Origin of the sequence: Erythrobacter insulae (genome assembly GCF_007004095.1) — a bacterium.
In the GTDB taxonomy this organism is placed as follows: Bacteria; Pseudomonadota; Alphaproteobacteria; order Sphingomonadales; family Sphingomonadaceae; genus Erythrobacter; species Erythrobacter insulae.
This window is the reverse complement of the sequence record NZ_VHJK01000001.1, coordinates 1651016-1766358: the sequence shown is the minus strand read 5'-3', so window position 1 is coordinate 1766358 and position 115343 is coordinate 1651016. Positions and strand designations below refer to the sequence as shown.

95 protein-coding genes, 3 tRNA genes and 2 riboswitches (2 of these 100 running past the window's edge) are annotated in these 115343 nt (G+C 57.4%); of the genes, 47 read left to right on the top strand and 51 right to left on the bottom strand.

Going from position 1 to position 115343, the window contains the following annotated elements:
* From FGU71_RS08385 to FGU71_RS08375, 3 genes are all read right to left on the bottom strand, one after another.
* Window positions 1-428: the 5' end (the start) of a PAS domain-containing protein gene (locus FGU71_RS08385; RefSeq protein WP_267901812.1), read on the bottom strand. The gene continues 658 nt to the left of window position 1, outside the view; 428 of the gene's 1086 nt are visible here — the first part of the coding sequence; the start codon lies at window positions 426-428; its stop codon lies beyond the left edge, outside the window.
* 254 nt (window positions 429-682) lie between these two features.
* Complete coding sequence (locus tag FGU71_RS08380) at window positions 683-1213, bottom strand: COG3650 family protein (protein ID WP_142788141.1); 531 nt, start codon at window positions 1211-1213, stop codon at window positions 683-685.
* Window positions 1214-1267: 54 nt separating this feature from the next.
* Window positions 1268-1840: a fasciclin domain-containing protein gene (locus FGU71_RS08375; RefSeq protein ID WP_142788140.1), complete on the bottom strand. Its 573-nt coding sequence runs from the start codon at window positions 1838-1840 to the stop codon at window positions 1268-1270.
* A 209-nt stretch (window positions 1841-2049) separates the two neighbouring features.
* Between FGU71_RS08375 and FGU71_RS08370 the strand changes: the two genes are divergently transcribed.
* The 4 genes from FGU71_RS08370 (at window position 2050) to FGU71_RS08355 (ending at window position 5450) form a co-directional block, all read left to right on the top strand.
* On the top strand, window positions 2050-3300 hold the full coding sequence (locus tag FGU71_RS08370; protein WP_142788139.1) for an FAD-binding domain-containing protein: 1251 nt from the start codon (window positions 2050-2052) through the stop codon (window positions 3298-3300).
* 167 nt (window positions 3301-3467) lie between these two features.
* Window positions 3468-3785 carry a hypothetical protein gene (locus FGU71_RS08365; RefSeq protein WP_142788138.1) on the top strand — a complete coding sequence of 106 codons (318 nt, stop codon included), beginning with the start codon at window positions 3468-3470 and terminating at the stop codon, window positions 3783-3785.
* A gap of 64 nt (window positions 3786-3849) precedes the next feature.
* A complete protein-coding gene (locus FGU71_RS08360; RefSeq protein WP_142788137.1) occupies window positions 3850-4830 on the top strand; it encodes a patatin-like phospholipase family protein in 981 nt (326 codons plus the stop codon).
* Between the two features lie 38 nt (window positions 4831-4868).
* The gene (locus FGU71_RS08355; RefSeq protein WP_234035699.1) at window positions 4869-5450 is read left to right on the top strand and encodes a lipocalin family protein; all 582 of its coding nucleotides are present in this window, start codon (window positions 4869-4871) and stop codon (window positions 5448-5450) included.
* A gap of 7 nt (window positions 5451-5457) precedes the next feature.
* Here the strand turns inward: FGU71_RS08355 and FGU71_RS08350 are convergent, their stop codons facing one another.
* The 3 genes from FGU71_RS08350 to FGU71_RS08340 all read right to left on the bottom strand — a co-directional run bounded on the left by FGU71_RS08350 (window position 5458) and on the right by FGU71_RS08340 (window position 6409).
* Window positions 5458-5811, bottom strand: coding sequence for an HPF/RaiA family ribosome-associated protein (locus tag FGU71_RS08350; RefSeq protein ID WP_234035698.1), 354 nt, complete (start codon window positions 5809-5811; stop codon window positions 5458-5460).
* A gap of 85 nt (window positions 5812-5896) precedes the next feature.
* Window positions 5897-6112, bottom strand: a complete 216-nt coding sequence (locus FGU71_RS08345; RefSeq protein WP_142788136.1) for a hypothetical protein — start codon at window positions 6110-6112, stop codon at window positions 5897-5899.
* 84 nt (window positions 6113-6196) lie between these two features.
* Window positions 6197-6409, bottom strand: coding sequence for a cold-shock protein (locus FGU71_RS08340; RefSeq protein WP_142788135.1), 213 nt, complete (start codon window positions 6407-6409; stop codon window positions 6197-6199).
* A gap of 283 nt (window positions 6410-6692) precedes the next feature.
* On the opposite strand from FGU71_RS08340, the gene FGU71_RS08335 reads away from it, so the two are divergent.
* Window positions 6693-7187, top strand: a complete 495-nt coding sequence (locus FGU71_RS08335) for a YaiI/YqxD family protein (protein ID WP_142788134.1) — start codon at window positions 6693-6695, stop codon at window positions 7185-7187.
* 64 nt (window positions 7188-7251) lie between these two features.
* Complete coding sequence (locus FGU71_RS14280) at window positions 7252-7380, top strand: hypothetical protein (protein ID WP_267901811.1); 129 nt, start codon at window positions 7252-7254, stop codon at window positions 7378-7380.
* Between the two features lie 143 nt (window positions 7381-7523).
* On the opposite strand, the gene FGU71_RS08330 is transcribed toward FGU71_RS14280, so the two are convergent.
* From FGU71_RS08330 to thiC, 3 genes are all read right to left on the bottom strand, one after another.
* Window positions 7524-8129 (bottom strand): helix-turn-helix domain-containing protein, encoded by a 606-nt coding sequence (locus FGU71_RS08330; RefSeq protein ID WP_142788133.1) that lies wholly within the window; start codon window positions 8127-8129, stop codon window positions 7524-7526.
* Between the two features lie 63 nt (window positions 8130-8192).
* A complete protein-coding gene (locus FGU71_RS08325; protein ID WP_142788132.1) occupies window positions 8193-10160 on the bottom strand; it encodes an ATP-binding protein in 1968 nt (655 codons plus the stop codon).
* 89 nt (window positions 10161-10249) lie between these two features.
* Window positions 10250-12139, bottom strand: coding sequence for a phosphomethylpyrimidine synthase ThiC (gene thiC, locus FGU71_RS08320; RefSeq protein WP_142788131.1), 1890 nt, complete (start codon window positions 12137-12139; stop codon window positions 10250-10252).
* A 38-nt stretch (window positions 12140-12177) separates the two neighbouring features.
* Window positions 12178-12287: riboswitch (TPP riboswitch) on the bottom strand.
* A 163-nt stretch (window positions 12288-12450) separates the two neighbouring features.
* Here thiC and FGU71_RS08315 point away from each other — a divergent pair.
* Together FGU71_RS08315 and FGU71_RS08310 are read left to right on the top strand one after the other, a co-directional pair.
* The gene (locus tag FGU71_RS08315) at window positions 12451-13116 is read left to right on the top strand and encodes a DUF6445 family protein (RefSeq protein ID WP_142788130.1); all 666 of its coding nucleotides are present in this window, start codon (window positions 12451-12453) and stop codon (window positions 13114-13116) included.
* A 123-nt stretch (window positions 13117-13239) separates the two neighbouring features.
* Window positions 13240-13779 (top strand): SOS response-associated peptidase family protein, encoded by a 540-nt coding sequence (locus tag FGU71_RS08310; RefSeq protein WP_234035697.1) that lies wholly within the window; start codon window positions 13240-13242, stop codon window positions 13777-13779.
* Here FGU71_RS08310 and FGU71_RS08305 read toward each other — a convergent pair whose 3' ends face one another.
* From FGU71_RS08305 to FGU71_RS08295, 3 genes are all read right to left on the bottom strand, one after another.
* On the bottom strand, window positions 13780-14607 hold the full coding sequence (locus FGU71_RS08305; protein WP_185960242.1) for an MBL fold metallo-hydrolase: 828 nt from the start codon (window positions 14605-14607) through the stop codon (window positions 13780-13782).
* 88 nt (window positions 14608-14695) lie between these two features.
* Window positions 14696-15628 carry an MBL fold metallo-hydrolase gene (locus FGU71_RS08300; protein ID WP_234035696.1) on the bottom strand — a complete coding sequence of 311 codons (933 nt, stop codon included), beginning with the start codon at window positions 15626-15628 and terminating at the stop codon, window positions 14696-14698.
* Window positions 15625-16905 (bottom strand): metal-dependent hydrolase family protein, encoded by a 1281-nt coding sequence (locus tag FGU71_RS08295; protein WP_142788126.1) that lies wholly within the window; start codon window positions 16903-16905, stop codon window positions 15625-15627. Before FGU71_RS08295 ends, FGU71_RS08300 begins: the two co-directional genes overlap by 4 nt.
* A gap of 154 nt (window positions 16906-17059) precedes the next feature.
* Here FGU71_RS08295 and FGU71_RS08290 point away from each other — a divergent pair, with 154 nt between their 5' ends.
* Both FGU71_RS08290 and FGU71_RS08285 read left to right on the top strand, forming a co-directional pair.
* Entirely contained in the window at window positions 17060-19138 is a 2079-nt protein-coding gene (locus tag FGU71_RS08290) for a S9 family peptidase (RefSeq protein WP_142788125.1), read from the top strand.
* Between the two features lie 119 nt (window positions 19139-19257).
* Window positions 19258-19974 (top strand): hypothetical protein, encoded by a 717-nt coding sequence (locus FGU71_RS08285; RefSeq protein ID WP_142788124.1) that lies wholly within the window; start codon window positions 19258-19260, stop codon window positions 19972-19974.
* A 63-nt stretch (window positions 19975-20037) separates the two neighbouring features.
* Here FGU71_RS08285 and FGU71_RS08280 read toward each other — a convergent pair whose 3' ends face one another.
* Window positions 20038-21027 carry a MipA/OmpV family protein gene (locus FGU71_RS08280; RefSeq protein ID WP_142788123.1) on the bottom strand — a complete coding sequence of 330 codons (990 nt, stop codon included), beginning with the start codon at window positions 21025-21027 and terminating at the stop codon, window positions 20038-20040.
* A gap of 166 nt (window positions 21028-21193) precedes the next feature.
* Here FGU71_RS08280 and crtY point away from each other — a divergent pair, with 166 nt between their 5' ends.
* The 8 genes from crtY to FGU71_RS08240 all read left to right on the top strand — a co-directional run bounded on the left by crtY (window position 21194) and on the right by FGU71_RS08240 (window position 30131).
* On the top strand, window positions 21194-22450 hold the full coding sequence (gene crtY / locus FGU71_RS08275) for a lycopene beta-cyclase CrtY (RefSeq protein WP_142788122.1): 1257 nt from the start codon (window positions 21194-21196) through the stop codon (window positions 22448-22450).
* A gap of 74 nt (window positions 22451-22524) precedes the next feature.
* Entirely contained in the window at window positions 22525-24036 is a 1512-nt protein-coding gene (locus FGU71_RS08270) for a phytoene desaturase (protein ID WP_142789055.1), read from the top strand.
* Window positions 24033-24482 (top strand): hypothetical protein, encoded by a 450-nt coding sequence (locus FGU71_RS08265; RefSeq protein ID WP_142788121.1) that lies wholly within the window; start codon window positions 24033-24035, stop codon window positions 24480-24482. The genes FGU71_RS08270 and FGU71_RS08265 overlap by 4 nt, the downstream gene beginning before the upstream one ends.
* A complete protein-coding gene (locus tag FGU71_RS08260; RefSeq protein WP_142788120.1) occupies window positions 24479-25060 on the top strand; it encodes an LOG family protein in 582 nt (193 codons plus the stop codon). The genes FGU71_RS08265 and FGU71_RS08260 overlap by 4 nt, the downstream gene beginning before the upstream one ends.
* 9 nt (window positions 25061-25069) lie before the next feature.
* Window positions 25070-26023 (top strand): phytoene/squalene synthase family protein, encoded by a 954-nt coding sequence (locus FGU71_RS08255; RefSeq protein WP_142788119.1) that lies wholly within the window; start codon window positions 25070-25072, stop codon window positions 26021-26023.
* A 33-nt stretch (window positions 26024-26056) separates the two neighbouring features.
* Window positions 26057-26578, top strand: a complete 522-nt coding sequence (locus tag FGU71_RS08250; RefSeq protein ID WP_142788118.1) for a hypothetical protein — start codon at window positions 26057-26059, stop codon at window positions 26576-26578.
* On the top strand, window positions 26575-28488 hold the full coding sequence (locus FGU71_RS08245) for an acetyl/propionyl/methylcrotonyl-CoA carboxylase subunit alpha (protein ID WP_142788117.1): 1914 nt from the start codon (window positions 26575-26577) through the stop codon (window positions 28486-28488). Before FGU71_RS08250 ends, FGU71_RS08245 begins: the two co-directional genes overlap by 4 nt.
* A gap of 95 nt (window positions 28489-28583) precedes the next feature.
* Complete coding sequence (locus FGU71_RS08240; protein ID WP_142788116.1) at window positions 28584-30131, top strand: acyl-CoA carboxylase subunit beta; 1548 nt, start codon at window positions 28584-28586, stop codon at window positions 30129-30131.
* Here the strand turns inward: FGU71_RS08240 and FGU71_RS08235 are convergent, their stop codons facing one another.
* Window positions 30132-31445: a multidrug effflux MFS transporter gene (locus FGU71_RS08235; protein ID WP_407644402.1), complete on the bottom strand. Its 1314-nt coding sequence runs from the start codon at window positions 31443-31445 to the stop codon at window positions 30132-30134. It lies immediately after the preceding gene.
* A gap of 64 nt (window positions 31446-31509) precedes the next feature.
* On the opposite strand from FGU71_RS08235, the gene dinB reads away from it, so the two are divergent.
* A complete protein-coding gene (gene dinB, locus FGU71_RS08230; protein WP_142788115.1) occupies window positions 31510-32628 on the top strand; it encodes a DNA polymerase IV in 1119 nt (372 codons plus the stop codon).
* Here dinB and FGU71_RS08225 read toward each other — a convergent pair.
* The 4 genes from FGU71_RS08225 to FGU71_RS08210 form a co-directional block, all read right to left on the bottom strand.
* Window positions 32625-33068 carry an NUDIX hydrolase gene (locus FGU71_RS08225; RefSeq protein WP_185960240.1) on the bottom strand — a complete coding sequence of 148 codons (444 nt, stop codon included), beginning with the start codon at window positions 33066-33068 and terminating at the stop codon, window positions 32625-32627. The two genes, dinB and FGU71_RS08225, sit on opposite strands and share 4 nt — an antisense overlap.
* Window positions 33069-33115: 47 nt before the next feature.
* The gene (locus tag FGU71_RS08220) at window positions 33116-33751 is read right to left on the bottom strand and encodes a 6-phosphogluconolactonase (protein ID WP_142788113.1); all 636 of its coding nucleotides are present in this window, start codon (window positions 33749-33751) and stop codon (window positions 33116-33118) included.
* A gap of 92 nt (window positions 33752-33843) precedes the next feature.
* Window positions 33844-34305, bottom strand: coding sequence for a Dps family protein (locus FGU71_RS08215; protein WP_142788112.1), 462 nt, complete (start codon window positions 34303-34305; stop codon window positions 33844-33846).
* A 130-nt stretch (window positions 34306-34435) separates the two neighbouring features.
* Window positions 34436-34999 carry a hypothetical protein gene (locus FGU71_RS08210; RefSeq protein WP_142788111.1) on the bottom strand — a complete coding sequence of 188 codons (564 nt, stop codon included), beginning with the start codon at window positions 34997-34999 and terminating at the stop codon, window positions 34436-34438.
* A gap of 124 nt (window positions 35000-35123) precedes the next feature.
* On the opposite strand from FGU71_RS08210, the gene FGU71_RS08205 reads away from it, so the two are divergent.
* The 7 genes from FGU71_RS08205 to FGU71_RS08175 all read left to right on the top strand — a co-directional run bounded on the left by FGU71_RS08205 (window position 35124) and on the right by FGU71_RS08175 (window position 48057).
* On the top strand, window positions 35124-35918 hold the full coding sequence (locus FGU71_RS08205) for an SDR family oxidoreductase (RefSeq protein WP_142788110.1): 795 nt from the start codon (window positions 35124-35126) through the stop codon (window positions 35916-35918).
* 158 nt (window positions 35919-36076) lie between these two features.
* Window positions 36077-36982, top strand: coding sequence for an ABC transporter ATP-binding protein (locus FGU71_RS08200; protein ID WP_142788109.1), 906 nt, complete (start codon window positions 36077-36079; stop codon window positions 36980-36982).
* 14 nt (window positions 36983-36996) lie between these two features.
* A complete protein-coding gene (locus FGU71_RS08195) occupies window positions 36997-40581 on the top strand; it encodes an ABC transporter permease/M1 family aminopeptidase (RefSeq protein WP_142788108.1) in 3585 nt (1194 codons plus the stop codon).
* A 1007-nt stretch (window positions 40582-41588) separates the two neighbouring features.
* Window positions 41589-42842, top strand: coding sequence for an HD-GYP domain-containing protein (locus FGU71_RS08190; protein WP_142788107.1), 1254 nt, complete (start codon window positions 41589-41591; stop codon window positions 42840-42842).
* A 253-nt stretch (window positions 42843-43095) separates the two neighbouring features.
* A complete protein-coding gene (locus FGU71_RS08185) occupies window positions 43096-43632 on the top strand; it encodes a DUF5681 domain-containing protein (protein WP_234035767.1) in 537 nt (178 codons plus the stop codon).
* Window positions 43633-44011: 379 nt separating this feature from the next.
* Window positions 44012-44509, top strand: a complete 498-nt coding sequence (locus tag FGU71_RS08180; protein WP_142789053.1) for a GAF domain-containing protein — start codon at window positions 44012-44014, stop codon at window positions 44507-44509.
* Window positions 44510-44511: 2 nt separating this feature from the next.
* Entirely contained in the window at window positions 44512-48057 is a 3546-nt protein-coding gene (locus tag FGU71_RS08175) for a CHASE domain-containing protein (protein ID WP_142788105.1), read from the top strand.
* A 781-nt stretch (window positions 48058-48838) separates the two neighbouring features.
* Here FGU71_RS08175 and FGU71_RS08170 read toward each other — a convergent pair.
* Together FGU71_RS08170 and FGU71_RS08165 are read right to left on the bottom strand one after the other, a co-directional pair.
* A complete protein-coding gene (locus FGU71_RS08170) occupies window positions 48839-50068 on the bottom strand; it encodes a tyrosine-type recombinase/integrase (protein WP_142788104.1) in 1230 nt (409 codons plus the stop codon).
* A 201-nt stretch (window positions 50069-50269) separates the two neighbouring features.
* Window positions 50270-50343: transfer RNA gene (locus tag FGU71_RS08165), tRNA-Gly, on the bottom strand.
* 173 nt (window positions 50344-50516) lie between these two features.
* Between FGU71_RS08165 and FGU71_RS08160 the strand changes: the two genes are divergently transcribed.
* The 3 genes from FGU71_RS08160 to FGU71_RS08150 are packed head-to-tail and all read left to right on the top strand — an operon-like array spanning window position 50517 to window position 52909.
* Window positions 50517-52010: a CoA-acylating methylmalonate-semialdehyde dehydrogenase gene (locus tag FGU71_RS08160; protein WP_142788103.1), complete on the top strand. Its 1494-nt coding sequence runs from the start codon at window positions 50517-50519 to the stop codon at window positions 52008-52010.
* The gene (locus tag FGU71_RS08155; RefSeq protein ID WP_142788102.1) at window positions 52011-52520 is read left to right on the top strand and encodes a hypothetical protein; all 510 of its coding nucleotides are present in this window, start codon (window positions 52011-52013) and stop codon (window positions 52518-52520) included.
* On the top strand, window positions 52517-52909 hold the full coding sequence (locus FGU71_RS08150) for a RidA family protein (protein ID WP_142788101.1): 393 nt from the start codon (window positions 52517-52519) through the stop codon (window positions 52907-52909). Before FGU71_RS08155 ends, FGU71_RS08150 begins: the two co-directional genes overlap by 4 nt.
* Here FGU71_RS08150 and FGU71_RS08145 read toward each other — a convergent pair.
* Window positions 52906-53313: a hypothetical protein gene (locus FGU71_RS08145; protein WP_142788100.1), complete on the bottom strand. Its 408-nt coding sequence runs from the start codon at window positions 53311-53313 to the stop codon at window positions 52906-52908. The two genes, FGU71_RS08150 and FGU71_RS08145, sit on opposite strands and share 4 nt — an antisense overlap.
* A 137-nt stretch (window positions 53314-53450) precedes the next feature.
* Here FGU71_RS08145 and FGU71_RS08140 point away from each other — a divergent pair, with 137 nt between their 5' ends.
* From FGU71_RS08140 to mmsB, 4 genes are read left to right on the top strand one after another with little or no spacing between them, the layout of a single operon-like run.
* On the top strand, window positions 53451-54596 hold the full coding sequence (locus tag FGU71_RS08140; RefSeq protein ID WP_142788099.1) for an acyl-CoA dehydrogenase family protein: 1146 nt from the start codon (window positions 53451-53453) through the stop codon (window positions 54594-54596).
* Between the two features lie 27 nt (window positions 54597-54623).
* Entirely contained in the window at window positions 54624-55679 is a 1056-nt protein-coding gene (locus FGU71_RS08135; RefSeq protein WP_142788098.1) for an enoyl-CoA hydratase/isomerase family protein, read from the top strand.
* Entirely contained in the window at window positions 55664-56473 is an 810-nt protein-coding gene (locus FGU71_RS08130) for an enoyl-CoA hydratase-related protein (RefSeq protein ID WP_185960239.1), read from the top strand. The genes FGU71_RS08135 and FGU71_RS08130 overlap by 16 nt, the downstream gene beginning before the upstream one ends.
* 36 nt (window positions 56474-56509) lie before the next feature.
* A complete protein-coding gene (gene mmsB, locus FGU71_RS08125) occupies window positions 56510-57379 on the top strand; it encodes a 3-hydroxyisobutyrate dehydrogenase (RefSeq protein WP_142788097.1) in 870 nt (289 codons plus the stop codon).
* On the opposite strand, the gene FGU71_RS08120 is transcribed toward mmsB, so the two are convergent.
* From FGU71_RS08120 to FGU71_RS08075, 10 genes are all read right to left on the bottom strand, one after another.
* Complete coding sequence (locus FGU71_RS08120; RefSeq protein ID WP_142788096.1) at window positions 57366-58091, bottom strand: Nmad3 family putative nucleotide modification protein; 726 nt, start codon at window positions 58089-58091, stop codon at window positions 57366-57368. The two genes, mmsB and FGU71_RS08120, sit on opposite strands and share 14 nt — an antisense overlap.
* A gap of 15 nt (window positions 58092-58106) precedes the next feature.
* Window positions 58107-59672: an aminomethyl-transferring glycine dehydrogenase subunit GcvPB gene (gcvPB, locus tag FGU71_RS08115; protein WP_142788095.1), complete on the bottom strand. Its 1566-nt coding sequence runs from the start codon at window positions 59670-59672 to the stop codon at window positions 58107-58109.
* The gene (gcvPA, locus tag FGU71_RS08110; protein WP_142788094.1) at window positions 59669-61045 is read right to left on the bottom strand and encodes an aminomethyl-transferring glycine dehydrogenase subunit GcvPA; all 1377 of its coding nucleotides are present in this window, start codon (window positions 61043-61045) and stop codon (window positions 59669-59671) included. The genes gcvPB and gcvPA overlap by 4 nt, the downstream gene beginning before the upstream one ends.
* Before the next feature lie 86 nt (window positions 61046-61131).
* Window positions 61132-61503, bottom strand: a complete 372-nt coding sequence (gcvH, locus tag FGU71_RS08105) for a glycine cleavage system protein GcvH (RefSeq protein WP_142788093.1) — start codon at window positions 61501-61503, stop codon at window positions 61132-61134.
* Window positions 61504-61508: 5 nt separating this feature from the next.
* Window positions 61509-62654 (bottom strand): glycine cleavage system aminomethyltransferase GcvT, encoded by a 1146-nt coding sequence (gcvT, locus tag FGU71_RS08100; RefSeq protein ID WP_142788092.1) that lies wholly within the window; start codon window positions 62652-62654, stop codon window positions 61509-61511.
* Between the two features lie 161 nt (window positions 62655-62815).
* Window positions 62816-62928, bottom strand: a riboswitch (glycine riboswitch).
* Between the two features lie 171 nt (window positions 62929-63099).
* Window positions 63100-64119, bottom strand: coding sequence for a sulfite exporter TauE/SafE family protein (locus FGU71_RS08095; protein WP_142788091.1), 1020 nt, complete (start codon window positions 64117-64119; stop codon window positions 63100-63102).
* Entirely contained in the window at window positions 64055-66685 is a 2631-nt protein-coding gene (gene metH, locus FGU71_RS08090; RefSeq protein WP_142788090.1) for a methionine synthase, read from the bottom strand. The genes FGU71_RS08095 and metH overlap by 65 nt, the downstream gene beginning before the upstream one ends.
* Complete coding sequence (locus tag FGU71_RS08085) at window positions 66685-67743, bottom strand: homocysteine S-methyltransferase family protein (protein WP_407644401.1); 1059 nt, start codon at window positions 67741-67743, stop codon at window positions 66685-66687. Before FGU71_RS08085 ends, metH begins: the two co-directional genes overlap by 1 nt.
* Complete coding sequence (gene metF / locus FGU71_RS08080; RefSeq protein WP_142788089.1) at window positions 67740-68669, bottom strand: methylenetetrahydrofolate reductase [NAD(P)H]; 930 nt, start codon at window positions 68667-68669, stop codon at window positions 67740-67742. The genes FGU71_RS08085 and metF overlap by 4 nt, the downstream gene beginning before the upstream one ends.
* Window positions 68670-68694: 25 nt before the next feature.
* Window positions 68695-69693 carry an ArsR/SmtB family transcription factor gene (locus tag FGU71_RS08075; RefSeq protein WP_142788088.1) on the bottom strand — a complete coding sequence of 333 codons (999 nt, stop codon included), beginning with the start codon at window positions 69691-69693 and terminating at the stop codon, window positions 68695-68697.
* A gap of 96 nt (window positions 69694-69789) precedes the next feature.
* Between FGU71_RS08075 and FGU71_RS08070 the strand changes: the two genes are divergently transcribed.
* From FGU71_RS08070 to FGU71_RS08055, 4 genes are read left to right on the top strand one after another with little or no spacing between them, the layout of a single operon-like run.
* Window positions 69790-71697: a beta-galactosidase gene (locus tag FGU71_RS08070; protein WP_142788087.1), complete on the top strand. Its 1908-nt coding sequence runs from the start codon at window positions 69790-69792 to the stop codon at window positions 71695-71697.
* A 40-nt stretch (window positions 71698-71737) separates the two neighbouring features.
* A complete protein-coding gene (locus tag FGU71_RS08065; RefSeq protein ID WP_142788086.1) occupies window positions 71738-72823 on the top strand; it encodes a Gfo/Idh/MocA family protein in 1086 nt (361 codons plus the stop codon).
* Window positions 72820-73773, top strand: a complete 954-nt coding sequence (locus FGU71_RS08060) for an aldo/keto reductase (protein WP_142788085.1) — start codon at window positions 72820-72822, stop codon at window positions 73771-73773. The genes FGU71_RS08065 and FGU71_RS08060 overlap by 4 nt, the downstream gene beginning before the upstream one ends.
* Before the next feature lies 1 nt (window position 73774).
* Window positions 73775-74689, top strand: coding sequence for a TauD/TfdA family dioxygenase (locus tag FGU71_RS08055; RefSeq protein ID WP_142788084.1), 915 nt, complete (start codon window positions 73775-73777; stop codon window positions 74687-74689).
* Here the strand turns inward: FGU71_RS08055 and FGU71_RS08050 are convergent.
* The 9 genes from FGU71_RS08050 to FGU71_RS08010 all read right to left on the bottom strand — a co-directional run bounded on the left by FGU71_RS08050 (window position 74686) and on the right by FGU71_RS08010 (window position 88877).
* Complete coding sequence (locus tag FGU71_RS08050; protein ID WP_142788083.1) at window positions 74686-75078, bottom strand: tail fiber domain-containing protein; 393 nt, start codon at window positions 75076-75078, stop codon at window positions 74686-74688. The genes FGU71_RS08055 and FGU71_RS08050 overlap by 4 nt on opposite strands.
* Window positions 75079-75176: 98 nt before the next feature.
* On the bottom strand, window positions 75177-76895 hold the full coding sequence (locus tag FGU71_RS08045) for a solute:sodium symporter family transporter (protein ID WP_142788082.1): 1719 nt from the start codon (window positions 76893-76895) through the stop codon (window positions 75177-75179).
* 246 nt (window positions 76896-77141) lie between these two features.
* Window positions 77142-78038 (bottom strand): NAD(P)H-binding protein, encoded by an 897-nt coding sequence (locus FGU71_RS08040; RefSeq protein ID WP_142788081.1) that lies wholly within the window; start codon window positions 78036-78038, stop codon window positions 77142-77144.
* 21 nt (window positions 78039-78059) lie between these two features.
* The gene (locus FGU71_RS08035) at window positions 78060-79643 is read right to left on the bottom strand and encodes a sodium/sugar symporter (RefSeq protein ID WP_142788080.1); all 1584 of its coding nucleotides are present in this window, start codon (window positions 79641-79643) and stop codon (window positions 78060-78062) included.
* Window positions 79644-79708: 65 nt separating this feature from the next.
* Entirely contained in the window at window positions 79709-82132 is a 2424-nt protein-coding gene (locus FGU71_RS08030; RefSeq protein ID WP_234035695.1) for a glycoside hydrolase family 3 protein, read from the bottom strand.
* 106 nt (window positions 82133-82238) lie between these two features.
* Window positions 82239-83504, bottom strand: a complete 1266-nt coding sequence (locus FGU71_RS08025) for an MFS transporter (protein WP_142788079.1) — start codon at window positions 83502-83504, stop codon at window positions 82239-82241.
* On the bottom strand, window positions 83501-84556 hold the full coding sequence (locus tag FGU71_RS08020; protein WP_142788078.1) for a LacI family DNA-binding transcriptional regulator: 1056 nt from the start codon (window positions 84554-84556) through the stop codon (window positions 83501-83503). The genes FGU71_RS08025 and FGU71_RS08020 overlap by 4 nt, the downstream gene beginning before the upstream one ends.
* Window positions 84557-84614: 58 nt before the next feature.
* The gene (locus FGU71_RS08015) at window positions 84615-85637 is read right to left on the bottom strand and encodes a glycoside hydrolase family 16 protein (protein ID WP_234035694.1); all 1023 of its coding nucleotides are present in this window, start codon (window positions 85635-85637) and stop codon (window positions 84615-84617) included.
* A gap of 120 nt (window positions 85638-85757) precedes the next feature.
* Complete coding sequence (locus tag FGU71_RS08010) at window positions 85758-88877, bottom strand: TonB-dependent receptor (RefSeq protein WP_234035693.1); 3120 nt, start codon at window positions 88875-88877, stop codon at window positions 85758-85760.
* A 272-nt stretch (window positions 88878-89149) separates the two neighbouring features.
* Between FGU71_RS08010 and FGU71_RS08005 the strand changes: the two genes are divergently transcribed.
* The 5 genes from FGU71_RS08005 to FGU71_RS07985 all read left to right on the top strand — a co-directional run bounded on the left by FGU71_RS08005 (window position 89150) and on the right by FGU71_RS07985 (window position 98598).
* A complete protein-coding gene (locus FGU71_RS08005) occupies window positions 89150-90664 on the top strand; it encodes a tryptophan halogenase family protein (RefSeq protein ID WP_142788076.1) in 1515 nt (504 codons plus the stop codon).
* 136 nt (window positions 90665-90800) lie between these two features.
* Window positions 90801-91964, top strand: coding sequence for a hypothetical protein (locus FGU71_RS08000; RefSeq protein ID WP_142788075.1), 1164 nt, complete (start codon window positions 90801-90803; stop codon window positions 91962-91964).
* Window positions 91965-92055: 91 nt separating this feature from the next.
* Complete coding sequence (locus FGU71_RS07995) at window positions 92056-93333, top strand: Xaa-Pro dipeptidase (RefSeq protein WP_234035692.1); 1278 nt, start codon at window positions 92056-92058, stop codon at window positions 93331-93333.
* Window positions 93334-93602: 269 nt separating this feature from the next.
* Complete coding sequence (locus FGU71_RS07990) at window positions 93603-96959, top strand: TonB-dependent receptor domain-containing protein (protein WP_185960238.1); 3357 nt, start codon at window positions 93603-93605, stop codon at window positions 96957-96959.
* Between the two features lie 115 nt (window positions 96960-97074).
* On the top strand, window positions 97075-98598 hold the full coding sequence (locus FGU71_RS07985; RefSeq protein ID WP_142788073.1) for a tetratricopeptide repeat protein: 1524 nt from the start codon (window positions 97075-97077) through the stop codon (window positions 98596-98598).
* A gap of 94 nt (window positions 98599-98692) precedes the next feature.
* On the opposite strand, the gene FGU71_RS07980 is transcribed toward FGU71_RS07985, so the two are convergent.
* Both FGU71_RS07980 and FGU71_RS07975 read right to left on the bottom strand, forming a co-directional pair.
* The gene (locus FGU71_RS07980; RefSeq protein WP_142788072.1) at window positions 98693-99451 is read right to left on the bottom strand and encodes a cistern family PEP-CTERM protein; all 759 of its coding nucleotides are present in this window, start codon (window positions 99449-99451) and stop codon (window positions 98693-98695) included.
* 196 nt (window positions 99452-99647) lie between these two features.
* A complete protein-coding gene (locus FGU71_RS07975; protein WP_142788071.1) occupies window positions 99648-101084 on the bottom strand; it encodes a LytR/AlgR family response regulator transcription factor in 1437 nt (478 codons plus the stop codon).
* 170 nt (window positions 101085-101254) lie between these two features.
* Here FGU71_RS07975 and FGU71_RS07970 point away from each other — a divergent pair, with 170 nt between their 5' ends.
* Entirely contained in the window at window positions 101255-102718 is a 1464-nt protein-coding gene (locus tag FGU71_RS07970; protein WP_199799165.1) for an alpha/beta fold hydrolase, read from the top strand.
* Between the two features lie 35 nt (window positions 102719-102753).
* Here FGU71_RS07970 and FGU71_RS07965 read toward each other — a convergent pair whose 3' ends face one another.
* Genes FGU71_RS07965 through FGU71_RS07940 form a run of 6 tightly spaced genes read right to left on the bottom strand, consistent with a single transcriptional unit; the run spans window position 102754 to window position 108012 of the window.
* Window positions 102754-104517 (bottom strand): SulP family inorganic anion transporter, encoded by a 1764-nt coding sequence (locus FGU71_RS07965; RefSeq protein ID WP_185960237.1) that lies wholly within the window; start codon window positions 104515-104517, stop codon window positions 102754-102756.
* A 19-nt stretch (window positions 104518-104536) separates the two neighbouring features.
* Window positions 104537-105760, bottom strand: a complete 1224-nt coding sequence (locus FGU71_RS07960) for an NAD(P)/FAD-dependent oxidoreductase (protein WP_142788070.1) — start codon at window positions 105758-105760, stop codon at window positions 104537-104539.
* Window positions 105761-105795: 35 nt separating this feature from the next.
* Entirely contained in the window at window positions 105796-106206 is a 411-nt protein-coding gene (locus tag FGU71_RS07955; RefSeq protein WP_142788069.1) for a TIGR01244 family sulfur transferase, read from the bottom strand.
* Window positions 106206-106625: a DUF6691 family protein gene (locus tag FGU71_RS07950; RefSeq protein WP_234035691.1), complete on the bottom strand. Its 420-nt coding sequence runs from the start codon at window positions 106623-106625 to the stop codon at window positions 106206-106208. Before FGU71_RS07950 ends, FGU71_RS07955 begins: the two co-directional genes overlap by 1 nt.
* Window positions 106622-107071 (bottom strand): YeeE/YedE family protein, encoded by a 450-nt coding sequence (locus FGU71_RS07945; RefSeq protein WP_142788067.1) that lies wholly within the window; start codon window positions 107069-107071, stop codon window positions 106622-106624. The genes FGU71_RS07950 and FGU71_RS07945 overlap by 4 nt, the downstream gene beginning before the upstream one ends.
* The gene (locus FGU71_RS07940; protein WP_234035690.1) at window positions 107068-108012 is read right to left on the bottom strand and encodes an MBL fold metallo-hydrolase; all 945 of its coding nucleotides are present in this window, start codon (window positions 108010-108012) and stop codon (window positions 107068-107070) included. The genes FGU71_RS07945 and FGU71_RS07940 overlap by 4 nt, the downstream gene beginning before the upstream one ends.
* A gap of 184 nt (window positions 108013-108196) precedes the next feature.
* Here FGU71_RS07940 and FGU71_RS07935 point away from each other — a divergent pair, with 184 nt between their 5' ends.
* Genes FGU71_RS07935 through FGU71_RS07925 form a run of 3 tightly spaced genes read left to right on the top strand, consistent with a single transcriptional unit; the run spans window position 108197 to window position 113750 of the window.
* Window positions 108197-109252: an efflux RND transporter periplasmic adaptor subunit gene (locus FGU71_RS07935; RefSeq protein ID WP_142788066.1), complete on the top strand. Its 1056-nt coding sequence runs from the start codon at window positions 108197-108199 to the stop codon at window positions 109250-109252.
* Complete coding sequence (locus FGU71_RS07930; protein WP_142788065.1) at window positions 109249-112362, top strand: efflux RND transporter permease subunit; 3114 nt, start codon at window positions 109249-109251, stop codon at window positions 112360-112362. The genes FGU71_RS07935 and FGU71_RS07930 overlap by 4 nt, the downstream gene beginning before the upstream one ends.
* 32 nt (window positions 112363-112394) lie before the next feature.
* Window positions 112395-113750, top strand: a complete 1356-nt coding sequence (locus FGU71_RS07925) for an efflux transporter outer membrane subunit (RefSeq protein ID WP_142788064.1) — start codon at window positions 112395-112397, stop codon at window positions 113748-113750.
* Window positions 113751-113849: 99 nt separating this feature from the next.
* On the opposite strand, the gene FGU71_RS07920 is transcribed toward FGU71_RS07925, so the two are convergent.
* Both FGU71_RS07920 and FGU71_RS07915 read right to left on the bottom strand, forming a co-directional pair.
* Window positions 113850-113925: transfer RNA gene (locus FGU71_RS07920), tRNA-Thr, on the bottom strand.
* Between the two features lie 48 nt (window positions 113926-113973).
* Window positions 113974-114047: transfer RNA gene (locus tag FGU71_RS07915), tRNA-Cys, on the bottom strand.
* Window positions 114048-114103: 56 nt separating this feature from the next.
* On the opposite strand from FGU71_RS07915, the gene FGU71_RS07910 reads away from it, so the two are divergent.
* Window positions 114104-115018 (top strand): acyl-CoA thioesterase, encoded by a 915-nt coding sequence (locus FGU71_RS07910; RefSeq protein WP_325053170.1) that lies wholly within the window; start codon window positions 114104-114106, stop codon window positions 115016-115018.
* Window positions 115019-115026: 8 nt separating this feature from the next.
* Here the strand turns inward: FGU71_RS07910 and FGU71_RS07905 are convergent, their stop codons facing one another.
* A protein-coding gene (locus FGU71_RS07905) for a crotonase/enoyl-CoA hydratase family protein (RefSeq protein ID WP_142788063.1) crosses the window boundary here: on the bottom strand, window positions 115027-115343 show its final stretch. 502 nt of this gene lie beyond the right edge of the window; the window shows 317 of its 819 coding nt (coding positions 503-819); the start codon falls outside the window, past its right edge — the gene reads right to left on this strand; it ends in the stop codon at window positions 115027-115029.

Genomic DNA, 115343 nt, shown 5'->3' with positions numbered 1-115343 from the left:
CCCCTGTCATTATAGATCGGGCCAAGGTGTAGCGCGTTCCAGAATGTCGTGCCATTCTTGCGATAGTTGAGCAATTCGACGACGACGACGTCTTCGTTCTCAATAGCTTTGCGGATCCGCGAAATTGGCTCCGGATCGGTTTTCGGCCCTTGGAGAAAACGGCAATTTCGGCCCAGGACCTCGTCTTCGGAATACCCGGTCAGTTGGCGAAATGCGCGATTGGCAAAAACAATCGGCAAATCTTCTGCATGCGGATCGCATAAAGAAATCGCCATGCGCGTTTGCGCCATGGCTTGTTCAAAAAGGACGCCTGATGCGCCGGAGAACCGGTCGCTCGCATTGCCTGCCTTAAATCTGTCAGGGGCATCATCGAAACGCATTGAGGCCTGGGAGACCCGCTGCGGTTCGCGTTCGTCATCAGTATTCACAAAACCTGCTTTCCCGTCGCGCCGGCCGCATTTGAGAAAGGCGGCGTAGCAACGGCCATTGTCCGTCTGTGATCGAACGTTAGTGCACAGGAGCCGTTCCGTGGAAATCGTCCATGTACGATGAATTGCACATCATATGCGGCGCATTGCTGCTCAGATTACTGAACAATTCCAATTCACTGCGCTGCAACACGGGGCTCAGAAAATTTTGCCGGCGCCCCCGCAAAATGCGGGATCAGTGACCCGCGCAGGATCTAAAGCGCGTTAGGACCCACTGATGCCGGCTCATCGCTGGTATAGCCGCACCCAAACAGCGTCACATCGCCCACCGACACGGTTGCGGTATAGGGATAAATCGCATCGCTCATCGTATCGCTGCACTCACCCGGCGTCAGCGCGATTTGCAAAGCTGCATCATCGAGTTCGCCTGAAAAGCCAAGCCCGTTATTGCCTTCAAACCGAGTGACCATCGCGGCAGTACCTGCGATGTTTTCCGGGGTGGTATAAGTCGCGGTGTATCCCATCCCCTCTGGAACGATCTGAAACCCCCAGAACGGCTCATTCCCAACCAGATTGATTGTCGCTTCTGGGCTGATGCCGCCGAATACCGCGCCATCTTCGTCAATTCCGTCGCTGGCCGAACACGCGGTGAGAAGGAGCACGCCTGTCAATGACACCCATTTCAATGACGTGCATCCTAATGCCCAACGGCGCTCTATCGTCAATTCATGCTGCATCGGGTCCGCATAACGCGGTGCCCTGTCAAACGCAAAAGGCGGACCCATCTGGGCCCGCCTTCGCGTGATCAATTATGATCTATCTCTTGTTGTGCGCGGCGATTACGCTGGCATCAGCACGGTGTCGATCACGTGGACGAGACCATTGGATGCTTCCACGTCTGTCGCGGTGACAGTCGCTGTTCCGCCAGCCGCATCGGTGAGGACCACTGCGCCGTCGACGATCGTCGCGGTCAATGTGCCGCCGTTTACGGTCGTTACGGTGTAGCCTTCTTCACCGGCACCTTCGATGGCTGCTGTCAGTGTTGCGGCGTCAACGGCGCCTTCGACAACGTGGTACGTCAGAATGCTTCCGAGCGTTTCGGTGTCGTTGGTGGTCAGCTCCGTCAGCGTTTCGGCTGGGATCTTTGCGAACGCATCATTGGTTGGCGCGAACACGGTGAACGGTCCTTCGCCCGAAAGCGTTTCACCAAGACCGGCGGCTGTTACGGCTGCGACCAAGGTCGAGAATGTTTCGTCGCCCTGTGCGACTTCGACAATGGTTCCAGCTGCAACGGCATCTTCGGCTACGGAAGTTTCGTCGGCAGTCATCGCGTCGCCGGTTTCGGCTTCTGGGGCACATGCTGCCAGTGCAAGAGCAATAGTCGATGCGAGAGTGATATTGAGCGTTTTCATAGGAAATCCTTGAATTTACATGTCGGTGTTGATTTTCGGGGCGGCGCGGAAGCCATGGGCAAAGCCTTTCCCCTTCATAACTACGAACGGACAAGCCGCTTGGATGTTCCAAAATATATGTCCTCGCCGTGAAATAATATTATGCGGCGCGGATTGAACGCTGCCCCGCCCGATCAGGAACCGTGAACCGAATACGCGGTTAAACGATCATGACTTTCACACCGACACGCGCTGCCGCCATCGCGCAGCTTAATCAATTTCTTCCCCGCGCAGGGCGACATTACGCCAATACACGCAACTACGATGACGGTGTTCCCGACAGCGGTATGCGGCAGAATGTCTCGCAATTGTCGCCCTGGCTTCACGCAGGCGTGATTTCAGAAGCGGAAGTCATCAATTGCGCCCTTGCCAACCATAGCAGCGACGCATCGGAAAAATTTGTCGCAGAGGTTTTCTGGCGCGTCTATTTCAAGGGATATCTGGAGCAGCGACCGGCAATCTGGCGCGACTATTGTAGTCAACGCAGCGATGCTATTGCGGCGCTGGACCGCAATGCCGGCCTGAAAAAAGCCTACACAGAGGCAATCGAGGGCCGAACCGGAATCGCAGCCTTTGACACATGGGCCCGCGAATTGACCGAGCATGGATACCTTCACAACCATGCACGCATGTGGTTCGCGAGCATTTGGATATTCACGCTTAAACTCGATTGGACGCTGGGTGCCGATTTCTTTGTGCGCCACCTGATGGATGGGGATGCGGCGTCAAACACGTTGAGCTGGCGGTGGGTTGGCGGCCTCCACACAAAAGGGAAAACCTATCAGGCCCGACCCGATAACATCGAGCGGTATACAGCGAACCAATCTGGCGGCCCGTTGACTGCGGAAGGATTGGCACAGGAGGCTGAGCCGCTCCAAGACAATCGCGAATATGCGCGGCAGGCGCTGGATCTGCCCGCACCATATGCCGAAAACACACTCGATCGGCCTTACGCCCTGCTCCTGCATGATGAAAACGCAAGCCATGTGCCGCTTAACCTGCCCTCTGCACCGTCGCTGATAATTGGAGCCGCGCGCCCTGATGCGCGATCAACCATGGCAGTTGGAGAGCCAGCCCGGGAATTTGCACAAACTGCAGTCAGTCTTGGCGTGGAAGAAGCGGCTCGTGCCTATGGCTGCGATGCGAAGTTTTGGAACAACGAAGGCGGGCTTGAAACCATCTTACGCGGCGCAAACTTGGATCGCATTGCCGTGCCGTACCTGCCGCAAGGCTGGACACGCGATGCGTTGATGCCTGAATTGTCGCCCATCATAGAGGCTGACCGGCTCGCAATTTTATTAGACGATCTGAACCGCGCAACATGGCCATTGGCCAAAGCCGGATTTTTCGGCGTGAAAAAGAAGATTCCGGATATCCTAGATGAGACGGGGATCAACGGCCTTTCTGTCGCTGTTTCATAAGTTACGACCATAAAGACACCGCCATTTGCGACAATCACTATGCTGCATATTTCAGCCTGCCACTAATTTCCCCTATCTCTTCTTCCAATTCTCATGCAGTAAACACGGCAGGGTGCGCAAAATCTAACGATCTCTATTCGAGTTCAAGGGGGAAATTTATGTGGGTAATGAAAAGCACTGATGGAAGTGCATCAATCAATGTAAGCGCAAATGGAAACGGGCAAATGGCCGGGACTGTCGTATTCCAAGACGTGAATTACGCCGTAACAGGCGAATGGGCCGCTGCCGATAGTGTGCCTGGACGCAACTATTCTGCGTTCTTTCTCGGTGGAAGCGATGATCAGACTGCGCCTGAATTCATCGCCGTCGGAGGGACAATGAAAGGTCCAGGGAGCGCACCGGTTTCCATCAGCATGAACCTTATCCGCACCGATTCAACCGATGGATTGCAATACGGATGGTCTGGAGAAATGGTCCCCGCCTGATAACAATTCTTGCAACCGGGGCCGCCTGTGATCGGAGCAGCGCGGCTTTTTTAGGAGAGCAATCATGGCAGGTGGTCTCGGACTTGCATTAAGCGGTGGCGGCGCGCACGGCGCATTTCAGGTGGGCGTTCTCGATGAATTGATCGAACAGCGCGGGGTCGATTTTGAAACAGTTGTCGGCACATCAACGGGTGCGATCCAAGCTGCGGGTGTGGCGCAAAATGATATCGGAAAACTGCTCGATCTGTGGACTGGCATCACAGGAAACGATGACATTTATCGCAGCCGGGGCGGCGAAATCTGGGCGGTTTTAACCGGCAAGGATTCGCTGTTTAGCACCGGGCCACTGCGTACTTTGCTCCATCAGACATTTGACGATGCAAAGATCCGCGCGACCGGGAAAAAACTGCGTCTGGCAGTCGCAAACCTGACCAACGGACAACTTCGGATTGTTGGCGAAAATACCGATAATATCGCGGATTGGGTGTATGCCAGCGCCGCTCAGCCACCGGCCTTCCCTCCGTTCAGGACCCGCGATGAAAACGGGCTGCTCGAACAATGGGTCGATGGCGGCTTGCGCGATGTCACACCTTTGCGCGCGGCTCTGCGCGAACGGCCTCGGGCAATCCTCGCGGTACGGGCCGAGGGGCCCAAGGCAACCGAGCCCGAAGAATACAGGAACGTCGTAAAAATCGGTTTGCGATCGGTGGACCTTTTGACCGAGGAAGTCGCCGACAATGACTTGGGCAACGTCGATTTGATCAACCACCTGCTCGAAGCGGAAGCCAAGCAACGCGCCGAATTGGAGGGCACAGGGCTTTCCCCCGCGCAGATTGCGAAAGTGATGGAACCGCTGGGTGCGCAGATTGATCGATACAGTTTTGTGCCAACCATGGTGCTGAGGCCGCCGACCAATCTGCATAAGACGCTTGAATTCGTGCCCGAACTTATCGCCGAGAATATCGAGCGCGGGCGCCAGATCGTGCGTGACAATTGGGATGAACTTGGCCCGTTTCTGGGGCTGGACGAAAGCTCCGAAGGCTAAAGGCGGAACCATGCGAAGCGCTCCGCCGTTCAAAGCGCATGATGTTTTCTAAAAAAATTATCGCAAGCGCGCTCGCCGGCTGGGCGCTCAACCTCGGCGCGTGTGTTGGATCGCCCGGTCCGGTCGGCAATATAGCGGTGCCGCAACCGTCAAGGCCAGTCGCCTTACCTGCCTATCTTGGGACGTGGTACGAATACGGCCGGTACGAAGCGCCCTTCCAGACGGGGTGCGAGGGTGTGACGGCGGAATATTCGCTGCGCGAGACATCAGGCAATGCGAAAATCCGGGTCGTCAATTCCTGTTACAAAAATGGCTTGGACGGCGAATTCGATCAATCCACAGGCAAGGCCAAAGTGGTTGCAGGCAGCCAGGGCGCGAAGCTTAAGGTCAGCTTTTTCGGCCCATTTTATGGCGACTACTGGGTGCTTGATCGCGGCGATCCTGATGCCAGCGGCCAATATCCATGGTCAATTGTGGGTGAACCAAGCGGTCGCTATCTTTGGATGCTGACCCGCGAGGCTCGCCCTTCACCTGAACTTAAAGCCCGATTGGAAGAGCGAGTCCGCGAGCTTGGTTATGATTGGAGCCTGGTGCGTTTAACCCAGCAACCTGGCCCCTAATCGCGCCTCACAAAACTTTGTCAGGTCGCGGCTCATGCTTGTGCTTTTCGCTTTTGCCGAAATGCCGTTCCAGCCTTTGCGCGAGCACATTTGCCGCTTTTCGGGCGGCGGTATCGATGTCTGATGCATGTTCCGTCACGCCGAGCGGCTTTCCGCCGCGCGGACGCGCTTCGATCAGGCAGGTTTTGTCGTCTGCCCCGCCCTTGCGCGCATTTTCATCGGAAACATGCACTTCAAGCCGGGTCAGGCGATCTTCAAACCGGGCGAGTTTATGACGAACCTGATTTTCGATCCGTTCCGCGACATTGTCAGTGCCCATTACAGAGCTATCGGAATTGAATTGAAACTGCATGTCGGACATCGGGGTCTCCTCTCTCAATGCTAAACAAGGCGAACGTATCGCCTGCGCATAATATGGGAAGTTTGAGCCCGATTGCGAGTGTAAACTATTGCTCTGCGATTGCCTCGGCTGCACGTTTTGCCGCGCGCTCATCTTCGGCTTTCGCTCGGTCGGCGGCGACTTTTTGAGCCTGGTTGGCCAGCGCACGCCACGTTTTTTCCGACCGCAATTCGCGATCGCGGACATTATCCAAAGTCGCTTCTTTCGCTTTGGTCGCGGCCTCATCGGCGCGGTCGCGATAGAATTCATATGTCTGGGCCATTATTGGCTCCTGAAGGAGTGGAGGGAATGGCGAAGAAAGGATGGGGCGCAGCAGCATTACAGCCGCCGCGCCCGCACATCCAATTTAGTCAGCAGCCGACAGGTTTACGGCGCTTTCTTTGCCGTTCCGGCCCACTTCGACGTCAAAATTGACGCGCTGCTCTTTGTCGAGCGAGTGCATGCCAGCAGCCTGAACGGCGCTGATGTGGACGAAGCTGTCGTTGCCACCATCGTCAGGCTGGATAAAACCATAGCCTTTGTCGGTGTTGAAGAATTTTACGGTGCCAGTCTTGGCCATGCGATGTTCCTTTCAAGAACAAGAGTGCCGCCCGGCGAACATGCCAGGCAGTCGTGCGTCAAATCGTTCAGGAAAAGGAAGTCGTCGTCTGGTTTACGCCGGGGCCGATACTCGAAAAGGGTAAGGGCAAGCGGCGGTCGTCAAAAGTCGAAGTCCGTCGCGTATTCCGACGTCAGCGGAGATGATGTAGCACAGTATCGCCGGATTACCTAATTATTGCTGATTTGCGTAATATTTGGCCTCACATTTGGTCATTCGCGCAAAGTCGCGCTACGCCTGCCTTATGACACTGACGATCCTGATTGATGCCGATGCCTGCCCTGTAAAGGACGAGGTGTACCGCGTTGCCGACCGGTTTAAAGCCGATGTTCGCGTGGTCAGCAATTCGCCGTTCCGTATCCCTGACAGCCCGCGGATAAAGCGCGTTGTGGTGGATGACGGGTTTGACGCCGCGGATGACTGGATCGCGGAATTTGCCGAGGCCGCGCCCCCGAACACATGCGTCGTCATTACCGCCGATATCCTGCTGGCGCAGCGGTGCATCAAATCGGGCGCCGCCGTCCTTGCGCATAATGGCAAACCGTTTGACACCGCGAGCATCGGCGGCGCGGTGGCGACCCGCGCCATTATGGAGGACCTGCGCGCCGGAATGGACGGGCCCATGGGAGCAAACGCAGGCGGCCCGCCCCCGTTTAGCAAAGCGGACCGATCGCGGTTCCTGCAACAGCTCGACCGGGAGATGAACCGGCTTTCGCGCCTGCCGCCGGCTCAGAATTAACGCGCATTCCCCCGCAGACAGGCGTAGGTTGCAGCCGGGGCCTTCCGCCCCGATTGGAAAACCTATGTCCAAAGGACAGAAATCGAACCGCGAAGCCCGCAAACCCAAAAAGGAAAAGGTGAAAACCAACGCCTCCCAACCTTCAACCAAACCCGGCGGGATAAAGGGTCTGGAGAATATGAAGAACAGCTAGAGCCGGCAACGCTTGCGGGCCAGGATGTGTCAGACGCAAAACGCATGACACATTGTCCAACATGTCACCCGTGTCCTACAGCATAAAAGCCGCAGAATTGCGCCATTTTGCGGATGTAGGCACCGGGTGACACTTTTCCAAATTCAGTCCCCCTCACGCTCGCGTTCCCCGCCTTCATCCTCATCATCATCCTCATACTCATCCCCCTCCTCCGGCCCGTGCTGATGATAGAACGCCTCATATTCCAGACGGCTTTCCTCATCCCATGTTTCCGGGCCATCCGCGACGCGCGATACCAGCGGGCCGAAATCCTCCGCCCCATATCCGGCGGCGGCATGATGAGAGGGCACGCGCGGCGGGCCGAGCGAATCGCGCATCGCCAACAGCGCCACGGTGAGCCGTTCATCAAACCGGCGCGAGGTGTGGATCAGCTCCCCCTGATGGAAATGCGGCACCTCCACCCCGTGCAGCGCGCGTTCCAAAGCGGCCTCGGCCAGCGCATCAAACCGGCATCGCAGCGCCGCATGCCACGCCAGATCAAACGGCTCCCCTTTTAACCGCGCCCGCAAAGCATAGGCGGATTGGCGCGACATCCCCACAATCCGCGCCGCCTGCGCCACGGAATGCGAAGAGGCCAGCGCAGTGAGAAAAGCGGACTGCCGCTCGGGCGTCCAGCTTTTGGGTTCAGACAATGCGGTGAGCGTGCCAAAGGACGCGGCGGCGGGGAGGGTTTCGGGTGTGTGTGCCATCTGTCAGGATAAGGCAGATTTTGGCGGAGTAGGAAAATAAATCAAATGAGACGATCAATCCTTTTATATATCGTCTCCATATTTTTCAGTCTGAAATTCTTGCGATGTTTTCGGATCATTTAAGCGCTGAATAAGCTCTTTCAAACAAATCACTGCGAAGTTCGAATGTGCGGAATTCAAAATATGGGTCAACCCATGATGCTGACGCTGATGAATATTGTCTTCATCCAAAAGAGAAATCACATTGTATTCTTTCAAGAACTCCGTCCCCATATCCCAAAAAACTGCAAGACTGACGTCATTCTCTTGTTTTACACCCGACTCAAATTCTCGAATCAATCCATCCAAGCTATACTTATATTCCAGGATTTTGGGCTGACTTACATAACCTGACGTTATCTGTTCCTCCAAGACTCCGAGCGGATTTGTGTCGCTATCGAAATACAAATTGTCGAAAGGCTCTTCTGCTGCAAAGCGAAATATCCCATCGTACTGAGATGCTTGTGACGTCGCGAGGAGCTTAATCCCCCGAATGACGCCTCCAGCAATGAGCTGGTTGAACAATACGATTACATCCTGTTCTGACTGCGGAATTGAACCGACAGAAATTTTTTTCGTCGGCAAGAAAAAGCTCTCATTCTCCAACACCAATGGGTGTTGTTCTTCATGCCTTTCCTGCTGCTTCAGCCACTCATGGACTTTCAGTTCTTTATCAATGTTGGCTTGAGCACCACTGTCAGACTTTAAGATGTCTCGGCGCCCACTTAGCTGCCTAACAACAGCAACAGAGATACGCTCTGCGAGGTCCTTCAATTCTGGCTGAAAACCTTTGCGGCCCAAGTCAGGATCAGCATTCTCGAAATGGACAATCACATGAGTTTGGTTTTGGTGACCGATGCTTTTAGTGAGTGGTATGGTAATCAAATCCCCTTGTGGCATCCCATTGTTTGCCAACTGGAGCCCACCTTTTAAAATCCTAAGCTTTTTCCGGAGCTTCGCCTTTTTATCATTAATTTGGTCCCAAATTTCCGTCGAGTAAGCGAAATACCCATAGGCGGTGATATTATACTTATCGATCTGTTCTTCATCACCGTCAATCATCTTGAACAGTGATTTTATGCCTTCCTTATCATAGACCTCATATAGTCCATTTGAATTTTTCAATTTCGCAACAGCTTTGCTTACATCAGCCCCCTGATCGACGGCCTTTTGCTGAAGCGCCTTTACGTTTGACAGCTTCTGGCTTGCCTTCACTTCTTGGTGAGGAAACTTATAAATTGCATCGATGTCCAACAGAGACCGTTCCTCACCTGATTTATCAATCACGATCAGGTCAAACGGTATTGCGCTCTTGACTATACCGGGCAAACTGATCGCACCCAAAGGGGTCTTGATCAGCAAGAGATAAAGCCATTGCTCAGGCGTAGTTGCCTGATACCATCCTAAGTCATTTGGACGAATGTGGTTCCCGCCAAACTTTATCTTGAAGCTCGTTCCCTGATCAACGCTATCAAAAAGAGCGCTCTTCTTGTCATGGGCTTTGATCTTTGGACGAGTGACAGTACCTTCCTGGTCCTCCACCCATTCTCGACCTCTACGAATTGCGCCCTGAAACTCGAATTCATCGTTCTTTGTCCGAATGATGAGTTCGTTGAACCCATAAGCTATATAGGTAACCCCTACTCCCTTATTTCCTCTGGTTTCACCGCCAGATTTAAAGGATACGCTCGGTGCTAAGAATGATCGAAATTCAGCTTCTTCAAACCCACATCCATTGTCGACGACCTCAATTGAATTCCTCGTCAGATTGATCTTAACTTTGATCTTTGGGGAGAAACTCTCGTCCATCCTAATGCGTCTTTCAACCGCATCAAGCGCATTTTGAAGAAGTTCAGAAAAGGGATCATAATTGCTGACGTAACATTTAAGAATATTCTTGATCTCGCGCTTTTTGGCAGCCGACAAGAGCTCCTCATCAGTCCCGTCTGCCGCCTCAAGAGGGTCCCAGCTCGTTGTCAGCGAATCTGTCATTACCAACGTCCAATCTCATCAAATTTCGTATTGGAATCCTATACTCAGACCCCTTCGGGTTTAAGCGATAGATATTAAGATACTCCCCCTCACTCCTCAGGCAAATACAGCTTCTGGCCCATATCCTTATACTTCTCGCTCATCTCCTCCATGCCCTTGATCGCGGCTTGGCGGCTTGCCTCGGCGGTCTCGCTGCCGAGTTTTTCTGCGGCTAGGAACGTTTCGGGGCTTTCGTTTTGCTTGGCGGCGAAGTCCCGCACTTCCTGACTGATCTGCATCGAGCAGAACTTTGGCCCGCACATACTGCAGAAATGCGCGGTCTTGGCGCCTTCCGCCGGGAGCGTCTGGTCGTGATATTGCTCGGCTGTTTCGGGGTCGAGCGACAGGTTGAACTGATCGCGCCAGCGGAATTCAAAGCGCGCTTTTGACAGGGCATCATCGCGGACCTGCGCGGCGGGGTGACCCTTCGCCAGATCAGCCGCGTGGGCGGCGAGTTTATACGTCACCACGCCAACCTTCACATCGTCACGGTCAGGCAGGCCGAGGTGTTCTTTCGGTGTGACATAACACAGCATCGCCGTGCCATACCAACCGATCTGCGCCGCGCCGATGCCGCTGGTGATGTGGTCATATCCCGGCGCGATATCGGTGACGAGCGGGCCGAGGGTGTAGAACGGAGCCTCTCCGCACACCTCCAGCTGTTTTTCCATGTTCTCTTTGATCTTGTGCATGGGCACGTGGCCCGGCCCTTCGATCATGACCTGCACGTCGTGTTCCCACGCGCGGTGGGTCAGCTCGCCCAAAGTGTACAGCTCGGAAAATTGCGCTTCGTCATTGGCGTCCGCGATGGAGCCGGGGCGCAGCCCGTCGCCCAGCGAATAGGCGATGTCATACGCCTTCATGATCTCGGTAATGTCGTCGAAATGTTCGTAGAGGAACGATTCCTTGTGATGCGCGAGGCACCATTTCGCCATGATGCTGCCGCCGCGTGACACGATGCCGGTGACGCGTTTGGCCGCCATCGGCACATAGGCAAGGCGAACGCCTGCGTGGATGGTGAAATAATCGACGCCCTGCTCGGCCTGCTCGATCAAGGTATCGCGGAAGATTTCCCAGGTCAGGTCTTCGGCCACGCCGCCGACTTTCTCCAGCGCCTGATAAATCGGTACGGTGCCGACCGGCACAGCGGAGTTGCGGATGATCCATTCGCGGGTGTCGTGAATGTTGCGGCCCGTGGACAGGTCCATGATCGTATCCGCGCCCCAGCGGGTGGCCCACACCATCTTGTCAACTTCATTGGCGACATCGGACGCGACGGCGGAATTGCCGATATTGGCGTTGATCTTGACCAGAAAATTGCGCCCGATGGCCATCGGTTCGCTTTCGGGGTGGTTGATATTGTTCGGGATGATCGCCCGGCCCCGCGCGACCTCGTCCCGCACGAATTCGGGTGTGATCACATCGGGGATCGCCGCGCCAAAGCTTTCGCCGCTGCGCACGAAATCTTTGGCCAGTTCGCGGCCCAGATTTTCCCGCTCGGCGACATATTCCATCTCGGGCGTGATGATGCCTTTGCGGGCATAGTGCATTTGACTGACATTCATGCCCGCCTTGGCCCGCAGAGGACGCTGAATGGTGTTCGGGAATTGCGGGACACCGCCGCTGCGGTCCGGGCCGAGCTGGCCATTATCCTCGGGCTTGATTTCGCGTCCGTCATATTCCTCGACATCATCGCGTGACCGGATCCAGTCACGGCGCAGTTCCGGCAGGCCCGCATTGATGTCGATATTGGCTTCGGAGTCGGTGTATGGGCCGGAAGTGTCGTAAACCCGGACGCTCGGCTCGCCGCCTTCCAGATCAATCTCGCGCATGGCGACCCGCACGCCGGACCCGGTGCGCGCGCCGACATACACTTTGCGGCTGCCCCGGATCGGCCCGGTGGTTACGCCAATTTCTACAGGTGAGTTGATGTCGGCCATGATTACGAAGCACTCCTTGTGACGGAGGTGGTCTTCGGGCGATGTGCCGGACCACTCCCTCCGCCGATGTTAGTCGGTTCAGGTTCAACGGGTCAGGCGGTGCTTATCCCGCCCCTCTCAGCGAAAGCTCGCTCCCCGGGGATGGGGTGCTGATATACCCTAGCGGCTTGCACGTCTAGCGCTGCGATCGGATTTCGCGGGCTTGCCTGCGCTACATCGCCAGACGGTTTGACTTGAAAACACGGGTGCTCCATCCCGCTGGAATCATGCATCCAGACCAAGCCCCAGATCAGCCCCCGGACCAGCCCAAAGTGACTGTCCAGAAAATCGGCAAAGAGGGCGCGCCGCTTGTGATCATTGATGGCATGTCAGGCCGTATCGACGATTTGAAAGCGGCAGGGTTTGACGCGGCATATGAACATCCCGGTGCCGGTTATCCGGGTATCCGCGCTTGGGCGTCCCCTGAATATCTCGACATCCGGCGCGATTTGATGATGCAGATTGTTGGCCGGATATTCGGCATATCGCACGGCATCCAATGCGAAATGTCGTGTTTTTCATTGGTCACCACGCCGCCTGCCGATCTGGTGCCCCTGCAACGCATCCCGCATTATGACCGCGCCAGCACGGGCCGCGTGATCGGCGTGATGCATTACCTGTTGGGCAGCGAGACAGGCGGAACCGCATTTTACCGGCAAAAACGCACAGGGTTTGAAGTGATCACCGATGACCGCGTTACCCCGTATCTAAACGCGATAGAGGCCGACACGCGCGAATTCGGCCCACCGCCGGCTGAATATTATTACGGCGATAGCGACCGTTACGAATTGATCGGAGAGGTCGAGGCCCAACCGGACCGGATGATCCTGTATCCCGGAAGGTTGCTCCATTCAGGCGTCATCGCGCAGCCAGATCAGCTCTCGTCAGACCCGAAAGAAGGCCGGCTGACCATCAATATGTTTCTCGTCGGCACCTGATAAACGCATGGCTGCTTTGGTCTGACCACGCTCTACCTCCTCGATTGTCCGGCCTCTGCCGTTGCTGCGCGTTTTGGTGCGCGGCTCGGCGATGATCCTTGGGCGGGCGGGTATATCGCGCCCTTGAAATTTGCCCCGGTCATCACCGCAGGGCGGGAATTTGTGGCAGGGCCGCGGCCAGCCGGCGGCAGGCTTGCCCCGCGTATGACCCCGCGATTATGGGGCGTGGAGCCGCCGCCGAATTCAGACGATCCGGCGCGGCGCATCGCCACGGTTCGCAATCACAACAGCCCGTTCTGGGTCGGAAATTTGCGCAACAGCGAATTTCGCTGCCTGATCCCTGCGACCAGCGTAATGCTCTGGGGAAACGGGACAGATTATGAAGGGCGGCGCCTGAAACACTGGTTCGCACCGGAGGCTCAGCCAATTTTTGCCATGGCTGCCGTTTGGAAAGACGAGGATATCCCTGCCTTTGCCATTCTGACCAAGGACGCGGCGGGAGGCGCGGCATCGGCAGGGTGCAAAGCGATGCCGATTATCCTGCCCGATGATGAAAATACGCGTCAGGCATGGCTGCATGGCGGCTGGCCAAACGCAAAGGCCGTTATCGAGCGGCCTGTGGAGGTTGAATTGACCGAAAAATCCGATCCGGCGCGGTCATGATCACTCGGTTTCGGGGATGGCAGCAACCTGCCCCTCTTCGGTGAAATAGGCGCGGTCTGTTTTTCCCAGCCAGCCAGGCACGCTAACCGGCACATGCATACCAACCGCCCGTTCGGCGTTGAATGTCTGATCGATCAGTGATCCGGGGTTCGCAGTGCCGAAATGCCAGTACGGCACGATTGCAAGTCCGGTGCGCGCCGAGGATAGGAATTCTCCATGCGCGGCATAATGTTTGCGCGACGGATCAGCATCCCCGAAATGCATGACACGCTGATATGATGCATCCCCGACCAATGCGGATATGCGATAGGTAATGTTGTGAACATCGGAATGGTTGTCAGGCCAGCCGGTATGCGGAGATCGGAACGCCTCCACGCGCGCACCGGAAATTTCGAACGCCGCCGCCTGTTCGCCATTTTCCAAAGCAATTTCGGTGATACGCACTGCAAATACCGGGTCCCAGCCCTGATCCCCTCGCATCTGCTCGATCGCTTGCTTGGGCGCGATCAGTTTCAGTTCGCTTTGCGCGGCCATCATCCGGTTGAATGCGGCGGGTGAGAAATGGTCGCCATGCGCGTGGCTTACAAACACCGCGTCAACATTGTCATAGGGCGCTTGGCCTTCGACAATGCGGTTGATCAATGCCTGATCCATCGGCTGAAACGTGCCATAATGGTCATCATACAGCGGATCGAACAGAAATTTGACCGGCTGATCGGCTGCGCCAAGCTCGGTCATGACGCCTGCATTCAGGATCGCCGTGGCTCCGGTCTGGGATTGCATTGCCGCTTTATCATCAAGGCCGCCGGTCACGCTCTTCTCAGTCATGCTGTTCTCGGGCTCGGGCTCGGGGCCGCACGCGGGAAGCGCAAACGCTCCCGCCGCGATCAAGATGCGCCGTATCATCGCGAAACTCCTATTGCGCCAGACAAACCCGATCGCCCCGCCGCGCGACATTGAAACCGCGCGCCTCGACCTCTTTACTCTCAGTGCTGTCAGGATCGCGGATCGGATTGGTGTGGTTGTAATGGATAAACTGCACCTTGGCCCGTTCGCTGGCGGGCAGATCGGCCAGCAGGTCCATGGTCGCTGACACGCGCGGATGCGGGATGTCGCTCATATCGCGGCCCGTGCCATCCGGCTTTTTCAGCTCGTTATCGTCCCAGAATGTCGCATCGATAAACGCGTAATCGACCCCGCCGATTAGATCAGAAAGCATCCCGCCGCCAGCCTCGGCAAAATCGTCCCAGCTATCAAGATCGGGGATATACAGCGCGCGTTTATCGGGCGTCATGATCAGGAACCCGACCGTTTCGGAAAATTCATCGCGGTGCGGAACTGTTATCGGCAGGACACCGAATTCGTCGGAAACAACGGTAAAACCGCCCGCCTCCATCTCTGTCAGCGCGATATTATCAAGCGTGACAAGTTGGCTCCATGGTGCGTTTTCGCGCAGGAACTTTGCCATCCGGTACATCGCAAAGACCGGCACCCGATCAGCGCCCGCAGCCTCACGCCCGAAATAGGCGAGCCCGAAATAATGCCCGATATGCGCATGGGTCAGGAACACGCCATCAATGCCCAGCCCGGCTTTGGGCGGATCAATCCTGTCCATCATCGCCATCTGATCGGAGATCGCAGGCGTCGCATCGAACAGGAAACGCTGACCATTCTCCCGGTCAATCACGCCCAGCGACGATGGCAACAGGCGCGGCCCGGTATCATCGGCATTCCCGATCTGCGGCGCGCCTGCATCCTGACCTGCGCCCAGAACCACAATTTCACGCTGGCAGATTGCCGGCTGCGCCGCGCTCATGGTGAGCGCGGCTGCCCATCCGATCAGGCTCACTCAATCACCCGCCCGCGAACCATCACGAAATCGACATTTTCAAGCACGCTGACATCGGCAATCGGATTGCCTTGGACAGCGATAATGTCCGCCGAATATCCCGGAGCAATCCGGCCGATCTGGTTTTCCATGCCCAGCGCCTTGGCCGCGCCGGTGGTTGCACTGGCGATGACTTCGCGGGCATTCATGCCTTGCGACATCATCAATGCAAATTCACCGGCATTACGGCCATGGTCAAACACGCCAGCATCCGTTCCAAACGCGATCTCAACGCCCCATTCATGCGCTTTGCCCATGAACACTTTCGCCGTTTCGGAAACAGCGCGGATCTTGTCTTCGACCACCGGCGTGTAAATGCCTTTGCCCAAACCTTCCGATACGCCCTGAAACGCCATCAGCGTTGGTACAAGGACTGTGCCATTTGCGATCATCGCATCGGCTGCGGCCTTATCAAGATAGGTGCCGTGCTCAATCGTATCGATCCCGGCCTTGGCGGCGGTTTCGATGCCGCGCGCACCATGGGCATGCGCCATCACCTTAAGCCCAAGCGAATGGGCGGTGTCGGCAATGCTTTTCATCTCGTCAAATGTGAAATGCGCCTCAAGCCCGCGCCCTTGCTGGCTTAAGACGCCGCCGGTTGCGGTGATTTTGATGATGTCGGAACCGTTCTGGCTGGCAAGACGGACCTTGGCCGCACATTCAACCGCGCCGGTGCAGTTAAACCCGCTGTCGAGCAGCTCGTTCACTTCTGGACGGAAGCCGTTGGTATCGCCGTGACCACCAATGATCGCGAGCGCCGGACCTGCCGCGATAATGCGCGGGCCGGGGATCATGCCTTCGGCTGTGCCCCGCCGCAGGGAAAACGCGGTCTGCGGTGCGCTGCCTGCTTCGCGCACGGTGGTGAACCCGGCAAGCGCAGTAAGGCGCGCGTTCTTGGCACCGACGACTACGCCCCAATCATCCGGCTCGGTCGCATCCTTCCAGAAATCGCCGCCCGGATCGCCGGTTAAATGCGTGTGCAGATCAATCAGGCCGGGCATGAGTGTCTTGCCATCCAGATGCACCATGGTCGCGCCTTCGGGCACGTCCTGCCAGCCATCTTCGATTGAAACGATAATGCCGTCGGTAACCGTCACAGTGGCGCGTCCGGTCGGCTCCGTGCTTGTATCGGCGATCACGCTTTCGGCATGAATAACAATCGTATCGGCTGCGGCGGGTGCGCCCAGCATGGCCATAGCCGTTGCTGCGGGAACCGCGAATTTGCTCAGAAGTTTCATTGGTACATCTCCCCCTTCGCGCTCTTGATGCCGCGCAACCGGGCGCAGCACAAGCACGAAGGGGCAGCACAGAGCCAGAAACGCTTCATTTGCCATACAGTCGCCATTCGTTATTAATCCAAGCAAGAATCAACCAACCAGGGACAACTTTTTCATGATCCAACAGATCGTCAAACCGCTCGCTCTAACCGCGACGCTGCTCGCCGGGGCATCACTTGCTGCGACAGCGCAAGCCCGTCCGATGACACCCGAAGATGTCGCCAAGCTCGAAAGCGTCGGCGCCATGGCAATCTCTCCCGATGGCACCCGCATCGCCTACACCACATCGAGCCTGCCCGACGTAACGACGGGCGAAAAGAACGGCAGCTTCCAGTCCGAATTGAAAGTGGCAACCGCGCCTGACACCGCGCGCGCATATCTGCCCGATGATATCAGCCCACGCGGCGTCGCATTCTCACCCGATGGAACGATGGTCACATTCCTGTGGTCAAAGGGTGATGAAGACACTGCGGTCTGGGGCATCCCTGTCGATGGCGGCACCTATCGCAAACTTGCCGCTGTGAAGGATACCGGTGTTCGCTCGTATGAATTCAGCCCGGACGGCAGCCTTATCTACATGCTGGCCGGAGCCGGCGAAGACAAACAGCGCACCACGCAGAGCAAAGCAGGCTTTAACGCGCGCATATACGAAGAAGAATTCCGCCCGGCGCGCATGTTTGTCGCCAAAGCGGGTATGGAAGTGGACGACGAACCGACAGAAATCGCCATCCCCGGCTATGTCAGCGCGTTTGACATCGCGCCCGACGGCACCTTTGCGACGATCGACACGACGCCAAGCCCGCTGGTCGATGACAGCTACACCCAAAAGCGTGTGAACATCGTTGATCTGGCGACAGGCAATATCCGCGCCGTGGTCAAAACACCGGGCAAGATCGGCGATGTCGAGATTTCGCCTGATGGTTCGCAGCTGTCTCTGATCGCAGGCGTTGATATGAACGATCCGGCGGCAACCACGCTGCACCTCGTGGACACTGCGACCGGCGCGTTTCGCGCGCTCAATGCTGGCGCTGCCGAAGCTGCGACTGACGCGGAATGGCTGGCCGATGGCCGGCTCGCCGTGACAGTTGATATCGGCGCGCAGTCACGCCTGCGCCTGTACAACGCCGATGGCAGCGTCGCCGAGGAAATTGATCCGGGCGCGCTTGTGCTGACCGGCGTCGAAGCGGCAGGCGGCAAGCTGGCCGTGCGCGCAGACAGCCCGCTGCATCCGAGCGAAATGTTCGTTTGGAACAATGGCACATTCGATCGCTGGACGAACCACAATGACTGGCTTTCCGAAATCACGTTTGGCGAACAGCGCACCTACACATTCACCGCCACCGATGGCCAGCAGGTCGAAGGCGTTCTGATCCTGCCAGTGGGCGGCGTGCCTTCGGGCGGAGCGCCAACCATCATGAACGTGCACGGCGGACCAGAGGCGCATGACACCAATGGCTGGAACACTGCCTATTCCAAACCGGGTCAAGTTGCCGCGGGTCAGGGTTACGCCGTATTCCTGCCCAACTATCGCGGTTCGACCGGATACGGGGTGGACTTCTCCAAACAGCATCAGGGCCGCTACACCGATCCTGAATTCCGCGACATTGTCGATGCGAAAAAAGCATTGGTGGCCGATGGCATCACCGACGCGGATCGCACCGGTATCACCGGCGGTTCGTATGGCGGTTATGCCAGCGCATGGGGCGCGACATACCATTCGGATGAATACGCTGCGGCAGTGATGTCGGTTGGTATTTCCAATCAGGTATCCAAGTTTGGCACCGGCGACATTCCGTATGAAATGTACAACGTGCACAGCCGCAAATGGCCGTGGGACGATTGGTTGGCGATGCTCGAAGTCTCGCCAATCTATCACGTGGACAAATCGAACACACCGATCCTGATCCTGCACGGTGAAGAAGACACCCGTGTCGATCCGGGCCAAAGCCTTGAGCTGTATCGCTCGCTCAAAGTGCGCAAGCCCGACGTGCCGAGCCGCCTCGTGTTTTATCCAGGCGAAGGCCACGGCAACCGTCTGGCGGCAGGCCGGTATGACTTTAACCTGCGCATGATGGAATGGTTCGACACCTATCTTAAAACCGGTGATCGCCGCGCTGAAATGCCGGGCACCCGTCCGCAGCTTGCCGACGGCGCAAAAGGCGCAAAAGCCAAGGATACCGATAACGAGGATTAATCGCTTGATCCTTTAACCGATTGAAAAGGGCCCGCGTAGGTGAAGCTGCGCGGGCCCTTTTTTCTTTTGCTATCAAACACCAAGCGGAGCTATCGCGATCCCGGTTATAGGGAGCAAGCATGACATACCACCGCGTCCGTCTGGCCATGCTGGCGATCATCGCTGCGCTATTTGCGGCGCTGCATCTGCCAGCGTTGGCGCAAGATAATGATGATCCCCATGCCGACTTGTATGCTGCGATCCAGTCGGGAATTGATCAGGATACCATTCTGGAAAACAGCATGGAGGCGATCCGCCGGGAATATGCTCGCCTGCCGCAATTCATCGAACTCGAAGCGATCAGTCCGGGTCTTATCAAAGATTATGTCTCGGCGCTGCGTCCGATCTTTGCAAAGACCATGGCCCGGTCGAACGCCGCGATGAAACTGGACATGATCGACCTGTTTCGGCGCGAGCTCACAGATGCAGAAGCCGCCGAAGTCGCGGCGCATTACCGTACTGATGTGATGCAGCGTTTGCTTGGGAATATTTCCACCAATTTTGCGCCGGACAGCACGCTTTCAGGTATTGAGAGCGATGCGCCGATTACCGAAGCACAGGTGAACAAGGATATTGCCAGCGCAGCGGCAACGGGCGCGGTTCAGCTAAGCGGAGAGGAACGCGGCGAGATCGCCCGCAAATTGCTGGAAAGCGCCGCTTTGAGGAAGTTTGAACAGCTAAACCCGAAAATCGTTGCCGTGCGCACCGTTTACGAAAACGAACCGCTCTTGCCTGATGAAGCGGCCGAATTGGAAGCGCTGGCTGAGGCATTTTTTGCAGAACGGTTTGCCGAATAGCTTGGCCCGAATGCTTGGCCCGCGCCAACCGGGTAAACGCTCTGGCGGGCAAACGCTCTGGCGCTAAAACGTATATCCCAATCCAATGCCGCCGATAAACTGATCCGCGCTGCCGCGCTGGTTTGTAAACGGCGTATTGGCCGCATCGCCCATCAGGCGTGAATAACCGCCGACCATAAATACATTCAACCCGCCGTTCAGCACATTGCCATCCAGATCAATCGTTGCGATCGCTGTCGCGCCAATGCTGTTGAGCCCGCCATCGGCGGTGTATTCCGGCAGACCTGTCGCCGCGCTTTGGGCCGGTGTCACAGTATAATAATAATCGGCAAAACTATCATCGACAAAGCTCGCGCTGCCGATGATCTGGACTGCCGCGCCCCGGCCCAGCGGAGAGAAATATCCGATGCCAGGTTCGATCAACATGCCATCATGCGCGCCCAGAATGTCCCATCGCACGGCGGTGGAAAGGGTCAGCTGATCAAACCGGTTGAGCACGCCGGGAAAGCTCACACCGCCCTGCACGCCTACTTCGATTGCGGTTTCCAAATCCCCGGCCAGCTCAACCACGGGGTCTTCGATCTGGCCAGCACGGTCATTGCGGAACCGGAAAGTCGGGCCGAAAGAAATACTGGTTTGCGACGGAGCATCGCCGGGCGGCTGGGACAACACATTAAGGTTGAAGCCCGGACCGTTCGGCGTGATCCCGATCCCGCCAACACGGCCAACGATCAATGGCAACGGGAAGAAGACATAGTCGTCCGATCCCGAATAGCTCGGCACCAATCCCGCGCCCATGCCCACCGTGATCCAGGTGTCGTCAAACACACTGTCGGCCATGATCCCCGGCGGCGGCCCGCCGCTGTCCGGGGGCGTGCCCGCATTTTGTGGATCCTGCTGTCCTTCGCCTTCAGCCGGGCTGCCTTCGTTTTCTGAACCTTCATCGGCGTAGGCCGGAGCTGAACAGACAAGGCCGATCACGCCCGCAAAAGCAATCACCCCGCGAGGCAGGTGAGAAGAGCGGACAAAGGCAGGGGCGATTGATTTTTTCATAACACTCAATTTACGTTTGCTGGGCGGTTTCGTTTCCCGAATTGTGTCAAACGGTTACGTTTTCGGGGACGGGCTGCCATCTCGACTCTCAAAACCATAGCATAGACGCTTGATCTGCGCGGCGATGCATTGCCGAGCGGGGGTCTGTCCACTAGGGCAAGCAAAGATGAACGATTCACTTCACGCTTCTGGCCACGCTTCTGGCCATGAAACCGCGCCTTCCACGACCCATGATGTCGCAATTATCGGCGGAGGGCTATCTGGCGGCCTGATCGCGCTTGCGCTCCATCAGGCCCGGCCTGAATTCCGTATCGCCTTGATCGAAGGCGGAAAAACGCTGGGCGGCAATCACCGTTGGAGCTGGTTTTCCAGCGACCTTTCCGAAGCAGGTCGTGCGTTGCTTTCGTCTTTTCGGAAAGCCGGATGGGATGAAGGCTATGACGTCCGCTTTCCCAAGTATCAGCGCAATCTGAAAACCGGATATCGTTCGCTTTCGTCGGTCGATTTTCATGAACGGCTGTCCCGTATGCTGCCCGAAGGAACATTGTATCTGGGCCGCCGGGCCACCGCCATTGATGCGCGCGGCGTCGATCTGGATGATGGCACGCGCATCAACGCCCGAACCGTTATCGACTGCCGCAGCTTTACCACCAGCGAACATCTGAATGGCGGGTGGCAGGTATTCCTGGGCCGCCATATGAAGCTGGAAGAGGCGCACGGCGTGGAACGCCCCATCATCATGGATGCCACGGTCGAACAGCTCGCCCCGCACGGCAATGGCGGCGCATACCGGTTTGTCTATGTCCTGCCGCTTGGCGCGCATGATGTTTTTGTCGAAGACACCTATTACGCCGATGATCCGCAGCTTGATCGCAGCGCGCTATCATCGCGCATTGATGCCTATGCCCGTTCGAACGGGTGGAAAGACAGCGCCATTCTGGGCCATGAAAGCGGTGTTCTGCCGGTGCTCACCGGCGGCAACTTTCCCGCGTATCAGGATGAAGTGCGGATTGAGGGCGTAGCGATCGCTGGCGCACGCGGCGGATTTGTTCACCCGCTCACCAGTTACACCATGCCCATGGCGGTCGAAAACGCTTTAGCCATCGCTAAAGAAGCCGATTTGCCGGGCCCGCAGCTGGCCGCGATGATGGAATCGCGCGCGCGAACGCATTGGCGCAAAACCGGCTTTTATCGCCTGCTGGGAAGATTTCTCTTCTTTGCTGCGAAACCAGAGCGCCGCGTAAACGTATTCCAAAGGTTCTATGGTCTGCGCGAAGGCCTGATCGAGCGGTTCTATGCTGCGCGTTCCACTGGATTTGACAGGGTACGCGTCCTGTGGGGCGATCCGCCCGTATCTATCCCGCGCGCAATGACTGCGATGTTCAAGCGGGGCAAGCCCCTAAAACCGGAGAAAACGGCATGAACGCCCCAATTACGCAAGATGCCAAGCTCGATTTAGGTCTGTCAAAAACTGGCGGCAAAGGCATCAATCCTGCCATGGCAGAAAAATACGCAGGCAAAAGCGTCTGCGTGATCGGTGCCGGATTTGGCGGCATGGCCTTGGCCCTTCGGCTGCAATCGCACGGGATCAAGACAACTGTCGTTGAATCGCGCGACAAGCCCGGCGGCCGCGCCTATTACTGGGAAAAAGACGGCTTCACCTTTGACGCGGGGCCCACGGTCATCACCGACCCGCCCTGCCTTAAAGAGCTGTGGGAACTGACCGGCCACGACATCGCCGAGGATGTCGAGCTGATGAAGGTTCACCCGTTCTACCGTTTGAATTGGCCCGACGGCACGAATTTCGATTATTCGAACGTCGAAGAAGAACTGTATGCAGAGATCGCCAAGCTTAATCCCGATGACGTGATCGGATACCAGCGCTTCCTGGAATATGCCGCAGGCGTCTATGAAGAAGGCTATGTAAAGCTGGGCCATATACCGTTCCTCGATTTCAAGAGTATGCTGAAAGCGGCGCCCGCTTTGGTCAAGAAACAGGCATGGCGCAGCGTTTACAGCATGGTCGCCAGCTACATTCAGGACGAGCGTCTGCGCGAAGCCTTCAGCTTCCACACGCTGTTGGTCGGCGGCAGCCCGATGAAGACATCCGCGATTTATGCACTGATCCACAAACTGGAAAAAGACGGCGGTGTCTGGTGGGCGCGCGGCGGCACCAACCGTCTGATCGCAGGAATGGTGCGCCATTTCGAACGGCTGGGCGGAACCATGCGCATCGGCGATGCAGTAAAGCAGGTTCACACGGTCGGCACCAAAGCCACCGAAGTTGAAACGATCAGCGGTTGGAAAGAGCGTTTTGACGCCGTCGCTTCCAATGCCGACATCATGCATTCTTACAAAGATCTGCTGTCGGAATCAGCGCGCGGCCCGAAATACGCAAAATCGCTCGCCCGCAAAAGCTATTCGCCTTCGCTGTTCGTGGTCCATTTCGGTCTTGAAGGCACATGGCCCGGCATTGCCCATCACTCGATCCTGTTCGGCCCGCGTTATAAAGGGCTGGTCGATGACATCTACAAACACGGCGTGCTGCCGCAGGATTTCTCAATCTACCTGCACCACCCGACTGTCACCGATCCAAGCATGGCACCCAAAGGCAAGAGCACATTCTACGCGCTTGTTCCGGTCGCCCATATGGGCAAAATGCCAATCGACTGGGATGTCGAAGGGCCAAAGCTTGAAAAAATGATCCTTGATGAAATTGGCCGCCGTCTGATCCCGGATATCCACGACCGGATCGTGACCAAGTTCAGCTATGCTCCGACCGATTTTTCCGCTGATCTCAACGCCCATATGGGCAGCGCGTTCAGCCTGGAGCCGGTCCTCTGGCAAAGCGCATATTTGCGCGGCCACAACCGCGACGATGTGATCGACAATTTCTACCTTGTCGGCGCAGGCACCCACCCGGGCGCAGGCATCCCCGGCGTGGTCGGCAGCGGCAAGGCAACAGCGGGCATCATGCTGGAGGATTTGGCGGTTAAGGCGACGGTATGATCGGGTCGGCTCTCACCCTTGTGGCTGCCGCTGCGGCCCCGCCCGGGGCTGCGTCTGATCTCGTGCCTGGGGGGCACAAGCACGAGTGGGTCGAAGTGACAAACGCATCGGGGGTGCCGACGTATCTTGATGTCGCCTATCGCGGCACCGGCGACGTCGAGGGCACGACATATCCTGTCGTGCTGGTGCGTTATCTGCGCGGAGAACCGATTGAGGCAGCGGTCATCGTGGATTTCCGCATCGCGATTGATTGCCAAGCGAATGCCATATCGGGCTTGGAGGTCAATCGCACCACCGCCGCGCGAGAAGGCACTAGCATCAGGCTCAGCCTGAAAGAGACCCTTTCAACGCCATTCACACCCGTCTACGCGCAAAACGAAGCGCGGGTCGCGCCCCTTTTCAAGCACGCTTGCGGCCCAGACTGGACAATGAAAGCCCCCGAATGAAACGTCTCGCCGTCTATTGCGGTTCGGCCTCGCCCGAAGACCCGCGCTATATCCAGCTTGCCTATGATGTCGGGGCGGAACTGGCCGCGCGCGGGATCGGGCTCGTCTATGGCGGCGGCAAACTTGGCCTGATGGGCGCAGTGGCGCGCGGGGCCAAGGAAGCGGGCGGCGAAGTCATCGGCATCATCCCCGAAGCCCTGGTCCGCGCCGAAGTCGCCAACCACGATTGCGACGAGCTGATCTCCGTATCGGGAATGCACGAACGCAAGCAGAAGTTCACCGATCTTTCCGACGGCTTCATCACCCTGCCCGGCGGCGTGGGCACGATGGATGAATTGTGGGAAGCGATGAGCTGGGCGCAGCTTGGCTATCACTCCGATCCGGTTGGCTTGCTCAACGCGTTCGGGTTCTATGATGATCTGATCGCATTTAACGCCAAAATGGCTCAGGTCGGTTTTGTTCGGCCCGCCCACCAGAACATCCTCATCTCGGCGGAAACCATGCCCGATCTGCTAGACAAGATGGCGGCCTATGTGCCGCACACGCCGATCTTCAAAATGAAGGCGGAAGAGCTGTAAGCACGCATTATGAAAGTCGATGCCGCCCACCGCGAAGCTCTGGTCCAGCACGCACGCCGCACAATCAAAGTCGGCTCGCAAAGTTTCTCCGCAGCCTCGCGCCTGTTTGACGAGGAGACGCGCGAGCGCGCCTGGCTGCTGTATGCGTGGTGCCGCCAGTGCGACGATATTGCCGACAATCAAGTGATGGGCGGCGAATTGGGCGATCAATCGGACCTTGAGAGCCGTCTGAACCTGATCCGCAAACTCACAGCCAAAGCCTTTGCAGGCGAGCCGACCGGCGATCCTGCGTTTGATGCGCTGGGTGTGGTGGCGGAAGAATGCGGTCTGACGCCGGCTATGGCCGAAGATGTGATCGCGGGCTTCGCGCTCGATGCGGAAGACTGGCGTCCCCGCAGCGAAGGCGACATGTTGCGATACTGTTTCCATGTTGCCGGTGCCGTCGGCGTGATGATGGCCGTGGTTATGGGCGTCGATCCCGAAGATCAGGACACGCTCGACCGCGCCAACGATCTTGGCCTTGCGTTCCAGTTGTCCAATATCGCGCGCGACATTGTCGAAGATGACGCTGTGGGCCGCTGTTATCTGCCGATGATCTGGCTGGTCGAGCAAGATATCGAGCCGGGCCAGCATACCAAACCGCACCACCGCAAAGAGCTTGCCGACATGGCAAAACGCCTTGTCGAGCTGGTCGAAAAACACGAAGCCGCCGCCCGCGTCGGCGCGGCGCGTCTACCCTTTCGCAGCCGCTGGGCCGTGCTGTCCGCGGCGCGCATTTATGGCGCGATTGGCCGAAAGGTTCGCAAACGCGGGACCGAGGCGTGGAACAGCCGCACCTATGTTCCGCGCTGGGAAAAAGCATGGCACGGCGCGCGCGCGTTTCTGTCTGCTGCGATCAACCGTGAGAAACACCCTGACGGCGAGATCACTTGGGGCATCAAGGATTTCCGGCCAAACGCTTGAAGCAAACCGCGCGCTCGCGTAGCGGTTCTGGTCATGAGAGGATTTTCCATTTTCGCAAGCCTCGCGCTTGGCGTGATAGCCGTGCCCGTTCAGGCCGATCATCATGCCGCCCCTAAAGCTGTTGATACCGAGAGCAACAAAGCAGCTGTGATCGCGGCAGCCGATGCATTTTTCAGCGCGCTGCGCGACGAAAACAAAGCCGCGCTTGCCCAGATGATGATCCCCGAAGCGGTGATCTATATCCATAACCGAATGACCCCCGGCAAACCTCAAATCCGCGTTGTAACGGTTATGGATCACCTCGAAAATTGGGCCAAAAGCCCATCGGGCACTGATGAGCGAATGGTCTATGAAACGGTGCTGATTGATGGCGACATGGCGCAGGTTTGGGGGCCGTATGTTTTCCTGATTGATGGCGAACCGGCCCATTGCGGGATCAACTCGTTAAGCTTTGTCAAAACGCCGCATAAAGGGTGGGCGCTGGGCAACACCAGCTTCACCATGGAACCGGTGAATGAATGCAAGCGCTTGGGTGCGCCGGAGGCCAAACAATGATCAAAAAGCTCCTTATAGCGAACAGAGGCGAGATCGCCTGCCGCATTATCCGCACCGCGCGCGCCATGGGTATCGCGACGGTGGCGGTTTATTCCGAAGCCGATGCGAAAGCCCTGCACGTGCGTCAGGCGGATGAGGCGGTGCATATCGGCCCCTCTCCCGCGGCGGAAAGCTATCTGGTCGGTGAGAAAATCATCGCGGCGGCGAAGCAAACGGGCGCAGAGGCGATCCATCCGGGCTATGGCTTTCTGTCCGAGAATGCCGATTTTGCTCAAAGCGTCATTGACGCGGGCCTGATCTGGGTCGGGCCAAAGCCGGAAAGCATCCGCGCGATGGGCCTGAAGGACGCAGCGAAGGAACGCATGATCGCCGCCGGAGTGCCCGTGACGCCGGGCTATCTGGGCGAGGACCAGTCGGTCGAGCGGCTCACCAAAGAAGCGGCCGCCATTGGTTATCCCGTGCTGATCAAAGCGGTCGCGGGCGGCGGCGGCAAGGGTATGCGCAAGGTTGACGCGCCCGAGAACTTTGCAGCCGATCTGGAAAGCTGCCGGCGCGAGGCCAAGGCGTCCTTCTCCAACGACGAAGTGTTGCTCGAAAAGTGGATCACCTCGCCGCGCCATATCGAAGTGCAGGTCTTCGGCGACGCCCACGGCAATGTCGTCCACCTGTTCGAACGCGACTGCTCATTGCAACGCCGCCACCAGAAAGTGATCGAGGAAGCCCCCGCCCCCGGCATGGACGAGGCGACCCGCGAGGGGATCTGCGCCGCCGCCGTGCGCGCCGCCAAGGCGGTCGACTACGAGGGCGCGGGCACGATCGAATTCATCGCCGACGCCAGCGAAGGCCTACGCGCCGACCGCATCTTCTTCATGGAGATGAACACGCGGCTTCAGGTCGAACATCCCGTGACCGAGGAGATCACCGGCGTGGACCTCGTCGAGTGGCAGCTGCGTGTCGCTAGCGGGGAGCCGATCCCGCTGAAACAGGACGAGCTGTCGATTAACGGCTGGGCCATAGAAGCGCGGCTGTATGCGGAAGACCCGGCAAAAGGGTTTCTGCCGAGCACGGGGCGGCTGGAGCATTTCCACCTTCACGACGCGGAGCGCGTCGATACCGGTGTCGAGCAAGACGATGAGATTTCACCATTCTACGATCCGATGATCGCCAAACTTATCGTTCATTCGGACAGCCGCGACGATGCACGCCTTGAGCTGATGCGCAGCTTATCAAAGTCTTACGTTGCACCCGTGCGCACAAACAGCGGCTTTCTGTACGCATGTTTGGCAAGCAAAGCATTTGCAGGATGTGATCTCACTACAGGATTTATTGAGAACGCCGGTGATGCACTTTTACCAGCAGACACACCAACCGATGCGGCAATAAATCGGGCGGCCAGTACATTTTTGGAAGCAAGCTGGCAGTTCGACGATCTGCCATCAGTAGCTTTGCCGACGGGGCTTCAATCGTTCCGCCTTAACTCAGACGCAAATCGCAAGGTCTACCTGGAAACGCGCGGCGAAACACTGATTGGTGATGCCGATGAAGCTGTGGGATCATTCCGTGACAGCGGGCCATTCCACACGGCGCTAAACGATGGCGAGGTCGTCGTTAGTGAATTTGGTGAGGCATTTATCTTCAAGGCACCTCCTCGCGGTGATGCCTCGGGCCATGCCTCCGCCGCAGACGGCGCGATCCTTGCGCCGATGCCGGGCAAGGTCATCGCGGTCGATGTGGCCGAGGGCGATGCTGTCACCGCTGGCCAGCGGCTTATGGTGCTTGAGGCGATGAAGATGGAACACGCGCTCACCGCGCCGTTTGACGGGACCGTGACCGAGCTTGCCGCCAACGAAGGCGGGCAGGTGCAGGTCGAGGCGGTTCTGTGCGTGGTGGAGCCTGCGAAAGAGGAATAGCCCCACCCCCAACCCCTCCCGCAAGCGGGAGGGGAGCGAGACTTGCCAGCTTGCTGGCCTAGTCGCAGCGGGGTGGGCATGGGGAGAAAAGTCGCGTGTCTTGGCAAAAAGAACTCGAAGAGCTGCGCGCACGCGAGGCGCTGGCCGAACAGATGGGCGGCGCGGACAAGGTCGCGCGGCAGCACTCTCGCGGCAAAATGGATGCCCGCGCGCGGCTTGCGGCGTTCTGTGACGAAGGCTCCTTCCGCGAAATCGGCAAGATCGCAGGCAAAGGCCATTATGACGAAAACGGTGATCTGACCGGCGTAACCCCTGCCCCGTTCCTGTTCGGCAAAGCCACCGTAAACGGTCGCCCCGTCGTCGCGACTGCCGACGATTTCACCATTCGCGGCGGCGCAGCTGACGCAGGCATTGCGCGCAAGATGGTGCAGGCCGAAACGATGGCGCACGAATTGAAGCTGCCGATCATTCGCATGATTGACGGCACCGGCGGCGGCGGCAGTGTCAAAACGCTGGAGCAGATCGGCGCAACCTACATTCCGGCGGTGCCCGGATGGGGCGATGTGGTCCAAAACCTCGACACTGTGCCGGTCGTGGCGCTTGCACTTGGCCCGACCGCCGGCCTTGGCGCGGCGCGCACGGTGGCCAGCCATTATTCGATCATGGTGCGCGGCCTGTCGCAGCTGTTCGCCGCTGGCCCCGCTGTCGTTGATGCGATGGGCAGCGATTATGAAGGCCCCAAAGACCCCGGCGAAGCGAAGGAAGCCTTGGGCGGCGTCGACATTCACACCCGAAACGGTGTGGTCGATGACGAAGTAGCCAGCGAAGCCGAGGCCTTTGCCCGCGCCCGCCACTTCCTATCCTTCATGCCGGAACATGTCGGCCAGCTTGCCCGCCGCGCTGCATCCGGCGATCCCGTGGACCGCCGCGAAGACGCGCTGCTCAGCCTCGTCCCGCACGATGCAAAGCAAGTGTATTCCATGCGCCGTGCGATGGACATGATCCTTGACCGTGGCACAGTTTTTGAAATCGGTAAGCACTGGGGCCGCGCGGCGATTACGGCGCTGGCGCGCCTTGATGGATATCCGGTGGCGGTAATCGGCAGCGATCCCAGCTATCTTGGCGGATCATGGGAAGCCAAGACATCGGAAAAAGTCGAACGCTTCGTCAAACTCGCCGATCAGTTCCGCCTGCCGATTGTTCATCTCGTTGACAATCCCGGTTTCATGATCGGGCGCGAGGCCGAATTGGCAGGCACCATCCGGTACGGCGTGCAGGCGATGAACGCGATCTACCGCGCGCGCGTGCCTCTCGCCAGTATCGTCATGCGGCGCGCCTATGGCATCGCCGGCAGCGCGATGAGCAATGCCGACCGGTATCAATACCGGTTCTGCTGGCCGAGCGGCGATTGGGGCAGCCTGCCGATCGCAGGCGGGCTGGAGGTTGCTTATAAATCCGAACTTGAGGCGAGCGATGATCCAGCCGCAGAGCTGGCAGCGATCAAGCAGCGGCTGGACAAGGTCACTTCGCCTTTCCGCAGCGCCGAACGCTTTAATGTCGAGGATATCATTGATCCGCGCGACACGCGGCCCTTGCTGTGCGAATTTGCAGAGCTGGCATGGCGCAAACTCGGCAGCGAATAATCAATCCTGGGCAACAGCGCCCGGGCCCATTTCCGCTGAAGGTTTGCCAAACAGTTTGCCCTTTTCGCTGAACAGGACGAGCAGCAGGCAAATAATCCCGCTGGCAAGCAGCGACAAGGCAAGTGGCCGCGCCGTGCCATCAAACGCATAGCCGATCAATCCGCCCAAACCCGCCGCCGTGGTCATTCGCACAAATCCATGAGCCGAGCTTGCCGCGCCTGCGATATCGAAAAACGGGTTCATCGCGATTGATCCGAAATTGCTGCCGATAAAACCGAGCAACATCATATTTACCGCCATCAGCGGGACAAACACATACAGGCTTTCATCGGGCTGGAACGCAAAGAACACTTGCGCAGACGCAACTGCGATAAATGCGAACAGTGCCGTGTGGCTGACCCGCCGGGCACCGAACCGTTCGACAATCCGCGAATTTGACCAGCTCGCAAAAGCCATCGAACCGGCACAGATGCCAAACACGATCGGGAATATCTCACCCGCGCCAAACGTTTCGGTTATCAATTGCTGGGAAGAGTTGATGAAGCCGAACAGAGCGCCGAACACAAGCGCGCTGCCGAATACATATCCGATAACGCTGGGCAAGCTGAGCGCGCGGCGCATGTTGCGGCCGATCACGCGCGGGCGGATTTCCTGACGGTTTTCGTCCGTCAGGCTTTCCGGCAGGCGGAAATAAACCCACGTACCGATGATTATCCCCTGCAACGCCATCGCCACAAAGATCGCGCGCCAATCCGCGACCAGCAAAATCATCTCGCCAATGCTTGGCGCGATGGCCGGAACCATCAGGAAGATAACGAAAATCAGGCTCATCATGCGGGCCATCTTGTCCCCGCCAACCCGGTCGCGAATAATGGCCGGGGGAAGCGCCACAATGCCCGCCCCAAAGAAACCCTGTGCCGCTCGTATCGCGATCAGCATGTCATAAGAGGTGGCAAGCGCGCTGGCCAAAGACAGCGCGATATATACGGCAATAGAACCCAGCAGGATCGGACGGCGGCCAAACCGGTCCGCTAGGGCACCGGGCACCAACGCGCCAATCCCGGCGGTTAGCAGATACACTCCGATCACGAATTGACGATCATTGCCAGTGACAGATAACGCCACCGCCATTTCATCAAGCGCAGGCAAAATGGCATCAATACCAAAGGCTTGCAAAGCCATCAGCATCGCCATCATCCAGATAAGCTCGGTTTCGCCCAACGCTTTGCGAGGGGACCGCATAGAGGCAGTGGCACTCGCCATCGGCGAACCTTTGCCTTGAGGCTCACCGGAAGACCACTGTTCATTTCGCATGTGCACAAAATACTTCAGCGCAAGAATGGTTCCGTCTCGCGCCGCTTGCCTCTAATGTCTCGGGATGTCTGACACCCGACCCGACAACGATGAGCAGGAGGCTTCGGGCCTTCGCAAGATCATCCATGTCGATATGGATGCCTTTTTTGCAAGCGTGGAACAGCGCGACAATCCAGAGCTGCGCGGAAAGCCTGTTGCAGTGGGTGGTTCAGGAGGGCGCGGCGTTGTTGCCGCGGCAAGTTATGAAGCGCGCACATTCGGCGTCAAAAGCGCAATGCCCTCTGTCACGGCCAAACGGCTGTGCCCGGACCTTATTTTTGTAAGGCACCGGTTCGATGCGTATAAAGAGGCAAGCCGTCAGATCCGCGCCGTGTTCGAACATCACACGCCGCATGTCGAACCGCTAAGCCTCGACGAGGCGTATCTTGACGTGACTGAGGACCGGCTTGGCATTGGGTCGGCCACTCGGATCGCTGATCTTATCCGGCAGGAAATTCGCGCCAAGACCAGTCTGACGGCGAGCGCGGGCGTTTCTTACAACAAATTCCTCGCCAAACTGGCAAGCGATCAGAACAAACCTGATGGCATGTGCGTGATCCGCCCCGGCCAAGGCGCGGATTTTGTCGCCGGTCTGCCGATCCGCCGGTTTCACGGGGTCGGGCCCAAGGCTGAAGAGAAGATGAAACGGTTGGGGATTGAAACCGGTGCCGATCTGGCGGCAAAGGATATCGAGTTTCTCAGAGCGAATTTCGGGTCATTTGCAGATTACCTGTTCCGTGCGGCGCGCGGCATTGATCTGCGCCCGGTCAGAGCGCACCGTGTACGCAAATCCGTTGGCGGAGAGCGGACCTTTGGCGATGACATTTCGAGCGGCGGCCAGCTGCGCGAGACATTGGAAAACATCATCGATATCGTCTGGGACCGGATTGAAAACGCCAAGGCGCGGGGACGGACCGTGACGCTCAAAATGAAGTTTACAGATTTTCAGACCATCACCCGCGCCCGGTCTGCATCGCATTGGGTGGAGGATAAACAAACATTCGCCCGGATGGGCCGTGAGTTGCTCGAAGAGGCGCTGCCGCTGGCCATGCCAATCAGATTGATGGGATTGACGCTGTCCAATCTCGACCACGGCGATGCACAGGAACCGGCCAAAGACAGCGCTCAGCTCTCCCTGCTTTAGCCGCGCGTTGCGATCCCGCGCGCTTTCCAGATTGCAAGCCTGCGCTGAGTTACTTCGCCCAACGGTTCTGGCAGCGAATGGGTCGGGAAAAACCGTGCAACAGTCACTTCGCGGCCATCGGGCTTGGGTCTGGCATTGCTGGTCGCTGCAAACAGGTGGGCGGTATGCGGTGAACCGGATAAATTCTCTGCGATCGGGCCAAGCGTTTCCATCGCTTCGATTGCAATTCCCAACTCTTCCATAACTTCGCGGCGGGCGCATTCTTCGGGGTCTTCGCCGGGTTTCAACCCTCCGCCCGGCAGCGCCCAGACCTCGGGGCCATAGGAATGCCGCAGCAACAAAATATCGCCTGAAAGATTGGTCAGCACCACACTCACCCCGGCAATCGGAGAGCCGCGCCATTTGCGCCAGCTGTGCCGCACTCTATGCGCCAGAGGCATCAAGGCCCGGTGGACAGGCGCGGGTAGAAATCTGGCGAGATGCTCGATCAAGTAAAGCAGGCGATATCAATATCGCCCTTGTTTTGCGCCGCCTGCAGCAGCCGCGCAACGGGCAGGTCATGCTCCCCTAGCGCGCCTGCTTCGAACACCTGTCGTTTCTCGTCTGACCCGCCCAATGTGAAAAGGATCGCCCCTGTCGCAAGCAAGGATTGCAGCGTCAGCGTGATCCGATCAAACGGCGCGTGCGCCGGCAGCGGGTCCGGGGTCAGGCGCCGGATACAGCGCGGATCATCCAATTGCGGATCAGTGTTCGGGAACAACGAAGCGATATGCCCGTCCGGCCCCATCCCCAACCAAGTCAGCGCGAAATGCGGCGGCTGGGCACCCTCGGTAAGGCCAACAACCCGCGCACCCACCGGCTCCAGCAGCGCGCGCATTTTGCCTGTATTTGACGCTTCGTGATCTTCCGGGACGATCCGATCATCATTGGGCCACACTTCGAGCCGCGACCAATCCAGATCACGCTTTACCAGATCGGCAAGGATCGGGAATGGCGTGGACCCGCCAGGAATCGTGATTGCGACCGTTCCCTGTGTCGCGGCAAGAGCCGGCTTAAGCTGCAAGGCCAGCCAGTCGGCGATTGCGGCGGGGTCGCCGTCATGCGTGTATTTTACTGTGCTCATGCCGCTTCATAGCAAAAGGGCCGCTCCCGACTAGGCGGAAACGGCCCTTTTGATGTGGACGTTTTAAGACGCCTCTTGGTTTCTTGGTAAGATCACCCGAGCGTGGAGCTCAGGAACCAGACGCGCTCTTCTGCCATATCGGTCCAGTCATCCAGCAAACCGTCAGTGGCATTGTCGCCTGCCTGTTCGGCCAATTCCTTCATGGATTTCAGACGCGCCACCATATTGGCGTTATCATCGCGCAATTCGGCAATCATCTGTTCGGCGGTCAGCGTCGCACTGTCCTGATCCTTCACCTGAGTGTGCTTGGCCACCATTCCGACCGATGTAATCGTATCGCCGCCCAATTTGCGGGCACGCTCACCGATTGCGTCAATCTGGTCGCGGATTTCAATTGCCTGTTCGTCGAACATCAAATGCAAGTCGCGAAAACGCGGGCCTTTCACATGCCAGTGAAAGTTTTTTGTCTTGATGTAGAGCGCGAAATGGTCGGCCAGCAGGCCGTTGATTTCGGCGATAAGTGCGGTTTTGGCGTTGTTGTTTGGATCAAGCATGAATGATCTCCTGATTGGTGTTTCTTTGCAGCGTCTCAATAACGATCGCTGTGTGTTTCTTCATCTAACCAACGGACAATATGGGAAATTGTTTCGAGAAAGATCAGTTCGCTCTAATCGACAAAATCGATCACATCACGGCGAAACGCGCATTTAATCCGAGGAACAAGGCCGCAACCAACAGGCATCCACCGAAGAATAATCGGCCAAGAAATAGCGGATACCGATCAAGCGTATTCTTGCCGACAGCCCAACCCAGCGCGATCGCGGCCATTCCGCCCAGCGCGCCTCCGGCGATGGTCAAAACAGGATAAACCGCCTGCGCTGCAAACGCGAAAACAACAAACCGCGCAGCGTCGCCGAACTGGCGCAGGAATATGACGACGCCGATCGCGACATAGCTTCGCGTGGGTTCTTTCATCGGTTTCAGCTTCACCCGCCAAAACAATTCAAGACCCGCAAAAGCCAGCGCGATGGCGACCAGCATATTTGCCGCTCTGGTCGGCAGCATCGCAGCAATTGTCCAGCCCGCATAAGCCATCGCCGCGGCACTCGCCGCCGCGCAGGCCATACCGACCAGCAAAAGGCCGGTCGTGCGTTCAAGCTCGTCTGAAAATTGGGCAATAATCATCTGGTCGCGCCCGCCCAGCGCGATGATGAAAGTGAGCAGCAATGTGAACATGAACGCGTCCATTCAGGCGATCTAGCAGGATGAACAGCGTATGCCAGCCTGTGGTCGCTTTCGCTGTCGGAGCTCTCGATATGGCGGGAATGGAATTTGCGGCTATGAGCGAAGTCGGAACCGAAAAGGAGAGAGCATGAAACTGGAACAAGGCATGGCAGCCATAGTCACTGGCGGCGCATCTGGATTGGGCCGCGCCAGCGCAAAGGCGCTGGCTGACGAAGGGCTGAAAGTCGCGATTTTCGACATCAATGATGAGGCCGGTCAGGAACACGCAGCCGCCATCGGGGGAACTTTCCATCACGTCGACATCATGGACGAGGCCAGCGTCGAGGCGGGCTTTGCCGCAGCGCGCGCCGCCAATGGTCAGGAACGCGTCACCGTCCACTGCGCAATGGCATCCAAACGGGGCAAGACGATCGGTTTTGACAAATCAACCGGCGGATACAAACGTCTTTCTACCGAAGATTACGCATTTGGTGCGCAGGGTATCCTCATCGCGAGTTACCGCGTGGCCAGCATATCCGCGCTTGGCATGGCCAACGCAGACCCGGTCAATGATGATGGTGAGCGCGGCGCAATCACTTTGACAGCCAGCGTTGCCGCACAAGACGGGCAGATCGGCCAGGTAATCTATGGCTCGTGCAAGTCAGGGGTGAACGGCCTCGTGCTGCCGATGGCGCGCGATTTGATGGATCTGGGCATTCGTGTGAACTCGGTCATGCCGGGTATTTTTGCGACCCCGCTGATGCTGGGCATGAAGGATCGCAACCCGCAAATGTGGGACCAGCTTAACGCCAGCGTCCCATTCCCCAAACGATTGGGCGAACCCGAAGAGTTTGCCTCGCTTATCTGCGAAATCGCCCGCAACACCTATCTCAACGGGCATCAATTCCGGATCGATGGCGCAATCCGAATGCCCCCAAAATAGAGCGCCTTGACCCGGTGCGAGATGGTGACAGGCGGGCGTCAACTGCATTCATAGATACCAGTCGCGTGTTGGCAGATGACACCCCACCAGTGCTTTACTTAAGCAACACACCTGTCTAGAATTGACGTACATAGAGTTAAAGAACAGGGATTGTCCGCATGCTCGAATTAAAGAATGTAAGCCACGTCTACTCCAACGGCGTGCGTGCCCTGAATGATGTGACATTGTCTGTGCCAAAGGGCATGTACGGACTGCTTGGCCCTAACGGAGCGGGCAAGTCCACTCTGATGCGCACAGTCGGCACTCTGCAAACACCGACCTCTGGTTCGATCACATTCGGCGGCGTTGATATTCTTCAAGACCCTGAATCGCTGCGCAAACGGCTTGGTTATTTGCCGCAGGATTTCGGCGTGTATCCGCGTGTTTCCGCCTATGACATGCTCGATCATATGGCCGTCCTGAAAGGGATCGCTTCCAAAGGGGACCGCAAAGACACGGTCGAAACCCTGCTGAATCAGGTCAATTTGTGGGACGTGCGCAAGAAAGCCATTGCCGGATTTTCGGGCGGCATGCGCCAGCGTTTCGGGATTGCTCAGGCGCTGATCGGAAACCCTGATCTGATCATCGTTGACGAACCAACCGCAGGCCTCGACCCAGAAGAGCGAAACCGTTTCTTAAACCTGCTCGCTGCGATCGGTGAGAATGTGGTTGTCATTCTGTCCACTCACATCGTCGAAGACGTGGCCGATTTATGCCCGCGGATGTCTGTCATCGTGCAGGGGACTATCGAGCTGGAAGGTGCGCCAAAAGATCTGATCGCCAAATCAGCCGGTTCAATCTGGGCCAAAACGATCGAAACCGCTGAGCTGGGTGCCTATCGCAGCATGTATGAAGTGATCTCGACACGGCTTTTCGCGGGCGAAACAATCGTTCACATCCTGTCGGATACCGATCCGGGCGACGGTTTTACCAGCGTCGATGGCGGGCTTGAGGATGTTTATTTCTCAACCCTCGCCGCCACGCGCCGGCAACCCGCCGGTGCTTCCGACGCCGAAGCAGCGTAAGCGGGGGACAGCAGATGTTTTCCAAGATCGCCCAGTTTGAACTGCGGTACCAAATGCGCAACCCGGTTTTCTGGGTCGCAATCGTCATATTTTTCCTGCTGACTTTCGGGGCAACCGCCAGTGACAGCATCCAGATCGGCGGGGGCGGCAATATCAATCTGAACAGCCCGGTCGCGATCCTGCAAACGCAGATGATCCTCTCGCTGTTCTTCATGTTTGTTACGACCGCTTTCGTCGCCAATGTCGTGGTGCGTGATGATGAAAGCGGATTTGGACCGATGGTCCGGTCCACCCAAGTCACCAAATTCGCCTATTTGATGGGCCGTTTTACTGGCGCGACTTTTGCTGCATTGGCGGCTTTTCTGGTGGTTCCGCTGGCGATTTTCATCGGATCGCTGATGCCGTGGGTGGATTCCGAAACCCTTGGGCCAAACCGGTTTATGGATTACGCGACCAGCTTTGCTTTGTTCGCCGCTCCCACTGTCATTCTGCTGTGTGCGGTCTTCTTTGCGGTTGCCACTGTCACCCGCTCGATGATGTATTCATACGTCGCCGTGGTCGCGTTCCTTGTGCTTTATGTTGTGTTCAATGTGGTCGTCGGAAGCGAGCCTGAATATCGCGATACCGCTGCTTTGATTGACCCGCTTGGCTTTGGCGCGATCGCGGCGGAGACGCGGTATTGGACTGCGGCAGAATCCAACGCGCAATTGCCCGCCTTTGCTGGCACGATTTTATACAACCGGTTGTTCGCATTGGGTCTGGCGGCGCTCGCTTTGCTGTTTGCCTATTGGCGTTTCAGCTTTGCGGAGAAAGGCGTGTCTGCGCGCAAGGCTAAGAAGCTGGCCAACAAGGCAGCAAAGCTTGCCCGGACCGAACCAAGGACGGTTTCTGTACTGCCAGCCGCGCAGCCGGAAAAGGCTGCGTTGGCGCGGCTGATCGCGACCACCCGATTTGAAATCGGTCAAGTGATGCGGCACCCTGCCTTCATCGTCTTGATGATTATCGGCCTGTTTAACAGCGGTACGGCTTTGTTGTTTGGCAATGAGATTTACGGCACGCCGCCCATCCCGGCGACCTTTACACTGATCCCGCTGCTGCAAGGCACGTTCAGCATCATCCCGCTGATCATTGCGATCTATTACGGCGGAGAGCTTGTCTGGCGTGACCGCGATCGCAAATTCCACGAAGTGATCGACAGCACATCCCTGCCGGGTTGGGCGTATATGATCCCCAAAACGATTGCAGTAACGCTGGTGCTGCTTTCGACTCTGCTGATCTCTGTCGTCGCGGCCATGTTGGTTCAGGCATCACGGGGCTATTTCAATTTCGAGCTCGACAAATTCCTGTCATGGTACATTTTGCCGAACACTGCGGATCTGCTGCTGATCGGCGTTCTGTCTGTCTTTGTTCAGGCGCTCAGCCCGAACAAATTCGTCGGCTGGGGCATTATGGTGCTCTATATCGTCGGCACAATCACTCTGGGTAGCCTCGGCTATGGCCACCCCTTACTTTTGTACGGAACCACAGCGATCGGCCCTGTGTCCGACATGAACGCCGATGGCGTCGCCGGGGCGCTCAGCTGGTGGCTGCGGCTGTATTGGGGCGGTGTTGCTCTGCTGTTTGCAGTGCTGGCGCATCTTTTGTGGCGACGCGGCACCGAAACCCGCTTGATGCCTCGGCTTAAGCAATTGCCGCGTCGGATAGTTTCCGGCGCAGGCGCGCTGGGCCTGGCCGGAGTGGTGACGACGGTTGGAACCGGCGTATTCCTCTATGATCAGATGAACGTGCAAAACGATTATCGCAATCAGGATGCAACCGAAAAACTGCTGGCGGATTACGAAAAAAAATATCTGAAATATGCTTCGCTTAAACAGCCATCGCTGACCGATATCACGATGGAAATCGATATCTTTCCGGAAGAACGCCGGATGGAGGCTAGCGGCACCTATCAGATGGTCAACGACACCGGCGCACCGGTCCAAACGCTGCACGTCCGTCTAGCGGATAGCGACACAGAATTGCTGACCGTCGATATTCCAGGCGCAACGCTTGAAACAGATGACACGCGGTTCAAACACCGCATCTATCGCTTCGACACGCCTCTTGCGGTGAACGAAACAGCCACGCTGACATTCACCACGCGCCGCTGGCACAAGGCATTTAGCGCGTCGGGTTACGGAACGCGTTTGGTTGAGAACGGCACTTTCCTGAACAACAGTGAATTTGCGCCGGAACTGGGCATGAACCGGAACGGGTTGCTGACCGATCGTTCCACTCGGCGCAGCTATGGCCTTGAGCCGGAACTGCGTTCACCCAAACTCGAAGACGAAGCCGCACGAGACCGCAATTATGTCGGCGATGCGGATTGGGTGAATTCGGATATCACCATTTCGACCTCTGCCGATCAGGTGCCAATCGCACCGGGATCAAAGGTTTCTGATGAAACAAAGGGCGACCGCAGGATTGCGCGGTTCCGTTCGACCAATCCGATCCTCGCTTTTTTCTCCGTACAATCCGCCGATTACGAGATCGCAACACGCGAAGCTGGCGGGGTTGAATTGCAAGTCTTCTACGATGCGCAGCACCCGTACAATGTGGAACGAATGCTGGATGCGATGGACCGGTCGCTCGGCTATTACCGCGCCAATTTCGGGCCATATCAATTCGATCACGCGCGGATCATCGAATTTCCCGGATATGCCAGCTTTGCGCAGGCTTTTGCCGGGACCATGCCCTATTCGGAGAGCCTCGGCTTCGTCGCCAATCTCGCCGATCCGGGTGAAATCGATTACGTCACCTACATCACGGCACATGAGGTCGCGCACCAATATTGGGCGCACCAATTGATCAGCGCGGATATGCAAGGCGGCACGATCATGGTCGAAACGCTGGCGCAATATTCGGCGTTGATGGTCATGAAAGAGCTGTACGGCGAAGATGAAATGCGCCGCTTCCTCAAATTTGAGCTCGACAATTATCTGTCAGCGCGCGGCAGTGAAGCAATCGAAGAATTGCCGCTCGAGCGGGTCGAGAACCAAGGGTACATCCATTACCGCAAAGGGTCGGTGGTCATGTATCTGTTGCAGGACCGGCTCGGCGAGGATCGTGTGAATGCAATGCTGTCGGGCCTGCTGGATCGGTATCGCTTCCAAAGTCAGCCCTATGCGACATCCACCGACCTGATCGAAGGGTTCTATTCACTGGCGCGCGATGATGCGGAACGCGATCTCGTTCGTGACCTGCTTCAGCGCATCACCGTCTACGATCTCAAGGCCGAAGAAGCCTCGGTGCGCGAGCTCGACGATGGCCGGTTTGAAACCACGATCACCATTACCGCTGCAAAATTTTATGCTGACGGCGAAGGCAAAGAAACCGAAGCGAAGCTGTCGGATATCATCGAGATTGGCGTGTTCACTGATCGTCCGGGCGGCGACGCCTTTGCATCGGAAAACGTCATTCTGATGGAGCGCCGGCCAGTGAAATCGGGCGAGCAGACAATCACAGTGGTCACCGATCGCAAGCCCCAATGGGTCGGCATTGATCCGTACAACAAATATGTTGATCGCAATTCCGACGACAATCTGGTCGCACCAGGTTGATCGTCACAAAACAGCGGGCTTGAGCGTCAAAAACAGCGCTTAAGCCCGACTGCAATCACCCGCAAAGCCAGCTGGAGCGGGGTGAAGGGAAGCCAATAGGCAAAGTAAGCAATTGAACTGATTTTATTTTTCATAGCCGGAGAAATAAAAGGCCCCCAATCTGGCCCCCACTTGCCCGCGCTTCTGTGGAAAAACCCGGGATTGAGAGGGACAATTGCGCCCATCGCAGCGCCTCACAATTAGCCTGCTAGCTATCGGTTGTCACCGGTAAGATTGGCAACTCGTATGTGAGTGGAGCGCAACCTTAACAGGTAACAAAAATAGAAATTCGGCGGATCGCAAACAACTCGTTCGTCGATTGCAAATTATCATCTGATTTCAGAACTTTATGAGACTGTGAGTTGTCTGCGGATCGGCGCAAACCCGCTCTACTCGTAGACGGGTTGATTCCGCCCAAAACGCTATTCTAAATAAATATCAAGGATTTATATCCCGAATTCGCGGGGTACGGTGTGCTCGCCAGATTCCCATTTGCGCGCGGTTTACCCATCATTTGCTGAAACCTCGGTTCAGTCATTCCGGAAAACATCTGACGTGAAAGAGCCGCGCGGCGATTGAGCGCTCAAGGTGGCAGCTTTGCGCCCCAATCCAAGACGTTGGCACTTGGATTCGCGCTTCCCGAAAGCAGACCTTCGCTAGCACCGGCGAAGTCAGGTTTCGATGGGGAGATTATTCCAACATCACAGCAGCAGCAGAAGGCTCACGGCTTAGGTTCGGCCATAACTTCGATCCGGGTTTCGCAGCGGTACGCAAGGTCAGGAAAGGTCTGTGGACATCTTTCCAATGCGCCTTCGATGAGAGCCTTTCCGGGGTGGATTAGCACGACACGAGTGATGCAGCCCAAGAACAGGGAAATAGGTCAAATCACCTATTGCCGATTTGCCAATTCTCATCGTTTTGCGGGCATTTATATGGTCATCCGCGACTGAGTAAGTGGGGTCAAATTGATGCTTAAGAATATCCCGCTTTCCAGCCTTGAACTGGGCATGTTTGTCCACAAGATGAATGGGGGCTGGTTCGACCACCCGTTTTGGAAAGCAAAATTTCTGATCGACGAACCGCAAAAGTTGCAAACCTTGAAATCAAGTGCTTTGACGAGTGTCGTAATCGACACCTCTTTGGGCAAGGATGTCGAAGAGGAGCAAGCTCTCCGGAATGCTGGGACGAATGCGAAAGCAACCAAAGCAAAGCGATTGAATGCAATCACGCGCCGCCAATCGACGCGCGAACAGACCTCACGGCCTGTTTCAACTGCTGCCGAGCTGGGTGCGGCTCAAGCGCTTGCAAACAATGCGAGCGCTAAACTCAAAGATATATTCAGGGCCGCGCATTTGGGCCGAGCGATAAGCGTTTCCTCAGTCGCACCAATCGTTGGCGACATCCAAGCCTCGATAGATCGCAATTCCCAAGCATTTCATGGCCTGATGCGCTGCAAACTCAAGAGTGAATTTGTATACCGACATTCGCTGTGCGTGAGTGCCTTGATGATCTCTCTTGCGCGAAAAATGAATTTGTCGAGCAAGGAAACCACCGATGCAGGGCTAGCTGGCCTGTTACTCGATATTGGGACCAGCTATTATCCCAAGACTATCAATCCGCCCCATGGCGATTTCAGTCAGTTAGATCCCGAAATCTGGCATCAACATGTTCAACTCGGGCACCGCGCATTGCGGTATGATGAGGAGGTTTCGGATTGGGCTCTTCACGCCTGCCTTCACCATCATGAGCGGATGGATGGCAAGGGCTTTCCAGAGGGCTTAAGAGAGATCGACATCAGTGTTGGCGGAAGAATGGCTGCCATTTGCGACACCTTCAATTTTCTATTGAACGATGGAGGGGGGGGCAGCCCGCTCGACCCTTCAACCGCGGTAAAGACCATGCGCCAGATGGAGGGAGCATTTGATCCCGATATCTTACGCAAATTCATCGAGTCAGTTGGGCAGTTCCCGGTCGGATCATTCGTGCGCCTGCGCAGTGGCTTCTTGGGGATGGTGATCGACGAAAACCCCTTGGTTGCGGCAAGGCCACTCGTCGAAGTCTTTTACTCTCTCGCCGAAGGAAAAAGAATTGCCCAGCGCAGGATTAAATTGGGGGACGGCCTTAATGACGATGAGATTCTTGATACGGCCGATCTTTCAGGGCTTGACCTTCCGGACGAGGGCTATCTTCGCGAGGTCGTCTTTCTAGCAGCGCACCGGTAGGAAGTAGTAACTCTTATAGCAGCCGCGCCGCTAATTTGATCGCCGTTGTTGGCCGCCGAGACGCTAGGAGCGAAATATCGGCTTCCGACCCGACTCCAGGACACTGTCAGAGCAAATGTACCTCTAGCCGAATTCGTATGTTCGGGTAGGGCGGGACGATGCCCAAACCCAAGAAACCAGCCAGTCCGTTTCGCTATTTCAACTCGTCGCCAGAAGTGATCCGTCTTGTCGTGATCGTCACTGATGGTCTCAAATCCTAGGCTACGGCAAGCCGCCGAGCGCGACCCGGTTCAAGAAGGGCCAATCCGGCAACCCAAAAGGGCGGCCAAAAGGCAAACGCAACTCACAGATCCCGTACGATCATGTTCTGGGACAAATGGTCACGGTGCGAGAGGAGGGACGCAAGCGCCGCATCACCGCGGCTGAGGCATTCATCCTTCAGCTCACGCAGAGAGGACTGGCCGGTGACAGCGCGGCGGCTCGGTCATCATTGGCCGCCATCGAAACCGCTCGTGTGAAGAGTGCGGATGCGGAAGGTCTTGGGATCAAGAAATTTGTAATTGTGCCCATCCAGATCGAGTGCGTTCTACGAACACTCGGCATGGCCACGAAGAAGTTCCCAACCGACAAGAAGCGCGTGCGTTGGGAAATCAATCCTTGGGCGGTTGAGGCCACACTCGCTAGGCTCGGGGACCGACAGCTCACCGAGGCCGAGCAACGCAAGGTATGGAGCTGCACACGCGTGCCGCACAAAGTGAACTGGCCGGGCTGGTGGACGGTCACGGAGTGAAAGGCAGCTTCGCGCCCCAATTTCAGTCATTCATCAGCCTCCTAGTTAAAACTGAAAGCTGTCGCTAATTCGGCACTGCCAGTGGCAGTGCGATAGGCCATAATTCAGGAAATCCAGTCTAACCCCTCGGCGAAGCTGATCGCTAACCAGCGCCCTTAGCAATCACCGACAAAAATCCGGTACGCCCTGGCATCAGGCTTCTGCGAGCCAAACAACGCGCTTAGTCACCAAGGCCAGATTAGGTCGATCGACATGGATAGACCTCTTGGCGGCCGACCCATTTTCAAGTGCCTATACCTAACGGGCATTCACCAAAATTCTACAAGCTTTCCCTAGCCAACACCGATCATTTTGGATTGTGAGGCGCGGAATCGTGGAAATGCAAATCTCAGAGGCCGGACGGCTTGCAGCACTGGGCAGCTATCACATTCTGGACACTCCGCCGGAGCCTGAATTAGACGCCTTGGCCCAACAGGCGGCCGATATTTTTGCGGTCCCAATCGCATTGATTTCCCTGGTTGATGAGAATCGCAACTGGTTCAAGGCGCGCGTTGGCCTGTCGGTCAGCGAAGCACCAAGGCCATTTTCTTTTTGCGCGCATGCCATCGCATCCGATGAACTTCTGGTGGTTGGGAATGCCGCTGAGGATGAGCGGTTCATGCGCAACCCCCTGGTGAAGGGCGATCCTAATCTTCGGTTTTATGCTGGCGCGGTCCTCAAGAATGATCAGGGGCACCGATTAGGCACGATCTGCGTAATCGACACCCGGTTGAGGCCCGATATCGTGCCAAACAAATTCGCTGCCCTCGAGGCTTTGGCGAACACCGTCATGAAGGTGCTGGATAACCGCAAGCTTCAATGCGCGGATGCTGACTGACCATGGCCCGGTCTGCCGAATGGTTCACTAGGTTTCGCCCAACGCAGCAAGCTGCGCAGGGGATCGTCATCGTGGCGATCACTTACATGGCGATCGGTCTGACGGGACAGTTGCTCATTCTGCCTTCAAAGCACGGCATGCCCATCGGGCTGGAGGTCGGCGTCGCGATTGCAGCGCTGATGCTGCTGGGCCGAAACTCGTGGCCCGGTGTTTGGATCGGCGCATTTGCGGTAGGCTTGATTGGGAGCCACGCTGCACATTTGCCCGGTGCAGACTTGGTGGCCCCAAATACCTTGGCCGCGAAGATACTCGCCGCGTCAGCGCTCGCGACAGCGGCTGCGGGTCAGGGCTTACTGGCCGAATGGCTCATTGACCGGATCTTTGGCACTCCGATCTCGCTGGCTAACAATGCGGACGTCGCCAAGCTCGCCCTTTTGGCGGGACCTGTTGCATGTATGGCAAGCGCGCCGGTCGGTGCGGGCTCGTTGTGGTATCTGGGCACAATACCCGCATCTGCATTGCTGCAAGACTGGATTATGGGGTGGATCGGCGATCTTATCGGCATCGTGCTTGTCCTGCCGATCGCACTCATGGCACCGTGGCGCTCGCCAAGGGTGCTGTGGAAAGGTGTGCCCATTACCCCGTTGACCCTGTCGATGGTGCTGGGACTATTTGCACTGGTCGCTGCCACATTAGCCGCCTGGGTGGTGACCAAGGACATTATCTATGATCGCAACCTTGTGGCTTTCAGCGCCATGGCGGATGATAGCGAAGTCGCGCTCAGGCACCGGGTCGAAATTTATCGGCGCAGCCTGGATGGCGGCGCTGCGGTGGTTGACGGGGCAGACCGGGTCACGCTCGAAGACTGGCGCGATTTTATCGATATGATCAACGTCGAAACGCTACCGGGCATCAATGGGATCGGTTTTATCGAACCTGTTAATACTAAGGACCAGGCGGCGTTTCTGGAACAGAGCATCGCCGATGGCGTGGCACCTTTCGCGATCCACCCGCCGGGCGCCGGTGATGACCTGTTCGTCATTAAATATATCGAACCCATCGCGATCAATGCGCAGGCGGTAGGACTGGACATCGGGTTTGAGAAAAATCGCCGTGAAGCTGCGGAAATTGCCCGGGACACAGGTGAGGCCCGCATCACCAGACGCATCACGCTGGTTCAGGATGAGGCCCAAACGCCCGGCTTTCTGCTGTTGCGGCCGGTTTATCGACGGGGTGTTTTGCTCAGCTCGGTAGAGGACAGACGGGCAGCGTTCCGGGGCTGGGTATACGCGCCGTTCATTGCATCACGCTTCATCGACGGCCTCACTTCCAGTCAGGAAGATTTGTTCACGGTGAAAATTTATGACGGACCCGAAATTAATCCCGAAGAACAGATTTTCGGCGGCGAGAGCCGCCTTGATGCGGCCTTCACCATCAGCCGCGCCATCCCGGTAGAGGGTCAAATCTGGACGGTGGTATGGGAGAGCACCCCGACGTATGAGAGCAACGTCAAAACCAACGAAGCCGCGATCGTGCTTGGCGGGGGCATTGCCCTGATTCTGTGTTTTGGCGCCTTGCTGCGATCCTACGCACGGCGCGAAGCTGTTATTTCCGCAGAGGTGAAACAAAAGACAATAGGACTGGAAAAGGCTGTGGCTGCGCTTCGCGAAAGCGAGCACCGGTTCAGCGACCTGGCGCGCCTTTCGCCTGCCGGGATTATTCGCACAGATGAATTCGGCTTCTGTATCTATGCCAATGATACTTGGCTGACGATGACTGACCTTGGGGCGTCAAGTTCAATGGGCTCCGGCTGGATTTCGGCCATACATGTCGACGACCGCGCCCGGTTCCAAAGCGAATGGCTCGAAGCAATCGATCGGCTGAGCGAACACCGTTCCACTTTCCGCTTTGTCCATACAGACGGCACATCGCGGTGGGCAGACATGGTCACCCGGCCAGAGATGACCGACACGGGGGAGGCGCGCGGGTTCATCGCGGTTGCGCTTGATGTCACCGAGAGCATGGAACTGCAAAGCAATCTTCAGGCGGCACGCAAACAGGCCGAAGCCGCTGTAGAGGCGAAAACCAGTTTCCTGGCGAACATGAGTCACGAAATCCGCACACCGATGAACGGGGTTCTTGGTTTCACCAATCTTCTCCTCGGCAGCGAGCTGAGCGAAGAGCAGCGCCGGCACACACAGCTAATCGCCGATAGCGGGCGTTCGATGATGCGGCTGCTGAACGATATTCTTGATCTGTCAAAAGCGGATGCCGGGCAGATGACAATTGCGTCCGAGCCGACCAATATCCATCATGTAGTTACGGGCACGGTCACACTGATGGCCGCACTGGCTGATGAAAAAGGCGTTGCGCTGGACTGCGATATCGCCAGCGACGTTCCGCGGGTGATCCGCAGCGACGGCTTGCGAATCCGCCAGATCTTGCTGAATCTTCTCGGCAATGCGCTTAAATTTACCAGTAAGGGTCGCGTCACGCTCCGCGCCCGGCTTGAAACCGGTGATGCCAGTCGCTTGGTTCTGGAAGTTGAAGATACCGGAATCGGGATCGCCAAGGATCGACAAGACGTGATATTCAGCGAGTTTGAGCAAGCTAATGCATCGATAGCGAGGGAGCACGGCGGAACCGGTTTGGGGTTGGCGATCAGCAGGAAGCTCACGCAATTGATGGGCGGCGAGGTTGAGGTCGAAAGCGTCCTTGGCACAGGTAGCGTTTTCCGCATTCGCCTGCCCGTCATAAATTGTCACGACGATCAATCGCAGGGCGAGGCACGATTGAACCCCGAACTCGAAATACGGCGCGCGCCGCGCATTCCGCGATGCTGCAGAATATTGCTGGTGGAAGATCATGACATCAACCAGATGCTGATGAAAGATATGCTCAACCGATTGGGAAAGGATGTACAAATCGCTGAAAATGGGGCGATCGCGGTCGAGGAAGTAAAAGCATCAATCCAGGCAAACCATCCATTCGATCTGGTTCTCATGGATATGAACATGCCGGTGATGAACGGTATCGAGGCGACGCGCGCCATTCGTAGCGAAGGCATCAAAGCTTGCGACCTGCCGATAGTCGCGTTGACAGCCAATGCGTTCGCAGAAGATATGGCAGGTTGTCTTGAGGCGGGGATGCAGGCTCATTTGACCAAGCCCATCAATTCGCAGAAACTGGAGGAAGCGATTGCCACGTGGGCCAAACGATCAAACGATCACGCTGCACCAATTCCATCTCCTCCCCGGAACGCGCGTTCCGATCTTTCGATTGAAGAACGTTACCGGGCCGAAAAGCAGAAAATGATCGAGAGTCTCGAAACGCTGCTGCACCAAGGGGAGTTCCGCCAAGAAAGCCGAGTAAGCGCTGCCAGGAAACTGCATAATTTGGCCGGCACCGCTGGCATATTTGGTGAGGAACAATTGGGTGAACAAGCCCGGGCGCTCGAACACGATCTGAGAGCGGGCGACGGTGGAGATGCACGTGACCGGATCGGGGGTTTGATAGCGAACTTACGCGCATCTGAGATGGTAGGCTAGGCTAGGCTATCGCCCGTTGACCGCGTTCGCGCTTTTCCCAACATCAAAAAGCAGGCACATTTGAAGCAAACGCGCTTGCTAGTGCAAGGAGCGTGATCGCTAGGAAAGTGCAATGCCCAAGCCTTGCAAGCCGGCTAGTTGGTTCCGCTAATTCAACTCGTCGCGAGAGATTATGCACTTGGCCGTGATCATGTAGGTCCGAATTTCGCTAAGCTTACAAATGTCTAAGATCTGCTGGTCGAGCGCGGAAACGAAATTTGCCACGATGTAGTCAGACTGTGGTGGGGCAGATTAAGGCCGCTCCGCGGTGGCGGCCTGCAAGCTAGTTTCAGCAGCCAGACAGCGTCTCGATAGCAGGTTTGAGCAGACTGTCACCTTCGTCTGAAATGACCGCAATTTAGTCTATAACATATAGTCCGCTTTTTCGATCCGGGATATCTGAACCAGACGGTCTGCACGCGGCCCAGAAACAGCCTCAAACGCCAGCCTGGCTCAAAATCCATCGGCACGAAATGGGTTTGTCCCATCAGCATCTTCTCTCGCTTCCTCTGGATCGTTCACCGTAGCTGGAAACAGGAGCACACCCTACCCCGCGCATTCGGGACGTAAGGCTATGTTTTTTCATTACAATATGGCTTTGGGCGGAATCGACCCGCCTACGAGTTGAGCGGGTTTCCGCTGAGCCGTAGACAACTCACATTGCGATAAGCAGCCGTAATCACGAGATTTTTCTCCGAGTTTTCAGGGATCGTAGAAGAGTTGCGATTTTTGGCACAATCCGTCAGCGTTTCGCTGCCTTGATCGGCATCACTTCCGCGCCTTCGCGAAGCTGATCCAGGTAGTCACTCCACCATTTCATCATCTTCACTCGCTCTTTCCAGTGGGCACCACGATGGTAGGCTGCACGGACCTTGTCGCTGTCTCCGTGCGCCAGCGCGCGTTCGATTGCGTCTGGGTTCCACTTTCCGCTCTCGTTCAGCAGCGTTGAGGCCATTGCGCGAAAGCCGTGGGCGGTCATCTCGTCCGTGGTGTAGCCTAGGCGGCGCAGTCCAGCGTTGATCGTGTTATCGCTCATGGGACGCCTGCGGGTTCGGGCTGACGGGAAGACATAGCCGTCGGGCCCCGTCAATCGGTAGGCCTCTTCCAAAATCGCAATAGCTTGGCGTGAGAGTGGGACGAGGTGATCCTTGCGCATCTTCGTCTTGTTCGCCGGGATCGTCCACAAAGCACCATCGAAGTCGATTTCACTCCACTCGGCGTGGCGGAGCTCACCCGGCCTTACGAACACATGCGGAGCAAGCTGCATTGCCAGTTTGGTGATAGGTTGGCCTTCGTAGCCATCGATCGCCCGTAGCAACTCCCCAGCCCCGACAGGATTGAGAACCGCACCGTAATGCGTCACGGTGGGGTTCATCAGCGCGCCCCTCAAATCACGTGTCGGATCGGATTTGAGGCGCGCTGTCGCGACTGCATAGCGGAAGACCGAGCCTGCCAATTGCAAGGTTCGCTTTGCGCTTTCCAGCTTGCCCTTACTTTCGATCCGGCGGACGGCTGTCAGAATGTCAGCAGGCTCAATATCGGCGATGGGTAGATGGCCTATCGAGCTGTTGAGGACTGACAGGAGGTATTCGCAGCGCTTCGCCGTTGCGGGTGCCCAGGCCCGTGAGCCATCATGTTTCCGCTTTTCGCAGAACTCGGCGGCCAGCGAAGCAAAGGTATTTTCCGCACCAAGCTTCGCACGCGCCTTCTCACGCTGTTTTTCGCGTGAAGGATCCTTGCCCTGCGCCAGCTGCTCTCGCGCCGCGTCGCGCCTTCTGCGGGCCTCTGCCAACCCAATTTCCGGGTAGCGTCCGATCGCCAGCTTCTTCTCCCGGCCATCGATGCGATACTTCATTCGCCACAGTTTTCCGCCGGTTCGCTCCACCAAAAGGAAGAGCCCCAACGAGTCGCTCATTTTGTAGGCTTTCGGACCCGCCTTAGCCTTGCGAATTCCAACGTCAGTTAGCGCCATGATTTCAGACCTTTACCCAGAAAAGGCCCCCAGGTTGGGGGCCTCTCGAATTGGTGAAAACCTGTGAGGCCCCCAAAAAGGCCCCCAATTTCGGGAGATTTGGCGGGACTAGCCGAGCAAATGCAGGACACCAGACCGCCAGAAACCCTATGGTTTCCAAAGGTTTTATAGCGTTTCCGGGATGTTTGGGGAAGGCGGCGATGGAGCGGGTGAAGGGAATCGAACCCTCGTCGTCAGCTTGGGAAGCTGCTGCTCTACCATTGAGCTACACCCGCATTTCAAGGACCATGGTGTCTGATGCGGCGCGCTTTGCCGCAATGCGCTGCCGTGGTCAATTCGATAGGCGCAAGGGGCCCTTTTGCTCTATAGTCTCTGCCGAGATTGGATTTCTCGCGGTAAACCGCTAGGGCGCTGCACAGACAGAATCGAATAATCGAGAGGAATAAAAATGCGGCAGGTCGATCACTTTATTGTCGGCGACAGTCCGGCTCCGGGGCGCAAGCACTCTATCTGGAACCCATCGACCGGCGAAGTTCAGGCCGAGGTTGCGTTGGGCGATGCCGCTTTGCTCGACAAGGCTGTGGCGACTGCAAAGCAGGTCCAACCCGAATGGGCCGCCACCAACCCGCAAAAACGTGCACGCGTCATGTTCAAGTTCAAGGAATTGATCGAACAGAACATGCAAAGCCTCGCAGAATTGTTGTCTTCCGAGCATGGCAAAGTGATCGATGACGCGAAAGGCGATGTTCAACGCGGGCTTGAAGTGATCGAATATGCCTGCGGTATTCCGCAGATCCTGAAAGGCGAATATACTCAGGGCGCTGGTCCGGGCATCGATGTCTATTCGACCCGCCAGCCGCTTGGCATTGGTGCTGGTATCACGCCGTTCAACTTTCCCGCGATGATCCCGATGTGGATGTTCGGCATGGCCTGCGCGGCCGGTAATGCGTTTATCCTGAAGCCATCTGAGCGCGATCCGAGCGTTCCGGTCCGCCTGGCCGAATTGTTTGTCGAGGCGGGTGCTCCCGAAGGGCTTTTGCAAGTCGTCCACGGGGACAAGGAAATGGTCGATGCAATCATTGACCATCCCGATATTGCAGCGATCAGCTTTGTCGGATCTTCGGACATTGCGCAGTATATCTATTCCCGCGGGACGGCGAATGCGAAACGCGTTCAGGCCTTTGGCGGAGCGAAGAACCACGGTGTCGTGATGCCCGATGCGGACCTTGATCAGGTGGTGAATGATCTGACCGGGGCAGCTTTCGGTTCGGCAGGCGAACGTTGTATGGCGCTGCCGGTGGTGGTGCCCGTTGGTGAGGACACGGCAAACCGCCTGCGCGAAAAGCTTATCCCCGCGATCAACGCCTTGCGGATCGGCGTTTCGAACGATCCCGATGCGCATTATGGGCCGGTGGTCACACCGGAGCATAAAGCACGCGTTGAGCAATGGATCACCACAGCCGAAGAAGAAGGCAGTGAAATCGTCATCGATGGACGGGGCTTTTCGCTTCAGGGGCACGAGGACGGTTTCTTTGTCGGCCCGACCCTGATCGACCGGGTAACGCCGCAAATGAAAAGCTATCAGGAAGAGATTTTTGGCCCCGTGCTCCAGATCGTGCGCGCCCATGATTTCGAAGAAGCCGTGCGCCTGCCGAGCGAGCACCAGTATGGAAACGGCGTCGCGATTTTCACCCGCAATGGTCATGCAGCCCGCGAATTTGCCAGCCGCGTCAATGTCGGGATGGTCGGCGTGAATGTGCCGATCCCCGTTCCGGTCAGCTATCACAGCTTTGGCGGATGGAAACGCAGCGGCTTTGGCGATATTGATCAATACGGCACAGAAGGCCTGGCGTTCTGGACCAAGAACAAGAAGATCACACAGCGTTGGCCCGATGGCGGCGGCGATGGGTCCAATGCCTTTATCATTCCGACTATGGGGTAAATGATGCGGATTATCTGTCTTAGCCTTGTGACACCCGCGCTGGCACTCGCGCTGGCAGCGTGCGGCGCGGAAGCAGAGCAGGATGCGCCTTCGCCCGAAGCGCTGGATTCTGCGCCAGCCGCTGCACCGGACAGCGTGCCTGTGACACAGGCTGATCCCGCGGTATCGGACACAGCCAGCGAAACAGCAGCCGCCGCAAATACCATCCCCGCACGGTTTCAGGGTGTATGGGATTATGAAGGCGGAACCTGCGCGCCGGAGAGCGATCTGCGGATGGAAATCTCCGCAAGCGAAATCCTGTTCTACGAATCGATCGGCCTAGTCACCGGCGTAACCGCTGACAAAGATGCCGTGATTGTGACTCTAGCCATGGAAGGCGAAGGCGAGACATGGGAACAATCAACCCGCTTTGCGCTGATGGGCGAAGGCGAGGATCTGCGCATTCACACGTCGGAAGGTGATGGGCCTATGGCGCCGGACGAATATCCCAGCAAGCGTTGCCCTGAATGACGATACGCGCCCGCACATCATCCGGTTCACCGTTTGAAGCGCAATTCGGTTTTTGCCGCGCTGTGCGAGAGGGAAACCGGATAGTTGTGGCGGGAACCGGACCGATCGAACCGGATGGCAGCACAACCAAAGGTGATGCCGCGGCGCAGGCGGCACGGTGCTGCGAGTTGATTATCGCCGCGATAGAGGAACTGGGAGGCAATGCCGCAGACGTCGTACGCACACGGATGTTATTGACAGATTTTGACGATCAGGCCGCCGTCGGGGCCGTACATGCCCGGTATTTTGGCGCCGCCAAGCCCGCTGCGACTATGGCCGGAGTTGCGTGGCTCTGCCGCACAGAATGGAAAATCGAAATCGAAGCCGAGGCAGTGATTGGTTCTGGCTAAGCGCGAGCCCTTACGCGCGGTTTCAAGGTTCGCTCGATTTCGAGCTGGCTTTCGACGCGAACGATCAAATCGCTTAGCTCGGCCATAGGATTAAGCTCCGCTGCCGGGACAAGAATACGCGGCGCGCTATCCTTGTCAGCAAGCAGTATGGCAGGCAGATCATATCCGTGCCCCGGATAGGCGGCTGCAAAGTCATCACGGTGATGGAAAACCACTTCAAGCGGCAGCTCATTTAGAAACGCACGCCATTCGCGGCGCATCGAAACCGAGCCATAAGTCAGCGCGCACAGCGAACAGGGGTAAGTCGCCGGCGCGAACTGTTTATGCAGGGCGTGAAGCAGGGCATTCATAACGCCGCTATCAGCGTTGTAGACGATCAAAAGTCGAGTGCGTGCGTGGTCCATAACAATAGATACGCGCAGAACCGCAAATTGGTTACATCGTTACGAAAAAACTCCGCACACTTTGTGCAAAGTGCGCCATGCAAAACGCGTATCCCTGCCCCTTTTCTAGCAGAGCGAAGCGGGGTACATGCCCCATCATGCAAGGACAATTTTCTCTTACCGAAGACCAGCTCGCCATTCAGGAAATGGCCCAGCGGTTCACCGCCGATAACATCACCCCGCATGCCAGTGAATGGGATGAGAAACATATCTTCCCCAAAGACGTGATCAAACAAACGGCCGAACTCGGCTTTGGCGCGATCTATGTATCCGAGGAATCGGGCGGGATCGGACTTGGCCGTTTGGAAGCCGCGCTGATTATGGAGGCGATGGCCTATGGCTGCCCGACCACCAGCGCCTTTATCTCGATCCACAATATGGCCGCCTGGATGATAGACGAATTTGGCGGGCAGGAGCTGAAAGATCGCTACCTCCCTGATCTTATCTCGATGGATAAAATCGCCAGCTACTGTCTCACCGAACCGGGCAGCGGATCAGATGCCGCCGCGCTGAAAGCCAATGCGAAACTTGATGGCGATCACTATGTCCTCAACGGGACGAAACAGTTCATTTCGGGCGGCGGTGTCAATGATGTCTATGTCTGCATGGTCCGCACCGGCGAGCACAAGACCAAAGGCATCAGCTGCCTTGTGATCGACAAGGATACGCCGGGTGTCAGCTTTGGCGCGCCGGAGAAGAAGCTGGGATGGAATGCCTCGCCCACCGCTCAGGTCATATTCGAAGATGCGCGCGTGCCGGTCTCCAACCGCGTCGGCGATGAAGGCGAAGGTTTCCGGTTTGCCATGATGGGTCTTGATGGCGGGCGTTTGAATATCGGCGCCTGTTCGCTGGGCGGAGCGCAGCGGTGCCTTGACGAAGCTGTGGCCTACACCAAAGACCGCAAGCAATTCGATACCCCGATTGCCGATTTTCAGAACACCCAGTTTATGCTGGCCGATATGGCAACCGACCTCGAAAGCGCCCGTGCGCTGCTGTATCTCGCTGCGGCAAAAGTGACCGACAATGCGCCGGACAAATCGCGTTTTTCCGCGATGGCGAAACGGCTCGCCACCGACAATGGCAGCAAGGTTGTGAACGATGCGCTGCAATTGTTTGGCGGCTACGGTTATCTTAAAGATTACCCGATTGAACGGTTCTGGCGCGATCTGCGCGTGCATTCGATCCTCGAAGGCACCAATCAGGTAATGCGCATGATCGTAGGCCGGGATTTGCTGCGCCAGTAACCGGCGCAGACGAGAGAAAGGGGTTTTATGACCCAGGACGTAATCACCCGGAAAAATGGCCGGGTCGGACACATATCGCTCAACCGGCCCAAGGCGCTGCATGCCCTGACGCTGGATATGTGCCACGCTATGTCAGATGCGCTCACCGTATGGGCGGATGACGATTCCATCGAAGCGGTCATCATCGATCACCACGAAGGCCGCGGTTTCTGCGCAGGCGGCGATATCGCTTTTCTGCGCGATTCCGCGCTGAATGATGGCGGTGTGTCAGGGCGCAAATTCTTTCATGACGAATATCAGCTGAACCATCAGCTGTTCACTTACGCCAAGCCTGTGGTGGCGTTTATGGACGGGATCACGATGGGCGGCGGGGTCGGCATCTCGCAGCCTGCAAAATTCCGCGTCGCGACCGAAAACACCCGCTTTGCCATGCCGGAAACCGGGATCGGCCTGTTCCCCGATGTTGGCGGAGGATGGTATCTTTCGCGCATTGGCGGGCGGCTTGGTCAATTTCTGGCGCTGACGGGCGCACGCCTTGATGGAGCCGAAACGCTGTGGACCGGCCTTGCAACGCATTACGTGCCGAGCAATCTGCTGGAAGATATCAAGGCGCGGATTATCGAGCGGCCCGGCCGCATTGCAGGCATTTTGTCCGAGCCGGTGGGCACACCGCCCCCTGCACGGATCGAAGCGAATGCGCTGAAGATTGCCAAGCATTTTGCCTCTGATCGGTACGAAGATATCCTCGCAAGCCTCGAAGCCGCCATTGCTGATGGTGATCAATGGGCGGTCAAAGAACGGGACACGCTGGGCACCAAAAGCCCGCAGACCTGCAAGGTTGCGCTGCGTCAGCTTGCCACCAGCCTCGATCTGCCGACCTTTGCCGACAATATGGCAATGGAATACCGTATCGGCAGCCGTGTGCTTGTGCGCCCTGATTTTGCCGAAGGGGTGCGCGCTGTGATTATCGACAAAACCGGCGATCCCAAATGGGACCCCGCCACGCCGCAAGAGGTGAGCGAAGAGCTGCTCGACAGCATCTTTGCACCGCTTCCCGCAGACGAAGAATGGAAACCGCTGTGAGCAATTACGAAACAATTCTGGTCGAAAAAGACGCCGCCGGAACCAAGGGTGTCACGCTGATAACGCTGAACCGGCCCAAGGCTCTGAATGCGTTAAACTCTGTCGTTCTGACAGAATTGATCGCGGCTTTCGCTGAGTATCAGGCCGATGACAGCCAGCTTTGCGCCGTGCTGACCGGATCGGGCGAGAAAGCCTTTGCCGCCGGAGCCGATATCAAGGAAATGTCCGAGAAAGCCGCCGCTGACTTCTATCTCGACGACTTTTTCTCTCCGTGGACCAGCGAGATTGTGAAGAAGACCCGCAAGCCGTGGATCGCAGCCGTCAACGGTTTTGCGCTGGGCGGCGGGTGCGAGCTGGCGATGATGGCGGACTTCATCATCGCATCGGACAACGCGAAATTCGGCCAGCCCGAAATCAAGCTCGGCGTGGCCCCCGGCATGGGTGGCAGCCAGCGCCTCACCCGCGCTATCGGTAAATCCAAGGCCATGGAAATGTGCCTGACAGGCCGCATGATGAGCGCCGAAGAAGCCGAGCGCGCCAATCTGGTGGCGCGCGTTGTGCCGCAGGCCGATCTGCTCGCCGATACGCTCAAGACCGCAGGCACCATCGCTTCGATGCCGCCAATGGCTGCGATTGCGAACAAGGAAATGGTCAATTCCGCGTTCGAAAGCTCGCTCGATCAGGGCCTGATCATGGAACGCCGGATCTTCCAGATCCTGACGGCGAGCGAGGACAAAGCCGAGGGCATGGCAGCCTTTATCGAGAAGCGTGAAGGTCAGTGGAAGGGTCGATAGGCCTATCCGGCGCGAGTTGCACCAGCGGAGAATAATATGAAGATCGCTTTCATCGGCCTCGGCAATATGGGCGGCGGAATGGCCGCGAACCTTGTGAAAGCGGGGCATAAAGTTCGCGCTTTCGACCTGAGCGAAACCGCACTGAACGCAGCAAAAGACGCTGGCTGCACCATATTTTCTTCGGTCGAGGAAGCGGTTGAGGACGTCGAAGCGGTTGTTTCGATGTTGCCCAATGGTGAGATTGTCAAAGGCGTCTACAGCGACAGTGTAATCGGGACCGCTCCAAAAGGCGCAGTGTTCCTCGATTGCTCCACGATTGACGTCGCCACCGCGCGCGAAGTTATATCCGCTGCCGAAGCGGACGGATACGAGATGGTCGATGCGCCTGTCTCGGGCGGGATCGCCGCAGCCAATGGAGGGACGCTCACCTTTATGGTTGGCGGATCGGACAGTGCCTTTGATCGCGCAAAACCCATTCTTGAGGCAATGGGCAAAGCGGTGATCCACGCAGGCGATGCGGGCAACGGACAGGCTGCGAAAATCTGCAACAACATGCTGCTCGCGATCCATATGGCGGGTACATGCGAAGCCTTTGCCATGGCGGAAAAGCTCGGTCTTGATCCGCAAACATTCTACGATATTTCAAGCGTTTCCAGCGGTCAGAACTGGTCAATGACAAGCTATTGCCCCGTCCCCGGCGTTGGTCCGCAAAGCCCGTCGGACAATGATTACGAAGGCGGATTTGCCACAGCTTTAATGCTGAAAGATTTGCGCCTCGCCATGGAAGCCGCAGAAAAGTCGGACAGCGCCGTGCCTATGGGTTCGCGCGCAGCGGCGCTTTATGAAGACTTCAACGGCGCTGGCAATGGCGGCAAGGATTTCTCGGCAATCATCAAGACCTATTGATCTCGGCTATGATCTGTTCAAGCCATTGGCGCGGACCCTTGCGCCGCCCTGCATCCGCCACGAATTCCTGACCTCGCGCAACAGATTGCAGCTTGCCGCCGCGTACCCAGCGATCCGCGCGGTCGTGATAGGATAACCCGCCGCGTTTCAGCCAATCGGGCCGCTGCCACAGGCTGGGCGGGCCGCCGGGCACGGTCAGGCGCAAGGCGTCACTTGCGCGGTTCGCGGTGCGCCCCTCGCCGCGCCAGATCACATCATTGGAACTGTGCAGGGCCAGCGCGTGCGGGTGGCCCAGATTGATCAAATCGGCGGGAATGCCTTCGGCAAGCGCGATCGTTTCTTCCACCCGCAAATATCCGAAAATGCGGTGATGCGGCTCTCCCGTGATTTCGTCGGCAAATAGCCCGAAAAATACGAACGCGTCGCCCACGCCCACACCTTGCCTTTCAAGGTGGGTTTGCGCTGCGCTGTGCTGCCCAAATACGCATGCGCCATCATCACAGAACATAGGATCGTGATGACACAGATCGTCGGCGCCAACCTTGCCCCTGCTCGCATGCGCGGCATGTTCACCCAGAGCGAGATCCGCATAGGTCGTACGCGAAGCCGTGCCCGCAGGGATCGGCAAGCTACACGGCCTCCCATCCACAATTGGCGAAGGCCCGCCTCCGGCGCTGCTATCGAATCCCTTGCGGCTAAAGACAATGCGCATGGAGCGCAGCGGGCCTTATTCTTCCGGTTCTGACCAAGCGAGCTTGGGCTTACGCGCGGCTGCCGTTTCATCAAGCCTGCGGCGCGGCGCATAATACGGCGCCTGCTTCATGCTTTGATCACCATCCAGAGCGCGCTGCGCAACCGATCTAAATGCCTCGATAAACTGGTCAATCGAAGCCTTGCTCTCGGTCTCGGTTGGTTCAACCAGCATCGCACCGTGAACAACCAGAGGGAAATACACCGTCATCGGGTGGTACCCTTCGTCGATCAAAGCCTTGGCCAGATCCAGCGTCGAGAGATCGCCGCCGAAATCCTTATCGCCAAATAGCGCCTCGTGCATGCAAGGGCCGCTATCCGCGAACGGGGCGTGGAGCAGGTCTTCGAGGCTACGCAGGATGTAATTGGCGTTCAACACCGCGTCTTCGGCCACCTGTTTCAGGCCATCGGCACCGTGGCTGAGCATGTATGTCAGCGCGCGGGTGAACATGCCCATCTGGCCGTGGAACGCTGTCATCCGGCCAAAAGTGGGGCCGCGCTCTTCGCGATGCTCTTCCTCAACCAGATAATATTCGCCGGCATCATCCTGTTTTACGAATGGCAGCGGCGCGTAAGGCGCAAGCGCCTCTGAAAACACCACAGGGCCAGATCCGGGACCGCCGCCGCCATGCGGGGTCGAGAAGGTCTTGTGCAGGTTGATGTGCATGGCATCGACACCCAGATCGCCCGGACGCACGCGGCCAACAATCGCGTTGAAGTTCGCCCCGTCACAGTAAACGTATCCGCCTGCTTCGTGGACGGCATCGGCAATCTCGCGAAAGTCCTTTTCAAACAATCCGCAGGTATTGGGGTTGGTGATCATCACAGCGGCGACATCGGGGCCAAGACGCGCCTTAAGCTCTGCGACATTCACGCGGCCTTCGGGCGTCGCGGGGATATCTTCGACCCTATAGCCCGCGAAAGCCGCGGTCGCCGGGTTGGTGCCGTGGGCGCTTTCCGGCACCAGCACAACTTCGCGCGGGTTGCCGGCTGCGGTGTGTGCAGCGCGGATCGCCAGAATGCCGCACAATTCACCGTGCGCCCCTGCTTTGGGGCTCATTGCGACCGCTGGCATCCCGGTCAAAGTTTTCAGCCATGTCGCCAGCTCGTCAATCACTTGCAGCGCACCCTGCACGCTGTTTTGCGGGGCGAGCGGATGGATATCGGCAAACCCGGGAAGGCGCGCCATTTTTTCGTTCAGGCGCGGATTGTGCTTCATTGTGCAACTGCCCAGCGGGAAGAACCCGAGGTCGATACCGTAATTCTGGCGGCTAAGGCGCGTATAGTGGCGCACCGTTTCCGGCTCTGTCAGGCCGACCAGCCCAATTGCATCATCACGATGCAAACCAGCCAGCCGCGTGGGCACTGCTGGATCGATTTTGGGCAGATCAACACCGGTGACTTCCGCTTTGCCGATTTCAAAGATCAACGGCTCTTCGAGCATGAGCGCGCGATTGCCGGTTACGGTTTGCGGGCCATTATGCAGGCCGTCTTCTGCGGCTTCCATTGCTGGTTTCCAGCCGGATTTGTTAGGCGCGTTCATTGGGCTGGCTCCATCACAATCCGCTCAAGTTCATTGGCGAGCGTTTCAATGTCATCTTCGGTGGTTGTTTCGGTTACAGCGACCAGCAACGCGTGCTCCAACGCCTCGATGCCGGGATACAGCCGCCCGAGCGATACTCCGCCCAATACGCCGCGATCGGCCAGTTCGCGCACAATCTCACGCGCAGGCTTACCATCCAGCATCAGGGTGAATTCGTTGAAAAATGAAGTGTTGAGCAGCTTCACGCCCGGTACTTTTTCAAGCCGGTCGGCGGCAAGGCAGGCAAGACGGTGGTTTTCCGCCGCCAGCTCGCGCATCCCCTTTTCGCCCAGCAGCGTCATATGGACGCTGAATGCGAGGGCGCAGAGACCCGAATTAGTACAAATGTTTGATGTCGCTTTTTCGCGGCGGATATGTTGCTCACGGGTGGAGAGCGTCAGCACGAAACCGCGCTTGCCCTCGGCATCGGTGGTCTCGCCGCACAGCCGCCCTGGCATCTGGCGAACATGTTTCGGATCGCGCACCGCGAACAGGCCAAGATACGGCCCGCCAAATTGCAGACCTACGCCAATCGACTGGCCTTCACCCACGACGATATCCGCGCCCATTTCGCCAGGCGACATGATCGCGCCTAGCGCCACCGGCTCTGTATTGACCACAATCAGCAGAGCGCCCTTGGCATGGGCAGCATCGGCGACTTTGGAAAGGTCGCTTATCCGCCCAAGAATGTCTGGGTACTGCACCACGACACAAGCGGTTTCATCGTCAATGCGCGCGGTCAGACCGTCAAGATCGGGCTCGGTCTGGATCGCAGGTGCGCTGTCGGCGATGGTATCGCCGGTGAACTGCGCCATAGTCTTGACCACTTGCGCATAATGAGGGTGGAGCGCACCGGAAAGTACCGCGCGATTCCGCTTGGTCACCCGGCCTGCCATGGCGACCGCTTCCCAGCATGCGGTTGACCCGTCATACAGCGAGGCATTCGCCACCGCGCAGCCATAAAGTCGTGCAACCTGCGTCTGGAATTCAAACAGCATTTGCAACGTGCCCTGCGCGATTTCGGGCTGATAGGGCGTATAGGCCGTAAGAAATTCGCCGCGCTGGATCACCGTATCCACGCTTGCCGGGATATGGTGGCGGTATGCGCCCGCACCAAGGAAGAATGGCGCATCGCCTGCCGCGAGATTTTTGTTCGCGCGGGCTTTCATATGACGCTCAACCGCCATTTCACTGGCATGCATCGGCAGATCGCGGATCGGTCCATCAAGCCGCGCGATTTCGGGTACATCGACGAACAGATCATCAATCGAGCCCGCGCCGATTTTCGCCAGCATATCGCCGCGGTCGGTGTCAGTGAGAGGGAGGTAACGCATTACATATTCTCCAAAGCCCGCTTTTTCGGCTCACGGGCAATTCATAGCTTCACAGCTACGGTCGGCAGCAGCGCCGGGATGAAATTCTAAAGATTATCGACAAAGGCTTTGTACGCTTTATCGTCCATCAGACCTTCCAGTTCATCGCGGTCTGAAATGGTCATGCGGAAAAACCAGCCTTCTTCCTCTGGCGAAGAGTTCACGAGCGCGGGTTCATCTTCGAGCGAGGCGTTGCCTTCGGTTACTTCGCCAGTGATCGGCGCGTAGACATCGCTCGCCGCTTTCACACTTTCCACGACGGCTGCATCGCCGCCCTTGTCCAGCATCGCGCCGACATCGGGCAATTCGACAAAGACGATATCGCCCAGCTGTTCCTGCGCATAATCGGTGATACCGACGGTGGCGCTTTCGCCCTCAACATCGATCCATTCATGTTCTTCGGTAAAATAACGTGGCATAGAAATCAGCTCCCTCGGTAATAGCGGTGCGGAACAAAAGGCATGGGTGAAACGGTAGCAGGCAGACGCTTTTTGCGAACTTCGCATGTCAGCGCAGTGCCCTCAGCTGCATAGGCGCTGTCAACAAAGGCCATAGCAATCGGCACGCCCAATGTAGGCGAAAATCCGCCGCTGGTGACTGTGCCGACTTTGGTGTCGCCGGAATACACATCGGCACCTTCGCGGGCGGGCATGCGCCCTTCCAGAATCAGCCCAACGCGGCGCTGCGCAAGCGTGCCGGATTCGACTTCGGCCAGACGCGCAGCAACGGCTTTGAAACCGTGATAGCCGCCTTCGGCACGCCGTTTTTTCGATAGTGCAAAAGCCAGATCGGCGGTCACCGGATCAGTGTCGAGATTGAGATCGTGGCCGTATAGCGGCAGCCCCGCCTCCAGCCGCAAACTGTCGCGCGCGCCCAGCCCCGCAGGGTTCACGCGATCATCAGCCACAAGCGCATCGGCCAATTCAGCGACGCGGCCTTCGTGGATCGAAATCTCGAACCCGTCTTCGCCGGTATAGCCTGCGCGGCTGACCCAGAGATGCGCGCCGTTCCATTGAAACAGACCCGCAGTCATAAATGTCAGCGCGCCCGTGCCCGGGATCAGGCTTTCCAGCACGTCGCCCGCTTTTGGCCCTTGCAAGGCGAGCAGAGCGAAGTCGTCAAAATGCGTTAGTGTAATTTCATCGGGCAGATGTTCACGAAGATGGGCGATGTCATCCCATTTGCACGCACCGTTCACAACAAGCGCCAGATGCGCGCCGGTGTTGGTGACCATCAGATCGTCAATCACGCCGCCCGCTTCGGTAAGCAGCAGCGAATAGCGCATCTTGCCCGGTTTCAGATTGGAGATCGCGCCGGGCAGCAATTTTTCCAGCTCGTGCGCAGCGCCATCACCCTTAAGCGCGAGCTGCCCCATATGCGACACATCGAACAGGCTCGCATTGGTGCGTGTCCATTCATGCTCGGCCACTATACCGCCCTGCTCGCCCGTATACTGGATCGGCATTTCATAGCCCGCAAACGGGACCATCCGCGCCCCGCGGGCGCGATGCCACGCATCCAGCGGCAGGGCCGCCAGCGCAATTTCTTCTTCTGGAATTTCGTCGCTCAAAACATCAGTCCCCGAATAAGCAAGCAAACGCCCCGATCGGTGCGCCGTTCCTGCCCCCTCTGTCGGGAAACCTGAGAGCTTCAGTTGCGCGGCATTTCGGCCACGAAACCTCCCCTTCGGTGGTGGCCAGATCAAGTCCGAACACGCTTTCCAGAGTGCCTATGCCTCGCGCGGTCCATTTGCCTGAGAGTTTCCGGGGCGGTTGCTCCTTCGGCGCCGCGCCCGTCACACTCAAAAAAAAGCGTATCAGGCCAGTCTCTCCCGCGAAAGACGCCGGAATCACCCCCGGCAGGCAGGGCCCATGTTGCGGATGCGAAAGCCTTCGTCAATCGCGCATTTCTATTGGTCGGGGAAAGCGCGAAACAAAGCTGCGTGTGGCAGTCACATTCCTGCTTTGGCGGCGCGTTATAAGGCTGGTTTGGGGGCAGGCTGGTTTGGGATCAGGCTAATTTTGGGCGATCCCGATCAGGTAAAGCGCCGACACCGCGATCCACAGCCCGCCAGCGGTCTTCAATTTGCGCGGCCCCAGCCAAAGCGCAATCGGCCGCGCAAGCACGGCCCCGATCATGGCGCCCGGTGCGGCAAGCAGGACAATATCCCAAGCGATAATGCCCGCCTGTTGATTGAGCAGAGTGCCCGCAATCATGCTGATCGATGAAATGACGCACGCCGTACCGACCGCAAGCAGCATCGGGAAATGGCGCAGGAACAGATAAAAAGCGACCAGTTCGCCGATCCCGACCGAGAACAACGCCGTCACAAATCCACCCGGAACAGACAGCATCGCCAACACCGCCCAGTCAAACCGCGTTAGCGCAGCGCGCTCTGGCGCGTCGCGGTTCACCGTCCACGTTGCGATGATCAAAGCCGTGCCAAGTATGACCGAAAAGCCTTTGTAAGCGATCAGCACAGTTGTCCCGTCAATTTCAATCATCGCCTGAGCGAGCAATTGCACCGGTAGCGAAATCGCAAGCACCAACATGCACGTCACGGCGTAATCCTGATATCGTACTGGTGCCTCGTTCGAATGCGCCTGAACGGCCGGCTGATGCAGCAGTCTATCGGTCCATCGCAGAGCGCCAACGCTCATGCCAAAGGCCTGAATACCCATCGAAATCGCCGTCACACGCAGCGGATCGAGCTGCCAGTCGGATAGGTCTCTTAAGGCGTTGAACACGGGGATGAAAACAACGCCGCCGCCGGTGCCGCTGGCGTTGGCGATAATGGCTCCGATCACGCCGACGCCGGGGACAAACCATAAAGCCGGCCAAGTCTCAGGCTGCTTTGGAGCCAACCAAAACGTCAAGAAATATGCGGCAATAAGCGCAGCGAACCCGAACCACAGCAAACGAGACGCATGAGATTGCGCGCGGATCATGATTTGCTGGTCCGGATCGCGGCTAGTCGAGATTGGGCCGGAGCCATCGCTCGGCAGTTCCCACATCCACGCCGCGGCGCTCGGCATATTCTTCCAACTGATCGCGGCCGATGCGGGCCACGCCGAAATATTCCGATTCCGGATGACCGAAATAAAAGCCGGAAACCGCCGCTGTCGGCCACATCGCATAGCTTTCCGTAAGCGTAAGCCCGACATTTTTTTCCGCATCGAGCAGTTCGAACAGGATCAGTTTGAGCGAGTGATCGGGACATGCCGGATATCCCGGCGCAGGGCGGATCCCGCGGTAATCTTCCTTGATCAACGCTGCGTTGGTGAGCTGTTCGCCCGGGGCATAGCCCCACAGATCGGTGCGTATGTGCAGGTGCAGACGCTCCGCAAAAGCCTCTGCAAAACGGTCGGCCAAGGCTTTCAACAGGATATCGGAATAGTCATCCTTGTCCTCTTGGAAACGCGCGATATGCGGTTCAATCCCGTGGATACCAACCGCAAAACCGCCGATCCAGTCACCGTCGGGATCGATGAAATCTGCCAGGCACATATTGGCCCGGTCGCGGCTCTTTTTCACCTGTTGCCGCAGGAATGGCAGCGTCACATGCTCTTCGCGGCGAACGCGGTGGATTGTCACATCGTCGCCGTCACGCGCGCACGGCCAAAGACCTGCAACTCCGCGCGCCGTCAGCCATTTTTCACCAATAATCTGATCAAGCATCGCATTGGCATCATCAAACAGCTGGCTGGCCGTTTCGCCAACCACATCGTCTGTCAGAATGGCCGGATAATTGCCGTGCAATTCCCATGCGCGGAAAAACGGTGTCCAGTCGATATATTGCCGCAGATCGGTAAGATCCCAGTCATCGAAAACATGCACCCCCGGTTGCAAGGGCGGCGCGGGCTTGTCGCTGTAAAACGGATCATACCGGTTCGAGCGCGCTTCCTCGATGGACAGCAGCACGCTCGGTGATTTTCCTGCGCGTGCGGCGCGGACCTTTTCGTATTCTGCTGCGGTTTCCTCAACGAATTCATCGCGCTGAGTGTCGGACAACAGCTTTGAGGCAACTCCTACTGCGCGGCTCGCGTCGAGCACATGGATCACCGGACCATCATAGTTTGGTTCAATTTTGAGCGCGGTGTGGACTTTGCTTGTCGTGGCCCCGCCGATCAGCAGCGGCATGGTCATTTCTGCCCGCTGCATTTCTTCGGCAACGGTGACCATTTCATCAAGCGAAGGGGTGATGAGGCCGGACAGGCCGATCATATCCGCGTTCTCTTCCTTCGCCACTTCAAGGATTTTGGGCCACGGCACCATCACACCAAGATCGACAACGTCATAGCCGTTACATTGCAGAACCACACCGACGATATTCTTGCCGATATCGTGCACATCGCCCTTTACGGTTGCCATGATAACCTTGCCCTTGGCCTTGCGTTCGGCCTCAGGCAGCAGGTCTTTTTCGGCTTCGATAAACGGAATGAGGTGCGCGACAGCTTTTTTCATCACGCGCGCGGATTTAACGACTTGCGGCAGGAACATCTTGCCGCTGCCAAACAGATCGCCAACGACATTCATGCCGTCCATCAACGGGCCTTCGATCACTTCGATTGGCCGTCCGCCACTGTCGGCAATCGCGCTGCGCATTTCTTCGGTGTCGGGCACGATATGCGCGTCGATCCCCTTGACCAATGCATGTTCAAGCCGTTTGCGCACTTCCCAACCGCGCCATTCTTCGGCTGCCTTTTCATCGGCAACAGATTTGCCTTTAAAGCTTTCAGCGAGATCAATGAGCCGTTCGGTTGCATCGTCGCGCCGCATCAGGATCACGTCTTCGCAGGCATCGCGCAAAGCCGGATCGATGGTGTCGTAAACATCCAGCTGGCCCGCATTGACGATGGCCATATCAAGACCCGCAGGGATCGTGTGGTACAAAAACACCGAGTGCATCGCGCGGCGCACCGTTTCGTTGCCGCGGAAACTGAATGAAAGGTTGGAAAGCCCGCCGCTGGTTTTGGCATACGGGCACTGTTTCTTGATCTCCTGAACCGCTTCGATGAAGTCCAGGCCATAACGATTGTGCTCTTCGATGCCGGTCGCAACCGCGAAGATATTCGGATCGAAAATGATGTCTTCGGGCGGAAAGCCATCGCCCACGAGCAGATCATAGGCGCGCTTACAGATTTCGACCTTGCGCTGTTTCGTGTCGGCCTGACCGACCTCGTCAAAGGCCATCACAACCACAGCTGCACCGTAAGCCCGGCATTTGCGCGCATGTTCAAGGAACGGCGCCTCGCCTTCCTTCATGCTGATCGAGTTCACAATCGGTTTGCCCGAAACGCATTTCAAACCCGCTTCGATCACGTCCCATTTGGAACTGTCGATCATCACCGGAACGCGGGCGATATCTGGTTCAGCCGCGATCAGTTTAAGAAACGTCGTCATTGCGTGCTTGGCGTCAAGCAGGCCTTCGTCCATGTTCACGTCGATCACTTGCGCGCCGTTTTCGACCTGCTGGCGCGCCACCTCTACGGCAGCGGTGTAATCATCCGCCATGATCAATTTCTTGAACCGTGCAGATCCGGTGACATTGGTGCGTTCACCGATATTGATGAAACGTGCGCTGGAATTTTGCTGTGTCATCAGGCTGCCACCACAAACGGTTCGAGGCCGGCAAGACGCATCGCCGGGTTATTGCCGGGTATGGCGCGCGGCGGCAGGTCTCTTACAGCGTCAGCAATCGCTTTGATATGTGCAGGGCTTGAGCCGCAGCACCCGCCAAGGATGTTGGCCTGACCATTCTGCGCCCACAGTTTCACCAGACCTGCGGTTGTTTCGGGCATTTCGTCATACTCGCCCAATTCATTAGGCAGGCCGGCATTGGGATAAGCCATCAAAAGCGTATCAGCGATCGCGGAAAGCGATTGGATATGCGGGCGCAGCTGATCCGCGCCAAAGCTGCAATTGAGCCCGATCGTGATCGGATTTGCATGGCGGACCGCATACCAGAACGCCTCGACCGTATGCCCGGACAGATTGCGCCCGGAAAGATCGGTGAGCGTCATGGATATCATCACGGGAACGTCCCGCCCCAGATCAGCCTCCAGCTGTTTAACGGCCATGATCCCGGCCTTGGCATTAAGCGTGTCGAACACCGTTTCGATCAGGATGAAATCGCAGCCGCCTTCGATCAAGGCGGCGGCTTGATCCTTGTAGACCGCCGTCAGTTCGTCAAAGTCGATTTCGCGAAAGCCGGGGTCTTCGACATCGGGGCTGAGCGAGAGTGTTTTGTTGGTCGGGCCAATCGCGCCTGCGACGAAGCGCGGCTTGCCGTCTTTCGCCTCGTATTCATCGGCGAGCGCACGCGCGATCTTCCCGCTTGCGATATTGATCGCAGCAACCTGATCTTCTGCGGCGTAGTCTGCCTGGCTGATACGGTTGGCGGAGAAAGTGTTGGTCGATACCACATCCGATCCCGCGTCGAGATAGGCACGCGTGATATCTTCGATCACATCGGGCCGTGTCAGCGCGAGGATATCGTTGTTGCCTTTCTGATCAGCCTTCAGCCCGAGATTACCGGCGTAATCTTCTTCAGTGAGTTTCCGGTCCTGAATTTGCGTTCCAAATGCTCCGTCGGAGATCAGAACTCGTTCGGATGCGGCAGACAAAAGCCTTTCGCGCGGGGTCAGGTCGGCGTTCATGCTGTTTCTCCGATCGGCCGTTTGCCGAGCATGTGACAGATCGCATAAGCAAGCTCTGAGCGGTTGAGAGTGTAGAAGTGAAAATCGCGAACCCCGCCTGCATAGAGCCTGCGGCAAAGTTCGGCGGCGACGGTCGCAGCGACCAGTTTACGGGCATCAGGTTTGGCATCCAGGCCTTCGAACAGTCCATCCATCCATGGCGGAATTTCCGCACCGCATGCGCCTGCAAACTTGCGGGCCTGCGCGACATTGGTCACCGGCAAAATGCCGGGAAGAACGGGCTGATCGATGCCGCTTGCAGCGAGCCGGTCACGAAAGGCAAAAAATTTGTCGGCCGAGAAAAAGAACTGGCTGATCGCACGGCTCGCACCGGCATCCAGTTTGCGTTTCAGATTATCGATGTCGGATTGCGGGCAATCGGCATCGGGATGTGTTTCGGGATAGGCGGCAACGGAAATGTCGAAGTCCGCGATCTCTTTCAGGCCCGCAACCAGTTCAGCCGCGCTTGCGAACCCTTCAGGATGCGGAGTAAACGGCGCGCCCGGCTCACCGGCATCGCCGCGCAATGCAACGATGTGCCGCACGCCAGCCTCCCAATATTGCTCGGCAACTTCGCGAATTTCCGCTTTCGATGCGCCCACGCAGGTCAGGTGGGCAGCCGCTGGCATTTTCGCCTCTGCGATGATGCGGGCTACCGTTGCGTGGGTGCGTTCACGCGTCGATCCCCCTGCCCCGTAAGTGACCGAGACAAAGCTGGGCGCGAGCGGTTTCAACTGCTGCACCGCGTCCCACAGCTGATCTTCCATTTTCTGGGTCTTGGGCGGAAAAAATTCAAAACTTACGTCAACATCGCCGGGCAAACCCGAAAACAAAGGGGTGTCTATCGCGGTTCGCGCTTCGTGTAATTGATCAAGAGTAGGGGTCATACAGGCTGCTCTTTAGAGAGGGTTTTCAGGTAGATGTATTCGGATCGGGGGTATTCGGGTTTCGCTCGGGAAGCGTTTCGCATCGCTGCCCAAGCCAGATTTTGACAATCAGCTCACCGCCATCCAGCGCGATGGGATCTTGGGCAGCGAATCCCGCGCTGTTTAACAAATCTCGCATTTGTTCATCGGTAAATCCGAGACGCGCGTGTTGATGCCGGCTGCGCAATTCCTCGCGGTCGTGGCTGGCAAAATCGACAATCGCGATCCGCCCCCCCATGCGGGTCACACGCGCAGCTTCAGACAACGGCAAGGCCGGATCCTGCGCAAAGTGCAGAACTTGATGAAACAGCACGGTATCAAAACCCGCATCACCAAACGGCAAATCGGAAAAATCGCCTTGGACAAGCTCGATCTGGGCCGCAGGTAGATGCTGCAATTTGGCGCGCGCCACGCGAAGCATTTCAAGGTTCTTATCCACGGCCACGATATGATCGGCATCTTTGGCGAAGAATTCCGCCATCCGGCCGGTTCCAGTGCCGATATCAAGCACAGCCCCCAGCGGCGCGTCGCTCAATGCCTTGGCAAGGCGCCCCTCTACTTGAGCGTCCGAGCTGTGAAGCGCGCGAAGATCGTCCCAATCGCTGGCATGGCGCGCGAAATAGCTTTCGGCGGTATCTTCTCTGGCTTCGCGAATGGCAGCGAGCTTGCGCCGGTCACTGTCGCATATTTGCGCAAATTCGGCGTTCTCGCGCTCGGCTATAGCAAGCAATTGGTCCAGAGCTTCCATCACAGGATTGGCATTGTCCGAACCACCGGTGGACCGCAAAAATACCCAACTGCCTTCGCGTCGCCGCTCTGCTAGACCCGCATCGCAAAGGATGCCGACATGCCGCGAAACACGGGGCTGGCTTTGCCCCAAAGCCTGCGCCAACTCGCCCACGGCAAGCTCCATCGTCCCGAGCAATCGCGCGATGCGAAGCCGCGTAGGATCGGCCAGTGCTTTGAAAAGGGTATCAACAGGCATAGAAGGACGGATATAAAGATATTTTTATATCTGTAAATGTCGCAATTCAATGAACAGGCTTGCATTACGCGCTGCCCACGCGGAAACGCAAGAATTATGAAACTTGGTTGCTGTTATTACCCGGAACATTGGCCCGAAGACCAATGGGCAGACGATGCCCGGCGGATGGCCGACATCGGCCTGTCGCTTGTGCGTATCGGAGAGTTCGCCTGGAGCCGGATCGAGCCGGAACCCGGGCGGCTGCAATGGGACTGGCTTGACCGGGCGATTGCGACCTTGGACCGCGCCGGATTGAAAGTTATTCTCGGCACGCCCACCGCCACCCCGCCCAAATGGCTGGTCGATCAGATGCCCGATATGGTGGCGATCGATGAACAGGGGCGACCGCGCGGATTTGGTTCTCGGCGGCATTATTGCTTTTCGCATGAAGGCTATCGCAAAGAATGCCAGCGGATCGTGACGGCCATGGCCAAACGCTATGGTGATCACCCCGCAATCGCGCTTTGGCAGACAGACAACGAATATGGCTGTCACGACACCATCCTGAGCTTTTCGAGCGCAGCAACCACACGTTTCCGCGAATGGCTGGAACGCAAATATATCGATGTGGACGCACTGAACACGGCGTGGGGCAACGTGTTCTGGAGCATGGAATATCGCCGGTTTGATGAAATTGACCCGCCGCATTTGACCGTCACAGAGGCCAACCCTGCCCATTGGCTCGATTATCGCCGTTTCGCGTCGGATGAAGTCATCAGTTTTAACCGCGCGCAAACGGCTATCCTTCGCGAGCATTGTGCCAACCGCGATATCACGCACAACTTCATGGGTTTCTTTACCGAGTTCGACCACCACGCTGTCGGGCGCGATCTGGATGTATCGACGTGGGATTCCTATCCACTCGGATTTCTGGAGCAATTCTGGTTCGGCGAGGAAGACAAGCGCGATTATGTTCGTCAGGGTCACCCGGATATCGCAGCCTTTCACCATGATCTTTACCGTGGGTGCTCGAATGGCCGCTGGGGCGTAATGGAGCAGCAACCCGGCCCAGTGAATTGGGCACGGTTCAACCCTGCACCGCTCCCCGGAATGGTGGCGCTCTGGACACTGGAGGCGATGGCGCATGGCGCAGAGTTCACCAGCTATTTCCGCTGGCGGCAGGCTCCGTTCGCTCAGGAACAAATGCATGCGGGACTGTTGCGACCTGACGGCAGCAATGCCGAAGGCGCAGATGAAGCCCGCATCGCCGCCGATGTGATCGACGCAATCGGCCCGCAGACGACCGCGCCCGCATCAGCCGCGCTGGTTTTCTCCTATGAGGCCGCGTGGGTCTGTTCCATTCAACCCCAAGGGCAAAGCTTCCGATATCTGGAGCTCGTTTACGAATGGTACTGCGCGCTCAGGAAACTCGGCCTCGATATCGACATCGTCTCACCCGAGGCGGCGCTGGAGGCATACAGCGTTGTTCTAATCCCCACGCTGCCAATTGTGCCAGAGGGCTTTGGCGACAAGCTTGCGCAGCTCGAATGCCCGGTTCTGATCGGCCCGCGCTCGGGCAGCAAAACAGCCAGTTTCTCAATTCCCGATGGCCTCGCGCCAGGGGCGCTGCGTGATCTGGTTCCGGTCACGGTCCAGCGCGTGGAATCCTTGCGCGGAGGGATCACAGAGCACGGTGATGGCTTCGGCATAGAGCGCTGGTTTGAACAGATGGATAGCGATCTTCCCCCCGAATATGCGCTGAAAGATGGGCGCGGCGTCGTGTTCAAAAATGGTCATGTCCGCTATTGCGGGGCGTGGCCTGACACCGCGCTTTTGCAGGACTTGATTGAACGCATGGCAGGTGAAGCGTCGGTCCGGACTTCGCGCCTTCCCAAAGGGCTGCGTCTGCGCCGGTCTGCCACACATTTGTTCGCTTTCAATTACTCCGCCGGGCCGGTGACACTCGATTACACGGGTGAAACGATTGCTCCTGCGTCTTTTGCCATCGCCGCTCTTGGCGCATGATGGATTGCCAAATCTCACACCCTCGCACATGGGCAAATTCATGATCGAAACGCGCACCTACGCCATTATCGGATGCGGTATGATGGGCCGCGAGCATATGCAGAATTTGGCTCTGGTCAGCGGCGCCGAATTGATTGCCATCGCCGATCCTGATGCCGGATCACGCGCTTCGGCAAAGGCTCTGGCGCAAAAGCTCGGGCAGGATATCCGATTGTTCGAAGAGGCTGGCACAATGCTGGCCGAGGCAAAGCCCGACGCGGTGATCATCGCATCACCAAATTTCACCCACTTCAAAGCTGTAAAAGAGGTCATGGAAACCGGCGCTGCCATCTTGCTGGAAAAGCCGATGTGCACAGAGCTTGCCGATGCCGGGGCGCTGGCCAAGGCGGCAAGTGATTACCCGAACCTGTTCTGGGTTGGCCTCGAATACCGGTATATGCCGCCGGTCACTTCCTTTATCGAGCGGATCCATGCAGGTGAGGCCGGCGACATCAAAATGCTGTCCATCCGCGAGCACCGGTTTCCATTTCTGGTCAAGGTCGGCGACTGGAACCGGTTTAATCGCAATACCGGCGGCACCCTGGTCGAGAAATGCTGCCACTTCTTTGACCTGATGCGGCATATCATGCGCGATGAACCGGTGCGCATTTTTGCAAGTGGCGCGCAAGATGTGAACCATCTGGACGAACGCTATGACGGCGAAGTGCCCGATATAATCGACAACGCATTCGTCTTGGTCGATTTTGCCGGAGGCGCCCGCGCCGTGCTGGATCTTTGCATGTTCGCAGAAGGTTCCGATCAGCAAGAGGAAATCAGCGCAGTCGGGCCTGTCGGCAAACTGGAAGTCAAACTTCCCGCAGGCGAAGTGACATGGGCACCGCGCGATAAATCGGGTTCGGTTGTGACCCATGTGGCAACGCCGCCAGATGCGCTTGCCGCGGGCGATCACCACGGCGCGACATACTTTCAACAGCGCGACTTTCACGAGGCCTTGGTCAAGGGCAGGAAAGCCCTCATCAACGCTAATGACGGGCTTCGTTCTGTCGTCATGGGCGCCGCAGCACAGCAGAGTATCGAGACCGGATTGCCGATAGATATCAATTTTAATGACGAAGGATCGCGATGAATACGGACATGCCAGCCGTCGGCTTTGGACTTTGGAAGATTCCTTTGGAGGATACGGCTGCCACCGTTCTGGAGGCCGTTAAAGCGGGCTACCGTCATTTCGACAGCGCTGCAGATTACGGTAACGAGGGAGAGACCGGCAAAGGCCTTAGCCAAGCAATGCAAGAAGGCTTGGTCACGCGTGAGGAGCTGTGGATCACCTCTAAACTCTGGAACACATTCCATGCGCCAGATCACGTTGAAGAGGCATGCCGCCAATCACTTGATGACCTTAAGATCGACTTTTTTGATCTTTACCTGATCCATTTTCCGATCGCGCTCGAATATGTGCCGATTGAAACGCGCTATCCGCCGGAATGGGTCTATGATCCAGATGCGCAAAACCCTGTCATGATACCTGCAAAGGTCCCGCTTCATGCAACGTGGGCTGCGATGGAAGCCTTGGTTGAAAAGGGCCTCGTGAAGAATATCGGCGTGTGCAATTACAATTCCGGGCTTGTTCACGACCTGATGGCGTATGCGCGGATAAAACCGGCGATGCTGCAAATCGAAAGCCATCCCTACCTTACCCAGGAGCGTTTGATCCGTCTGGCAAAGGATTATGGTATTGACGTCACGGCGTTCTCTCCGCTCGGGGCGCAAAGCTATTTCGAGCTGGACATGGCCGCAGAGGGTGAGAGCCTGCTTGGCGCGGCACCCGTAATGGTCGCCGCAAGCGCGCACGGCAAAACACCCGCGCAAGTCCTGCTGCGCTGGGGTATTCAGCGCGGAACTGCGATTATTCCCAAAACGACAAAGCCGGATCGGATGCGAGAAAATCTCGATCTCGATTTTGAGCTGAGCCAAGTCGAAATGGCAGCGATTTCATCGCTAAATCAGAACCGCCGGTTTAATGACCCCGGCACTTTTACAGAGGCAGCTTTCGGTACGTTCCATCCGATCTACGATTGATATGACACAGCACACATTCCCAGCCATCGTCGAAGGCAGCGGCGATCTCGCAGCGTTCCTGAGCGCGAACAAGGCGGCCGTCGATCCCGCGCTAGACAATGCCGGCGCGCTGCTATTTCGCGGTTTCAATGTGCCCGATGCGCACGCTTTCGATGCGGCAATCCACGGCTATGGCGAAGCCGGGTTCACCTATGAAGATTCGCTTTCAAATGCGGTCCGCACCAATGTCACCGCCCGCGTTTTTACCGCCAATGAAGCCCCGCCGACGACCGAGATTTTTCTGCATCATGAAATGGCGCAGACGCCGCTTTATCCAAGCAAGCTGTTTTTCTATTGCGAGATCGCCGCCGAAGCGGGCGGAGCCACGCCGGTTTGCCGGTCTGATTGGGTGTTGGAACACCTTGCAAAGGCGGCGCCCGATTTTGTCGAGCGTCTCACCGCCGAGGGCGTGCGCTATACCAATGTTATGCCGGGCAGCGATGATGCGGGCTCTGGTCAGGGCCGCAGCTGGCGCAGCACATTAAGCGTCGCGGACCGCGCAGGCGCAGAAGCCCGGCTGCGAGAGCTTGGCTATGCGTGGGAATGGCTGGGCGATGAAAGCCTGCGGGCGACCACATCGGCCTTGCCCGCGGTGCGCCAGCTGGATGATGGCAGACGGGTATTTTTCAATCAGTTGATCGCCGCTTTCCGCGGCTGGGCGGATAGCCGCAATGATCCCAATCGCGCGATCACATTCGGCGGCGGCGATCCCATCACCTCGCAGGATATGGCACCAGCGATCGCAATCGCCGACGATTTGACCGAAAACCTTGCTTGGCAACCGGGCGATGTTGCCCTGATTGACAATTTCCTCGTGATGCATGGCCGCCGGCCGTTTGAAGGAAAGCGGCGGGTCCTCGCCTCGCTTATCGCTTAAGCGAAGGCGGCCTGTTGCGTGATATCCAACCGCGCATAATCGACCATCCAATAGCCCGATCGGTGCAGGGATACCGCGTCCGGGCAAACCTTGCGCACTTCATCTGCCATCACTCCAAAAACATTTTGCCCGCTGCAAATTTCGGAAAATTCAGGCCGGTAATCGAAAAGATAAAGCCCGAACCCTGCGGGGTGATCGCCTATCTTGCGCACGTTCTGTTTAAGCCGGCGGTCGGACATTCCCATGTCCATCCCGCCTCCGGTCAAACCGGAAAAGCCGCCAAAGCCATCATTTCCGGGCCCTGAGCTGCCGCCGGTCAAATTGCGCACGCTGCCATAATACAGCAGCACCGGGCGAACATAGGTTTGACGTTCGCGTGAAGTTTTCATGGCTGTCCTCGCCGTAAAACCCCTGTTTCATCGTCGATATTTTACAAAATGGCGCTGGTGGATCAATCCCAAAGCATCAGCGCTGTGGAAAATGGCCATCAGGCCGTTAACAGCCGCCGCCTCGCCGCCATCCAGAGCACTGCGTTGGCGAGGATCAACGCACCGATCAGCCAAGCAAAAGCCACGCTCAGCCCACCAGATGATGCCAGACCAAGCGGCGAAAACAGCAGATAGGTCGCCGCCACGCAGCTGAACAAGGTTATGGCAAGCGGCTTTGCATAACGCCAAGGTGTCATGTCGACTTGTTCGTTGCGCGTGAAACGCCACGCTTGTTCACGCGGACGCAGCCAACCGCAAATCAACATGATCGCGACCTCGATCACAAACAGGATCGCATATTGGTGGAGGAAGTGCAGGGTCACATCGTCATTAAAGACAAACCGCAACAATCCATAGGCCGTCACATGAAAGACGATCACGATTTTCGCCCCCAGCGCCGGTACTCGGGCGGTGAACAGGCCCACAATCACAATCACCACGGTCGGAATATTATAGAACCCGGTGAAGATGCGAATGATCTGCCACAAACCCTCTGGCGCAAAGGCCAGCATCGGTGCGACCGCAAATGAAAACAGCGCAATCACCATACTCGCAATCTTGGCCACCCGGACCAATTCGGCGTCGCCAGGCGCCCAACCGCGCGCAGCCTCTTTTGCCGGTGCATACACGTCCAGGCTGAATAATGTCGCCGCGCTGTTGAGCAGCGAGTTAAACGAAGAGAACACCGCACCCAGCAGCACCGCGAGGAAAAAGCCGGACAGATAGATGGGCAAGACATCGCGGATCAGGCGCGGATATGCCTCGTCAATGGTGCCCAGCCCCGGCCCATACATATGGAATGCAATCACTCCGGGTATCATCATCAAAAACGGAACCAGAATCTTGAAGAAGCCGGAGAACAAGACGCCCTTTTGCCCCTCAGCAAGGCTGCTCGCGCCGAGTGTCCGCTGGATCACATATTGGTTCGTGCACCAGTAAAACAGGTTGGCAAAAATCATCCCGGTGAAAATGGTACCAAAGGGGGTCGGATCATCCGCAGCGCCAATCGCGTTTAATTTCTCGGGATGATCCGCTGTAAGCTGCGCAAGACCCGCTGAAAAATCGCCGCCGCCCAGCGCGATCAGGCCGAACACCGGCACAATAACGCCGATGATAAGCAAGCCGACGCCGTTGAGAGTATCGGATATCGCCACCGCCCGAAGTCCGCCGAAAATGGCATAGATCGATCCGGTCACCCCGATCAGGATCACCATCGCGATCAAGGCTTCAAAATCGCCCAGACCGGTTAGCGCGGGGACATCGAACAACGCGATAACCGCCAGGCTGCCCGAATACAGCACGCTGGGGATGGTGACCAACCCATAGCCAAGCATAAACAGCACAACCGACATGCGGCGCACGACCGGATCAAACCGGTCATTGAGGAATTGAGGCAGGGTGGTGAATGCCCCTGCGAGATATTTGGGCAGAAAAATCAGCGCCATCGCGATTGTCGCGATCGCTGCCGTTACCTCCCACCCCATGCTCGACATGTTATACCCATAGGCCGAACCATTCAGCCCGATCAGCTGTTCGGCGGACAGGTTGGTGAGCAGCAATGATCCGGCGATAAAGGTCGCGCCCAGCCCGCGGCCAGCAAGGAAATAGCCGTCCTTTGTCTCTGTTGTACCGCGGGTTTTGAACCAGCTGATCCAGCCGACCAGCCCCATAAAAAACACACAGCTGACCAGTGTGAAAATCAGATTGTCACTGCTCACCGCGCGCCTCCATCATGGCTCGGCAAAGCGGGGTGACACCAAACGCAGATCCCGTGAAAACGTGCAAACACACTTTTGCCTTGCGCATCAGGGGCTTGTGCCGAGTGGCTGTGCGCAAAGTGTGACTTTCGAAGATGCGACGTGTCATGGGAATTCATCACCTGCGTGTGTAGGCGCGCTGGATCGAGTAGGAAACGGTGCAGGTGCAGGTGCAGGTGCAGGTGCAGGTGCAGGTGCAGGCTGCCATCAGCTGCGATCTTTCAACATATCGCGGTAATGATCGGCCAAAGTGTCGGAGCCGAATTCAGGCGTTTTTTCCGCGCTATATTCACCGGTTTCGGGATCGATCAGCAGCATACTTTCGGTCGCATAATAATGCGCTATGCGGGCGTATTCCGCTTTTTCCGCGAACCACCCTGACACCGGCGCACCAATAGAAAGGATGCGCGATGCACCTGTAAAGAGGCGCGGTGAAATGGATTTGAAACGCGGCTCTGTGCCTGCAATTTGAAAGATCAGCTCACCTTGCTCGCGCAGCGAAATCGCAGGGCCGGTGCCGCCAATGGGCAGCACCGTGTTACGGCGCTCGGGATCAGTCACGCAATCGGCAATAAACCGCGCCAGATCGCGGTCGCTGATCGGTTTGCACCGGGTCAGATTGCCATCCCCGAAAATCATGAAAGGCTTGCCCTTGGCAACCCGATCGACCTGACCCGAAAGCGATTTGAAAAACGCGGTAGGGCGCACAATGGTGTGGTCGATGGGTGACGCTTTGAGCGCGCGCTCGAATGCTATCTTTGCGTGTTGAAAGGCAAGGCGCGGTTTTTGTACGCAGATCGCCGATAACAGGATGAAATGCTGCGCGCCCGCTGCTTTGGCGGCTTTCAGCAGGTTGAGATTGCCTAGGAAATCAACCGCCTCTGCATCCTTGGGTGACCCGCTGCGCGATGCGATGCAGGAGATAACCGTGGCCGGTTTTGCCGCAGCGCAGGCTGCCGCCAGCCCGTCTTTCGCGGCAAAATCGCGGCGCGTGATTGCGGTCACATCGTGTCCGCTTTCCTCCAATGCCCGCATGACCGCGCGGCCGATTGTACCGCTCGCCCCGGCGAGCAAAACGCGCGTTTGTTGCTGTGCCCCGTCCATCACAGGACGGGGCTTAGCGTATCACCACAGAACGATATAGAGGCCGACAAAGATAACCACCGTGATCGCCGACAATGTGTTGAACAGCGTGGTGGTGGCAAACGAGATATCACCCAGCTTTACCGTGCGTTCCTCTTCCGGTGCTCCGGTCATCCGCGACACGACAGCCGCCGCGATGATCGAGAGGACGAAAACGCCCCAGATACGGATGATAAACGGCACATCGGGCATGCCGAATTTGAGCAGGATATTCACCGCCAGCGAACCGATCAGCGCCGTGAAAGCACCCGTCGTGTTCATCTTCTTGTCAAAGAAACCAAGCAGGAAGACGACCACAATTCCCGGCGCAATAAAGCCGGTATATTCCTGCACTGTCTGAAATCCGCTTTCAAAGCCGCCGATGAACGGGCGGGCCAGAACCAGAGCCAGAGCCATCGCGGTGAAGGCCGAAATGCGGCCTACCATCACATAATGCTGTTCTGCTTTATCCGGACGTGCGCTGCGATACAGATCCATCGTGAAGATGGTCGAAATCGAATTCATCATCGAGGCAAGCGAGGAAACAACCGCAGCAATCAGTGCAGCGAACACCAGCCCGCGCAGACCAGCCGGCGCAAACGCCATCAACTGACCATAAGTGCGATCCGACTTTTCGTTAAGAGCCGCACCGTCAAGCATACCTTGCTGCGCGAGGATCACCGCTGCGATCCCGGGCACCACGACAATGAATGGCACGAGGATTTTGAGGAATGCAGCAAAGGCCAGACCCTTTTGCGCCTCGCCTAGGCTCTCTGCACCCAGTGCACGCTGGATAATGTATTGGTTGAAGCCCCAATAGCTGAAATGCAGCACCCACAATCCGCCAAGGATCGTCCAGATACCCGGCAAATCAGAATAGGCCGGATGGTCGGTATCAAGGATCATCTCAAAGTGACCCGGCATTTCCTGCATCAGGAACCCAAAGCCGGCAATCGCCCCATCCGCTGGCAAGGCATCGAGTGCGAACCATGTGATGGCCAGTCCGCCGAAAATCAGGATTACGACCTGAATGATATCGGTCAGGGCCACCGCCTTGAGACCGCCATACAGCGAGTAGAGCGAAGCAAAAGCCGCGAGCGCCAGCATCGACAGCATGACACCCCAACCGGTCAGAGAATCCACTGCCAGTCCGCCAAGCCACAGCACCGTTGTAAGGTTGACTGCGGTGTAAAGCGCGACCCAGAACACGCTCATCAGGTTCTTAACGCCCTCGCCGTACCTCTGATTGAGGAATTGCGGCATGGTGTAGATTTCGCGCTTAAGAAAGATCGGCAGGAAGTATTTCGCAACGATCAACAGGACAATGGCCGCCTGCCATTCATAGGCCGCAATCGCGACGCCAACGGCAAAACCCTGGCCCGATTGTCCGATGATTTGTTCGGCCGAGATGTTCGATGCGATGAGCGAGGCCCCGATCGCCCACCACGGCAAAGCGCGGCCCGCGAGGAAATAATCCTCGGTGTTTTTCTCGTGCCCCGCAGGCTCCCGGCTGACAAACAGCGCAATGCCGAGCAACGCGAAGGCATAGGCCGCGATGATGATGATATCGATGGTCTCGAGCGTCATTTTGCATACTCCCCCGCAGGCACTGGCTCTTTGCGGCCCTGACCTGCTTTTATGTTTTTACCGGCTCAGAATGAGCACTCGGCCCCCTCGGCTGCGTCTTCTTGTGAAATGGCCGAAATCTGGATCGAAAACGGCGCTTGCGATCCTATGGTGAGAGCATTGCTAAGACCAGCAAGACACGCTGGTGTGAGCACCATTTCCCGCCAGCCTTTACCCTCAGCGATCAGCAATTCACGCGAGATATCAAGCGTCGCGCCATTACTGGAAAGGGTCACGGGTCCAGCGGGTCGCTGTGTCACTTGATATGTGATGCGATAGGCATCGCCGCCTTGCGGACCGCTCAAATCCAGCGCGGTACCGGGCCCGAAGGTGATCTCGCGCGCGTCTTCCTGTGCGTTGCGATCAATTCCGCGTGCGACAATACCGCCAGCCGAGCCGCGCAGATCGGGCAGCTCGGTGCCTTTGGACAAAGCTTTGACCCGGTCAGCAAGACGGCCCGCAGCGAACCAGTCGGATGCACCGCCAGCAGTCAGCGCCGCACATTCCTCGCTTAGAGTCGCAAACGGTTTCGTATCATCCAGCGAACGACCGAACCCGACCGGGAATAGCGCGCCCTCGGGACCGTTTAGTGGTTCACCATCGCAGTTTTCCGGCCAGCTGAACGATAGCGTACCTGATGCTGGTGCCTTGCCGAACAACACATCGGCAACTCCGGCGCCTTCGCTTCCGGGAAGCCACGTAGCGACAAATGCATCGGCAATGTTAAGCTCGCGGTTGACCCACATCGGGCGACCAGAAAGGAACACAGCGACCGTTGAAACACCATCAGCCTTGAACTTGCGGAGCAATTCGAGGCCCTCGGCATCGCGGAATGCGAGGTCTTTGCGATCGCCGACAAATTCGGCGTAGGGTTCTTCACCGAACACAACGATGGCGACATCAGGCTTAGCCGAGGATGCAACATCGCCATCGGGCGACAGGGTTACATCAGCATTTGCGGATTGGCCGACTTGTTGAAGACCGGCGAAAATCGAGGTCGCGCCGGGAAAATCCTCATTGGTGAGCTCGCCGCCGCCCTGCCATGTGATGGTCCAGCCACCGGCTTGTTGAGCGATACTGTCTGCCGCGCTACCCGCGACAACGATATTGGCGTTCTCCTTAAGCGGAAGCACGCCATTGTTTTTGAGCAGGACCATCGATTTGGCCACCGCTTCGCGCGCAATGGCGCGATGCGGTGCAAAGCCGAGCTTGTCCCAGCGACCGGCATTTTCGCGCAGCGACGGCTTTACCTCGCCATCGAGAATACCAGCGCGCTGTTTGATACGCAGCACCCGACCGACCGCTTCATCGATACGGCTTTCCGGAATAGTGCCGTCTTTTACCTGAGCCAGCGTATTTTCGTAGAGCGCTTTCCAGTCTTCGGGTACCATATAAACATCAAGCCCGGCCAGCATCGCTTGCGGGCAATTGTCATTGGTGCAGCCTTTGATCTGGCCATGACCGTTCCAATCGCCAACAACCAGACCGTCAAAACCCATATCCCCGCGCAGAAGATCAGTCAGCAACGCTTTGTTGCCGTGCATCTTTTTGCCGTTGATCGAATTGAAACTGGCCATGACCGAACCCAGACCGGCCTCAATCGCAGGCGGGTAAGGTGTGACGTGGACTTCTTTCAAATCTTCGATGTCGCCGTTTACTTCACCCTGATCAACGCCTTGCGCTGTACCGCCATCGCCAAAAAAGTGCTTAGCGGTTGCGATCACTCGGCCATTGCCAAGGAAATCGTCTGCCCCCGGCTTACCTTGCAAACCTTCGACCATGGCAACACCCATTTCCGCAACGCGCGCCGGGTCTTCCGAATAGCTTTCATAGGTCCGGCCCCAGCGATCATCGCGGGCCACGGCAACTGTCGGGGCAAAAGTCCAATCGATGCCAGTGACTTCGATCTCGGTCGCCGTCGCCGCGCCGATCTGGCGAATTAGATCAGCGTCGCCTGTCGCGCCGAGTGCAATGTTGTGCGGAAAGATCGTCGCACCGATCACATTGGCGTGGCCATGCACCGCATCGGTGCCCCAGATCATCGGGATTGCCGGCTCGCCATTCGCAAGCGGCTTGGTTGATGCATCCCAAAATTCATCGGCCAGTTTCAGCCAATCCTGAGCAGGCGCAAAATCATTGTTGTACGGGCCTGAATTTCCGCCGTTCAGGACAGTTCCGAAACGGTATTTCTCAACATCAGCCGGTGTGACGGACGAAATATCCGGCATGATCAGCTGAGCGACTTTACGTTCCAGCGTCATCCGCGAAAGCAAATCCGCGATCTGCCGTTCGCCCGTATCTTGGCCCGTATCTTGGGCCGCATCTTGAGCGGTGTCCGGCACAGCTTCAACCGGCGGGGCGCTTGCAGCGGTTTGAACCGGCGTACCAGCACATGCAGAAACCAATCCAGCAAGAGCGCTGGCTGCCATCAGGCGGGCGGATGTACGCATTTTAAGAAAGTCCCTCCCAAGACCCGATACGTTCCCGAAGATCCCAAAAATGAGAACGTTATCAACGGCCCCATCGTTTGCATGCGTTCGCCCTAAAATCAAGCCTTCATGTGCGCCTTATAATCGTTGCCAACAGCAACGCAGCGAGCGCCGCCAATCCGGCGAACAAGATGAACAATGCAGAAAATCCAAAGCCGGGAACCAGTGAAAGCGTGATCCACGGCATTACAACCGAAGGGATCGTATTGGTCAGATTGAAAATCCCGAGATCACGGCCCCGGTGCTGCGGTTTTGGCAGAACGCGCAAGGTCTGGCTTGTATGCAAGGAGAGAAAAATCGACGCAGCGATCCCGAAAATGACATAGCCGGTGATCGCCAATGGCAGCTCAAGAGCCGCAGCCATTATCGCAAGACCGGCCGCAGCAAGCATCGCACTTCCGACCAGCGGGAGCAGCGGGCGGCGGTGTGTGTCGGACCATCGCCCTATCACCAGCGACAATGGAACGGACACGATCAACACGAGGCTGAAAATGTTGGCGGCGGTGTTCTCATGAAAGTCGGCCACAATCGATCTCAGCCAGAACAGCAAAAATGCAAACAGGCCCGCCTCCGAAATCTGAACCAGAAAACGGGACATCCACATCCGGGCGACCACAGATTTCGTTTGCCCGTCCTGCGCATCGGCCTGCGCACCGGCCTGCGCATCGGCCTGCACCCCGGCCTGCGCATCAGCATATGGCGCACTCTTTGAATCATTGACGCCTCGCGGACGCATCAGAGCAGGCCGCTCCCGCCCTCCGCCAAGCAGGACCACCGGCAAAACCAGCGCGGCGACCAACATCGCGATGGCCGGCATCCGGAAACTCTCCGAAACAAAGTTTTCGAAAGTCACCAATGATCCGGCCATTGCCCCCATTGCAGGCGCAGCGGATAACAAACCGCCCAGCAACCCTTTTTGGCGGTCAGGAACGCAATCGCCCGCCCAGGCAAGCAAGGGGCCAAGCATCATGTTCAGGCACACTTGCCACGCCATGATCAGGACGATCAGATCAAACAGCGAATTTGCCCTGCCGATAAAGATCAACAACGCGCTTGAGCTGAACAGCCCGAGCACAATCCAGATTCGCCGCGTGCCGCTGCGATCGCTAACCATTCCAAACGCGATGTTGGCGAGGCTCGCGACAATTGCGCCATAAAAAGTGGCCCGTGCGAGCGAGGCGACATCTTCCGCTCCGACCACGCCGGTAATCTTAACCGGCAACAGCACCGTCAACAGCGGCACATACGCAACCGCGCCGCCGCCCACGGCCAAAGCGAACAGGATCAAGAACCAAAATGGCTGCCGGTCATCTGGCGCTGCGTGGTCGCTCACTTTGAAGCGGGCGCAGGGCCGGTGGAGGACCGCTCGACAAGCTGGGCCGGCACATCAATAACATTGCGAACCGGAGGCGATTTGTCGAGATTGATAAGGTGCTCAACTGCGATTGAAACGGTTTCCGCAATCGGTTGATCAACCGCGCTAAGCGGCGGCTGTGAAAAGCGCACAATTGGCGTGTTATCAAACGAAATCAGTGAGATATCGCGTGGGACATGCAAACCCCGATCACGCGCCACTTCCAATGCGGCCAGCGTCATCTTATCGCTGCTACCGATGATCGCGGTCAGATCACTGTGCCTATCCAGCAATATTCGCGCCGCTTTCGTCCCGGAATCATACCCGAAATCACCGCGCTCACACAGGCCTTCGTCTGACAGGCCGCTTTCTGCGAGCGCGCGGCGCCACCCCTCAATCCGCCAACCGCTCAGGCTGTATTGATCGGGTCCGGCGATGATTGCGATTTTGGAATGCCCCAATTCGATCAGGCGTTTGGTTGAGGCATAGGCCGCGCCTTCATCCCCCATCGTCAGCCGGATACCGGGGCCGTCTTCGGTCGATCCGATCCGCGCAAAGGGGATGTTGCGCTGCGCCAACAGGCGCGTGATTTGCGGATTTTCGGAGTGCGGCGGCGTCAGGATGACGCCGTCTGGCTGCAACGCCGAAACGGTCGCGCTCAACTCGCGCTCGACATGATCGGCGTGGGTATCGACCAGTTCTACGATCATCCGGTAGCCGTGTTTTGAACATGTCAGCGTTCCGCCGAGCAACATCTGGTCAACCCAGTCGGTGCCCGAACGCTCACGCCAATCGGCCAGCGTGCGCTCGCGATCGTTGATGGCAAGGATAAGATAGCTGCGCGATCCGCTCATCCGCTGCGCAGCCAGTGACGGCACATATCCGAGCCGGTCGATCGACGATTGCACGCGGTCGCGCATCTGCGGCCGCACATTCGGTTCATCATTGATGACACGGCTTACGGTTTGCAGAGACACGCCTGCGTCTTCCGCGACTTCGCGGATTGTTACTGAATTGCGGCGCCTGGCCATGATATTCCCGTCCTTACTGACCCCCCAGCCAGCCTTTTATTCAATACGCCCCCGCGTATTATTGCATGCACGCTCGCCCGGTATCCGGGTCTTCGGTGCATTGATACACTCGGATCCAATCAATCTCGAATTGATTGGGCAAAGAGCTCTGCGCAAGCCCCTTTTCATTTGTTTCCTCAGGCCATCTACCACCAACCGCAAGGTTTGCCATGATATAGAATGGTTTATCAAACGGCGCGTTAGCATTTCCCGCAGCCAGCGGCGACCCGCTGAACCATTGTTCGCGCGGGACGGTAAAATGCACCCGATCATTGATCAGGAAACGGATCAGGCCTTCACCCCATTCAACTGCGTAGACATGGAAATTGTCTGACGGCAGCGACAGATCGGGCAAGGCTGATTTCTGATCTATATAGCGGTTGTCCGGCGGAGAATTGCCAAAGTGCAAAGCGCTGACATGCCGGTTTTCACCGACCTGACCTTCGCACTCTGTGCAGTCTGCGCCGATATTCACCGCCTCCAGAATATCGATTTCGCCCGATAGCGGCCAGCTGCCATATTCATCGCCGGCTGGCATCATCCAGACCGCCGGCCACATGCCTTGCCCGGCGGGCACTTTGGCTCGGACTTCAAATCGACCATATTTCCAGGCGTGAAGCCCGCGGGTGCGGACTTTGCCGGAGGTGTATTCCCGCGTCACCTGCAGGTTTGGATTGGCCGCGATCTCAGGCGGGCGGTCAGGCCCGGTGAAAGTTTCCTTACGCGCTTTCAGGACCAAAAGCCCGTTTTCGACGGCGATGTTTTCGATGCGGTCAGTGTAGCATTGGCGCTCGTTATTGCCGCCGCCCCAGCACGATGCTTCGGGCGTCCATTTCGACGGATCAAGTGCAGTACCGTCAAATTCATCCTGCCAGACCAGCTGCCACTCTGCCGATGCAGCAGAGGCCCCTTGATCGGTCCCGCTTGCTGGCGGCGGTGATCCGTTTGCGCTTGCCGCGGAAGGCGCGGACCCGTTGCCGCCGCAACCGCTCACCATCAATATTGTGCCAGCCAAAGCCGCCATCGCCGAATACCGCAGCATACGATTTCCTTTAGAGATCAGATCACATTCGTCATCCAGTCCAGACCGGATGCAAAAAGAGGGGACCTCGCCAAAGCAAAGCCCCCTCCTTTTCAACTCGTTCGTTGGATCGCTTGTCCTTTAGAAATCAAAGCGAGCAAGGAAGGTAAAGCGCCGGTCATTACGGAACGCCGAACGCGTGATCCGCGTGCCGTCGAAATCGACGACCTGCGATGTGACGGTCACTTCATCCAGCAAGTTCACACCCTGCACACCGAGCTTGAGGAAGTCGGTCACCGCATAGAAGATCGACGCGTCAAGCTGACCCGTGGATTCCTGCCAGATTGGCGAGAACGGGAAGATGCTGTCACGCGGTGTGATCAGGAATTCCGAACGCCAGTTATAGGCTGTACGTGCAGACAGCGGACCTTTTTCATAGAACAAGGTCGCGTTGACTGTGTGCTTGGACACACCTTCGAGCGGCTGGAGCGATGCAAACGTACCTCGGTTGTTATCGAGGTCTGAGTTGGTGAAGTCACCCGCATCGACATAGGTGTATGTCAGCTGCGCACCCAATCCATCGAGCGGTCCCGGCAGGAAGTCATAAGTCTGCTGATACGCAACCTCGACACCTTTCAGAGTTCCGCCAAGCACGTTCGTTGGTCCATCGACCCGGATCGGAACATCGCCATTGCCGCTCGGATAATCGACCAAATCGACCCCGTTGCTGACAATACCTGTCAGATCCTTGACGAAACCAGAGAGCGTCAGCGAGCCGACATCATCAAAGTACCATTCGACCGAGAGATCGTAATTCCACGATTCGGTCGCCTGAACGTTGCGGTTACCCGTACCGATCTGGAACAACGGACCGGTGTCGAGCGTGCCTTCGGCCAGCAAGTTACCGGTGTTGTCAACAATCTGCCCGCCAGCGCGGAACAACGCGAGGTCCGGTCGCGAGATTCCTTTTGAAACCGCTGCACGGAACAACAGGCCGTTACCGATATCCAGCTTCGCGTTGAAGCTTGGCAGCCAATGATCGAATGTGATGTCGCGATCATCGATGATCCGCGCTCCGGTGATCGCAGAGACGAATTCAGCCTTTCTGGCGTCGGACAAACCACAATAGGCAATGGTTGAATTCGGATTAGGATTGTTGTCGCAAGAGAACTGAAGTTCGTTGACCTGGACAATACCATCCGCTGCCTGACCCGGGACGACTCCGTCGAAGAAGTTGACCGGAGACGGGAACGAGATGTCGCCGTTGCTTCTCACAGTCGTGTCGACATAACGGACGCCGAAGTTACCTTCGAGAACCCAACCGTTATCAAAGTCCATTCCGTAATCGAAACGGGCATATGCGGCTTGTGTTTCTTCAGCCACATCCGAAATCTGACCATCGGTGAAACCATCAGCCAAAGGCGACCAAGTTTGGCCGGGCAGGAAGTTCGGGAAACTGAACGCTGCGATGTCCTGACCTTGCTGAGATGTAGTCCCTGCAAGATATTCGCCGATCAGATCGTCACCGCCGAAGAAGAAGCCGCCACCGGCTTCGAGCGGAACAGGAGCGTTGCCGCGCTGGAAGTTATCCGCGAAAGGCGTGCGGTAACCCGCAGCCGCCGGGAAATCTGCCGGATAAGCGCCGCCGCCCGGACCAAAGAACCCACCAGTAGCGCCCCACTGGCCATTACGACCGGTCCATGGTGCACCAAGCGAACCCCAGTTGGTGAAGTTCGTATCACGGGTAATCCGGTTGCGATCAGACCAGCGTGCACCAAAGCGAGCGCTTTTCAGGAAACCTTCGTCGCTGATGTCATATTCGAAATCAGCACGCAGACTGTCCAGATCGCCTTCGTTGCGTGCGCGGCTGTCCAGCAGGAACCAGAAATACGTATAATCTGGATTGCTGAAGAGATCGCTCGGAGCACCTTGAGGGCTGATGAATTCAACCTGCGGTGTTTTTCCGGTCGCATCGATGCGCACGTCCGAGAAAGTGGCCATCGTACCGATCGCACTATCCTGACGCAGGTCCGAAGAGATTCTTTGCGCTTCAAAGTTTACGCGCAAACGATCCGTGATGTTCCAATCGATGTCGAACGACAGATCTTCGGTCTTCGAATCGGTTAGACGTTCAAAGCGGAGCAATTCGGTGTTCAAACCAAACCAAGGTGAGAAACCGGAATCGCCGAGCGTTTGGGTCAGCGTTCCGGATTGGAACACACCATTCTGGTCAAATGCCCAGGTACTTCCAGCGGCAGGAACGGCGAACCACGCGTCATTGTTGACAAGCGCGAGAGCAGCGAATTCCTCGGTGCGGAACGAAGTATCGGAACGCAGCCACTCGAATGTAACGGCGAAATTGCGGTCAGGGCTCTCGTACTGAAGAACAGACGACCACGCCTCACGATTACGCGTTAACTCAGTGGAGCGAACACCCGCGCCTTTGGGCGACAGAACAGTCCCGGCAGGCGGGAAATTCGACGAATCAAAACCGGTCGGATCACCGAAACCGCCCGATCCCACCGCACGAGTACGGAAACATGGGCCGTCAAGCGTGTCCGCGCGATAGCAAGGGTCGGTCAGCTGCGTCGCATCAGTACGGCTTACGAGTTCCGAGTTGGCATAGCCGAACTGAACGCCAATGGTGTGACCATCGCCAGCTTCAAATGTTGTCGAACCGAGCAGCGAGAAACCTGGCGACCATTCTTGAGCCAGATCACCGACATTGCCTTCGATAGTACCGGACAGGCGAGTGCCGAGATTATCCAGCGGCTTACGCGTAACCAGGTTCACGGTACCGGCGATACCGCCATCAACCATATCGGCTGTTACGTTTTTGAAGACCTCGACGCGGCCCAGAAGCTCTGGCGAAACATCGTTAAAGCTGAGCACGCGCCCGCCAGTGGCGGAGAAAATATCGCGGCCATTCAGCTCTGAACGAACGAATGGCAGACCGCGAATGATAACCCCGGTGCCCTCGACCGAGAAACGGTCCGGATCGCTCGGATTTTCAAACCGGCCAATGTTGACACCCGGAATACGTTGCAGCGCCTCTGCGACCGAACGGTCAGGCAGCGCGCCGATATCTTCTGCGGTGATTGCATCAACAAAGGTGTCAGCATTACGTTTGATGTTCTGCGCGTTCTTAAGCGAAGCGCGGAAACCCTCAACGATAATGGCGTTACCTTCGCCAGCCGGAGCAACCTCTTCGGTTTCCCCATCCTGATCTGCATCCTGCGCAAGAGCCGGAGTCGCGATCATGGCGGACATCGCCAAACCGGACGCAGTGCTCAATGCAAAGAAGCGCCGTGAAGGCGCAATACGAGCCGTCTTCATGTTTATCTAAACCTCCCCAAGACCCCATAATTGGGTTCATACCCATTGTTGGGCTATTGGGTGGCTAGCGAAAATTGTTAGCGTTCACAAGACTTGCAATATAAACTTCATAATGCAGATTGGGAGTGTGGGATTTTGCCCACACCTCGATGTGTGTAAGGCGCATCGTATTAAAAAAGCCGCGGGCAGAGGATCAAATGGCAATACAAAACATCATCATCGTTGGCGGCGGAACTGCGGGCTGGATGGCTGCTGCTGCGCTTTCGCGGCTTAAACAGAATCGCGAGCTCGGGATCACACTGATCGAATCGGAACAGATCGGGACGGTCGGTGTGGGCGAAGCAACGATCCCGCCGTTTGTCGAATTCAACGAACTGCTCGAAATCGACGAACGCGAAATGCTCGCCTCGGTACAAGGCTCGTTCAAGCTGGGCATCCAGTTCGAAAACTGGGGCAAGATCGGGGACAGCTATATTCACCCGTTCGGGGCCTATGGATATGCGATGGGCGGGATTTCGTTTCATCACATCTGGCACCGGCTCGCCAATAGCGGTGACAACCGCCCCATTCAGGTTTTCAATGTCGAAACGATGGCCGCCCATTTCGGCAAATTTGCCCGCAGCGAAGATTATCAGAAAACGCGCGATGATTTGCCGCCGGTTAATTACGCCTATCATCTGGATGCCGGACAATATGCGATGTTCCTGCGCAAATACGCTGAACAGCGCGGCGTGGTGCGTAAGGAAGGCAAGATTTGCGACGTCCAGCTCGATTCAGAAAGCGGCTTCGTAACCTCTGTAAAACTGGAAGAAGGCGGCGTCATCGAAGGCGATCTGTTTATTGATTGCTCTGGCTTTAGGGGCTTGCTGATCGAGGAAGCCCTTGAAACCGGATACGAAGATTGGTCCCACTGGCTGCCGTGCAACCGCGCCGTAGCCCTGCCCTGCAAACGGGACGATGGCAGCCCGCCTCCGCCGTTCACGCGCGCCACAGCGCACAAGGCTGGCTGGCAATGGCAGGTCCCGTTGCAGCACCGCAACGGCAACGGGCATGTCTATTGCAGCGATTTCATGGAGGATCAGGAGGCGCTCGATATCCTTACAGGGAACATCAGAGGCAAGCCTCAGGCAGAGCCAAATTTCCTGCGGTTCAAGACCGGTTACCGGAAGAAGTTCTGGAACAAGAATGTCGTGGCGCTCGGCCTTTCAGCCGGGTTTATGGAGCCGCTCGAATCGACTTCGATCCACCTTGTGAACACCGGCATCAACAAACTGATTTCGATGCTTTCGCTGGATGGGATCACGCAAACTCAGCAAGACGCCTTTAACCGGCTTACCCTGCGCGAATACAGCCGCATCAGGGATTTCCTGATCCTGCATTACAACGCGACATCGCGGGATGACACGGATTTCTGGAATTACGTGCGCACCATGGACGTGCCCGATTCGCTGACCGAGAAAATCGAGCTGTTCAAAGCGAACGGGCAAATCTTCAGGGAAGAAGATGAACTGTTCACCGAAACCAGCTGGGCGGCGGTCATGATGGGTCAGGGCATTGCGATGCAAGGGCACAACGCGATGGCCGATGCAATCGACCATGCCCGCACCCGCAAGGAGATCGACGAGATGGAACAATCCATCCGTTATCTGGTGCAGCATATGCCGGGCCATGGCGATTACCTCGCCAATTATTGTCCTGCAAAGGCAGCATGACCTGCGCACCGGGTATGACCGGGCGATAAAGCGCGGGTTCAGCCTGAAGGCGATACAAATCGATGCAAATTGAGAACGTTAACTGAATTTGGCAGCGCTTGCGGCGGCAGGCGCTGGAATACTGGGAGAGGATATCATGGGAACCAACAAAGCAATCGCATCTCATCGGAAAAAACCAGCGCATCTAAAGATCGTGGGCGCGGCCTTGTGTCTCGCGGCAGCGGGCCTGATCGCGGCACCCGCAGCAGCGCAGGATAGCCCGGAGCTTAAAGCGCTCGATGCGCAATTGCCCGGCGATCTGGTGAACAATCCCTCGCGCATTGACTGGCAAAGTTACGGGGCTGATCTGGAAGCGAGCGCGATTGTTGATGACAGCATCCCAGGCGGCGGAGCAGCGCGCCGTTTTGAAATAAAGCGCGCTTCGGAATTCATCTACACCGCTGGCACCAACGTGCCGCTGACCGAGCAAGTGAAGCGCGGCAAGACGATTACCGTCGGCTTTTATGCGCGCACCGTCGAAGCCGACACACCAGACGGTCTCGGGATCGTACGGGTCCGGTTCCAGCAGAACGCCGAACCATTCCCCGGATTTGGCGAAGAGACATTGTCCATCGGCAAGGAATGGGCGTGGTACGAAGTCACCGCCGAAGCGGAACAGACATTGCGAAGCAGCGACGGGATCGTATCAATCCAGTTTGGGCGGACACGCCAGATTATCGAAATCGGCCAAGCCATCGTCGTTTCCGGCGCATCCAAGATCGCCGAAGAAGGCCCTGTAACCGTCGCGGCGGCACGGTCAGAAACGCCTGAACTGGAGATGCCGGACGGACTGGCGGATCTAGGCAGCCTTATCAACAATCCGGGGCAAGCCCGCTGGAAATTCGGAGGATCGGCCGGCACCTATGCCAATCGCGACGAACCAGAAATCTGGATGATGAAAGCAACCCGTTTCGAAGTGGCGCAGCCCGGAACCAATCTGACCGATCTGTATGCAACCATACCGATTGAACAAGCGATCGCGAAAGGGGACAAGTTGACCATTGCGATTGCCGCAAAAACAATCGGCACAGCCGCAGAAGATGGCAAGGCGGTCGTCGCGTCGCGGATTCAGGGCACCGCCCCGCCGTTCGATTCTTTTGCCTCAAACCGTTTCAAAATCGGAACTGCATGGCAGCTTATCAAAATCGAAACGCAGGCCCCGCGTGATTTCACGCCCGGCGGATCGGAACTCCAGGTGTATTTCGGCGGGACAGAGCAGCAAGTTGACCTTGGCCCGGTCTACGTTTTCAAAACCGACTGATAACCAGAAATCTTTCGCTGTTTGCCGTTTACGGGAATACTGTTACGCCGCGCATGTCGCACTGGCCCAATAGTATTCCCGGAGACCGCTCTTGAAACTCGTCCATCACGCTCTTGCCGCTACCGCCCTTGTCACTTGCAGCGCCGCTGCACTGGCAGACACCGTTATCCTGACAGCGGACGCAATGGTTGATGTGAAACGCGGCGCTTTGGTCAATGACCCGGTAATCACGATCGTCGATGGCGTGATCGAAAGCGTATCGACCGGCGAAGCCCCGCAAATTGAAGATGCCTCCTATGTCGATCTGGCCGGCAAGACCATTCTGCCCGGCCTAATTGATATGCACGTCCACCTTACCAGCGATAGCGATATGCACGGCTATCGGCGGCTTGCCATTTCGGATGAACGTGCAACGATCACCGGAGTGGTGAATGCCAAGACCACTTTGATGGCGGGCTTTACGACGGTTAGAAATGTCGGCGCTGGCAGTTTCGGCGATGTCGCATTGCGCGATGCGATCAACGAGGGCGATATTCCGGGGCCGCGGATGTTTGTTTCCGGGCCGCCCATCGGGATCACGGGCGGGCATTGTTCGGACAACAACCTGCTTCCCCCTGAATACGAGGCGGTTGGTGAAAACGTCGCCGATGGCCCGTGGGCTGCGCGCGCGGCAGTGCGCAAGAACCGCAAGTTTGGCGTTGATGTGATCAAAACCTGCTCGACCGGAGGGGTCCTGTCGAAAGGGACGAAAGTCGGCGCGCCGCAATATACAATCGAAGAGCTCACCGCTCTGACCGAGGAAGCCCACAGCCACGGTCTAAAGGTCGCAAGCCATGCGCACGGTTCCGAAGGGATCGTCAATGCCTTGAAAGCGGGCGTAGATACGATTGAACATGCCAGCTTCATCGATGACGAAGGCATTCGTCTGGCGAAAGAAACCGGCGCGTATCTTTCCATGGATATCTACGTCACCGAATTCATCCTTGGCGAAGGAGAGAAAGCGGGCATCCTTCCCGAAAGCCTCGATAAAGAACGGATGACGGGCAAAACCCAGCGCGACAATTTCCGCAAAGCGCACGAAGCCGGCGTCAAAATGGTGCTCGGCACCGATGCCGGCGTCTATCCGCACGGCGACAATGCGCGCCAGCTATCGCGGATGGTTCGGTTTGGAATGACATCGGCAGAAGCATTGCGCGCCGCAACATCCAACGCGGCGGATGCTTTGGGCCAAACCGGTATGGTCGGCATTATCGCACCGAAGGCATCGGCTGATATCATCGCTGTGAACGGCAACCCACTGGCGGATATCAGCCTGTTGGAAAACGTGAGCTTCGTGATGAAACAGGGCGCGGTGCACAAATCGGAGTAGCCCGCCGGCGCGCCTGGTTCGGGAAGATACACAATGCGGTGGCCAGTGCTTTGCACAGCGCTTTGCACAGCGCTTTGCCCAGTGCTGCGCCCATGCGAGCACCGGCACGATCCGGGGCGAACACAGATTACGCAACGTAATTATTGCATATTTGCAACAATATGTCCGCTCGGGCCGCAGAAGCGCAACGCCGCTGTGGTTCCAGCTTGACTCGCAGCGGCCACACGAGCGAACGTGCTGCGATGCAACAAAAAGGGCCAAGCAACGTAATGACTAAGCAAACTCTCAAGAATTCGAGCCCGATCCGGCTCTCACGCCATGCTCTCCTCCTCGCCGCAGCCAGTGCCATGCCATTCGCCGCGCACGCTCAAGAGGCACCCGATCAGGATACGCCCGAAGCCGAAGGCGAAGCGATTGTTGTTGTCGGTTCGCGCATCGCTCGCGATCCCAACATCGGTTCACCAGCGCCCATTCTCGCCGTCGAAGCCAAACAGCTTGCCCAGTCAGGCACCGCCGACGTCGTTGACGTCTTGCGCGATATTCCGGCTCTTTCGACTTCGACATCGACCGAAGGCTCGATCGATGGTGTGTTCGGTTCTGCGGTCGGTCAGGCGACCTTGAACCTGCGCGGCCTTGGTGCCGGCCGGACACTCGTTCTGGTCAATGGCCGCCGCCACGTTTCTGGCGTTGCAGGCGCTCAGATCGTTGACATCAACTCGATCCCGACCGCTCTGGTCGAGCGGGTCGAAACCCTGACCGGCGGTGCATCGTCGATTTACGGTGCAGACGCCGTGACCGGCGTGGTCAACTTTGTCCTCAAGGATGATTTCGAAGGTCTTCAGGCAAACGTGCAATCGGGTATCTCATCCGAGGGCGACGCCTTCCGTATCAATGGCGACCTTACCTGGGGTGCCAATTTCGCAGACGGCCGCGGCAACATCACCATTTCCGGTGAATATGCCCGCGCTGACGAACTGCGTTTTGGCGAGCGCAGCTTTTCGCGCGACAACGGTTTGTTCGATGATCAGGCCAACCCTGCATTGTTCTTCCAAACCGGCGAGCTTGGTGCCGATACGCCAAACTTCAACGCCAACGGAGCCATCCTTGGCGGCCTGATCGATACCGATGCAACCGGCTTTACCCCCACTGCAACGGAATTGGCGCTGATCAATCGCGCTTTGAACGCGCCGCGCCGCTTTATCGCTGGTGATCCGCGTTTCTCCTTGTCCTCGGCAGGCGGCATTGTCGCACCGGGTGATATCGGTCTCAGCGATGGCCCCGATATCAACAACAATGGCACCGCTGACTGTCTTGAATCTGCAGTCGGCTATAACAGCACGTTCAATCCGGGCGCCTTTGGCCTCGCGGGTGGTTGTGCGGTTATCAATGCCGATGGCAGCCTTTCCGTCTATCAAGACGGCCAGATCACCGGTCTGTTTAACCAGTTCGGCGGCGACGGCATCCAGAACAACTTCAACTCGAACTCGCTAATCCCGGAAACGGAGCGCTGGTCGGTCAACGCCAACCTGAATTACGAGATTTCGCCAGAAGCGATTGTGTTCTTCGAAGGCAAGTATGTTTCGAACGCAGCCGAATTTCAGGCGCAACCGAACACCTTTTATGACTTGCTGACCATTCGCGCAGACAACCCGTTTATCACGGGCGATTTGCAGGACTTCGTAGCGCCATTGTTCTTTGGTGACGGCGTCCAAGAAGGCCTCTACCTTACCCGTGACCCGACCGATCTTGGTCCAAACCGCAATCGCAACGAATTTGAAACCCTCCGGTTCGTGGCTGGGGTGAAGGGCGACATCACCGACCATTTCAATTACGAAATCAGCGCGAACTACGGCAAATTCAACCAGACAACTCTGGATGCCAACCGTGTGATTTTGGACCGCTTCTACGCCGCGATCGACGTGATCAGCGATCCAATCTCAGGCAATCCAATTTGCCGTTCGGACGTTGATCCGACCGCACCGGCCACCACGCCATTTGGTATTCCTGCTGGCGATCCGGGCTTCTTCACCTTCAATCCGGGCGACGGCTCTTGCAAACCAGCCAACGTTCTTGGCGGGGTTGGCGCGATCAGCCAGGAAGCAATCGACTTTATCACGGCGACAATCGTCAATGAATTCCAGCTCGAACAGATGGTTTTCAGTGCGATCTTTGCTGGTGATACCGGCGCTTTCTTCGAATTGCCCGGCGGTCCTGTTGGCTTTGCTGGCGGCTTCGAGTTCCGTGAAGAGCAAAGCACGTCGAACTTTGACCCGCTCGTCCTTGGCATCCTTCCGGTGACAACGCCGGACGGCAATGCTGGCGATCTCGTTCGCGATCTGCCGAATGCGCAAAACTCGCTCGTGTTTGATCCATCCACCACCATTAACAATGCTGGCGGTGAGTTCACTGTGGCCGAAGTGTTCGGCGAGATCCGTCTGCCGTTCCTGCAGGGTGTACCTTTTGCCGAAACCCTCGAGGTTAGCGCAGCCGGTCGTTACTCTGACTATTCGACTGCTGGCGGCAACTTCACATGGAACGTCAACGGCCTTTACGCTCCGGTAGAAGATATCCTGTTCCGCGGTACGTACTCGCGTGCGGTCCGAGCGCCGAACATCAACGAGTTGTTCAACCCAGCACAGGGCGCGTTCTTCCGTCCGGTCGATCCATGCGATGCCGGCAACCTGCAATCAGCGCCCGATGCGGCACTGCGTCAGGCCAACTGCACCGCTTTCTTCAATACGATCAATTTCGATCCGCGAGATCCAAATGGTGATGGATTTGAAGCTGACGGGGTCACGGCTATCGGACCAAACAGCCCGTATGTTTATGTCGACCCGCTGACAGCGCGTTTCTCGGGTTCGATCAGTGGCAACGAAGATTTGAATGTTGAAACGGCCACAACATGGACAGTCGGCGCACAATTCACGCCGTCGTTCTTCCCCGGCTTCATCGCCAGCGTCGATTATTACAACATCGAAATCGAGGACGCGATCAGCACGGTTTCGGCCCAGGATATCGTCGACAACTGCGTGGATAGCTCGAGCATCAACAACAGCTTCTGTAATTTGTTCGATCGTAGCGGCAACTCAGGGGGTTTCACGTTCCTACGTCAGACTTCATTGAACTTTGCCCGTCTTGAAACATCGGGTGTCGAATTCAGCGCTCGGTACAGCTTTGACCTCGCTGACCACGGGTTCACGCTCGCCGGTAGCGGAACGTATGTTGAAAAGCTGAACAACTTCTTCGATCCAAGCGATCTGACACTGGTCGACCCTGAGCTGGGCGAATTGCAGCGTCCTGAATGGGCTGGCCGCGCCTCGCTGACATGGGATTGGGACCGTCTCAGCGTAACCTGGGGTACAACCTATCTTGACGGACAGGCGCTGCGTTCGGTTGAAATCGAAGATGTTGGCACCACCGCGAACGATCTGTTCTCGCCAACCAATGGTCTGACCAAGGAAACATTCATTCACGACATCAGCTTTAGCTATGAAGTGAGTGATATGTTCAACGTGTATGGCGGTGTGAACAATGTGTTCAACGAGAGCCCCTTCGTGACCGAGCAAGCCTATCCGGTTAGCCCGGTTGGCACTCTGTTCTTCATGGGTATCCGCGCTACTATGTAACGCGCCGCATCGACGGACTTTGAAAAGGCGGGGCACCTTCGGGTTGCTCCGCCTTTTTCGTTTCCGAACCGTGTGTTTTATCGAAAGTTCACGGTTTGCGCGTAATGTGCCTCTTATGAAAATGACGCACATCACCCTTGCCGGGATCGCCTCGCTTGCACTGCTGACCGGCTGCGGCCTTGCGCCAGAGGAAAAGCTGGCCGAAGCAGAGGCAAGCTATGACGCCCATGATTATTCAGGCGCGAAGGTTTATGCCGTTTCGGCTTTGAAAGATTTACCCGGCGACACAGAGGCGCTTACGCTGCTTGCGCGGGCCCAAATCGCGATGGGCGATGGAGAGGGCGCGATGCTCTCGCTCTCCCAGATTGCAAAGGCGAACCAACCGGCCGAATACACTATGCTGGTGGCAGAGGCCGAGCTGCTGCGCGGTGAATTCAATGCCGTTTTAGAAACTGTGGCAAAGCCCAAGACGGCCGATGCCGCACGCCTGAGCGCGCTGGCGCATTTGGGGCTGAATGACCTTGATGCCGCGAAACGGGCAATCGCCAGTGGTGAAACCCTGCCCGGCGAAAGGTCCGGCCTGCTTGCCGTGAAAGCGCAAATTCAATTGCTCGAAGGCAATGTCGCTGCGGCTCAAGGCACGGCTTCACAGGCGCTTGCGCAAGGGCCGGACAATATCGATGCGCTACTGGTTTCGGCGCGCGTTAATCAGGCGCTTTTTGATCTGCCTGCGACCCTTGGCGCTTATGAGAGAGCCGTAAAGCTTTACCCTCAAAACTTCCCCGCACAGCTGGGACGGGCCGCAACGCTTGGGGAGATGGGACAGCTTGAAGCGGCAAAAGAAGCCGCAAGCCAGCTGGCCCAAAGCGCTCCAGATTCGATTGATGTCATCCATCTCAAAGCGCGGATCGCACTCGAAGAAAACAAATGGCAGACCGCCCGCGAGCTGCTTCAGCCGCATGAAGCCGCCCTTCGCCAGGATCCATCCAAGCAAGCGACCTACGCCACTGCCCTGTTGCGGGTTGGTCAGGTCGCTCAGGCGCGGATTTGGCTGGAACCTCTGGTTGAAGACTATCCGTTTCTACGCAAGCCCCGCGCTCTGCTTGCCGAGGCTGAGCTGGCGGCAGGAGAACCCAAAGCCGCTCTTGCAACGATCCGCAGTCTCGCCGAACGGCCTGATGCAAAACCCGAAGAATTGGCGATTGCCGCAAACGCAGCCAGCGCAGCCGGTGACAGCTCTGCGGCGCGGTTTGCTGCGCGTGAGAAATCAACGACGCCGGAATGGTTTGGCGGTGAATTGGCCAAGGCGGATAGCGCGCTTCGCAATCAACAATGGCGCAAGGCGATCGGCAGTTATGAAGCGATCAATGCCCGGATCGCTGAACCGAATGCCATGGTTCTGAACAATCTCGCCTATGCCAAATCAAAACTGGGCGAAAACAAAGACGCGGTCCGCATCGCTTTGCAGGCCGTAGATATCGCGCCGGATCATCCGGCCATTCTCGATACTGCGGGCTGGATCTTGTTTGAAACCGGAGAAGACCGAACGCGCGGCCTAAGGATGCTGGAAAAGGCAGCGCGGCTCGATCCCGATAATACCGCGATAGCGCGCCGTCTGGCCGCCGCAAAACGCGGCTGATCCCGCAAAGCAAAACGAAAAAGGCCGCTGATAAACTGCGATGCAGTCCCTCAGCGGCCTTTTTATAAAGCGGGGCGAGCCCCACTAGGGAACGTTATGCGTAGGCAGGATTGCCCAGAGCGCGCTGGGCGCTGCGCGGACGGCGACGGACCAAGCCAAAGCCGATAAGCGCCAATGCAAACAGCCCCAGCATACCACCCGGCGCAGGAACCGGTGTTCCGCCGCTTGTGCTAGTTGTCGTCGTAGACGTGCTGCTTGTCGTCGTAGACGTGCTGGTCGTGCTCGTTTGCTGACCGCTGGCCGAAGAAACGCCTTTCACGCCCCTTACTGATTGGTACCGGACAAAGAAATCATCCAATGTGAGCGTCGTCGGCGCCGTCAGGAAATTAAGTGTCAGCGAACCTGAGCCACTTTCGCCGGCCAACAGGCCCTCTCGGTTGCCCGCGCAGGAATTGGTCCGTGCAGCCTTAAAGCAGACATCTACCGTCCCGATGCCGTTCGGATAATTCGAATCCGTCACAGCATTATCGTACACACCTGTCGAAACCGCGCTGCTGATGTCAGGATCGGTGTTGAATGCGAAACTGGAAATACGCGAGCCGACACCCGAATTTGTCGTGTTGGTAACCGAATAATCGAAGGTATAGGTTGAACCGGTTACACCGGTCAGCGTGAACACGGTCTCTGCTGATAGACCATCGATGGTCTGCCCATCTGCAAACCCATCATAGGTCACAGTAAAGCTCTCCCCGATATCGCCGGCATCCAGCATGATCGGTTCGGCCAATGCGGGTGCCGCGATCGTCGCACCAATCATTGCGAAAGCGGTTGCAAGGCTTTTGAGTGTGTTCATTTCCATATCCTAAAACGTCTTAGATTGCGTTAACGCGAAAGAATGCAATCTGTATGCCAACGGCAGTTTTCTGTGCTTTCGATGGTTAATGGGCGAGCGTGAGGCTCCTGATTGTCAAAAAATCCGACAAATTTATCGCGGGCAGATGAACCACGAAGATGGGGCGAATTTTTATCGGGCACCATGGCCTTTGACTTTATCGCTCCACAAGCGCGCTTTTGACACTCGCCATATTGCGGCGGCTGATCGGTACACTGCTGCCGTCTGCCATCTGTAGTTCGCCGGTTCCGGCAGTTTCACGCTGCAATGATTGCACATGGTCGGCGTTGACAATGTGCGAGCGATGAACGCGGATGAAAGTGTCTGGCAGTTCGCGTTCCAAGGCTGTCAGGCTCGCGTTTGACAAACCGCTCCTTCCGCTCTTCAAAAACACTTCGACATAATCGCCAGCGCCGCTGAAACGTATCACCTCGCCTGTATCAACAAACTCGATCTTTCCATTGCTGGACAGTTCGATCCGCTTCGGGGGCGCTGGCGCCTGTATCGCAGCCAGATCAGGCAGGCCCCCACCCCTCGCCCGCACAACAAGCATCCAGAGCAGGAATGCGGCAATCAAAAGATAAAGCAGCGTATCAAGAAACAGGCCGCCGAGAGCAAAAATAGCGACACCGATGATTGCACCGCCCAAAGCGAACCATTGCCCATTCCGGTTGCCCTGAGCCCGCGAAACAACACCTGCGGCGCTGATCGCGAGAGACGCGGACAGCAAAACCAGCACGGTTTTGATATCAAAGCCTTGCTGGAACAGAGTGATCATCAGCATCACCCCCAACAGCGCCAAAAGCGCAATCAAGCGCGCTTTCTTTTGCGGGCGGAAAAGGACGAGCAACCCATAGGCCGTGCAGCTAAGCCCCAAAGCGATCGCGAAAGTCAGGATCAGCGACAGGCGCAAATCGTGAAGCGGATAGGGATATGGCACAATATCGCGCGCGGCCTCTGCCGCCAGCTGCGCGGCGCTTGCGAATGCGATCATCGCGATCACCGCGGAATCCCGGCGCTGTTTAGCGCGGATCGAATCCACCCCGAAATACACGCAGGCGGCAATTAACAATCCGAATGTGATCAACACAAACCATGTCGCAGGTCCGGGCTGACGCGGATTGCGATACGGAGCGATAGAGGCTGCGTGGATCGGTGATTGCAGATTGATGCCGCCATTCATGGATGACAGACGCATCACCAATCGGTTGTCAGTCGCCCTCAGCGTCCCTTCGGGCACAAAAAACACCGCGTCCATATCACCCGGCTTTTCGCTTAGAGCCGAAGTACCCGGCACCCCATTCGCGCCGATCGTTACCGAATTCAGGAACGCCTCGCTTGATGCCTTGGCACTAAAGAACAATCCCATCGGCTTGCCCGCTTCGATCATCGCGGTATCGGCATCGAATATGAGCTCGATCCAGATCTGCCGGTCTTGCGGGTCAGCCTCGTAGAAAAGCATCATACGGCAATCCGGGTCTGTGAAATCGGGCGGACTGTTTGCCAATGGGTCTGCATCGCAAACGGTGATCGGATGGTCGATAAAGTTCCGCGACTCCTGCGCCTGGACAGCAGCCGGCAGCGCAAGGCTCATCAGGAAAAGAATGGCAATCCGAAACACGCGAAATTCTATAGCCGCCGCTGAGTGGGAAGTCCCGCCGTTCAGCGATCATAACCCCCCGCTTACAGATCGAACCCTTTGAAAAGCGCGCAATTGCGCCATTCTTGGGTTTATCGAATTCACACCCAATCGGGAGAGACAGCATGAACACAGCCCCTCTAATCACCGCTATGGCGCTTGCCCTTGCATCCACTGCTTTAGGATCAACAGATGCTATCGCGGCGCCAAACGAACAAACGATCATGTTTGAAACGCAAACCGGGGAAACCGTCGAGGCGGTTGAGGGCTTTTTGACGGTTCCGGTCAACCGCAGCGATCCCGACAGCGGCACCATGAAGATCGCTTATGTCCGTTTTGCTGCAACCACAGATACGCCGGGCAGCCCGATTGTCTATCTATCCGGCGGTCCGGGTGGATCGGGCATTGATACAGCGACCGGCCCGCGTTTTCCGCTGTTCATGGCGATGCGCCAGCACGCGGATGTCATCGCATTTGATCAGCGCGGCACCGGAAAATCCGACAGCCCGGAACGCTGCGTATCCCGCATAAATGTTGGCGAGATGGAGGTAATCAGCGACGCCGAATTCGATCAGAGGCACCGCCTTGCCGCGCGCGAATGTGCAGCGCAATGGAAAGCCAGCGGTGATGATCTGCGCGGCTTCAACACCGCCGAAAGCGCTCAGGATTTGTCCGATCTGCGTCAGCATCTGGGAGCGGAGAAAATCTCGCTCTGGTCAATCTCCTATGGCAGTCATCTGGCCCTCGCCTCCATCGCAGCGATCCCCGATGAACTCGACCGCGTTATTATGGCGGCCACCGAAGGTCTGGATCAGACGGTAAAGCTGCCAGCGCGAACGATGGGGTATTTCAAGCGCCTGCAGGAGGCTGTGAATGCCCAACCGAAAGCCCGCGCGCTTTACCCTGATATCGTTGGCCTGATGCAGCGGGTGAATGCCAAGCTGGATAAAGAACCGATGAAGCTGACGATCCCCAAACGGGATGGCGGCACATACGATTTGATGCTTCAAAGACGGCATTTGCAGCAATTTGGTGGCGGACTGGTCATGGACCCGCAATATGCCTCGGTCCTGCTGGAAATGTACCGGCAGCTTGATGAAGGCGATACGACCCTTACCATTGGAATTTTTCAGCGCTTCTGGACACCGGATCAGCCGATCTCTTTTGCCGCCATGCCTTTGGCGATGGACCGTGCATCCGGCATCACCCCTGCCCGCATGAAAGCGTTCGAGCGGCAGGCAGATTTGTCGCCGCTCGGCAAATACGTCAATTTTCCAATGCCTCAAATGCTTGGTGAATTTGAAGAGATCGATCTGGGTCCGAATTTTCGCGATGGGCCGTTTGGCGATGTGCCGGTCTTGATGTTCACCGGATCGCTTGATGGCCGGACCTATCCAGAGGCCCATGCAGAGGCCACAGCGGGCCTGCGCAATGTGCAGCAGATCTTCGTTGAGAATGCTGGCCACAATCTGTTTATGACCACACCCGAAGTTGGTGAGGCGATGCATCAATTCATGCGAGGCGAAACGGCAAAATCCGACCGGATCGTGGCCGAAGCGCCAGACTTCTCAAGCCCTCCGGGATTGTAGGGCCGAAGGCCTGATCTGACCCGCTTTGCCAGAGATCAGATCAGGCCGCGCGCCATGTAATGATCGACCGGTTCAGGCGGTTCGCCGGTGTCCTTGGCCACTTCTGCAAAGGCCCGGTCCTGAGAAAGAAAGACTTTGCCGTTGAGTTCTTCAAGGAAATGCGTGCGCTTTATGCGGTCCATGACAGGGCCCTTCACCTCGGACAAATGCAATCCGATCCCGCCATCACCGAGCCTGTGGTTGATTGCCTCCAGACTTTCCAAACCCGAAGCGTCCACTTCATTCACCGCGCTGCACATCAAGATAACATGGCGCACAGGAGGCCGGTCGGCGACTTGTTCAAGGACATATTCCTCAAGCCAGCGGGCATTGAGGTATGTGAGCGCTTCATCAATACGGATCGAAAGAACATGCGGAAGCGTGAAGACTTCGTGGCGTTCAACATTGCGGAAATGTTCGGTTTCAGGGACGCGCCCGACAATTGCGGCGTGCGGCCGACTGGCACGCCAAAGATACAGCAACAGGCCCACCGCGACGCCTGCGATCACTCCAAGCTCGACACCGGCGATCAATGTGACAGCTGTCGTGGCGATATGGGCTGCGAAATCAGCCTTGGAATAGCGCCACAATCTGATGGGCGTCTTCAGATCAACCAGGCTCAAGACGGCAACAATGATGGTCGCTGCAAGAGTTGCAATCGGAAGCGAGAACAACAGCGGCGTCAGAAACAGAGTCGCCAAAGCGATGCCGACAGCGGTGAAGGCACCCGCCGCCGGTGTCTGTGCGCCCGCATCAAAGTTCACCGCAGAGCGGGCAAAGCCGCCGGTTACGGGATACCCGCCGGAAAATGCGCTGGCGATGTTTGCTGCGCCAAGCCCGACCAACTCCTGATCCGGTGCGATCCTTTGACGGCGTTTGGCCGCCAGCGTCTGTGCAACCGAAACACTTTCAACAAATCCGATGATCGAGATCAGAAGCGCGGGCACCCAGAGCTTCTCGATCAGAGCGATATCCGTCGAAGGGACAGCAAATGGCGGTAAGCCCTGCGGAATTGCGCCGACCAGATTGACACCGCGCTGATCCAAATCGAACGCCAGAACCGCCAAAATCGTCAAAGCAACAGCGGCCACAGGACCGGCTTTCGCAGTCATTTCGGCGGCGCGTTCAGGCAACCCGATCGCTTGCAACGCAGGCTTCGCTCCCTTGCGCACCCAAAACAGAAAGAGCGTTGCAGAGATCCCGATCCCAAAGGTCCAGACGTTTGTTTGGGTGATCACACCGGCCAAAGCGCCCAGCATTTCGGGCCAGTTGTCACCGCCCGCGCTCACGCCGAGGATATGTTTCAATTGGCTTGTCGCGATCAGGATCCCGGAGGCGGTGATAAACCCGCTAATGACAGGATGAGACAGCAGGTTTGCGAGGAAACCGGCCCGTAGCAGGCCCAGTATCACCAGCATGACACCCGATAACATCGCCAGCGTTACGGCGGCTTCGAGATATTGCGCCGTTCCCTGATCGGCGACAGCACCCGCCGCCGATGCTGTCATTAACGATATAACCGCCACCGGCCCGACAGCAAGCGTCCGGCTGGTGCCAAAAATCGCATAGAGCACAAGAGGCAGGATCGAAGCATACAGGCCAACAACCGGGGGCAAGCCGGCAAGCAGCGCATAGGCCAAACTCTGCGGGATGAGCATGATTGTGACAATGACAGCCGCCATCAGGTCATTCGAGAGGACCTTTCGATCATAGGTCCGACCCCATTCGAAGATCGGCAGATATCGTGCCAGCATAGTCATGTATCCTGATAAGCCGCGTCTATTGCGCAATCAGCCCGCCGGGGCCGGCCAGCCATTCGCGCCCTTTCAGCATACCGTTCCAATAGATCCAGGGCAAAGCATCGGCTTTAAGCATCCATGACAGGCGGGCAGGCTTGGTCCCGTCGATCAGCCAGCTTGGAAAACTCGGCATCAGTTTCCCGCCATAACCAAATTCGGCAAGGACAATTTTCCCGCGCTCGACCGTCAAAGGGCAGGATCCATATCCGTCATACCCGGCCCGCGGCCCTTTTCCGCCAAGCTGCTGCAAGACATTGACCGCAACAACCGGCGCTTGCTTGCGCGCCGCTGCCATTGTCTTGGCATTGGGTGTGGAGCCTCCATCACCGAGCCCGAATACATTGGGATACCGGACATGCTGCAATGTATGCTGATCGACATCGGTAAAACCGCTTTCGGCTGCTAGCGGACTGTCGGCAAGAAATTGCGGGGCGACTTGCGGCGGCACAACATGCAGCATGTCAAAATCGCGCGTTTCATCGCCATGTTCTGTTCCGAATACAGCCTGTTTCGCGGCCCCATCAACGGCTTTGAGTGTCCGGCCAAATCTGAGGTCCACATCGTATTTTTCGACATAGCCCATCAATGCCGGAACATAATCAGCAACGCCGAATAACACTCCGCCGGCATTGTCGAATTCTACTTCGATCTGATCCAGAACACCGCTGCGCATCCAGTAATCGCAGGACAGATACATCGACTTTTGCGGGGCGCCTGCGCATTTGATGGGCATCGGTGGTTGAGTGAAAATGGCGTGGCCCTGTTTCAGGCCCTGAACCAGTTCCCACGTGTAAGAAGCCAGATCATAGCGGTAATTGGACGTGACCCCGTTCTTTCCCAGCGTTGCTTCAAGCCCCTCGATCTGCTCCCAGGCCAAACGGATGCCCGGTGCAACGACAAGCGCTTCATATTTAACCGTCGAACCATCTTCGAGGGTGACTTGATTGCTCTCTGGCTGAAACGATTTCGCCGCCACCTTCAGCCACGTAACACCTTTTGGCATGACGCTCGACATGGGCCGGCGAGTGACATCGGCATCAACGACGCCTGCGCCCACCATCGTCCAGCCGGGTTGATAAGCATGCGTATCGCCGGGCTCGACGATGGCTATATCAAGGCCGGGCTTGCGCTTGAGCAAGGATGACGCCGCAGCAATTCCTGCCGAGCCGCCGCCAATGACGACAATTGTGTGTGAAGCGGACATCGGAATTCTCCCAATTCGTTAAACAGAGCCCGCCCTCAGTGTAACGCTTCGCTAATCGCGGTCAGATCATAGCCCGCAGCCGCCGCTTGCTTGATCCGTTCGGATGGATCGATGCCATCTGGATTGGCTAATGTTTCCAGTGTGATGGAGCGTGTACCAGTGCGGCAATAGGCCAGAACGGGTCCTTGCGTCCCGCGTCTGACCGCACGAAAAGCTGATATTGCAGAGTCCGGAAATGCACCGCCTGCAACAGGAATGTGATGAAATGCCAACCCCGCAGCCTGTGCAGCGTCGCGCATCTCGTCGATGCGCGGCTGCCCGGCTTCCTCACCATCGGGCCGGTTGCAGATGATGGCTACAAATCCGCGCTCGGCCACGCTTGCCATTTCATCGGGTTGAATTTGAGGCGCTACAGAAAGCCCGGCATTTACGCTGCGAATATCCATCAGGTGTCGCTTTCTGTCAGACGCACGAGAAACATCCCGGCAAGCATCGCGGTGACGAAAATCGCGGCAGAAACCGGCTCGATCACCAATGCGGCAACACCCGGTCCGGGGCACAGGCCCGCAACACCCCAACCGATACCGAACAACGCCGAGCCACCGATCAGTTTCGGCGTCAAATCTCTGCGCGAAGGCAGAGCAAACGCATCAGCGAAGAGCGGCCGCGCCAGTTTTGGCTGCAACCACCAGGCAATTGCCATGACGATCACCGCCCCGCCCATGACAAACGCCAAGGTCGGGTCCCAATCGCCAAACAGATCAAGAAATCCGCGAACGCGCGCCGGGTCGGTCATGCCGCCCAAAGTCAAACCGGCACCAAACAGGACACCCGAAACAAGAATCGGAAGTTGGCGAGAAATCATGACAACACCTCCCATCCAAAGGCATTCATAATCGCAACTGTCGCAATGCCGGATGCCATAAAGGTGGCCGTTGCAACCAGAGAGCGCGGCGAAAGGCGGCTCATCCCGCAAACGCCATGGCCACTGGTACAGCCGCTGCCGAGGCGCGTCCCTGCACCCACCAACAGCCCCGCAATCACAAGCACGACAGGGCTGGCAAAGCTGGGTTCAAATTGTCCCATCACCGCAGTGACGATGAGCGCGCCAGCCGGCAGCCCCAAAAGGAACAGCCAGGCTGAAATTCTGGGCAGGCTGCTATCGCTCATCCCGGTCGCACGCGCGGCGATTCCGGAGACACCGGCGATGCGGCCCGCACCCAGCAGCATAAGCGCGGCAGCGACACCGATCAGCACGCCGCCGCCCAGCCCTGCGAGAGGGGTCGCATCAGGAAATCCGGGCAAGCTCATACCGCGTTCACCGGGATTTTGATGTAACTTACGCCGTTATCTTCGGGTTCCGGCAGGCGGCCGCCGCGGATATTGACCTGCACCGATGGCATGATCAGCGCTGGCATTGCGAGAGTTGCATCGCGGCTGTTCCGCATTTCAACGAACTCATCTTCGGTCACACCGTCTTTTACGTGCACATTGTCCTCACGCTGCTGCTTGACCGTGGTTTCCCACGCAAACTCATCGCGCCCCGGCGCCTTGTAATCATGGCACAGGAACAGACGGGTTGCGTCCGGCAGGGAAAGCAGGCGCCGGATAGACTGGAACAATTGCCGCGCGTCGCCGCCGGGAAAATCCGCTCTGGCGGTGCCAAAATCCGGCATGAAAATCGTGTCGCCGACAAACGCGGCATCGCCGATAATAAAGGCCATGTCAGCCGGCGTGTGACCGGGAACATGAAGGGCAATACCTTCCAGCTCGCCAATCTTGAATGTTTCGCCGTCTACAAACAGATGATCAAACTGCGATCCGTCCCGCTCAAAATCGGTGCCAGCATTGAACAGCTTTCCGAATACGTCCTGCACCCGAATGATCTCGCGACCGATTGCCAGCTTGCCGCCCAGCTTTTCCTGAAGATAGGGCGCAGCCGAGATATGATCAGCATGGGCATGAGTCTCTATATGCCACATCACTTTCAAATTATTCGAATTGATGTATTCGATCACGCGATCAGCCGAACCGTATGATGTGCGGCCAGACGCGGCTTCAAAATCCAGAACCGAGTCGATAATCGCGGCCTCTTTCGAGGTCGGATCGCTAACCACGTAGGTTACCGTATTGGTCGACTCGTCAAAAAAGCCCGCAATCGTCGGACGCAGACCCTTGTTCTGTTGAGCACGGGTGATTTGATCGGCTGCTGCCGCCAAGGCATCTTCGGCGCGAATCATCTTAAACTCCATCAAACTTACATAAAGTGTGTATCTGTTTGGAGCTTCAATTGTCAAGTTTCACCAGCCTCGCGGCGGCCTCAAAAAATGATCGAAGCGCGCTGTAAAGGCGAGCGCTCGCAAATGCGTTTTGGAACTCCTCAGGTCACCAGAGATTACTCAACTAAGCTCTTTAACTTCAGAGACAGCGAAACGTATGCGCGTACCATTATCCTTTGCGGCACTGTTGCTGCTCTCTGCATGTGCAGGCGAAAGCGCAGACCGCGAGGAACGTTCGGTCACGGTCGTGGCCGAGCCAGTCGAGCTCCTCGCAGAAGAAGAAGTGATCGAGGCAATCGGCACCGCGCGCGCGACACGATCGGCCGAACTATATCCCGAAGTTTCCGGACAAGTGCGCAAAGTACGCTTTTCTGCGGGAAGTTTCGTTCAATCAGGACAATCGCTGATCGAGCTGGATTCCCGTTCAGAGCGCCTTGCGCTGCGCCTTGCGCAGGTCCGCGTGAAGGAAGCCGAACAATTGCTGTCCCGCTATCGGCGGATCGAAGATACAGGCGCACTATCGGAAAGCCAGATTGAAGAGGGTGAAACGGCCCTTGCCGCTGCTCAAATCCAACGTGATCTGGCGCAGGACGCGCTGGCAGAACGCACGATCCGCGCGCCCTTTTCAGGGCATATCAGCCTGTCCGAGATCGACGTCGGTGACCGGGTGACACCGACCACCCTGATCGCGCAGCTCGACCAGCGCAGCAGATTATTTGTGGATTTCAACGCGCCGGAATCGGTGTTCCAACGATTAAAGCCCGGCGGGACTGTTGAAGTTGTCCCCTTCTCTAAACCGGACCGAACCATTGCCGCCAAAGTCGAAGCAGTCGACAGCACTATCGAGCAAGAGCAGCGAAGCTACACGGTGCGTTCTTTAATCAGCAATCAGGATGACAGCTTTCGACCGGGAATGAGTTTCAGTGTCCGCTTTGTCGGTTCGGGACAGCTGCGCGCTGCAGTGCCCGAAGCATCGGTCGTCTGGAGCGGGGATGGATCATCGATCTTCGCAGTTCGTGACGGCAAAGCGCAGCGCGTTCCGGTAACGATTGCCTCACGCCGCGATGGGTTGGCCTTGCTTGATGCACAGGTTGAAAAAGGCACATTGATCATCGTGGAAGGGGTCCAGAAAGTCCGCGAAGGTCAGGCGGTCGAACTGGTCAAGCCGATGGAACGGCCCGCCGCCCAGGTCGAAACCGAACCGGCGCAATGAAAACCGACCTCCCCCTGCTCGCCGTAAAGCGACCGCTCATGATTATGGTCTTGAACCTGTTGATCGTGATTGCGGGGGTTGCAGCCCTGCTGGGCACAGAAGTGCGCGAATTGCCGAACGTCGATCGCCCGGTCGTCACCGTAAGCGCCACCTTGCCCGGCGCCGCGCCCGAGACAATGGACGCAGAAGTCACGTCGGTGCTTGAAAATGCGGCCGCGCGCGTCAACGGCGTACGTCAAATCCGGTCATCAAGTGAGGAAAACGGGACACGAATTCGGGTTGAATTCAATCCGGGCACGGATCTTGATGCGGCCGCGTCCGATATTCGCGAAGCCGTAAGCCGCGTAACGCGCGAATTGCCAGACCGCGTAGAACAGGTCCGCGTCGTAAAAGCCGATGCGGATGCGGAATCGATCATGACGCTCGCAGTGTTGAGCGACCGGTATGACGTGGTCGAGCTGACCCGGATCGTCGAGAACGATATCATTCCGGAATTGCTAGCGGCCGATGGCGTGGCCAGTATCGACACATTCGGCACGCGCGAGCGCCAAATGCGTGTCGTGGTCGATCCGGCCCGTCTTGCACGGTATGGCCTGACGATGACCGATGTGGCCGCTGCGTTGGAGCAGGCGCCGTTTGACACACCGGTTGGTTCGTTCCGCTCAGACGCGCAGGAATTGGTGGTTCGGGCAGAAGCCAACGCGGCCGATCCGGCCCTGATTGCGGATGTAATCGTACAAAACGAAGTGCGCATCGGCGACGTGGCAGAGGCGTATTTCGCACCAGCCGACGCGACCAGCTATGTCAGGCTGGACGGAGAACCGGTCATCGGACTGGGAGTAATCCGCCAGGCCAACTCGAACACGATTGCAATTTCCAACGCGACCCGAAGCACAGTGGAACGGATTGATTCCCGGTTCGATGATATCGACTTGCGCGTGATATCGGATGATGCGGCCTTCATTCAGGTATCGGTTCAAGGCGTCCTGATAACACTCGTGCTGACAGTCGCGGTGGTCATGATCGTGATATTCCTGTTCTTTGGCCATCTCAAACCCACGCTTATTCCAAGCGCGTCGATCCCCATCGCATTGATCGGCGTGATCGCCGGTATCTGGCTGCTCGGATTTTCGATCAACCTTCTGACGCTGCTCGCACTGGTTCTGGCGACAGGTTTGATCGTGGATGATTCCATCGTGGTTCTGGAAAACGCACAGCGCCTGCAGAAAGAAGATGGCTTGGGCAAAAAAGCCGCTGCGGTGCTTGGCACGCGGCAGGTGTACTTTGCTGTCATCGCAACAACGGCGGTGTTGGTGTCCGTATTCATTCCGATCAGCTTCCTGCCCTCGGAAACGGGGCGACTGTTCCGCGAATTCGGGTTCGTTCTGGCGGTGGCTGTCATTCTTTCGACATTCGTGGCGGTCTCGCTGGTGCCTGCGCTGGCAGCCAAGATCGATCTTGGCGGAGACAATGCAGAGCCGCATCCGCGCCTCCTTGCATGGGCGCAAAAAGCAGCCGCGCGGTATCAATCCGCAGTCGCCGGATGCATTGTTCACCCATGGCGCACGGTCGGTCTATCGCTGATTGTGGTCGTTGGCGCGGGCATCATGTACTCGCAAATCGAACAGGAACTGGTCCCGGACGAAGACCGGTCAACTTTCTACGTCTGGGCCAGCGGGCCTGACGGTGTCGGCCTTGCATTTATGGACAAGGAAATGGACGAGATTGAACAGGTGATCGAGCCGCTGCTTGAAAGCGGCGAGGTTGAAAATACTCTGTCAATCGTCGGACGATACGACCCAAACCGGATACAGGTAACAGCCAATCTTTCGGATTGGGGCGAGCGCGATCGCAGCCAAACGGAGATTGTCCGCTCGCTTGGCGATCCGCTGGATGCGATACCGGGGTCGCGTGCTTCGGCGCGGGGACGCGGCACTTTAAGCGGTGGCAGAGGCGGCGGAGGCGGCCTTGAAGTTGCCCTTACCGGTGACGATTACGAAGGGATCTATCGTTCTGCGCGCGCTTTGGCCGATGCGATTGAAACGGATTCGACTATCCTCTCAGACCCCGAAATCTCGTATCAACCCACGCAGCCGCAACTTTCAATCGGAATTGACCGCGCCCGCGCGTCCGATCTGGGGGTGGACCTTGATGATCTGGCGCTGACCCTGCGCACAATGGTCGATGGTACAGAAGTGGTCGATTTGAATGTCGCGGATCAGGCGATACCGATTTTCCTCACCTCCGAAGCGGCCGTGATTACCCGCCCAAGCGACCTCGGCAATCTTTACGTGCGCAGCGGCACTGGCGCTCTCGTGCCCGTCTCGTCCCTGACCCAGTTTACCGAGCAAGGTATTGCTGCCGAACTCGACCGGACAGAGCAGCGCCGGGCAATCGAAGTGGAGGCCGTGATCGCGCCCGGTATTGCCCTGGCTGATGCGGTGGCGGAAATGGAGCGCCTGACCGACGCTTCGGTCGCTGAGGATATCGACATTATTCTAAGAGGAGAGGCGGAGCAGCTTGAGGAAAGCTCGAACGAATTGCTGCTCACCTATGCCTTTGCGCTTCTGATCGTGTTTCTGGTTTTGGTTGCCCAGTTTGAAAGCCTGTCTAGCCCCTTTGTGATCCTTGCATCGATCCCCTTTGCTCTGGCTGCCGCGATTTATGCAATGTTCCTTTCCGGTACTTCGCTGAATATCTATTCGCAGATCGGGTTGGTGATGTTGATCGGCCTCATGGCGAAGAACGGCATTCTGATGGTGGAATTTGCCGATCAGCGCCGCAACGAGGGTGCCGATGTGCCAACGGCGATTGCCGACGCGGCCAGTATCCGGCTGCGCCCGATTGCCATGACCTTGATCTCGACAGTTCTGGGTGCCGTGCCGCTTGTGCTGGCCAGCGGCGCAGGGGCAGAGGCACGCGAAGCCATCGGGTGGGTGATTTTCGGCGGGCTGGCAATTGCGGCGCTGTTTACGCTTTTCCTCGTGCCCGCCCTCTACGCTTTGATCGCTCCATTCGGAAAACTGCGGAGCGTCGATCTGGCTCGTTTGGAACGCGAGCTTGACGAGGATGAACAGCACTCCGCGAAAACGGTCACGGCTCCGGCATGACCCGGATATTTCTCCCGTTAGTCATCGCAGCAATGGCAAGCGGATGCGCCGGCCCGTCGATCCCTGACGTTCAACCGGCCAGCGGCATCGCCCTGCCCTCTGAATACTATGCCGACACGCGTCCGCCTGCCGGGCTTGATGACGTGTGGTGGCGCGGGTTCGAGGATGAGCAACTCGATGCGCTGGTTGAGAAAGCGCTTAAGCGAAATCAGTCGCTTGAGGCATCACGCCAGCGTCTCCTCGCAGCCAAAGCGATCATTCGCGCCGAACAATCCGATCTACTTCCTTCTGTAGATGGCCAGTTTTCCGCCGATGGCGCTCTGGATGATGGCGGAAACACTTTCAGCGGATCGCGCGCGGGGCTCTTTGGAAGCTGGACCATTGATTTTAACGGGCGACTATCAGCCGAAACGGCGCGCGCGCTGGCGAATGCTGACGGTGCAGCCTATTTTCTGGCCGATCAGCGCCGCCTGATCGCTGCAGCGGTGACGAGCCAGCATATCGAATTGAAGCGCTCTGGCGCGCGTCTCGAACTGCTCGATCAATCGACCGATCTTCAGCAACAAACATTGCGGATCGTGAATCTGCGCTTTGAAGCGGGCTTGTCATCCAATCTGGATGTGCGGCGCGCAGCAGCCGATGTGGCCCGCACACGAGCGCAGCGCGGCCCTCTGCAACTCGCCAGAGCCCGCGCGGCAAATGCGCTGTCTGTGCTTGTCGGGGACCCGCCCTCTGCGGTCCCTCCAACCGGCAATTCGGTCTCAATCCCGGACTACCGGGAAGGTCCCGCCATCGGTATTCCGGCGGACCTCCTTCGCAGGCGGCCCGATTTGCTGCTGGCGGAAGCGGATGTGGCGGCGGCGGCGGCCAATGTCGGGATTGAGCGCGCAGACCTGTTGCCCGCGTTTGCCCTATCCGGCGGTTTGCTTCTGGGTGATGGCAGCGTGGAAGGCCTGTTCGCTCGGGCACTCGCAAGTTTGGCCACTGCGCTCGACATCCCGGTTTTCGATGGCGGGCGACGAAAAGCCGAGGTGGACGCCGCCAAAGCCGATTTGCAGGCAGAAGTAGCCGATTATCGTCAAAGCCTGCTGGAAACACTGGCAGAGGTCGAAAGCGCGATTGCAGCAATCGCATCGGCCCGCGAACGCAAGGAAGAGCTTGAAAAGGCAGTCGCCGAAAGCGAGGCGGCATTCAATCAGTCCAATGCGCTCTACCGCGAAGGGCTCGCCTCGCTTTTCGATGTGCTCGATGTGCAACGCCAGCTGATCTCCAGCCGCGAAGCGTTGATTGATGGAGAGGCCGACCTCTCCCAGTCCTATGTCCAGCTGTATTCAGCAGTCGGTAGCGACGTGCCCCCTCGGGCCGAGCCACAGGAGGCCGAGCTATAGGCCTAGCCACAGCCAAGATGCCCAACGCCGATGCCCGCTGGCATGACCAGCCGAACAACCGTTCCGCTTAATGCCGCAGGAAATGCTGCCGAGAGTGGGTGGTGCCGCTTAGAGGACTCGAACCTCTGACCCCATCATTACGAATGATGTGCTCTACCACCTGAGCTAAAGCGGCGCCGGGCGCAGGGCCTGTGGTGCATGACCATGCGCGGTTTCAAAAAGGTGGAGGCCCGAGCCGGAATCGAACCGGCGTGCAAGGATTTGCAGTCCTCTGCGTAACCACTCCGCCATCGGGCCGAGCCGCCTACCCCTTTTGCATGAAGGGACAAACGAAGGCCGCGCACTAGCGATTCGTGTCAGTAAAGGCAATGCGGCATTCGCAATTGAGTGTCAGTCTGCAAATATTTCGTCAGCCGCCCCGCGGCGGATGGTCGACATTCCGCAACGTCAATCTGGACCCATGCGCGTATATGGGCAACTACAGCGGCATGACTATTGCCAGCCTTCTAGAACCTGTCACCGGCCAATCCGGTACCGCTCACCTGACCCACGCGAATGAATGGATGCAAGGACGCACGCTTTACGGCGGCGCTTCGGCATTGGTTGCCTTCACCATTGCACAGCGGGCATTCCCGGATTTGCCCCCGCTTCGCGCTGCGCAGATCGGTTTTGTGGCGCCAGTTGGAAAAGATATCGAATTGAGCGCCGAGATTTTACGGCAGGGCCGCAATGTCACCCAGGTGAGGACCGAAATCCATTCAGAGGGAAAGCTCGCGTTGACTGCATTCTGGCTGTTCGCGGCAGAGCGTGAACCCAATGCTATGCGATCTGCCGATGCGCCGGTTGCGTGGCCGGGAGCGCCTGCAGACAATCCCGCTGCGATGAAGGGGCAAGGTCCGGCATTCATCCAGAACAATTTCGAACTTCGCTATGGCCAGACCAAAGGCGACGATCACGGTGCGACCGTTCGTCGCTGGGCGCGATTAATCGAGGAACACGAGCTTGATCCGGTAAGCAAGCTTGTCCTGATGGGCGATGTCATGCCGCCGGGCGCAATGCGGATCATGCCGCGCGTGGGCCCGATCAGCTCAATCAATTGGTCGTTCAATGTACTCGACCCGAATACGCAATCCGAGGGCGGTTGGTATCTTGCCGAAAATGCCAGCCAGCACGCCGATGCTGGCTATTCATCTGAACGGCTAAGAATGTGGGATGCCAACGGGAAACAGGTGCTCGACGGCATTCAATGCGTCGCCATATTCGGTTGAGCGGCGCGTTACACGTCCTCGAATGACGGCGCGCGCTTGGCCATTCCGGCCATGACCGCTTCGACCTGATTTTTTGTGCGCATGATCGCATGCTGCTCGATGCTTTCTTCTAACAGGATGGCATCGGTGCCCCGTTCCAACATGCTGGCCTGCAAGCGTTTGGCCGCGCGGATTGCGTGCGGATTGCGGTTGGCAATCTCGCTGGCGATCGCTGTTGCCCGCGCGAGCGGATCGGTATCGGTGTAGGTCGCCAGACCAAGGCTCTGTGCTTCTTCGCCGCTGAATTCGCGGTTTGTATAAATAAGCTCACGCAGGACATCATCGC

What these genes read in the sequence shown, in the direction of transcription:
- metH (WP_142788090.1), bottom strand. Translation starts at nt 66,685, where the DNA reads ATGACACAGCAAAATTCCAGCGCACGTTTCATCAATATCGGTGAACGC.
- FGU71_RS08360 (WP_142788137.1), top strand. Translation starts at nt 3,850, where the DNA reads ATGGCAGGTGGTCTCGGACTTGCATTAAGCGGTGGCGGCGCGCACGGC.
- FGU71_RS08145 (WP_142788100.1), bottom strand. Translation starts at nt 53,313, where the DNA reads ATGGACCACGCACGCACTCGACTTTTGATCGTCTACAACGCTGATAGC.
- FGU71_RS07980 (WP_142788072.1), bottom strand. Translation starts at nt 99,451, where the DNA reads ATGAACACACTCAAAAGCCTTGCAACCGCTTTCGCAATGATTGGTGCG.
- FGU71_RS08250 (WP_142788118.1), top strand. Translation starts at nt 26,057, where the DNA reads ATGAGAGGATTTTCCATTTTCGCAAGCCTCGCGCTTGGCGTGATAGCC.
- FGU71_RS08355 (WP_234035699.1), top strand. Translation starts at nt 4,869, where the DNA reads ATGATGTTTTCTAAAAAAATTATCGCAAGCGCGCTCGCCGGCTGGGCG.
- FGU71_RS08270 (WP_142789055.1), top strand. Translation starts at nt 22,525, where the DNA reads ATGGCAGAAAAATACGCAGGCAAAAGCGTCTGCGTGATCGGTGCCGGA.
- FGU71_RS08055 (WP_142788084.1), top strand. Translation starts at nt 73,775, where the DNA reads ATGACACAGCACACATTCCCAGCCATCGTCGAAGGCAGCGGCGATCTC.
- gcvPA (WP_142788094.1), bottom strand. Translation starts at nt 61,045, where the DNA reads ATGCGTTACCTCCCTCTCACTGACACCGACCGCGGCGATATGCTGGCG.
- FGU71_RS07925 (WP_142788064.1), top strand. Translation starts at nt 112,395, where the DNA reads ATGGCAAGCGGATGCGCCGGCCCGTCGATCCCTGACGTTCAACCGGCC.
- FGU71_RS08325 (WP_142788132.1), bottom strand. Translation starts at nt 10,160, where the DNA reads ATGACAGATTCGCTGACAACGAGCTGGGACCCTCTTGAGGCGGCAGAC.
- FGU71_RS08370 (WP_142788139.1), top strand. Translation starts at nt 2,050, where the DNA reads ATGACTTTCACACCGACACGCGCTGCCGCCATCGCGCAGCTTAATCAA.
- FGU71_RS08120 (WP_142788096.1), bottom strand. Translation starts at nt 58,091, where the DNA reads ATGCGCATTGTCTTTAGCCGCAAGGGATTCGATAGCAGCGCCGGAGGC.
- FGU71_RS14280 (WP_267901811.1), top strand. Translation starts at nt 7,252, where the DNA reads ATGTCCAAAGGACAGAAATCGAACCGCGAAGCCCGCAAACCCAAAAAG.
- FGU71_RS08265 (WP_142788121.1), top strand. Translation starts at nt 24,033, where the DNA reads ATGATCGGGTCGGCTCTCACCCTTGTGGCTGCCGCTGCGGCCCCGCCC.
- FGU71_RS08095 (WP_142788091.1), bottom strand. Translation starts at nt 64,119, where the DNA reads ATGCCGAGCGCCGCGGCGTGGATGTGGGAACTGCCGAGCGATGGCTCC.
- FGU71_RS08000 (WP_142788075.1), top strand. Translation starts at nt 90,801, where the DNA reads ATGGGAACCAACAAAGCAATCGCATCTCATCGGAAAAAACCAGCGCAT.
- FGU71_RS08220 (WP_142788113.1), bottom strand. Translation starts at nt 33,751, where the DNA reads ATGAGCACAGTAAAATACACGCATGACGGCGACCCCGCCGCAATCGCC.
- gcvH (WP_142788093.1), bottom strand. Translation starts at nt 61,503, where the DNA reads ATGCCACGTTATTTTACCGAAGAACATGAATGGATCGATGTTGAGGGC.
- FGU71_RS08070 (WP_142788087.1), top strand. Translation starts at nt 69,790, where the DNA reads ATGAAACTTGGTTGCTGTTATTACCCGGAACATTGGCCCGAAGACCAA.
- FGU71_RS08085 (WP_407644401.1), bottom strand. Translation starts at nt 67,743, where the DNA reads ATGAACGCCGACCTGACCCCGCGCGAAAGGCTTTTGTCTGCCGCATCC.
- FGU71_RS08305 (WP_185960242.1), bottom strand. Translation starts at nt 14,607, where the DNA reads ATGACTGAGAAGAGCGTGACCGGCGGCCTTGATGATAAAGCGGCAATG.
- FGU71_RS08350 (WP_234035698.1), bottom strand. Translation starts at nt 5,811, where the DNA reads ATGTCCGACATGCAGTTTCAATTCAATTCCGATAGCTCTGTAATGGGC.
- FGU71_RS07950 (WP_234035691.1), bottom strand. Translation starts at nt 106,625, where the DNA reads ATGATTTCTCGCCAACTTCCGATTCTTGTTTCGGGTGTCCTGTTTGGT.
- gcvPB (WP_142788095.1), bottom strand. Translation starts at nt 59,672, where the DNA reads ATGAACGCGCCTAACAAATCCGGCTGGAAACCAGCAATGGAAGCCGCA.
- FGU71_RS08295 (WP_142788126.1), bottom strand. Translation starts at nt 16,905, where the DNA reads ATGAAACTTCTGAGCAAATTCGCGGTTCCCGCAGCAACGGCTATGGCC.
- FGU71_RS08005 (WP_142788076.1), top strand. Translation starts at nt 89,150, where the DNA reads ATGGCAATACAAAACATCATCATCGTTGGCGGCGGAACTGCGGGCTGG.
- FGU71_RS07955 (WP_142788069.1), bottom strand. Translation starts at nt 106,206, where the DNA reads ATGGATATTCGCAGCGTAAATGCCGGGCTTTCTGTAGCGCCTCAAATT.
- FGU71_RS08335 (WP_142788134.1), top strand. Translation starts at nt 6,693, where the DNA reads ATGACACTGACGATCCTGATTGATGCCGATGCCTGCCCTGTAAAGGAC.
- FGU71_RS08215 (WP_142788112.1), bottom strand. Translation starts at nt 34,305, where the DNA reads ATGCTTGATCCAAACAACAACGCCAAAACCGCACTTATCGCCGAAATC.
- dinB (WP_142788115.1), top strand. Translation starts at nt 31,510, where the DNA reads ATGTCTGACACCCGACCCGACAACGATGAGCAGGAGGCTTCGGGCCTT.
- FGU71_RS08015 (WP_234035694.1), bottom strand. Translation starts at nt 85,637, where the DNA reads ATGCTGCGGTATTCGGCGATGGCGGCTTTGGCTGGCACAATATTGATG.
- FGU71_RS08380 (WP_142788141.1), bottom strand. Translation starts at nt 1,213, where the DNA reads ATGGGTCCGCCTTTTGCGTTTGACAGGGCACCGCGTTATGCGGACCCG.
- FGU71_RS08050 (WP_142788083.1), bottom strand. Translation starts at nt 75,078, where the DNA reads ATGAAAACTTCACGCGAACGTCAAACCTATGTTCGCCCGGTGCTGCTG.
- FGU71_RS08190 (WP_142788107.1), top strand. Translation starts at nt 41,589, where the DNA reads ATGCTTAAGAATATCCCGCTTTCCAGCCTTGAACTGGGCATGTTTGTC.
- FGU71_RS07945 (WP_142788067.1), bottom strand. Translation starts at nt 107,071, where the DNA reads ATGAGCTTGCCCGGATTTCCTGATGCGACCCCTCTCGCAGGGCTGGGC.
- FGU71_RS08065 (WP_142788086.1), top strand. Translation starts at nt 71,738, where the DNA reads ATGATCGAAACGCGCACCTACGCCATTATCGGATGCGGTATGATGGGC.
- FGU71_RS08135 (WP_142788098.1), top strand. Translation starts at nt 54,624, where the DNA reads ATGACCCAGGACGTAATCACCCGGAAAAATGGCCGGGTCGGACACATA.
- FGU71_RS08150 (WP_142788101.1), top strand. Translation starts at nt 52,517, where the DNA reads ATGACGATACGCGCCCGCACATCATCCGGTTCACCGTTTGAAGCGCAA.
- FGU71_RS08195 (WP_142788108.1), top strand. Translation starts at nt 36,997, where the DNA reads ATGTTTTCCAAGATCGCCCAGTTTGAACTGCGGTACCAAATGCGCAAC.
- FGU71_RS08330 (WP_142788133.1), bottom strand. Translation starts at nt 8,129, where the DNA reads ATGGCACACACACCCGAAACCCTCCCCGCCGCCGCGTCCTTTGGCACG.
- FGU71_RS08225 (WP_185960240.1), bottom strand. Translation starts at nt 33,068, where the DNA reads ATGCCTCTGGCGCATAGAGTGCGGCACAGCTGGCGCAAATGGCGCGGC.
- FGU71_RS08010 (WP_234035693.1), bottom strand. Translation starts at nt 88,877, where the DNA reads ATGATCGCGACTCCGGCTCTTGCGCAGGATGCAGATCAGGATGGGGAA.
- FGU71_RS08365 (WP_142788138.1), top strand. Translation starts at nt 3,468, where the DNA reads ATGAAAAGCACTGATGGAAGTGCATCAATCAATGTAAGCGCAAATGGA.
- FGU71_RS08260 (WP_142788120.1), top strand. Translation starts at nt 24,479, where the DNA reads ATGAAACGTCTCGCCGTCTATTGCGGTTCGGCCTCGCCCGAAGACCCG.
- FGU71_RS08160 (WP_142788103.1), top strand. Translation starts at nt 50,517, where the DNA reads ATGCGGCAGGTCGATCACTTTATTGTCGGCGACAGTCCGGCTCCGGGG.
- FGU71_RS07975 (WP_142788071.1), bottom strand. Translation starts at nt 101,084, where the DNA reads ATGAGCCTTGCGCTGCCGGCTGCTGTCCAGGCGCAGGAGTCGCGGAAC.
- FGU71_RS08245 (WP_142788117.1), top strand. Translation starts at nt 26,575, where the DNA reads ATGATCAAAAAGCTCCTTATAGCGAACAGAGGCGAGATCGCCTGCCGC.
- FGU71_RS07965 (WP_185960237.1), bottom strand. Translation starts at nt 104,517, where the DNA reads ATGACTATGCTGGCACGATATCTGCCGATCTTCGAATGGGGTCGGACC.
- mmsB (WP_142788097.1), top strand. Translation starts at nt 56,510, where the DNA reads ATGAAGATCGCTTTCATCGGCCTCGGCAATATGGGCGGCGGAATGGCC.
- FGU71_RS07970 (WP_199799165.1), top strand. Translation starts at nt 101,255, where the DNA reads ATGAACACAGCCCCTCTAATCACCGCTATGGCGCTTGCCCTTGCATCC.
- FGU71_RS08060 (WP_142788085.1), top strand. Translation starts at nt 72,820, where the DNA reads ATGAATACGGACATGCCAGCCGTCGGCTTTGGACTTTGGAAGATTCCT.
- FGU71_RS08255 (WP_142788119.1), top strand. Translation starts at nt 25,070, where the DNA reads ATGAAAGTCGATGCCGCCCACCGCGAAGCTCTGGTCCAGCACGCACGC.
- FGU71_RS07990 (WP_185960238.1), top strand. Translation starts at nt 93,603, where the DNA reads ATGACTAAGCAAACTCTCAAGAATTCGAGCCCGATCCGGCTCTCACGC.
- FGU71_RS08205 (WP_142788110.1), top strand. Translation starts at nt 35,124, where the DNA reads ATGAAACTGGAACAAGGCATGGCAGCCATAGTCACTGGCGGCGCATCT.
- FGU71_RS08235 (WP_407644402.1), bottom strand. Translation starts at nt 31,445, where the DNA reads ATGCGAAATGAACAGTGGTCTTCCGGTGAGCCTCAAGGCAAAGGTTCG.
- FGU71_RS08340 (WP_142788135.1), bottom strand. Translation starts at nt 6,409, where the DNA reads ATGGCCAAGACTGGCACCGTAAAATTCTTCAACACCGACAAAGGCTAT.
- FGU71_RS08020 (WP_142788078.1), bottom strand. Translation starts at nt 84,556, where the DNA reads ATGGCCAGGCGCCGCAATTCAGTAACAATCCGCGAAGTCGCGGAAGAC.
- FGU71_RS08075 (WP_142788088.1), bottom strand. Translation starts at nt 69,693, where the DNA reads ATGCCTGTTGATACCCTTTTCAAAGCACTGGCCGATCCTACGCGGCTT.
- FGU71_RS07960 (WP_142788070.1), bottom strand. Translation starts at nt 105,760, where the DNA reads ATGTCCGCTTCACACACAATTGTCGTCATTGGCGGCGGCTCGGCAGGA.
- FGU71_RS08030 (WP_234035695.1), bottom strand. Translation starts at nt 82,132, where the DNA reads ATGCGTACATCCGCCCGCCTGATGGCAGCCAGCGCTCTTGCTGGATTG.
- FGU71_RS08175 (WP_142788105.1), top strand. Translation starts at nt 44,512, where the DNA reads ATGGCCCGGTCTGCCGAATGGTTCACTAGGTTTCGCCCAACGCAGCAA.
- FGU71_RS08140 (WP_142788099.1), top strand. Translation starts at nt 53,451, where the DNA reads ATGCAAGGACAATTTTCTCTTACCGAAGACCAGCTCGCCATTCAGGAA.
- FGU71_RS08285 (WP_142788124.1), top strand. Translation starts at nt 19,258, where the DNA reads ATGACATACCACCGCGTCCGTCTGGCCATGCTGGCGATCATCGCTGCG.
- FGU71_RS08170 (WP_142788104.1), bottom strand. Translation starts at nt 50,068, where the DNA reads ATGGCGCTAACTGACGTTGGAATTCGCAAGGCTAAGGCGGGTCCGAAA.
- FGU71_RS08200 (WP_142788109.1), top strand. Translation starts at nt 36,077, where the DNA reads ATGCTCGAATTAAAGAATGTAAGCCACGTCTACTCCAACGGCGTGCGT.
- FGU71_RS08280 (WP_142788123.1), bottom strand. Translation starts at nt 21,027, where the DNA reads ATGAAAAAATCAATCGCCCCTGCCTTTGTCCGCTCTTCTCACCTGCCT.
- FGU71_RS07930 (WP_142788065.1), top strand. Translation starts at nt 109,249, where the DNA reads ATGAAAACCGACCTCCCCCTGCTCGCCGTAAAGCGACCGCTCATGATT.
- thiC (WP_142788131.1), bottom strand. Translation starts at nt 12,139, where the DNA reads ATGGCCGACATCAACTCACCTGTAGAAATTGGCGTAACCACCGGGCCG.
- FGU71_RS07985 (WP_142788073.1), top strand. Translation starts at nt 97,075, where the DNA reads ATGAAAATGACGCACATCACCCTTGCCGGGATCGCCTCGCTTGCACTG.
- FGU71_RS08210 (WP_142788111.1), bottom strand. Translation starts at nt 34,999, where the DNA reads ATGGACGCGTTCATGTTCACATTGCTGCTCACTTTCATCATCGCGCTG.
- crtY (WP_142788122.1), top strand. Translation starts at nt 21,194, where the DNA reads ATGAACGATTCACTTCACGCTTCTGGCCACGCTTCTGGCCATGAAACC.
- FGU71_RS08375 (WP_142788140.1), bottom strand. Translation starts at nt 1,840, where the DNA reads ATGAAAACGCTCAATATCACTCTCGCATCGACTATTGCTCTTGCACTG.
- FGU71_RS08040 (WP_142788081.1), bottom strand. Translation starts at nt 78,038, where the DNA reads ATGGACGGGGCACAGCAACAAACGCGCGTTTTGCTCGCCGGGGCGAGC.
- metF (WP_142788089.1), bottom strand. Translation starts at nt 68,669, where the DNA reads ATGACCCCTACTCTTGATCAATTACACGAAGCGCGAACCGCGATAGAC.
- FGU71_RS08130 (WP_185960239.1), top strand. Translation starts at nt 55,664, where the DNA reads ATGGAAACCGCTGTGAGCAATTACGAAACAATTCTGGTCGAAAAAGAC.
- FGU71_RS08155 (WP_142788102.1), top strand. Translation starts at nt 52,011, where the DNA reads ATGATGCGGATTATCTGTCTTAGCCTTGTGACACCCGCGCTGGCACTC.
- FGU71_RS07940 (WP_234035690.1), bottom strand. Translation starts at nt 108,012, where the DNA reads ATGGAGTTTAAGATGATTCGCGCCGAAGATGCCTTGGCGGCAGCAGCC.
- FGU71_RS08345 (WP_142788136.1), bottom strand. Translation starts at nt 6,112, where the DNA reads ATGGCCCAGACATATGAATTCTATCGCGACCGCGCCGATGAGGCCGCG.
- FGU71_RS08180 (WP_142789053.1), top strand. Translation starts at nt 44,012, where the DNA reads ATGCAAATCTCAGAGGCCGGACGGCTTGCAGCACTGGGCAGCTATCAC.
- FGU71_RS08035 (WP_142788080.1), bottom strand. Translation starts at nt 79,643, where the DNA reads ATGACGCTCGAGACCATCGATATCATCATCATCGCGGCCTATGCCTTC.
- FGU71_RS08290 (WP_142788125.1), top strand. Translation starts at nt 17,060, where the DNA reads ATGATCCAACAGATCGTCAAACCGCTCGCTCTAACCGCGACGCTGCTC.
- FGU71_RS07935 (WP_142788066.1), top strand. Translation starts at nt 108,197, where the DNA reads ATGCGCGTACCATTATCCTTTGCGGCACTGTTGCTGCTCTCTGCATGT.